The organism is Bacillus sp. JJ634, assembly GCF_036962285.1.
Lineage (GTDB): Bacteria > Bacillota > Bacilli > Bacillales > DSM-1321 > Peribacillus > Peribacillus asahii_A.
Genome location: NZ_JBALMU010000024.1, coordinates 1 through 114953, shown reverse-complemented (window position 1 = coordinate 114953; position 114953 = coordinate 1). Strand labels below are relative to the sequence as shown.

General features: G+C 39.9%; 101 protein-coding genes and 1 other annotated feature. Of the genes, 2 read left to right on the top strand and 99 right to left on the bottom strand.

The window, feature by feature from the left end; genetic code table 11:
* Window positions 1-535: 535 nt before the first annotated feature.
* From codY to V7068_RS04440, 41 genes are all read right to left on the bottom strand, one after another.
* Entirely contained in the window at window positions 536-1315 is a 780-nt protein-coding gene (gene codY, locus V7068_RS04640) for a GTP-sensing pleiotropic transcriptional regulator CodY (protein WP_499711295.1), read from the bottom strand.
* Window positions 1316-1359: 44 nt separating this feature from the next.
* On the bottom strand, window positions 1360-2766 hold the full coding sequence (gene hslU, locus V7068_RS04635) for an ATP-dependent protease ATPase subunit HslU (RefSeq protein ID WP_499711294.1): 1407 nt from the start codon (window positions 2764-2766) through the stop codon (window positions 1360-1362).
* Between the two features lie 15 nt (window positions 2767-2781).
* Window positions 2782-3309, bottom strand: a complete 528-nt coding sequence (hslV, locus tag V7068_RS04630; protein WP_119116571.1) for an HslVU peptidase proteolytic subunit — start codon at window positions 3307-3309, stop codon at window positions 2782-2784.
* Between the two features lie 25 nt (window positions 3310-3334).
* Window positions 3335-4237, bottom strand: coding sequence for a tyrosine recombinase XerC (gene xerC, locus V7068_RS04625; protein ID WP_252294261.1), 903 nt, complete (start codon window positions 4235-4237; stop codon window positions 3335-3337).
* Window positions 4238-4296: 59 nt separating this feature from the next.
* Complete coding sequence (trmFO, locus tag V7068_RS04620; protein WP_499711292.1) at window positions 4297-5604, bottom strand: FADH(2)-oxidizing methylenetetrahydrofolate--tRNA-(uracil(54)-C(5))-methyltransferase TrmFO; 1308 nt, start codon at window positions 5602-5604, stop codon at window positions 4297-4299.
* Window positions 5605-6297: 693 nt separating this feature from the next.
* Window positions 6298-8373, bottom strand: a complete 2076-nt coding sequence (topA, locus tag V7068_RS04615) for a type I DNA topoisomerase (protein WP_499711291.1) — start codon at window positions 8371-8373, stop codon at window positions 6298-6300.
* Window positions 8374-8643: 270 nt separating this feature from the next.
* Entirely contained in the window at window positions 8644-9522 is an 879-nt protein-coding gene (dprA, locus tag V7068_RS04610; protein WP_499711290.1) for a DNA-processing protein DprA, read from the bottom strand.
* A 147-nt stretch (window positions 9523-9669) separates the two neighbouring features.
* Entirely contained in the window at window positions 9670-10572 is a 903-nt protein-coding gene (sucD, locus tag V7068_RS04605; RefSeq protein WP_127759777.1) for a succinate--CoA ligase subunit alpha, read from the bottom strand.
* Window positions 10573-10592: 20 nt separating this feature from the next.
* Window positions 10593-11753: an ADP-forming succinate--CoA ligase subunit beta gene (sucC, locus tag V7068_RS04600; protein ID WP_499711289.1), complete on the bottom strand. Its 1161-nt coding sequence runs from the start codon at window positions 11751-11753 to the stop codon at window positions 10593-10595.
* Window positions 11754-12021: 268 nt separating this feature from the next.
* Entirely contained in the window at window positions 12022-12303 is a 282-nt protein-coding gene (locus V7068_RS04595) for an EscU/YscU/HrcU family type III secretion system export apparatus switch protein (protein ID WP_252294252.1), read from the bottom strand.
* Window positions 12300-14276, bottom strand: coding sequence for a TP0910 N-terminal domain-containing protein (locus V7068_RS04590; protein ID WP_499711288.1), 1977 nt, complete (start codon window positions 14274-14276; stop codon window positions 12300-12302). The genes V7068_RS04595 and V7068_RS04590 overlap by 4 nt, the downstream gene beginning before the upstream one ends.
* A 23-nt stretch (window positions 14277-14299) precedes the next feature.
* Window positions 14300-15100, bottom strand: coding sequence for a ribonuclease HII (gene rnhB / locus V7068_RS04585; protein ID WP_499711287.1), 801 nt, complete (start codon window positions 15098-15100; stop codon window positions 14300-14302).
* A 198-nt stretch (window positions 15101-15298) separates the two neighbouring features.
* Window positions 15299-16171 carry a ribosome biogenesis GTPase YlqF gene (ylqF, locus tag V7068_RS04580; RefSeq protein WP_127759773.1) on the bottom strand — a complete coding sequence of 291 codons (873 nt, stop codon included), beginning with the start codon at window positions 16169-16171 and terminating at the stop codon, window positions 15299-15301.
* 37 nt (window positions 16172-16208) lie between these two features.
* On the bottom strand, window positions 16209-16769 hold the full coding sequence (lepB, locus tag V7068_RS04575; RefSeq protein ID WP_252291395.1) for a signal peptidase I: 561 nt from the start codon (window positions 16767-16769) through the stop codon (window positions 16209-16211).
* Window positions 16770-17069: 300 nt separating this feature from the next.
* The gene (gene rplS, locus V7068_RS04570) at window positions 17070-17417 is read right to left on the bottom strand and encodes a 50S ribosomal protein L19 (RefSeq protein WP_375348378.1); all 348 of its coding nucleotides are present in this window, start codon (window positions 17415-17417) and stop codon (window positions 17070-17072) included.
* A gap of 129 nt (window positions 17418-17546) precedes the next feature.
* Entirely contained in the window at window positions 17547-18281 is a 735-nt protein-coding gene (trmD, locus tag V7068_RS04565; protein ID WP_499711285.1) for a tRNA (guanosine(37)-N1)-methyltransferase TrmD, read from the bottom strand.
* Window positions 18281-18799: a ribosome maturation factor RimM gene (gene rimM / locus V7068_RS04560; RefSeq protein WP_499711284.1), complete on the bottom strand. Its 519-nt coding sequence runs from the start codon at window positions 18797-18799 to the stop codon at window positions 18281-18283. The genes trmD and rimM overlap by 1 nt, the downstream gene beginning before the upstream one ends.
* 10 nt (window positions 18800-18809) lie before the next feature.
* Window positions 18810-19196: a YlqD family protein gene (locus V7068_RS04555; RefSeq protein WP_375348375.1), complete on the bottom strand. Its 387-nt coding sequence runs from the start codon at window positions 19194-19196 to the stop codon at window positions 18810-18812.
* Between the two features lie 194 nt (window positions 19197-19390).
* Window positions 19391-19621: a KH domain-containing protein gene (locus tag V7068_RS04550; protein ID WP_119116682.1), complete on the bottom strand. Its 231-nt coding sequence runs from the start codon at window positions 19619-19621 to the stop codon at window positions 19391-19393.
* 12 nt (window positions 19622-19633) lie between these two features.
* Window positions 19634-19906, bottom strand: a complete 273-nt coding sequence (gene rpsP / locus V7068_RS04545; protein ID WP_375348373.1) for a 30S ribosomal protein S16 — start codon at window positions 19904-19906, stop codon at window positions 19634-19636.
* A 142-nt stretch (window positions 19907-20048) separates the two neighbouring features.
* Window positions 20049-21389 carry a signal recognition particle protein gene (ffh, locus tag V7068_RS04540; RefSeq protein WP_119116587.1) on the bottom strand — a complete coding sequence of 447 codons (1341 nt, stop codon included), beginning with the start codon at window positions 21387-21389 and terminating at the stop codon, window positions 20049-20051.
* A 12-nt stretch (window positions 21390-21401) separates the two neighbouring features.
* The gene (locus V7068_RS04535) at window positions 21402-21734 is read right to left on the bottom strand and encodes a putative DNA-binding protein (protein WP_127759767.1); all 333 of its coding nucleotides are present in this window, start codon (window positions 21732-21734) and stop codon (window positions 21402-21404) included.
* Window positions 21735-21828: 94 nt separating this feature from the next.
* Complete coding sequence (locus V7068_RS04530) at window positions 21829-24582, bottom strand: VWA domain-containing protein (RefSeq protein ID WP_499711283.1); 2754 nt, start codon at window positions 24580-24582, stop codon at window positions 21829-21831.
* Window positions 24572-26335: a vWA domain-containing protein gene (locus tag V7068_RS04525; protein ID WP_499711282.1), complete on the bottom strand. Its 1764-nt coding sequence runs from the start codon at window positions 26333-26335 to the stop codon at window positions 24572-24574. The genes V7068_RS04530 and V7068_RS04525 overlap by 11 nt, the downstream gene beginning before the upstream one ends.
* Window positions 26336-26344: 9 nt before the next feature.
* A complete protein-coding gene (locus V7068_RS04520) occupies window positions 26345-27208 on the bottom strand; it encodes a DUF58 domain-containing protein (protein ID WP_499711281.1) in 864 nt (287 codons plus the stop codon).
* Window positions 27205-28212, bottom strand: a complete 1008-nt coding sequence (locus V7068_RS04515; protein WP_499711280.1) for an AAA family ATPase — start codon at window positions 28210-28212, stop codon at window positions 27205-27207. The genes V7068_RS04520 and V7068_RS04515 overlap by 4 nt, the downstream gene beginning before the upstream one ends.
* 7 nt (window positions 28213-28219) lie before the next feature.
* Entirely contained in the window at window positions 28220-29740 is a 1521-nt protein-coding gene (locus V7068_RS04510; RefSeq protein WP_499711279.1) for a DUF8809 domain-containing protein, read from the bottom strand.
* An 11-nt stretch (window positions 29741-29751) separates the two neighbouring features.
* Window positions 29752-30594, bottom strand: coding sequence for an ABC transporter permease (locus V7068_RS04505; protein ID WP_499711278.1), 843 nt, complete (start codon window positions 30592-30594; stop codon window positions 29752-29754).
* Window positions 30591-31526: an ABC transporter ATP-binding protein gene (locus V7068_RS04500; RefSeq protein ID WP_499711277.1), complete on the bottom strand. Its 936-nt coding sequence runs from the start codon at window positions 31524-31526 to the stop codon at window positions 30591-30593. The genes V7068_RS04505 and V7068_RS04500 overlap by 4 nt, the downstream gene beginning before the upstream one ends.
* Window positions 31523-33910 carry a DUF8725 domain-containing protein gene (locus V7068_RS04495; protein WP_499711276.1) on the bottom strand — a complete coding sequence of 796 codons (2388 nt, stop codon included), beginning with the start codon at window positions 33908-33910 and terminating at the stop codon, window positions 31523-31525. The genes V7068_RS04500 and V7068_RS04495 overlap by 4 nt, the downstream gene beginning before the upstream one ends.
* 127 nt (window positions 33911-34037) lie before the next feature.
* The gene (gene ftsY / locus V7068_RS04490; RefSeq protein ID WP_499711275.1) at window positions 34038-35132 is read right to left on the bottom strand and encodes a signal recognition particle-docking protein FtsY; all 1095 of its coding nucleotides are present in this window, start codon (window positions 35130-35132) and stop codon (window positions 34038-34040) included.
* Between the two features lie 17 nt (window positions 35133-35149).
* The gene (gene smc / locus V7068_RS04485; protein WP_499711274.1) at window positions 35150-38713 is read right to left on the bottom strand and encodes a chromosome segregation protein SMC; all 3564 of its coding nucleotides are present in this window, start codon (window positions 38711-38713) and stop codon (window positions 35150-35152) included.
* A gap of 28 nt (window positions 38714-38741) precedes the next feature.
* A complete protein-coding gene (gene rnc / locus V7068_RS04480; RefSeq protein WP_499711273.1) occupies window positions 38742-39476 on the bottom strand; it encodes a ribonuclease III in 735 nt (244 codons plus the stop codon).
* A gap of 137 nt (window positions 39477-39613) precedes the next feature.
* Window positions 39614-39847 carry an acyl carrier protein gene (gene acpP, locus V7068_RS04475; protein ID WP_127759756.1) on the bottom strand — a complete coding sequence of 78 codons (234 nt, stop codon included), beginning with the start codon at window positions 39845-39847 and terminating at the stop codon, window positions 39614-39616.
* Window positions 39848-39973: 126 nt separating this feature from the next.
* Window positions 39974-40717 (bottom strand): 3-oxoacyl-[acyl-carrier-protein] reductase, encoded by a 744-nt coding sequence (gene fabG, locus V7068_RS04470; RefSeq protein WP_499711272.1) that lies wholly within the window; start codon window positions 40715-40717, stop codon window positions 39974-39976.
* Entirely contained in the window at window positions 40714-41664 is a 951-nt protein-coding gene (gene fabD, locus V7068_RS04465; RefSeq protein ID WP_499711271.1) for an ACP S-malonyltransferase, read from the bottom strand. The genes fabG and fabD overlap by 4 nt, the downstream gene beginning before the upstream one ends.
* Window positions 41665-41676: 12 nt before the next feature.
* Entirely contained in the window at window positions 41677-42672 is a 996-nt protein-coding gene (plsX, locus tag V7068_RS04460) for a phosphate acyltransferase PlsX (protein ID WP_499711270.1), read from the bottom strand.
* Window positions 42673-42693: 21 nt separating this feature from the next.
* Entirely contained in the window at window positions 42694-43254 is a 561-nt protein-coding gene (fapR, locus tag V7068_RS04455; protein ID WP_252289978.1) for a transcription factor FapR, read from the bottom strand.
* 106 nt (window positions 43255-43360) lie between these two features.
* Window positions 43361-45436, bottom strand: coding sequence for an ATP-dependent DNA helicase RecG (recG, locus tag V7068_RS04450; protein WP_499711269.1), 2076 nt, complete (start codon window positions 45434-45436; stop codon window positions 43361-43363).
* A 148-nt stretch (window positions 45437-45584) separates the two neighbouring features.
* Complete coding sequence (locus tag V7068_RS04445; RefSeq protein WP_499711268.1) at window positions 45585-47255, bottom strand: DAK2 domain-containing protein; 1671 nt, start codon at window positions 47253-47255, stop codon at window positions 45585-45587.
* A gap of 17 nt (window positions 47256-47272) precedes the next feature.
* Window positions 47273-47635, bottom strand: coding sequence for an Asp23/Gls24 family envelope stress response protein (locus V7068_RS04440; RefSeq protein WP_127759750.1), 363 nt, complete (start codon window positions 47633-47635; stop codon window positions 47273-47275).
* A 248-nt stretch (window positions 47636-47883) separates the two neighbouring features.
* Here V7068_RS04440 and rpmB point away from each other — a divergent pair, with 248 nt between their 5' ends.
* Window positions 47884-48072 carry a 50S ribosomal protein L28 gene (gene rpmB / locus V7068_RS04435; RefSeq protein WP_028392895.1) on the top strand — a complete coding sequence of 63 codons (189 nt, stop codon included), beginning with the start codon at window positions 47884-47886 and terminating at the stop codon, window positions 48070-48072.
* 116 nt (window positions 48073-48188) lie between these two features.
* On the opposite strand, the gene spoVM is transcribed toward rpmB, so the two are convergent.
* From spoVM to V7068_RS04350, 17 genes are all read right to left on the bottom strand, one after another.
* Window positions 48189-48269 carry a stage V sporulation protein SpoVM gene (spoVM, locus tag V7068_RS04430; protein WP_034302035.1) on the bottom strand — a complete coding sequence of 27 codons (81 nt, stop codon included), beginning with the start codon at window positions 48267-48269 and terminating at the stop codon, window positions 48189-48191.
* Between the two features lie 115 nt (window positions 48270-48384).
* Window positions 48385-49038 (bottom strand): thiamine diphosphokinase, encoded by a 654-nt coding sequence (locus tag V7068_RS04425; RefSeq protein WP_499711267.1) that lies wholly within the window; start codon window positions 49036-49038, stop codon window positions 48385-48387.
* A 65-nt stretch (window positions 49039-49103) separates the two neighbouring features.
* Window positions 49104-49754: a ribulose-phosphate 3-epimerase gene (rpe, locus tag V7068_RS04420; protein ID WP_252294218.1), complete on the bottom strand. Its 651-nt coding sequence runs from the start codon at window positions 49752-49754 to the stop codon at window positions 49104-49106.
* A gap of 3 nt (window positions 49755-49757) precedes the next feature.
* Complete coding sequence (gene rsgA, locus V7068_RS04415) at window positions 49758-50639, bottom strand: ribosome small subunit-dependent GTPase A (RefSeq protein WP_499711266.1); 882 nt, start codon at window positions 50637-50639, stop codon at window positions 49758-49760.
* A gap of 26 nt (window positions 50640-50665) precedes the next feature.
* Complete coding sequence (gene pknB, locus V7068_RS04410) at window positions 50666-52672, bottom strand: Stk1 family PASTA domain-containing Ser/Thr kinase (RefSeq protein WP_499711265.1); 2007 nt, start codon at window positions 52670-52672, stop codon at window positions 50666-50668.
* Between the two features lie 5 nt (window positions 52673-52677).
* Window positions 52678-53427, bottom strand: coding sequence for a Stp1/IreP family PP2C-type Ser/Thr phosphatase (locus V7068_RS04405; RefSeq protein WP_499711263.1), 750 nt, complete (start codon window positions 53425-53427; stop codon window positions 52678-52680).
* Between the two features lie 6 nt (window positions 53428-53433).
* A complete protein-coding gene (gene rlmN, locus V7068_RS04400; RefSeq protein ID WP_119116613.1) occupies window positions 53434-54528 on the bottom strand; it encodes a dual-specificity RNA methyltransferase RlmN in 1095 nt (364 codons plus the stop codon).
* Entirely contained in the window at window positions 54525-55877 is a 1353-nt protein-coding gene (rsmB, locus tag V7068_RS04395) for a 16S rRNA (cytosine(967)-C(5))-methyltransferase RsmB (protein WP_499711262.1), read from the bottom strand. The genes rlmN and rsmB overlap by 4 nt, the downstream gene beginning before the upstream one ends.
* A complete protein-coding gene (fmt, locus tag V7068_RS04390; RefSeq protein WP_499711260.1) occupies window positions 55877-56824 on the bottom strand; it encodes a methionyl-tRNA formyltransferase in 948 nt (315 codons plus the stop codon). The genes rsmB and fmt overlap by 1 nt, the downstream gene beginning before the upstream one ends.
* Entirely contained in the window at window positions 56821-57306 is a 486-nt protein-coding gene (gene def, locus V7068_RS04385) for a peptide deformylase (protein ID WP_127759741.1), read from the bottom strand. The genes fmt and def overlap by 4 nt, the downstream gene beginning before the upstream one ends.
* Before the next feature lie 273 nt (window positions 57307-57579).
* Complete coding sequence (priA, locus tag V7068_RS04380) at window positions 57580-59991, bottom strand: primosomal protein N' (RefSeq protein WP_499711258.1); 2412 nt, start codon at window positions 59989-59991, stop codon at window positions 57580-57582.
* Between the two features lie 8 nt (window positions 59992-59999).
* A complete protein-coding gene (gene coaBC, locus V7068_RS04375; protein WP_499711257.1) occupies window positions 60000-61208 on the bottom strand; it encodes a bifunctional phosphopantothenoylcysteine decarboxylase/phosphopantothenate--cysteine ligase CoaBC in 1209 nt (402 codons plus the stop codon).
* A gap of 254 nt (window positions 61209-61462) precedes the next feature.
* The gene (gene rpoZ, locus V7068_RS04370; protein ID WP_252294201.1) at window positions 61463-61669 is read right to left on the bottom strand and encodes a DNA-directed RNA polymerase subunit omega; all 207 of its coding nucleotides are present in this window, start codon (window positions 61667-61669) and stop codon (window positions 61463-61465) included.
* A 3-nt stretch (window positions 61670-61672) separates the two neighbouring features.
* Window positions 61673-62287 (bottom strand): guanylate kinase, encoded by a 615-nt coding sequence (gmk, locus tag V7068_RS04365; protein WP_119116619.1) that lies wholly within the window; start codon window positions 62285-62287, stop codon window positions 61673-61675.
* Between the two features lie 10 nt (window positions 62288-62297).
* Window positions 62298-62561 (bottom strand): extracellular matrix/biofilm regulator RemA, encoded by a 264-nt coding sequence (gene remA, locus V7068_RS04360; protein WP_034313813.1) that lies wholly within the window; start codon window positions 62559-62561, stop codon window positions 62298-62300.
* Window positions 62562-62615: 54 nt separating this feature from the next.
* Window positions 62616-63491, bottom strand: a complete 876-nt coding sequence (locus tag V7068_RS04355) for a YicC/YloC family endoribonuclease (protein ID WP_499711256.1) — start codon at window positions 63489-63491, stop codon at window positions 62616-62618.
* A gap of 103 nt (window positions 63492-63594) precedes the next feature.
* Window positions 63595-66273, bottom strand: coding sequence for a cation-translocating P-type ATPase (locus V7068_RS04350; RefSeq protein WP_499711254.1), 2679 nt, complete (start codon window positions 66271-66273; stop codon window positions 63595-63597).
* Between the two features lie 251 nt (window positions 66274-66524).
* Here V7068_RS04350 and V7068_RS04345 point away from each other — a divergent pair, with 251 nt between their 5' ends.
* Window positions 66525-68240, top strand: coding sequence for an Rqc2 family fibronectin-binding protein (locus V7068_RS04345; RefSeq protein WP_499711253.1), 1716 nt, complete (start codon window positions 66525-66527; stop codon window positions 68238-68240).
* 66 nt (window positions 68241-68306) lie between these two features.
* Here V7068_RS04345 and V7068_RS04340 read toward each other — a convergent pair whose 3' ends face one another.
* The 41 genes from V7068_RS04340 to V7068_RS04140 all read right to left on the bottom strand — a co-directional run.
* Entirely contained in the window at window positions 68307-69605 is a 1299-nt protein-coding gene (locus V7068_RS04340; RefSeq protein WP_499711252.1) for a Ppx/GppA phosphatase family protein, read from the bottom strand.
* A 236-nt stretch (window positions 69606-69841) separates the two neighbouring features.
* Complete coding sequence (gene pyrE / locus V7068_RS04335; RefSeq protein ID WP_127759731.1) at window positions 69842-70477, bottom strand: orotate phosphoribosyltransferase; 636 nt, start codon at window positions 70475-70477, stop codon at window positions 69842-69844.
* The gene (pyrF, locus tag V7068_RS04330; RefSeq protein ID WP_499711251.1) at window positions 70471-71187 is read right to left on the bottom strand and encodes an orotidine-5'-phosphate decarboxylase; all 717 of its coding nucleotides are present in this window, start codon (window positions 71185-71187) and stop codon (window positions 70471-70473) included. The genes pyrE and pyrF overlap by 7 nt, the downstream gene beginning before the upstream one ends.
* A gap of 1 nt (window position 71188) precedes the next feature.
* On the bottom strand, window positions 71189-72091 hold the full coding sequence (locus V7068_RS04325; protein WP_499711361.1) for a dihydroorotate dehydrogenase: 903 nt from the start codon (window positions 72089-72091) through the stop codon (window positions 71189-71191).
* 5 nt (window positions 72092-72096) lie between these two features.
* The gene (locus V7068_RS04320) at window positions 72097-72867 is read right to left on the bottom strand and encodes a dihydroorotate dehydrogenase electron transfer subunit (RefSeq protein WP_499711250.1); all 771 of its coding nucleotides are present in this window, start codon (window positions 72865-72867) and stop codon (window positions 72097-72099) included.
* On the bottom strand, window positions 72864-76073 hold the full coding sequence (gene carB / locus V7068_RS04315) for a carbamoyl-phosphate synthase large subunit (RefSeq protein ID WP_499711249.1): 3210 nt from the start codon (window positions 76071-76073) through the stop codon (window positions 72864-72866). The genes V7068_RS04320 and carB overlap by 4 nt, the downstream gene beginning before the upstream one ends.
* Window position 76074: 1 nt before the next feature.
* Window positions 76075-77157, bottom strand: a complete 1083-nt coding sequence (locus V7068_RS04310; protein WP_499711248.1) for a carbamoyl phosphate synthase small subunit — start codon at window positions 77155-77157, stop codon at window positions 76075-76077.
* Window positions 77157-78437, bottom strand: a complete 1281-nt coding sequence (gene pyrC / locus V7068_RS04305; RefSeq protein WP_499711247.1) for a dihydroorotase — start codon at window positions 78435-78437, stop codon at window positions 77157-77159. The genes V7068_RS04310 and pyrC overlap by 1 nt, the downstream gene beginning before the upstream one ends.
* Complete coding sequence (locus tag V7068_RS04300; protein WP_499711246.1) at window positions 78400-79332, bottom strand: aspartate carbamoyltransferase catalytic subunit; 933 nt, start codon at window positions 79330-79332, stop codon at window positions 78400-78402. Before V7068_RS04300 ends, pyrC begins: the two co-directional genes overlap by 38 nt.
* 206 nt (window positions 79333-79538) lie before the next feature.
* Window positions 79539-80840, bottom strand: coding sequence for a solute carrier family 23 protein (locus V7068_RS04295; RefSeq protein ID WP_375348333.1), 1302 nt, complete (start codon window positions 80838-80840; stop codon window positions 79539-79541).
* 170 nt (window positions 80841-81010) lie between these two features.
* Window positions 81011-81568, bottom strand: coding sequence for a bifunctional pyr operon transcriptional regulator/uracil phosphoribosyltransferase PyrR (gene pyrR, locus V7068_RS04290; protein ID WP_499711245.1), 558 nt, complete (start codon window positions 81566-81568; stop codon window positions 81011-81013).
* A 182-nt stretch (window positions 81569-81750) separates the two neighbouring features.
* Window positions 81751-82665, bottom strand: coding sequence for an RluA family pseudouridine synthase (locus V7068_RS04285; protein ID WP_127759722.1), 915 nt, complete (start codon window positions 82663-82665; stop codon window positions 81751-81753).
* Entirely contained in the window at window positions 82658-83128 is a 471-nt protein-coding gene (lspA, locus tag V7068_RS04280) for a signal peptidase II (RefSeq protein WP_252289922.1), read from the bottom strand. Before lspA ends, V7068_RS04285 begins: the two co-directional genes overlap by 8 nt.
* A gap of 238 nt (window positions 83129-83366) precedes the next feature.
* A complete protein-coding gene (locus V7068_RS04275; protein ID WP_252294157.1) occupies window positions 83367-84032 on the bottom strand; it encodes a DUF975 family protein in 666 nt (221 codons plus the stop codon).
* 140 nt (window positions 84033-84172) lie between these two features.
* Window positions 84173-86941: an isoleucine--tRNA ligase gene (gene ileS / locus V7068_RS04270; RefSeq protein ID WP_499711244.1), complete on the bottom strand. Its 2769-nt coding sequence runs from the start codon at window positions 86939-86941 to the stop codon at window positions 84173-84175.
* Between the two features lie 77 nt (window positions 86942-87018).
* Window positions 87019-87263: a binding site (T-box leader), on the bottom strand.
* A gap of 64 nt (window positions 87264-87327) precedes the next feature.
* Window positions 87328-87843, bottom strand: a complete 516-nt coding sequence (locus V7068_RS04265; protein WP_127759718.1) for a DivIVA domain-containing protein — start codon at window positions 87841-87843, stop codon at window positions 87328-87330.
* Between the two features lie 73 nt (window positions 87844-87916).
* Complete coding sequence (locus V7068_RS04260; protein WP_499711243.1) at window positions 87917-88690, bottom strand: YlmH family RNA-binding protein; 774 nt, start codon at window positions 88688-88690, stop codon at window positions 87917-87919.
* A 95-nt stretch (window positions 88691-88785) separates the two neighbouring features.
* Window positions 88786-89049, bottom strand: coding sequence for a YggT family protein (locus tag V7068_RS04255; protein WP_403032737.1), 264 nt, complete (start codon window positions 89047-89049; stop codon window positions 88786-88788).
* Between the two features lie 6 nt (window positions 89050-89055).
* Window positions 89056-89508 carry a cell division protein SepF gene (locus V7068_RS04250; protein ID WP_499711242.1) on the bottom strand — a complete coding sequence of 151 codons (453 nt, stop codon included), beginning with the start codon at window positions 89506-89508 and terminating at the stop codon, window positions 89056-89058.
* A gap of 12 nt (window positions 89509-89520) precedes the next feature.
* Window positions 89521-90198 (bottom strand): YggS family pyridoxal phosphate-dependent enzyme, encoded by a 678-nt coding sequence (locus V7068_RS04245; RefSeq protein ID WP_499711241.1) that lies wholly within the window; start codon window positions 90196-90198, stop codon window positions 89521-89523.
* Between the two features lie 7 nt (window positions 90199-90205).
* Window positions 90206-91027, bottom strand: coding sequence for a peptidoglycan editing factor PgeF (pgeF, locus tag V7068_RS04240; protein ID WP_499711240.1), 822 nt, complete (start codon window positions 91025-91027; stop codon window positions 90206-90208).
* 58 nt (window positions 91028-91085) lie between these two features.
* On the bottom strand, window positions 91086-91355 hold the full coding sequence (locus V7068_RS04235; RefSeq protein ID WP_499711239.1) for a YlmC/YmxH family sporulation protein: 270 nt from the start codon (window positions 91353-91355) through the stop codon (window positions 91086-91088).
* 326 nt (window positions 91356-91681) lie between these two features.
* Window positions 91682-92461, bottom strand: coding sequence for an RNA polymerase sporulation sigma factor SigG (gene sigG, locus V7068_RS04230; protein WP_119116646.1), 780 nt, complete (start codon window positions 92459-92461; stop codon window positions 91682-91684).
* A 144-nt stretch (window positions 92462-92605) separates the two neighbouring features.
* The gene (gene sigE / locus V7068_RS04225; protein ID WP_119116647.1) at window positions 92606-93325 is read right to left on the bottom strand and encodes an RNA polymerase sporulation sigma factor SigE; all 720 of its coding nucleotides are present in this window, start codon (window positions 93323-93325) and stop codon (window positions 92606-92608) included.
* A 142-nt stretch (window positions 93326-93467) separates the two neighbouring features.
* Window positions 93468-94394 (bottom strand): sigma-E processing peptidase SpoIIGA, encoded by a 927-nt coding sequence (spoIIGA, locus tag V7068_RS04220; protein WP_499711238.1) that lies wholly within the window; start codon window positions 94392-94394, stop codon window positions 93468-93470.
* 442 nt (window positions 94395-94836) lie between these two features.
* The gene (ftsZ, locus tag V7068_RS04215) at window positions 94837-96006 is read right to left on the bottom strand and encodes a cell division protein FtsZ (protein ID WP_127759711.1); all 1170 of its coding nucleotides are present in this window, start codon (window positions 96004-96006) and stop codon (window positions 94837-94839) included.
* A 41-nt stretch (window positions 96007-96047) separates the two neighbouring features.
* Window positions 96048-97337 carry a cell division protein FtsA gene (gene ftsA / locus V7068_RS04210; RefSeq protein ID WP_499711237.1) on the bottom strand — a complete coding sequence of 430 codons (1290 nt, stop codon included), beginning with the start codon at window positions 97335-97337 and terminating at the stop codon, window positions 96048-96050.
* A gap of 619 nt (window positions 97338-97956) precedes the next feature.
* Window positions 97957-98736, bottom strand: a complete 780-nt coding sequence (locus V7068_RS04205) for a cell division protein FtsQ/DivIB (RefSeq protein ID WP_499711236.1) — start codon at window positions 98734-98736, stop codon at window positions 97957-97959.
* A gap of 179 nt (window positions 98737-98915) precedes the next feature.
* Entirely contained in the window at window positions 98916-99824 is a 909-nt protein-coding gene (gene murB, locus V7068_RS04200) for a UDP-N-acetylmuramate dehydrogenase (RefSeq protein ID WP_499711360.1), read from the bottom strand.
* Window positions 99825-100192: 368 nt separating this feature from the next.
* Entirely contained in the window at window positions 100193-101293 is a 1101-nt protein-coding gene (spoVE, locus tag V7068_RS04195; protein ID WP_127759708.1) for a stage V sporulation protein E, read from the bottom strand.
* 187 nt (window positions 101294-101480) lie between these two features.
* Window positions 101481-102833: a UDP-N-acetylmuramoyl-L-alanine--D-glutamate ligase gene (murD, locus tag V7068_RS04190; RefSeq protein ID WP_499711235.1), complete on the bottom strand. Its 1353-nt coding sequence runs from the start codon at window positions 102831-102833 to the stop codon at window positions 101481-101483.
* Between the two features lies 1 nt (window position 102834).
* Window positions 102835-103812, bottom strand: a complete 978-nt coding sequence (gene mraY, locus V7068_RS04185; RefSeq protein ID WP_127759706.1) for a phospho-N-acetylmuramoyl-pentapeptide-transferase — start codon at window positions 103810-103812, stop codon at window positions 102835-102837.
* A 35-nt stretch (window positions 103813-103847) separates the two neighbouring features.
* On the bottom strand, window positions 103848-105308 hold the full coding sequence (locus V7068_RS04180) for a UDP-N-acetylmuramoyl-L-alanyl-D-glutamate--2,6-diaminopimelate ligase (protein WP_499711234.1): 1461 nt from the start codon (window positions 105306-105308) through the stop codon (window positions 103848-103850).
* 243 nt (window positions 105309-105551) lie between these two features.
* The gene (locus V7068_RS04175) at window positions 105552-107474 is read right to left on the bottom strand and encodes a stage V sporulation protein D (protein WP_499711233.1); all 1923 of its coding nucleotides are present in this window, start codon (window positions 107472-107474) and stop codon (window positions 105552-105554) included.
* A gap of 165 nt (window positions 107475-107639) precedes the next feature.
* Complete coding sequence (locus tag V7068_RS04170; RefSeq protein WP_499711231.1) at window positions 107640-109805, bottom strand: penicillin-binding protein; 2166 nt, start codon at window positions 109803-109805, stop codon at window positions 107640-107642.
* Window positions 109805-110158: a cell division protein FtsL gene (gene ftsL, locus V7068_RS04165; protein ID WP_119116657.1), complete on the bottom strand. Its 354-nt coding sequence runs from the start codon at window positions 110156-110158 to the stop codon at window positions 109805-109807. Before ftsL ends, V7068_RS04170 begins: the two co-directional genes overlap by 1 nt.
* 29 nt (window positions 110159-110187) lie before the next feature.
* Window positions 110188-111120 (bottom strand): 16S rRNA (cytosine(1402)-N(4))-methyltransferase RsmH, encoded by a 933-nt coding sequence (gene rsmH, locus V7068_RS04160; RefSeq protein WP_499711229.1) that lies wholly within the window; start codon window positions 111118-111120, stop codon window positions 110188-110190.
* Window positions 111121-111166: 46 nt separating this feature from the next.
* On the bottom strand, window positions 111167-111598 hold the full coding sequence (gene mraZ / locus V7068_RS04155) for a division/cell wall cluster transcriptional repressor MraZ (protein ID WP_499711359.1): 432 nt from the start codon (window positions 111596-111598) through the stop codon (window positions 111167-111169).
* Between the two features lie 196 nt (window positions 111599-111794).
* The gene (bshC, locus tag V7068_RS04150; RefSeq protein ID WP_499711228.1) at window positions 111795-113423 is read right to left on the bottom strand and encodes a bacillithiol biosynthesis cysteine-adding enzyme BshC; all 1629 of its coding nucleotides are present in this window, start codon (window positions 113421-113423) and stop codon (window positions 111795-111797) included.
* 254 nt (window positions 113424-113677) lie between these two features.
* Complete coding sequence (locus V7068_RS04145; RefSeq protein WP_499711227.1) at window positions 113678-114070, bottom strand: DUF3397 domain-containing protein; 393 nt, start codon at window positions 114068-114070, stop codon at window positions 113678-113680.
* Window positions 114071-114075: 5 nt separating this feature from the next.
* Window positions 114076-114953: 2-dehydropantoate 2-reductase (locus tag V7068_RS04140; protein WP_499711226.1), on the bottom strand; the 878-nt coding region annotated here is incomplete at its 5' end.

Below are 114953 nucleotides of genomic sequence, written 5' to 3'. Positions count from 1 at the left end.
CGATTATACCGTATATTGGAATCAAAAATTATTAAGATTTTTCATACTTTTTAAACATTGATACCTATACCAACTAGAAATATATACCTATTTTCGATAAAAATCGACAAATTTCTACATTTACCATGACCATCCACCGTTCGGCTCAATCTTACATATCCCGCGTACTATATAAAGCATTTCTACTATTGTAGTAGTTATAACAATATAATTAAAATGATAAAAATCACACTTATGTGACTTTCTCCTCTATTTTCCCCAAAAACGTCACACTAATGTAACAAACTGTTCTCCATTATAGCTTTTTACCTAACACGTAAAAAAAAATCATGACTCCGACCTCAAACTTATGAGGCAATAAGGAATATAGACAGGGGATATAAATAATCTTCTGTAGCTATAACCCGCTTAGCATCTCGAGGTCATCGCTTTCGGAGAAAAAATACCCACTAGATTGGTTTAACATCAAAAAAAAGAGCCTTGTAATATCCTTACTTAGGACATTACAAGACCCTATTCTCTTGCTGTTCTTCTATTAACTATTTTTTAATTTCTCTAATTCAAGTAAAAATTTATCATTCAATACTTTAATATATGTCCCCTTCATACCTAAAGAGCGAGATTCAATAACCCCAGCGCTTTCTAACTTACGAAGAGCATTTACAATAACGGAACGTGTAATGCCGACACGGTCAGCAATTTTAGATGCTACTAACAGCCCTTCATTCCCTTTTAATTCTTCAAAAATATGCTCAATTGCTTCTAATTCACTATAAGATAGTGAAGAGATTGCCATTTGTACAACCGCTTTACTGCGAGCCTCTTCTTCAATTTCTTCTGCTTTTTCACGCAAGATTTCCATTCCTACTACCGTTGCACCATATTCCGCTAAAATTAAATCATCATCTTCAAATTTTTCTTCTAAACGAGCCAGAACTAATGTACCTAAACGCTCACCACCACCGATAATCGGTACAATCGTTGTTAATCCATTAGCGAAGAGATCTTTATTTTCAATCGGGAAAACTGTATACTCACTATCCATAGTCAAATTAGAAGAAGTTTCTTGTATATTAAATAAACTCTTCGTATATTGTTCGGGGAATTGTCTCTCTTCATACATTTTTATTAAGCGTTCATTTTCAATTTTTTGACTAATAGAAATACCTAATAATTTTCCTCGACGACTTACAACGAATACATTCGCGTCAATCACTTCACTTAAACTGTCGGCCATTTCTTTAAAATTCACAGGTTTACCGGCTGCTTTTTGGAGCATTGCATTAATTTTTCTTGTTTTACCTAATAAGTTCATCTTTATTGTTCCTCCCAATAGTGCCTATCTATCTCAATCATTAATTATAAAATAAATTGACTTAAGTCTTTATTACGCGCAATAGAGCCTAACTTCTCTTCCACATATTGCGGTGTTATTGTAATCTTCTCAAGGGTAATCTCCGGTGCTTCAAACGACAAATCTTCTAATAAACGTTCCATGATTGTATGAAGACGTCTTGCCCCGATATTATCCGTATTTTGATTGACTTCAAACGCTACTTCCGCAATCTTACCAATAGCATCGTCAGAAAATTCAATTTGTATACCTTCTGTTTCCAATAATGCTATATACTGTTTTAATAAAGCATTATCTGGCTCATGTAAAATCCGTACAAAATCATCAACTGTTAGTTTCTGTAACTCAACACGAATTGGAAATCTCCCTTGTAATTCCGGAATCAAATCAGAGGGTTTCGCCATATGAAACGCCCCAGCTGCAATAAATAACACATGATCTGTCTTAACAGATCCATATTTTGTTACAACGGTTGACCCTTCTACAATCGGTAAAATATCCCGTTGAACCCCTTCACGAGAAACATCAGCTGAAGACGAACCGGATTGTTTGCTTGCAATTTTATCAATTTCATCAATAAAAATAATTCCGGTTTGCTCCGCTCGCATCACAGCATCTTGTGTCACTTCGTCCATATCGATAAGCTTCGCCGCTTCTTCATTCACTAAAACACCACGCGCCTCACTTACCTTCAGCTTACGCTTTTTCTTCTTCTTCGGCATTAGTCCGCCTAGAACATCTTGCATATTCATGCCCATCTGTTCCATGCCCGAACCTTGTAATAAATCAAACATCGATGCTTGTTGTTCTTCAACCTCTACCGTAATAATTTCGTTTTCTAGTTCACCCTTGGCTAAGCGGTCCGCAATCAGTTTGCGCTTTTGCTGCAAGCTTACATCCTCAGAATGTGATTCAACCGTTTCTTCTTGCACATGGCTTCCACCAAACAATGCTTCTAATGGATTTTTAAAATTGTTCTGCTTTTTTGTTGATGGAACGAGCAATTCAATTAAACGGCGATTGGCTTGTTCTTCCGCTCGTTCTTTGACACTCACCATCTTTTCTTCTTTCACAAGACGGACGGATGTCTCCACTAAATCTCGAACCATTGACTCCACATCACGGCCGACATAACCGACTTCTGTAAATTTTGTAGCCTCAATTTTAATAAAAGGAGCCCCAACAAGCTTCGCCATTCGGCGAGCAATTTCCGTTTTCCCAACACCAGTCGGTCCAATCATTAAAATATTTTTCGGAACGACTTCATCACGTAACTGATCAGATAAAAGACTTCTACGATAACGATTGCGAAGGGCAACAGCTACAGCACGCTTTGCCTCTTTTTGACCTACAATATATTGATCTAATTTCTCAACAATTTGTCTCGGTGTTAAAGCAGCTTTCTTTGCCATTTTTGCGCTCCTCCTTTACAGCTCTTCTACAATAATATTTGAATTCGTAAACACACAGATTTCAGCTGCAATGTTTAATGCAGACTCTGCAATGTCTCTCGCCGATAACTGCTCAGCGGAAAACCGCTTTAAAGCTCGCCCTGCAGCCAGAGCATAATTACCGCCAGAACCAATCGCTAAAATTCCATCATCTGGCTCAATCACTTCCCCTGTACCCGAGACAAGTAACAAATGTTTCCGATCCATTACGACTAGCATCGCTTCAAGCTTGCGCAAAATATTATCACTGCGCCATTGCTTTGCCATTTCGACAGCCGCACGCTGAAGATTACCATTATATTCTTCAAGCTTCGCCTCAAACATTTCAAATAAAGTAAAAGCATCCGCTACAGATCCAGCAAAGCCCGCCAGCACATTACCGTTAAAAATCTTTCTCACTTTTCTCGCTGTATGCTTCATCACGACTGAGTTTCCTAATGTTACTTGACCGTCGCCAGACATCGCACATTGTCCATTATGATGAACAGCAAAAATGGTTGTCATAAGAATACCCCTTTCGAAAAGCGTATTAAGCCCTTGGATGTGTTGAATTATATACTTTTCTAAGCTGCTCTTTTGTTACATGCGTATAAATTTGAGTAGATGAAATTTTTGAATGCCCTAAAAGCTCTTGAACCGTTCTTAAATCCGCTCCATTATTTAATAAATGCGTGGCAAACGAATGCCTTAACATATGAGGATGCAGCTTCCCATTTGCCGCAGCTTTTTTAATGCATTCATTTAACACATAATGAGCTCCTCTAACAGTTAATGGCTCTCCACGATAATTAATAAACAAATAGGAATGAGATGTTCGGTAAGAAGACATCGTCTCGGTACGTGCCATATTTATGTAAGTCTGTAGAGCCTCTTTAGCACATTGACCAAATGGTACGTATCGATCTTTCCTCCCTTTCCCATGCACTAGAATTGTTTCAAGAGAGAAGTCAATATCTTGTAATTGAATGTTGCAGCACTCACTAATTCGAGTCCCTGTTGCATAAAGGACCTCTAATAAAGCAGCATCCCGCAAGCCCATCGGTGTGTCTTTATTTAAAGCAGAAAACAGCTGATTGATCTCTTCCTCATAAAGAAAACGAGGCAGCTTGTGTTCTTTTTTAGGTAGAGCTAAGAGGGAAAATGGATTTTCCCCCACCATCCCTTCTCGCACTAAAAATTTATAAAAGGTTCGTAAGCAAGATATTTTCCTTGCAACTGTCCGTTTAGATAAATCTCGTTCATATAAAGTTGTTAAAAATAGACGAGCATCAAAATATTCAACCAAAGCTAATTGCTGAATGTTCTGTGTCTCTAAGAACAAAAAAAATTCGCCAAGATCTCGTTTGTAATTATCAATTGTATAAGGTGAACAGTTCTTCTCAATTTGTAAATATTCTATAAACAATTGTAACGCTTTTTTCGTATCCACCATACATACACCTCTCAAAGGCTACTAAATCGTATCACACTTACTGACTGCAAGCAAATATTTCACAAACTTTTCATAAAGTTCTGAATTGTTTGTAAAGCGCGATTAGCATGCATTTCATATCGTTCTTTCTTCGACTTAATTCTAACACCAAGGTCTGGGAATAATCCAAAATTAGCATTCATCGGTTGGAATGTTTTTGCATTTGTTGACGTAATATAGTGAGCCATACTTCCAATCGCTGTTTCTTGTGGGAATACAATTGGCTCTTGACCCATCATCATTCGAGCCGCATTCATTCCTGCAACTAATCCTGAAGCAGCCGATTCCACATAACCTTCTACACCCGTCATTTGACCTGCAAAGAAAAGATCATCACGATTTTTAAATTGATACGTTGATTTCAATACTTTTGGTGAATTAATAAACGTATTGCGATGCATAACCCCGTATCGAACAATTTCCACATTTTCAAGACCTGGAATTAATCGAAGTACTTCCTTCTGTGGCCCCCATTTCAAATGTGTTTGAAAGCCTACTAAGTTATATAACGTACCTGCTGCATCATCTTGGCGTAATTGAACAACAGCAAAAGGTCTTTTACCTGTTTTCGGATCTTCTAGTCCAACTGGTTTCATCGGCCCAAACAGCATAGTCTTCCTCCCGCGTGCCGCCATTACTTCAATTGGCATACATCCTTCAAAGAAGATTTCTTTCTCAAACTCTTTTAATGGAACAGTTTCCGCTGTGATTAACGCTTCATGGAAACGATCAAATTCCTCTTCCGTCATCGGACAGTTTAAGTAAGCCGCTTCTCCTTTATCATAACGGGATTTTAAGTACACTTTATTCATATCAATGCTATCTTTTTCAACGATTGGTGCAGCAGCATCATAAAAATATAAATACTCTTCTTCCATAATCTCCTTCAAACTATTCGATAATGCTTGGCTTGTAAGAGGTCCCGTCGCAATGACCGTTGGGCCTTCAGGGATCGTTGTTACCTCTTCATTTACAACGGTTACATTAGGATGATTCTTCACTAAATCTGTCACACGTGCTGCAAACTCATGTCGATCTACTGCAAGAGCTCCGCCAGCAGGAACTGCACACGCATCGGCTGCTGCGATAATAACTGAATTGAGCATGCGCATTTCTTCTTTCAAAACGCCTACCGCATTCGTTAACGCGTTGCCACGCAAAGAGTTAGAGCATACAAGCTCTGCGAACTTATCAGTATGATGAGCTGGTGTTTGCTTCACTGGACGCATTTCATACAAACGAACTTGAATTCCTCGATTAGCCAGTTGCCACGCAGCTTCACTTCCTGCAAGACCTGCTCCAATCACATTAACTTTTGCTTCTTTCATTTTACGAACCTCCATATAAAGATATGATAAGAAAAGCACAAGGCGCCTTAGTCAACTCCCAACACACGAGGAAACTGGACGCAAAAAACCGTTTGATTAACACTATGATTTAGTACAGCCTGCCTTTAAAAACACAGTGAGTGTCTCTCTTCTAGACAGGTCATGTTCATTTTATAGTTCAAATAAAATTATGATTTTGATCTACCTTCTCATATATTCACTCACAAATTTTCATTCATTATTTTACGGGAAATAGTGACCTCTATGTGCTTAGATGCGCGACATCCTTTTTTATTCCTAGACCGCAATTAAACATTATATCGTTAAACAAAAGGAATTGTCCACTGCATTGTACATCACCTTCGCTAAATAAAAAAGTTTTTCGATCTATCACCGTATTTCCTCCAACAATGCTCTGTTACATAACCTTGTTGGTTTTTGATTCATTTAAGCCAAAAATCGTACGAAATAACAAGTTTATTCACATAGTCTCCACCAAAAGAATCTCTCTATAATTTTCCTAAAAAAGCGAGTGCCTTCTCCATTATCAAACTAATACACACTCATTAGACACCTCTCTTTTTTTAGACAATAAAAGTCCGCAAGCTTACATGATTGCCCTTTCCCCACTTACTTTTATCTATCTGACCTACACAAAGAAAAGGTGAGCCTGTGCTCACCTTTTCTAACCATTTAACTTTGTGGCTCTTCTTTGTAATCACACTCTATACATTGAACTTGCATTCCTTTTTTCAACTTCTTCTCCACTAATATGCCTTCGCATTTTGGACAGCTTCTTGGTAATGGCTTATCCCAGGAAATAAAATCACAGCTTGGATATGTATCACAACCGTAAAAGAGACGACGTTTTTTACTTTTTCGTTCAATGATGTCGCCTTCCTTACACTTCGGACACTTCACACCAATTTTCTTTACGATTGGCTTCGTATTGCGACAGTCCGGGAAATTGCTGCAAGCCATAAACTTTCCATAACGTCCCATTTTAAAGACCATCTCATGACCACATTCTTCGCAATCTTCGCCTGCTGGTTCATCTTTGATTTCGATTTTCTCCATTTCAGCTTCAGCTTTTGCTAAATCAATGGCAAAGTCTTGATAAAATTCATCAATTACCTTAATCCATTCTATCTGGCCTTCTTCGACACCATCAAATTGCTGCTCCATTTTGGCTGTAAATTCAACATCTAAAATATCTGGGAAAAACTCACGAATAAGCTCTAAAACAATTTCTCCAAGCTCCGTTGGCACAAAACGTTTGTTATCGAGCGTTACGTATCCTCGTTTCTGAATCGTATCAAGGGTTGGCGCATACGTTGATGGTCGACCTATTCCAAGTTCCTCTAATGTACGGACAAGCCTTGCCTCTGTATAGCGTGGAGGCGGCTGCGTAAAATGCTGCTTCGGCTCTACATCCTTCGAAAAATAGATGTCGCCTTCGACTACATCTGGCAGTAAATTATTTTTCTCCTCAACGGAATCATCCGTTCCTTCCACGTACACTTTCATAAAACCAGGAAATTTAATTTTCGAGCCATTAGCACGGAATAAAACGGGACCATTTTGAAGATCAACGCTCATCGTATCCATAACCGCTGCAGCCATCTGACTAGCTACAAAACGCTCCCAAATCAATTTATATAAACGGAATTGATCACGAGAAAGAAATTCTTTTACCGAACTCGGTTCACGTAATGTACTCGTCGGTCGCACAGCTTCATGAGCATCTTGTGCATTGGTTTGTTTCTTTTCTTTCCTCTGCTCTGCTTGCATATATTCTTGCCCGTATGTGCTTTCAATATATGTATGCACTTCTTGCTTAGCCACATCCGAAATTCGGGTAGAATCCGTTCTCATATAAGTAATTAACCCAACGGTTCCTTCTTTACCAAGCTCAATTCCTTCATATAATTGTTGAGCAAGCATCATCGTTTTTTTAGCACGAAAATTTAATTTTCGTGCCGCTTCTTGCTGTAAAGAAGACGTTGTGAAAGGCGCTGCCGGATTACGCTTACGTTCTTTTTTGGTTACACCTGCAATCTTAAACTCACTGCCCTCTAAGTTAGCTAGTACTTTTTTTACATCTTCTTCACTTTTTAATTCCGTTCGCTCACCATTTAAGCTAAAAAAAGCACCTTCGAATTGTTCCTTTCCCTTAACAAAATCCGCTCTAATGCTCCAATATTCTTCCGGAACAAAATCTTTTATTTCTTTTTCGCGATCAATAATCATTCGAACGGCCACAGATTGAACGCGTCCTGCACTTAGTCCTTTTTTTACTTTTTTCCAAAGCAAAGGGCTAATGTTATAGCCCACTAAGCGGTCTAGAACGCGTCTCGCTTGTTGAGCATCGACTAGACTCATATTAATTGGTCTAGGTGATTTAAACGATTCTTTAATGGCATCCTTTGTAATTTCATTAAATACCACACGGCAATCTGAATGAATATCTACATTTAAACTATGAGCTAAATGCCAAGCAATTGCCTCCCCTTCTCTATCGGGGTCAGCTGCGAGGTAAATTTTCTTTGCTTTTTTAGCAGCGGTCTTTAATTCCTTTAATACAGGACCTTTTCCTCGAATTGTTATATATTTAGGCTCATAGTCCTGCTCAACATCTACCCCCATTTGACTTTTAGGTAAATCGCGAACATGTCCCATTGAAGCTTTAACTTTATATTTTTTTCCTAAGTAACGCTCTATCGTCTTCGCCTTCGCCGGCGATTCTACTATCACTAAGTAATCTGACATTCAACAAGTCCTCCTCAAAGAGGTAATATAAATCTTCACTATTATTAATCATTCAAAATTCATTTGTCAATATCTCTTTCCATTGTTAACCTCTATCTAGACAAAAAGGGGTTTTGCAAAATTTATAACAATTTTACAAAAATTTCAACCCTTTTTATAAAAATTCCCTGTATAAATTGTATTACTTTTGCACATTCTCCCTAAAATTCCCCTATATAAAAGGCCGGGTTACAAAATATTATGAACCACCATATTGTTTAACAAAGTCGTTTAAAAAAGATTCACATACTCTTCCTCAATATCTGAAGCGGCTAGCACAAGCTTGGCTCCATCCTGAATTAATTGATTAGTACCCATAGACTGAGGACTTAAAATATTCCCAGGCAAGGCATAGACATCTCTTCCTTGCTCAAGAGCAGCCTGTGCTGTAATAAGTGTACCACTTCTTTTTCTTGCCTCTATAACAAGCACTCCTCTTGATAAACCGCTAATAATTCGATTGCGCACGGGAAACATCCATGGTTCTGCCCGTCTCATCGGAGGTATTTCTGACAACAAGAGACCTTGTTTCATCATTGTCTCTGCCAATTGTACATTCCTTTTCGGATAAATGTGCAGCAGCCCGCCTCCTAAAACACCGATGGTTTTTCCTCCTTCATTAAGGGTAACCATATGAGCAGCAGCATCAATGCCTGCAGCGACTCCACTAATAATAGTAAAGTTCTTCTCAACTAACTTGGGAAGAATAGTCTTTAATGCCTCTAGGCCGTATACTGTCGGCGTTCTCGTCCCGACGATAGCTAATGTATTCTGTTCCTTTAATAATTCTTTTCTCCCTTTCATATAAAGCACCCAAGGGGGGTCAAAGATTTGTTGAAGCAAATAAGGATATTCTTCGTCAAACATCGTTAAACACTGAATATGGCACTCTTCGTATCTCCTTAGTTTCTCCATAATAGAAAGCGAATGTAAATCGCGAAAGAACATTTGCAGCTTATTTGAAGGCAGCGGCACAATATCCTTCCATTCAGCATATGACTTTGTAAAAAGAGAAGATAGTAATGGATCGACTTGAACAATAGCTTGAATCGTTTTCCAACCAGCGCCGCGACAATGATGAAGATGGATAAGCTTGTCTTTTGGATTCAAATGAGGACACTCCTTACGGGGGATTTTTTGAAGAAAAGTCGACGGCAAAAGCATGCAGTACTTTGCCAAGTTGACTTTCTAGTACACTTACGATAATACAACAACGCCTCTGACTTAAAATAAGCCAAAGGCGGTTTTCCTAATTATTTAACGCACTTTACTAGCTTCATAAAGATCATTCTCTTTTAAAACGGAAATTAAAGTTTCTCCAATGACAGACGGTGTAGCTGCCACTCGAATCCCGCATTCATTCATTACACGAATTTTTTCATCCGCCGTCCCTTTTCCACCAGCAATAATCGCACCTGCATGCCCCATGCGTTTTCCCGGAGGTGCAGTACGACCGCCGATAAAGCCAACAACAGGCTTCTTCATATTAGCCTTTACCCAGCGTGCCGCTTCCTCTTCCGCTGTTCCGCCGATTTCACCAATCATAATAACAGCATGTGTATCCGGATCTTCATTGAAGGCCTTTAATACATCAATAAAATCTGTACCATTGACCGGGTCACCGCCAATCCCAACAGCCGTACTTTGTCCAATGCCTGCATTCGTTAATTGATGCACGGCTTCATAGGTTAATGTACCTGAGCGAGAGACAACGCCTATATGCCCTTTTGTATGAATATAGCCCGGCATAATGCCAATTTTACATTCATCCGCTGTAATGACACCTGGACAGTTCGGTCCTATTAATCTCGTCTTTTTGCCTTGTAAATATCGTTTTACTTTTACCATATCTAACACCGGAATATGCTCAGTTATACAAATTACTAAGTCTAGCTCAGCATCAACTGCTTCTAGGATCGCATCTGCCGCAAACGGGGCTGGAACATAGATAACAGAAGCGGTTGCATTCGTTTTGCGCACAGCTTCTGCAACTGTATTATAAACAGGAACCCCTTCGATTTCTGTGCCGCCTTTCCCCGGTGTTACACCTGCTACAATTTTTGTACCATAATCAAGCATCTGACTCGTATGAAACGCGGCTGTTGAGCCTGTAATCCCTTGAACAATAACCTTTGTGTCTTTATTAACAAAAATCGCCATAACATTCCCTCCTCCATTCATTAACCAACTAATGAGACAATTTTTTGCGCACCATCTGCCATCGACTCTGCTGCTGTAATATTCAAGCCGGATTCTCGTAAAATTTGTTTACCTAATTCAACATTTGTACCTTCTAAACGAACAACAAGCGGCACATCGAGACCCAATTCCTTCGCTGCTGCTACTACTCCCGCAGCAATAATGTCACACTTCATAATTCCTCCAAAAATATTAACGAAAATTCCTCTAACCTGACTATCTGATAAAATAATTTTGAATGCTTCTTTTACCTTTTCTTCCGTCGCACCGCCCCCTACATCAAGGAAGTTAGCCGGATCACCATTATAATGTTTAATAATGTCCATCGTTGCCATCGCAAGTCCTGCACCATTGACCATGCAACCGATATTTCCTTCTAATGAAATGTAACTTAACTGATATTTAGAGGCTTCAATTTCTTTTGCATCTTCTTCATCTAAATCCCGATAAGCCACAACCCCTTTTTGACGATATAAAGCATTGTCATCAAAATTAAACTTGGCATCTAAAGCTAATACCTGATCATCTCCCGTTACAACTAACGGATTAATTTCTACAATTGAACAGTCTTTTTCAATAAACACTCTATATAATCCAAGCATGAAGGCTACAGCTTTATTAATCACTTGATCTGGTATATTTATTTGAAAAGCAATCTTTCGTGCCTGATAAGGTACTAATCCAACAACTGGATCGATATATTCTTTAAAAATCTTCTCTGGATTCTTTTCTGCTACTTCCTCGATGTCTGTGCCCCCTTCTTCAGAAGCCATTAGTACGATACAATCGGAGTCACGATCCAAAACAAAACCGATATAATATTCCTTTCGGATATCGCACCCCTCTTCAATAAGCAATCGTTTTACTTCTTTGCCAGATGGTCCAGTTTGATGCGTTACAAGTGTTTTCCCAAGAAGCTCTTCGGCATATGTACGCACTTCTTTAAGATCTTTTGCTACCTTCACGCCACCGGCTTTTCCACGTCCCCCGGCATGGATTTGAGCCTTGACAACAACGACATCTGTCCCTAGTTCTTTTGCTGCATCAACCGCTTCCTCAACCGTATACGCAACTCGGCCATTCGGCACAGATACCCCGTATTGCTTTAAAATCTCTTTGCCTTGATACTCATGGATATTCATGTTCCCATCCCCCTTATTTCGAGAAAATATTCTCCAAAAAATTCTTCCCGCACAGCTTCTATATCAGTATATAAATAGGCTAATGTATTTCCCTTGTAAAATGAGGAATTTAACAGCACTTTTATCATATACTTCCAATTTATTGTATAAAATGTTAAAAATATTGTCTACTATATTCTCTTATTTGGACCAGATAATTAACTAAAATAAAGAAAAAAACATAGCCTAAGCTATGTTTTTACTAAATCATAATTATATTAAAATAGTTTTATCTGTTACGCGATTCTGCATCTCGATCCATTTTATAAATAAAGGCAAATACCTCAGCCACCGCGCGGTACAATTCATCTGGTATGGTTTCATTAATATCCAATTTCCCTAGAAGCTCAGCTAGTGACGGATCCTTTTGGACAGGAATATTTAGCTCTTTTGCCTTTTCTAAAATGTTCTCTGCTACCTTCCCTTTTCCTTTAGCCAATACTTTGGGAGCCGGGTCTTTTTCAGAATCGTACTTCAAAGCAATAGCTTCTGCTCGTTTATCCTCTATCATATTCGAACATCCACTCCATTGTAGGAACCAGCCACTGGATACGAAGTCGACTGGTTCCTTTTTTCCTTCCCATGTTTCATAAGCGTATTTTCAAATAATACACCAGATAATTTATAATTTAATTGTTCAAGACTGCTTCGTAAGAGACCGATATAAGGACTTGCCATGTTTTCTAATGTCTCACTTTGTTCATTCATGACAGCGACTTTAATCACTCGATTTTGAACTTGCATATCAATAACCGTTTCCTTTAATTGTTCAAGATCTAAGTAAAATAAAATTCTACAATAATTTGGATCAATGCCACCTTCTTGTGTTCGACGGCCGCTCCATTGTAAAGTAACATCGGTTTCATATTTCCCTATATTTAATGGTAACGTCAGCAAAACATTTTGAAGCGGCCCATTTTCTTGTGACATAATTTGCTGAGCGGTTAAATGATTCACAATCTGTTCCGCCAGCTCTTTAATAACAGCTGGATGCTGCTGTTCCTGAAGCAACTTAAGCAGCAGCGGCTTTAACGTCACAAGCTCTTCTTCTAAAGCAGTCGGATTCGCATTTTGTGCATGCGCCAGTACATGTTCGAATTGTAGCCCTAATATTTTGACGATGTCCTTCAAGTGAGAATATACGGCTGTTCCTGTCGTCAAATCTGTCATTTGGAACTCTGATGCTAGTACTTGTAAAACTGCTCTTTCATGTGGTAATACCGAGCTCTCAGAGGGATTTTGTGAAAATGATAACAATTGGTTCGCTAAAGCCTCCTTCGCACCATTTACCTGTGAACGATTTGGATTCAACAAATTTAAAAATGATGTTAGAACAGATTTGCTCTCACTTTCAGTAACTAGCATTTCCACTACGTCCATCGTCAACTTTGGTAAATCAGTTTGCTGAGGATTTATCTTTAAAGGCGCAGCTGAATTGGCAGGCTGCTGAGCAAAATCGGCTGAGCTTACACTCGTTGTCGCTAGCTGTTGTCCTTGTACCAAGTTTGTTAATGGAGCTTTCGGCACGCCTTGTTGCTCAGCCAACCAGTTTGTCACATTTTGAAGATGTACAGTACGATGATCTCCATTTTGTAGCGCTGTTTTATAATCAGCAAGCAGCTGCATCCCTTGCTGCCACTTCATAGCAAGCTCTGTTTTAGCCTGAGGGACACCGCTTATTTGCGAATCTGTAACTAGTTTCGTTAAAAATTCTGCTTCCGAAAACGAAGGAGAAATCAAACCAACTTTCTGAAGTAAACTAAATGCTCCTGCTTTAAGGTCAGGAGCTGCATCTGGACTTGCCCATTGACTTACAAGCTTCAATAAGCCTGTTTCTTGTAGATGTCCTTGTTTCGATATAACAAGCGACTCTAGTACTTCTTTTAATTGATGCGTTGTCGCTGTGCCAGTAGATGCTGAGGTGAGCTTGCCAAGCAAATCGCCAAGCATATTATGTAGAGATTCTCCTTTAGACTGGGCTAATAGAGCTTTAAAAACATCCTCAACAAAAGGCAATTGTTGAACATACATCGTTTTAATCGTCGCTAAGCCAGATTGAGAAGGGTCTATTAATTTCAGCCATTGCAGGGCCGTTTGGAACGAATCTTTAGTAATGGGAAACTGATTTCTCATAAGAAACTCAGCAAGTTCTGCTGCCTCCGCATTCGCAGTTATCCCAAGGTGCGCAATCAATTGTTGAGCGGCTGCTTTCATATTCATCGTCTGTGCGGCATGCGGTGTATCTAATACCTTTAACACAGGCTTCCTCTCATTAGATTGAACTTGCAGCCAATAGCGTTCTCCTGCTTGCAAAGGAGCTTCTAAAGTAGCGATCAGTTTTTGATTGCCAATTCGCACTTCGGCTATTTGATTCGGGTAAATTTTATTTACTTTCCCGAAAAAGATTTGTCCAGCTTTAAATGCGAGACCGGAATCTTCATTTGTAGATGTATGGACTTTGGCCCCCATCGTTACAAATTGCACACTTTCCATCTCCTTCCATACAATTACCCACGATGAATCATTTCTTTAATAGGCGAAAAGCTTTTTCTATGCCATGGTGTCAGTCCGTATCGAGATAGCGCCTCTAAATGTACACTTGTCCCGTATCCCATATTATGTTCAAAACCATATTCGGGATATTGCTTTGCATATTCCTTCATCATGCGATCCCGTGTCACTTTTGCAATAATCGATGCTGCAGAAATAGAAATACTTTTAGCATCTCCTTTAACAATGGAATATTGCGGAATGTCCACTTCAAGCTCCATTGCATCAATTAAAAGATGATTCGGTTGCTCACGTAATTCAGAAATCGCGGTAATCATCGCTTTCTTCGTTGCTTGATAAATATTAATCGCATCAATTTCTTCACTATCAACAATGCCTATTCCGACCGCAATCGCTTCTTGCATAATCGTTTCATAAAACAATTCACGCTTTATTTCGGGTATTTTTTTAGAATCATTGAGTCCCGGCAAATAAAACGTCTCTGGCAACATAACCGCGCTCGCCACAACAGGACCTGCAAGCGGACCTCTCCCTACCTCGTCAATTCCAGCAATAAGCGCAACCCCTTGCTTTCGCAACTCTCGTTCATATTGAGACATAGTGATAAAATGCTGCTTTAATTGCTGCTCTTTTTCAAACGAACGCTCCCATTTCTTCACTAAATTGATAACACCTTTGCGCTCATCATGCTGACATTGAATGAAAAAATCATCATTCGGATTCGTAATCTCTTGTAATTTCAATGCTATTTCTTTAATACTCATACGTGTGTCCATATTCTCACCTGTTATATTCATTATCGGCTATCCCACTGTCATTCTATAGCATCTAATTAGAAAAAACGCCACCGGCCCTTGATTGATAGATATTAAATTTGAATAGCTATTAACTAAGGGGGGCAGGTATAAAATTAGACACCAACACTTATCAAAAATTGCATGCTGTCTTATTGCACAAAAATACGGAGCGAAAACATCCGGCTCCGTATCCATTAATTATTCTTCTATATCTTCTCGTTCTTCACCAGGTACTTCAAATGTAAGAGGCCCTAATTTTTCGGAACGAATCTCTCGAACAACTAATTCAGCCGTCTTATCATAATCAACAAGACCACCGCCAGCTAAACAGCCGCGGAATTGACCAACTGCATCGAAAAGCTCCACGGTTTCTTCTGGAATCTGATCTAAGTTATAGCGCGATTGCAGCCGCTCTGGATATTCTCTTTCTAAAAAGCGAAGGCCATAGAGCGATACCTCATGTAAATTTAAAATAGTATCTTTAATAGCTCCTGTTAATGCTAGCTTCAAGCCTACCTCTTGGTCCTCAAATTTCGGCCAAAGAATTCCCGGTGTATCGAGCAGCTCCATTTCCTTGCCTACTTTAATCCATTGCTGCGCTTTCGTCACACCTGGTGTATTCCCCGTTTTAGCAATATTTTTCTTCGCTAATCGATTGATCAGCGTCGATTTCCCAGCGTTTGGAATACCGACAATCATCGCCCGAATTGCTCGTGGCTGCTTAATACCTTTCGCTCTCATCCGCTCATGCTTTTCCTTTAACAGCTCTTTAGCAGCTGCTGTAATCTGATTCAAGCCATTACCCGCTTGCGAGTTAATCGCAATAGCTGTTTTTCCTTGTGCTTTAAAGTACTGGAGCCACTGCTTTGTTTTCACTGGATCAGCCATATCTGCCTTATTCAATAAAATAATTCTTGGCTTATGTTGAATAATCTCATCAATCATCGGATTTCTTGAAGATGCTGGAATTCTCGCATCTACCAATTCAAATATAATATCAATTAATTTTAACTTTTCCGTTACTTCCCGTCTTGCTTTGGCCATATGACCAGGGAACCACTGTATTGTCACTAAAAATCAACCTTCCTGTTTCTAATGTTTCAACAATCTATTCGACTTTCCTTATATCTTTTATAGGCCAATACACCGTATTTGTCTTACCTAGTATTTTATCATACGAGATGACACCTATATGACGGCTATCCTTGCTTAAACGACGATTATCGCCCATAACGAATAAATAACCTTCTGGTACCGTTTCTTGATTAATTTCTTTAATATCCTTTAATGTAAAAGATTCTGTTAGAGGGCCGCCATCTACTAACTTTGCTTTATATTTATCTAAATAAGGCTCTTGATACGGTTTGCCGTTAATGTAGAGCGTATCATGATCATACTCAACTTTGTCACCTGGCAGTCCAATTACACGTTTAATATAATCCTTGCCTTCTGGTGCCTCAAACACAATAATATCGAAGCGCTTCGGTTTGCCTATTACATAAGAAAATTTATTCGCAATGACTCGATCTGTATCCTTCAAAGTCGGCATCATCGAGTAACCATCCACAACAACCGGAGCAAAAAAGAATTGGCGAATGACCGTTGCGATAATAACAGCGACAATAATCGCTTTTATCCACTCTACTAGTTCATTTTTCCCTTTAGCCATGGTCACCATCCTCTTTAAATCAAGCATGTTCATCCATTCATCATTTTACCATCTTACTCATCTGATAGCGAGTAACTCCTGTTACCCAAGAATCTGTTTTTATTAACACATTCTTCTTTAGCCCAGCGATGTTCACTAATGCTAGTGACTAGAGACATGAATATACATTAGGCACTAATCAATATATAAACACTTATACAAAAAAGGAGCCTGATAATCAAGCTCCTTTTTTGTATAATGCTATATAAGTTATAGCCTTTTGAAAACGGCAGTGCGTACAATCTTACTGAAATCGATAAATTAGCGACGAATTTCTTTAATACGTGCTTTTTTACCACGAAGTTCACGTAAGTAGTAAAGTTTTGCACGACGTACTTTACCGTAACGTACTACTTCTAATTTCGCAATTTTTGGTGTGTGAACAGGGAATGTACGTTCAACTCCAACACCGTAAGAAATTTTACGAACTGTGAAAGTTTCGCTCACTCCGCCACCACGACGTTTGATTACAACACCTTCAAATAACTGAATACGTTCGCGAGTTCCCTCAACAACTTTAACGTGTACACGTACTGTGTCACCAGGACGGAACGCAGGAAGATCAGTGCGAATTTGTTCTTGTGTAATTTCTTGAATAAGTTTTTGCATTGATTTCATCTCCTCATGGATGCTCTTGCAAACCTAGCATGTCTACAGCGGAACATCGTTATAAGACTGGACATATTGCCCAAGTCACAAAATGTATTGTAACATATGATAAGCTGGAATACAATAGATTCATTGTTCTTTCTGAATCTCAGCTAATAATTTTTTTTCAACTTCCGAAAGAGAATAAGAATCAAGTAAATCCGGGCGGCGCATCCAAGTGCGACGCAATGATTCTTTCATTCTCCATTCTTCAATTTTTTTATGATTACCTGATAATAATGCATCCGGAACCTTCATACCGCGAAAATCGGCCGGCCTTGTATAATGTGGATGTTCAAGAAGTCCCGATGAATAGGAATCAAGCACAGGCGAGGCTTCATTGCCTAATACACCAGGTAAAAGACGGACTACGCTATCAATAATAACCATGGCCCCTAGCTCACCGCCTGTCAGCACATAATCCCCAAGCGAGATTTCATCTGTCACAACATGCTCTCTAATTCGTTCATCATAGCCTTCATAATGTCCACAGACGAAAATAAGATGCTGCTCACGGGCTAGCTCTTCCGCTTTCTTTTGTGTATATCGTTCACCTTGCGGGCAAAGCAGAATGACATGCGGCTTCACCGTCGCCTCTCCTTGAAGAGCCTCCACTGCATCAAATATAGGCTGGGGCTTCAAGACCATCCCTGCACCGCCACCGTATGGATAATCGTCCACCGTATGATGCTTATTGTCAGCATAGTCGCGAAAATTAATGACTCGATAGCTGGCTGCTTGTTTCTCCGCCGCCTTTTTTAAAATCGATGATCCTAAAACACCTTCAAACATTTCCGGAAAAAGAGAGAGCACATCAATCTTCATCAGTCTAATAATCCTTCCATCGGTGTAATAATGACCTTTTTATTTGTAATATCGACCTCTTTCACAATGTGATCGATATAAGGGATTAATACATCTTTCCCTTTAGGACCTTTTACAACCCAAACATCGTTTGCACCCGGTGTTAAAATTTCACGAATGGCACCGACTTCTTCTCCGGTATCGGTATATACGGTACAACCGATAATTTCATGAAAGTAAAATTCCCCTTCATCTAAATCCGTTAACTGAGACTCATTAATCTTTAAAATTCCATCGCGAAACGGCTCGACATCATTTACATTATGATAGCCCTCAAATGTTAGTAAATTAAAATTTTTATGTGTGCGATGTGAAGCAATCGTCAGTTCTAACGGATCCTTATGCTTCTCCCTAAATAAGTAAAGAGTATTGCCGACTTTATAACGCTCGTCTGCAAAATCCGTTTTCGAAATAACCCGAACTTCACCTCGTATACCATGCGTATTGACAATCTTTCCAACGTTAAACCATCTTTCCATGCTGTCACCTCTACCGAATTTCTGAAACAATGCCATCTTTAATGACGATTGTTTTTGTTTTAGTTAGTTCTTCCCAATTCGCTCCAACTTGAACCTCAACCAGACTTTGAACCTCGCGTTCTTTTAACTCGCTCCCAATCGGCAGAATTTCTAATTGCTCCATTTGAAATTCCACCAATTTAATTTTCTCCAAGCGATTGTTAATCTCTTTCTCAAAATGTGACTTAAGAGTTGCTGGTTGCGTATGACGCGTTTTCTCTAGTTTTTTCAATTCAAAACGGAGTTGCTCACTTTCTTTTTGCAACTGCAAGCGCTTCGATTTGTACGCATCAAGGAGCTCATTCTTGCTGGATTCTGTCAACACTTGCGTAACGATAACATTTTGAAGAATTTTCATTCCAGCCCCCCCTATAATATGTAGGATTTTTTTATACTTAAGCAACGATATGTATAAAAGAATATATGTATCTCGTGGTCGCAGCATTAACACTATAATCGTTTATCCTTCCAAATATTATCAAATTTCATTCTATAGTTAAGTATATCGCAAAATAAATGATCGTACAAAAAAAGGAGGGGTATTAGCCCTCCTTATTCGGAAATCTCCAAATAGATTTTCTTTTGCTGTGAGGATCCTGCTGCATAAACTACAGTCCGAATCGCTTTCGCAACACGCCCTTGCTTGCCAATCACTTTGCCCATGTCTTCCTTATGAACCGAAAGAACATAGACGATTCGATCAGCCTCTTCCTTCACCGTTACAACAACCGCATCAGGATGATCAACAAGCGCTGAGACAATCGTTTCAATTAGAGTTTTCATCAACTTAGTTGATTACTTGCTGAATTTTGCATTATGGAATTTTTCCATGATGCCTTCGTTAGAGAAAAGGTTACGAACTGTATCAGATGGTTTAGCACCGTCTTGTAACCATTTAAGAGCTAACTCTTCGTTGATTTCTACTTTAGCTGGTTCTGCAACTGGATTGTATGTTCCAATTACTTCGATGTAACGTCCATCACGTGGTGAACGAGAATCAGCTGCTACGATACGATAGAAAGGAGATTTTTTAGCTCCCATACGTTTTAAACGAATTTTTACTGCCATTTTAAATAAACACCTCCGAGTAGTTTCACACAAGATAATATGTTACCAAACACCTTGTATGTTTGTAAAGGTTTTTTTCTTAACAGATAGAAAAAACATTGTAATATAGAGCGCTGCGCCCATTTTCTCTATCTAAAAACCATTACATAAATGGGAATTTAAATCCTTTTTTCTTCCCTTTTTGCATATTTGTCATTTGTTTCATCATTTTCTTCATATCTTCAAATTGTTTTAGAAGACGGTTGACTTCTTGAATGGATCTTCCGCTTCCTTTAGCAATTCGTTTACGACGTGAAGCATTAATGATTTCAGGTTGTTCTTTTTCTTGCTTTGTCATAGAACGGATAATTGCTTCGACATGGCCAATTTGCTTATCGTCCACTTGAACATTATCCAATCCTTTAATTTTATTGGCCCCTGGAATCATTTTCAATAAATCATCAAGAGGACCCATATTGCGTACCTGGCCAAGTTGATCAAGGAAATCATCAAAGGTAAAAGTAGCTGTCCGCATCTTCTTCTCTAATTCTTTCGCCTTCTCTTCATCCACATTTGCTTGTGCTTTTTCAATTAACGTTAACACATCGCCCATGCCGAGAATTCTTGAAGCCATTCTTTCTGGGTGAAACGTTTCAAGCGCATCCATTTTCTCGCCCATCCCGACAAACTTAATCGGTGTATTCGTTACAGAACGAATGGAAAGCGCAGCTCCGCCTCGTGTATCACCATCGAGCTTCGTTAATACAACGCCAGTTAAACCGAGCTGTTCATTGAAGCTTTGCGCCACATTTACAGCATCTTGCCCTGTCATGGCATCAACAACAAGGAAAATTTCATCAGGCTTTGTGAGCTCTTTAATATCCTTCAGTTCGTCCATTAACTTTTCATCAACATGGAGACGACCTGCTGTATCAAGTAGCACATAATCATGATGTTCTTCCTTTGCCTTAGCAATAGCCTGCTTCGCAATCTCCACTGGGCTTACTTGATCGCCTAATGAGAAAACAGGCATATCTAATTGCTTACCTAGTGTTTGAAGCTGCTTAATCGCTGCTGGACGATAAATATCCGCCGCAACAAGCAATGGTTGTCGGTTATATTTTTTGCGAAGAAGATTAGCAAGCTTCCCGGTTGTCGTCGTTTTACCTGCCCCTTGAAGACCTACCATCATAATGACAGTTGGGGGTTTTGTTGCAACAGCAATCTTGCTTTGTTCACCGCCCATAAGCTCTGTCAATTCTTCTTTAACTACTTTAATAACCTGTTGACCGGGGGTTAAGCTCTTTAGCACTTCCTGACCTACCGCACGTTCACTCACTCGCTTAATAAAATCCTTAACAACTTTAAAGTTAACATCGGCTTCAAGAAGAGCTAAGCGCACTTCGCGCATCATTTCCTTAACATCCGCCTCGTTTACTTTCCCTTTGCCGCGAATTTTTTGCATCGTGCTTTGCAGTCGGTCGGCCAATCCTTCAAATGCCATTATTGCCGCCTCCTAATCTAACTTCTCAAGCGCTGCAATGGCCTGAGCCAGCTCCTCTTTTGTCACAGATTCGTGCTCAATCAGAGCCTTAAACTCAGCAATCCACTTATTACGCTGTTGAAATTTTTGAAATAACAAAAGCTTTGCTTCATATTCTTCAAGCATCGCTTCTGTTCTTTTTATATTGTCATATACTGCTTGCCTACTGACTTCATATTCTTCAGCAATTTCCCCAAGAGAGTAATCATCTAGATAGTAGAGGGACATGTAGCTCTGTTGCTTTTCGGTTAACAACGATTGATAAAAATCATACAAATAATTAATACGCGTTGTTTTTTCAAGCATGTTAGTCACTCCCTGCTGTTAAGTGAAAACCCTTTACAAGTTTATAGTTTACCTATTGGCTGCAGTAATGTCAAGCAATAATCCTTACCACTTTCTAATGTTTACGTCGCTTCGCCTCTAACAGGCGTTTCATTCGCTCTTCACGTTCTGACAGAGACAGCTTTTTATCCATTTGCTTTAGCTGTGATTTTCCGGTTGCTTGCTTCTGTTCCTCTACTTGCGTTGATTTATTAGGAGCTCTTTCAACCGTTTGTTTCACCTGTTTCAAACGCTTCACAGTCGTTTCAGCTTTGGAACGTTCAATAGCTTGCTTTTTCCTCGTAAAGAAAGAACACAACCTTTGCCAGCCAAAACGGCGAATGACAATTTCGACAAAGAACAGCAAAAAGGCTGCACACAATAACCATGCACTTATACTCTGTTTGTGCTGGGACATCTCTTTAAGATCTCGAAATGCCGATACCTCTTTTTTCAATTCTTGCCCACCAGACGTCGCAAGCAGTTCATCTATATATCGTTGATTCAATCCTTGCTGTGCATACTCTTTTGAATACGGAATCGTAAAACCTGTTTGATAAAGGTTTGAAGCCCCCGTTTCATGATCCTGCTGTACACTTAAAAAGTATAAGCCGGATTGATTTGGAACCGTCATTTCGTACTTCCCTGGTGCAACTAATTTCGGATGACTGTCAATCCGGTCGCCTTTTTCAGACACAATACTTGCAGATAACGGGTGTATATTATTCGTTGCCGCTTGAATAGATAATACGGTCTCATCACCGCTATGATCCATCGTAACCGTGTATGGCTCACTCTCATACTTCGGCAATGTTGTCGTAATCATCTGATTTAAAAAGTTCCCCCATTGGTTCCAACGCGGCCAATCACCAGACCATTTTCCCGTTACATCAGAAGTAAACGCAATCGTCGTTCCCATGCCATATTGCCACTCGGCAAGCACGGGGTCCTCTTTACCGCTAATAAGAGGCTCTTTTGCCCGTTCTTTCGCTGTTGTTGCAATGTAGGCATTCATTTGTGGCACTCCATCTGCAAAAAGACTGTTCCAACCAGTTCCCTGTTGTATCGTTGGATAAAACGGATTGTCTTCAATATACGTCTTCGTCGCCATCACCGTTTCACGTGAGAGAATACTTGGAATGACGGAAGAATCGACGACGTCGTAATAACGGCCAGCTCCCCATTGAGCTAACTCTTCTAGAAGCAGCTTATCGGCATCATTTCCAATTGACACAGTGGATAACGTAATATTTTGTTCTTTTCCTTCTTCAATCAACGCTTCATAATCATTTCCAGGTGACTGACCATCCGTTAATAAAATAATATGCTTTCTCTGCAGTTTCTTATCCTTCAGCTGCTCATAAGCAAGCTCCAATGAACGATAAATTTCAGTGCCGCCCCCAGATGCAACGGAACGAATTTGGTCCATCGCCGCTTCCTTATTCTTTAACGGCTCTGTTTCAACAATTTGCCACGGTCGATCATCAAAGGCGATAAAACCAAACGTGTCGCCTTCTTCTAATAACTCCACAGACCTGGCAGCTGCTTCTTTCGCAAGAGATAATTTATTCCCGCTCATACTGCCTGAACGGTCCATAACAATCACTAAGCCTAATGATGGCATTTCTTTTTTTCCTTTCACATCCATATCGACCGGGAGCAGCTTTTCAATGGGGGTTTTAAAATACCCGCCAAGTCCAAAGCTATTTTCGCCTCCTGTCATCACAAAACCGTTGCCGAATTCCTTCACAGATTGCTCAATTAATTGCATTTGGTTTTGCGAAATAGACGTGGCTGATACGTTGTTAAACACCACACTTTGATACTGTAAAAACCCCGATAACGTTGTCGGCAATTTTTCTGGTACAATCGTTTCTACATCAAAGCCATTCCCTGATAAAATGCTCGATAACGAACTTCGGTTTTCTTCAACAATCAACACTTTTGGCGTACCTTTAACATTTGTAATCGCATGCAGCGTGTTATTTTCAGCATAAGCATCTTCTTTCGCTGCAAGTTCTGCTTTATACACATGCATGCCTGTTTCCGTTACAATATGCGAAAAGCCAAATACGTTATTCCCTTCCTTGACAGCAACAGATTTTTTGATGATCTCTTTATCGTTTAACGAAATGCGGATCGTTGCCTCTTGAGCAATATCGCTTGTTATCGATACCGAAATATCTGCCTTCTCTCCTTGGTACAGAGAAGGAGAAATGGATAAATCCGTTAAAGAAACATCTTTTTTGACTGGTACTTGAATCGGCACAACATCCAGTTCAATCCCTTTATTATGGAGCAGTTTCACTGTTTCTGCGGCATGCCCCATCGTTTCATTTCCATCTGAAAATAACACAATTCGTCCGTTTTCATCATTCGAAATAAAAGAGGAAGCAAAGCGAATACCAGATTCAATGGATGTCTCGGTTTCATCTACTTCACTACTAAACTGTGAAATGACAGCCTCTTTCTTCGTTACCGCTTGCTCAGCTGCCACGTTGCCCCCAAACGAAGCAACAGCAAATGCATCATCAGCTGCTTTCTTATCAACACTCGCCTCAATCCAGGCAAGAATATCTTCTTCCTTATTACCTACACTCGCTGATTGATCTGCTAAAAAGACGACCGTCGTCCCTTTTACCGGCAGTAATAGCTGCGGAATCGTTAAAGCAAAAATAAGAAGAAAAAAGATGAGTGAACGAAGCGTTATTATAATTACTTTTTCACTACGGTTCATTGTAGAACGGCTGTTTTTCCAAAAAGAATACATAAGAAACACACATGGAAGGAGTAACAACAGCAAATAAGGATACGTTAGTTCAATACCCACGACGGTACACCTCCCACTCTGCCATCAATAAGAGTAATGCGATACAAGCCAGCCAAAACCACAAATGATCCTGAATATTCTCTGTCGTCTCTCTTGACTGAGCTTCTTTTGGATTCATTGCAAAGGAAGGAGCCGCTTCTAAGCTTTTTTCCCGTTCATCCAATAACACAGAGAAATAATACGACTGTTCGTCGGTTATACCTTCGTATACCCCTGGTTTAACTGGAGCAATAAAACTTTCTTCGGCAAGATTAATTGTGTATAAATTGTCTCCGTCCTCTGTAAAAATACTTAAATCCATTTGTTTATTCCCTAAGTTCAACCACTTTTCTTCTCCTGGCTGATAATATCCGAGAAAATTCGTTTGCTGTGTCAACCATTGATAACTGTTATATAAAAAGAGCGGAAACCCAGGTTGCAGCGGCCAATCTGTGTCACTTAGTGCAAAATTGAGCGTAATAATCGGATACCCATGATGGGTTCCTTTTTGAATCAATGGCTGGTCTCCACTTGCCAAAATCGTCTGCCATTCCTGATTAAGTGGACGAAAGGCAGAAGCGATATACACCTTTTTGCTATCAACATGCGTAAATAATGGATCATCCGCTACTGTTAATGTTTCAGTTACTCTCTGTTTCTTCTTCGCTTCACTTTGAATAAAAAGAAGCGGATACTCGCCTAGCTGCGTAAGACTCACTCCTTCTGCAATGACCATGCCATCACGACCAATTTTAGCAACATCATCGACTTGAATCACTTCAAGACCAAGCGTTTGTAATCCTGCTAGATAAAAAGGATTCACATCACCAACGGCATACACCTTATCATAGGATGTCGTTGAAATAGCGGTTAATTCATTATCCGCTTCATAATCATCAGGTGCACGGATTACAGCTTGATAATATGGATGTGCTGGTAATGTTGGCATATTAACAACCGCTTCCTGATTCGCTGCTACATGCACTTTTTTGGAAAAAAGAAGCGTTTCACCACTCATCACTTGAAAATCTACTTGTTCATTGGCATCTGTTTCATTCGCAATCACAGCCACAGCCGATACTTTCTCTCCCTCTGGTGCCGTACCAAACGAAAGCAACGAAAGATTATCATGTTGACTATTATAATTATGCACAAACACCGACTGATCCTCTGAAAAAGAAGCAACATCCTCTTCGACCACATGGTCTGAAAACAAATGCACAACCGAATCCTTCGTTGTCACTAACGATTCGGCAAGCTCAAGCGCTTGATCCATTGCATCATACTCATACGAAAGTTCGAGCTCTTGAATCGCTTTTCGAAGCGCACGCTGATCCTGTTCATGATTCGCAATAATCTTTGGCTTTTGCCCGGTGCTAATAATCGTCACCTCTTGTTGATCTATCTCATCAAGCAATTTAAAGATATCCTCTTTTGCTGTCGCAAATCGAGTTTTCTCTCCTTCCTTTGCACTCATCGTCGCTGATGTATCAACAACCAAAATGAAGTGATCACCTGCAGGCACTTTTCCATACCAATATGGACGGGTCAACGCCAGCATAATGAGCAACAGAATAAGCAACTGCAGCCAAAAAAGGAGATTATGCTGAAGCTTTTGCAGCCATGGTGATGCTTGCCGTTCATTTAACACTTGCTCCCAAAGCATATTCGATGAAACAGGTAACTGTTCATATTGCTTGCGAAAGAAATACAATAAAATGAAGGCCGCAATGAACAAACTAAATAGAAAAAAGAACGGACTTGCAACAGACATCTTCTCACCTCAATTCATAAACCCTTGTCTCGGTAAATCATGAAACAAAATCGTTTGAATGTCTTTCTCGCCGTTCATAAGGAAGTATCGACAACCGAGTGTACGACAAACTGCTTCGAGCTGCTGATTATGATCGTTCAAACGGCTTTGATAGTTTTCAATTAACAGAGGATTCATACTGACATTCACCGTTCCCGCTGATTCACTATCAATCAGTTTCACATCACCACTGTAGCTCGGTTTCATTTCTTCCTCAGCTAATAGCTGAAATAACCAAATCTCCTGCTTCACCGAGCGCAGCTTTTTTAACGCTGCTTCTATGACATCCAGCGGCTCTAATCCATCGGTAAGAAGAATCGCTAACTGTTGATTCTTCATTATTTGTTGACTTAATTGTGCAAAAAAAGCGGTCGTACTCTCTCTCTCTTCTAAACGTTGAATCTCATGAAAAACCTGTTTTCGATATACCGCTCCTTTACGGCGAATCGGCTGCATATTTGTTGAAGTGACTGGAATAAAAGAAAGTCGATCTTCACTAGATAGTACAATATGACTAAGCGCGGCGGCACATAAGCGAGCAAGCTCCCACTTCTCGCTATACGTGCGCATCGATGAACTCATATCAAGATAAATCGCAATCGCCACTTCCTGTTCATCCAGAAATCGTTTAATATAATGCTTTTGTGTTCTGCCGTACACATTCCAATCAATTTGACGCACATCATCCCCTGGCTGATAAACTCGAAAATCGGAAAACTCAAGCGATGAACCAAACGCGCTGGATTGCCTTGAACCTTTATGCATACCGCGCTTTCGTGTTTTCACAAGCAGCCGTTTCTTTTGCAGCCTTTCTAAAAAAGAAGACGCTATCATGATGCAGATGATCCTTTGCCTAACGTATACGCCGTTTCCACAACTTCAGCAAGAACGTGATCTGCCTGAATGCCGCTTGCTTCTGCTTCAAAATTCAATAGCAAGCGGTGGCGTAACACCGGAATTGCCGTTTGCTTTACATCTCCCGCTGACACATGATACCGCCCCGCAAATAGCGCTCTTGTTTTCGCCATTTTAAGTAAGCTTTGTAAGCCACGGGGACCGCTGCCATACTGCACATATTTCTGTACAATTTCTGGTACTGCTTCCGCGTCTGGATGCGTCATCGCTACAATATCAATTGCATAATCTAGCATTTCTTCCGATACAAGCACTTCTTTTGATAGACTTTGTAAAAATAATACATCCTCAATCGAAGCAATCTTTTCAATAGAAATGGACTCCGTACCAGTCGTACGCTTCATAATTTCTCTTAGTTCTTCCTTAGAAGGATATCCAACGAGAATTTTACACATAAAACGATCCATTTGCGCCTCAGGAAGTGGGTATGTTCCTTCTAAATCAATCGGATTTTGCGTCGCTAGTACAAAAAACGGCCGCTCAAGCTTTTTCGTTTCTCCCATCACCGTCACCGTTTGCTCTCCCATCGCTTCAAGCAAAGCACTTTGTGTTTTCGGTGTAGCTCGGTTAATTTCATCAGCTAACACAATATGTGAAAACAAAGGCCCTTTATGAAAGGTAAAGTGCTGTTTTCCATCCTCATCAGGCTGAAGCAGCATCGTTCCTGTAATATCTGCTGGCATTAAATCCGGCGTAAACTGAATACGCGAAAAACTTAAATCCATACTTTCTGAAATGGTCCGAACGAGCATCGTTTTTCCAAGGCCCGGTAACCCTTCTAATAGCACATGCCCTCCTGCAAAAATACTCCAAAGTACTTGTTCGACAACCTCTTCCTGTCCAACAATAAAACGAGCAATCTCTTTTTTAACGTCTTCCACGATTTGTTGTGCTTTCATAAACTGCATCTCTTTATCTGACATATATTCACTACCTTTCTGGATCGATTTGGTCATAATAATTTTTGACAATATCCGTTAAATCAGCAGGCAGCTTCAGGCGCTCCGTACTTTCTCGATACGACTCACCATATTGCTCATAGACCTCTTGATAATTACGCACATTCCCCTTTAAAACAGGGCCTTCATCAGTCTTTTGCTCTTGACCACTTCCTTCCCCAAGTTCCCCGCTATCAGATTCGACATTTTGCTTTCCTTTTGTTTCTTCTGGAATTGTTAATAGTTCCCGTGATCCTTGTCCAAGTCCAGCGCCGCTTCCTTGACCACTGCCCGATCCTGAGCCAGATCCAGAACCTGAACCTGATCCCGTACCGGAACCATTACCTGAGCCCGAACCACTGCCGTTTTGATTATTACTAGTTTGATTGCTTTTTTGATTGCCCGCTGAATGATTGGAAGAAGATGAAGCAGAGTTCTGATTATTTCCTGGGGTGCCGCTTCCTATTTGCGTTGGTGTCATTCCGCTATTTTTCATTTGTTGCTGCAAGTTTTGACCGACCTGTTGGACTTGCTGACTAGCATTCGCTAACTGTTTAGACAGCTGTCCAGATTGAAGCGCTTCTTTTAATTGTTCAGCGAGAGCTGCAAGCTGTTCTTCTGTTAACTTCTCGTTTTGATTCGTTACTTCACTTAATGCCTTTTGCTGTTCTTTCGTTAACTGCTCCCAGTTTTCATTCAACTTTTTCAACTCTTTCTCTAACTGCTCCAAATCCTTTTGTTCAAGAAACCAAGCTAAGTCCTTTAAACCAGCATCATCGGCTTGCTTTTTCCAATTATCTAACTGTTTCTGTGTTTCCTTTCGCTTCATCACTTGGAGGTCAAGTTGTTTGGATAACTTCTCTAATTCCTTTAGTGCCTCATTCGGCTCCTTCACTTCGGCTAGCTTCTTCTTTGCCTCTTCTAGCGCCTTTTTGGCAACCGGGTCCTTTGTTTCCTTCACTTTTTCCTCTACTTTCTTTTCAGCCTCTTTCATTACTTTTGAAACTTTTTCCACTTCTTTTGCTTCGTTCATCCATTCATTGGGAAACAAGGCTGAAAGGGTCGCAACTCCTGCAAACAAGCAAGCAATCATCAACCATTTTGGGTACCATATTTTCTTTTTTCGCTTTAAAACGCTTGCTTCATTTACTTTCATTTGACGAAGTGCATCACGGAGCTGTAATCTTTCTAGTTCTCCCTCTTTATCTAAAAAAGAAAAAGCCGTTAACACGCGATCATCTGGCACATATTGATTAAAAAGAAGCGAAGCCGCCTTAAACGACGGCCTCTTCTTCCAAATGCGATAAATTAACACCATTCCGAGCACAAGCCACCCAATTGCTAAAAAACGCAGCATAAAGGGGAAGACAATGACTCTTGTAATAAGAAAAAGGAGAAATGCCCAAAGGCTCGCTACAAGAAGAAACCATTGTACTTCTCTTCCAAGTAAAAGCCAAAAAAGCTGACGTTGCACAGGCTTCACAAGCTTTTCAAACTGCTTCTTTTCTTCCATCGCTTCGTTCCTCATTTCTTCGCTTTCATTTTTGGACGGAGCTTTCGAACACTAAGTACAATTGCCATAATAAAAATAAGTGTATAAGAAATAAGATGAGCAATCCAAAGCGGAAAAGCCACTCCCGACATTCGTGCGATTTCTTCACCGATGCTCGGTTCAAACAGATTCACAAGTGTAATCGGCGCATTAAACATCGCCAAAAGATAGACGAGTATATTCGTAGTTGGTGTTCCTGTCTGACTCATTTGCGTAAAGCTTGTCGCAATCAGCGCCAAAAAGCCCGTTCCTCCAACAAGAAATAACATCACACCATATGTTGTGACCATCGCTGCAATCGTTTTACGAATAAACGTCGAAAACATAACACCTAAACTGCCAATGACAAAAACGGTAAAAACATTTAAAGCAAACACCGTTAGCAGCTCACGCGGTGAAATACCTCCATATAAAAAGACAATGCTATATAAAGGCAAACTTGCAATGATTAACAATAATAAAAAAGCGACTGATGACACGAGCTTTCCAATGATAATGCTGCTGGAGCTTTGCGATGTCGTTAATAAAATATTCAACGTTTGCCGCTCTCGCTCACTGCTAATGACACCTGCCGTTAAGCCTGGTGTAATAAAAATAATTAACGCAAACTGCAACACCGCTAAAATCATAAATAGCTCACGGCTTTGTTCTGGGTTCACCCCACCCATACTGCCCAACTGCTGTACGAAAATCATCCCAATCACGACGATGCCAATCGCTAGTACATAAAATAAAACACCAAGAAAACTTTTTAAAGAACGAAAACGAAGCTTGAATTCTTTATTTAATACGGGATTCATCAGCCAGTTTTTCATGACTCCATCCCCCCATTCGTAATTTCCATAAACACATCTTCTAAATCGGTTTCGAGTTCGGCAAAACTAACTAAATCGAGCTCTTGCATAATGCAGGCCTTTAATAATTGCTGCTGTGCCTCCGCATTGCCTTTAAACAAAAACTGAATACTCGCTCCATCCTCATGACGCTCGATTTCACTAATATCTGGATTGTCTTCAAAAAAGGTCAGCGCACGTTCAATATTACGATTCACCTTCACCATCATGCTCTTGGCACCTTGCAATTTCTCTTGAATTTCCGCAACAGAGCCTTGTGCCTTTAACTTCCCTTGATCAATAATGCCAATGACATCACACATTTCTGCGAGCTCCGGTAAAATATGCGACGAAATCAAAATCGTTTTGCCCATATGCTTCAATTCTTTTAAAATCTCCCGCATTTCAATACGAGCACGCGGATCTAAACCGGACGCGGGCTCATCTAAAATAAGTACTTCCGGATCATGAATTAAACTGCGAGCTAAACAAAGACGCTGCTTCATCCCGCGTGATAATAAATCAACATACGAATCTCGTTTATCGGTTAAATTCACAAGCTCTAAAAGCTGGGGAATCAATTTCTTTCGTTCATTGATAGAGATACCATAGCTTGCCCCGTAAAAATCGAGATACTCTTCTGCCTTTAATTGATCGTATACGCCAAAGAAGTCGGGCATATAGCCAATTTGCTCGCGGACTTTTTTTGGGTCTTTTAAAATATTATAGCCATTGACAAAGGCTGTTCCCGAAGTCGGCGCAAGCAATGTCGCTAAAATAGAGAAGGTGGTAGACTTCCCCGCTCCATTTTGACCTACAAAACCAAATACGCTCCCTTCATCAATATGCAAATCTAAGTGATCAAGCGCCGTAAATTTCCCATATTGTTTTGTCAATCCGATAATTTCGATCACGGTGTAACCTCCCCATCAACAGTAATAACCGGTAAACGATTTTCAGCACCATTAGGATCTTGCTTCTTCATTAGCTTCACTTTCAATTCACCGTCGGCAGAAAGATAAGCGTTAATCTTCTTGCTTCCTTCAAGCGTCAAAATTCGCTCCTCTCCAGCAATCGGTTCATATTTGCCTGTTTTCACATTGTACAGTGCATACTGAAGCTTGGAATCCGTCCACTTAATCGTCAGTTTCGAAGCTTTAAAAGATGGATCTTTCATGACAGCTGGCATTTGAGCATAGGCCTCATACTCTCCAACTTCCAGCCAATAAGAAGAAGGTGCGATACTCGTATTTACCTCGTAATGACCATTAATTGTTTCAAGTCTCCATTGAAACATTTCTTTTGGCAAGCTCACTTCTCCCGATAAAGTCGTGTCTGCTTCAAAGGTCTGGAAAATCAAGTTATTATTATGTTCTTTCATTGTTCCATTTTCTAATTTCAGTCCCGTCACTTGCTCCTTCGTCAATCCAATAATGACAGGTGCATTATCTGCTGTTTGTCCATTAAAGAAATACTGGCTGGCAAGATATAATAATTGGTCGTTCCGAACTTGATTCCAGTCCACTTTTTGTCCAGGTTTCCACGTATGCATGCTCGATGAAAAACTCATCGTAGGACGCATTAAGAAATCCATTTTTAACTTTTGGTGAACAGTTAGCGTTTCTCCCTTTTTTAACGCCCCTAAATCCCATTTCTGGTTGCCTGACACAATCATGACTTCCTCAAAATTGTAGTTCAAACTATTCACAATTGTTCCTGTTAGTTTTTTATTTTCCACTTTCAAATCGTCCTTAAATTCACCAGCTTGTTTTTGCGAAATGCGTCCTACTAGCGAACGTGTTGACCAATATTCGACGCCTGGAAATTCAATCGCTATTTCCTTCGCTTTTTCTTCCACAACTGGGGCTCGAAGCGGATTACCTGAAAAAGAATCCGGTGCAGATGGCAAAGCAAGCATTTCATTTTTTGCAAAAGATAGCTTATAGTCTCCGCTTGTATTCGAAAGTAACACATTGGATTGAATGCCCGTTACATGTTGACGATTCACTTCATAGATTCCAAGCTGATTTAATTGAGGCTGAGCGATTCGATCTTTTGCTCCGAGCGCAAAAATGACGACTGAGCTAATAATCGCTACAACTGGAATGCTCCACCACGCATGCTCACGTTTATCCAATTTCTTAAGGACCACATATAAGAGCGGAATTAAAATAAGTAAATAGACAATTAATAAGAGAATTAATTGACCAGTTGAAAAATTTGTATTATCAAACCATTTATTCGGTTCCGACAATTCCCACTCTAAATTATTTAACAAATTATCCATTTGATTGTACGGATTATTCGTTGTTAATGTAAGCAAAGTCGACTCAACCCAAGCCCCGTACTTATTCCAAGAAGCTAGCGGTTCATCTCCAAGTGAAAAACTTGTTTGGATAATCATCCCGCTTCCAAACTCTTTTTTGACAACGACTGGATGATTATCACTCTTCACCATAATACCTGCCTCTTTTTCAACTTCCCCAACAAAACTAGGAATCTGCTTAAAAGAAGGTGCTTGCTTACCCGTTCCTAAAAAAGCACTACTAATCATTACCTCTTTAATCGGCTTCATCGGTAATAAATCGTAAAGTGTATCGTATTGCTGACTAGCATTCGGTGTTGCACCAGCAATCAAAATCCCTCCGTTTTGAACCCATTCAGCAATGGCTTCCTGTTGCTCATGATCGAGTGTGCTCATGGAAAATTCATCGATAATTAAATATGTGAGCACATCGTATCCTCTCGCCTCATTTGGCAAATCTCCCTTTGTTAAATCGAATGTATTCGTTGGAGAGGAAGGCAGTACACGCCATTCTTTTAGACGATCATACTTTTCACTTAATATACCAATCTGCACTTCCCCCGAATCGACAAATTTAGGTGAAATTACTTTCGTCCCTTTAAACGCTACTTCCTTTCCTTTCTTCCAATCTCCTTCATATAAATGAATCGTTTGTTGAACTGCAGACGAAGAATAATTCTCATCTGTATACGCGGGCAAGGTAACCGAATATGTTTTTACACTTCCCTTTGGCAGTTCAACTTGGATGGCTTGTGAGCCGCCTAACTGATAGGTTGCTTGAAACTGAAGCAGCAACGTGCCACTAAACGCTTCTCCTTTATTCTCTATTTCAACTTTGACAGGCAGCGCCGCCGAACGCTTCGCATATCCACCTAGCCCTTCTTCAATTGAAATACTAATCTTCGGTTGTTCAGCAGCAGCCAGCAATGGAAAAATTGTAAAAACCATTAAAAACAACAAACCGGCTGCTACTTGACGTGCTATATTTGACAAACGAACTCCCCCTTTTGTTTCTCTCTATAAAATAGACGAACGAGAAAATAAAAAAGTATACAAAAACTTTTTAGAATATGAAAAAAGCCAGAAAGGAAAAACCCTTCTGACTTTCGTTCACGTATTATCATTCTGCTTTTTCAATAATGTCTGCAAACAATCCGTACACATATTTCTCTGCATCGAACTCTTGCAAATCATCCATTTTCTCACCTAGTCCAACAAACTTAACCGGAATCGCTAATTCATTTCGAATCGCTAACACGATTCCCCCTTTTGCTGTTCCATCAAGCTTTGTTAACACAATGCCTGATACATTTGTTGCTTCTTTAAAGGTTTTTGCTTGAATTAATGCATTTTGTCCTGTTGTTGCATCTAATACTAATAATACTTCATGCGGTGCACCAGGTACTTCACGTTCAATCACTCGTTTTACTTTTTCAAGCTCTTTCATCAGGTTCACTTTGTTTTGTAAACGGCCTGCCGTATCACAAATCAAAATGTCCGCACCGCGTGCTTTTGCTGCTTGAATCGCATCAAACATAACCGCCGCCGGATCAGAACCTTCTCCTTGTTTAATAACATCGACGCCAACACGCTCGCCCCATACTTCTAATTGATCAATCGCACCGGCACGGAACGTATCACCCGCTGCCAATACGACCGACTTGCCTTCCGCTTTAAACTTATGAGCCATTTTTCCGATTGTTGTCGTTTTCCCAACGCCATTCACACCAACGAATAAAATAACCGTTAAGCCATCTTTTTGAATGTTCAACTCAGTTTGTTCTTCGTCTCCGCCTTGGTAAATGTCGACTAATTTCTCAGAAATAACATCTTGCACTTCTTTCGTATCCGAAATATTGCGGCGCTTCACTTCCATTTTTAGTTCATCGACAAGCTCCATCACCGTATCAAAGCCGACATCTGCTTGAATTAAAATTTCTTCAAGCTCTTCGAAGAATTCTTCATCCACTTTACGATAGCGTGCGACTAGATCATTGACTCGGCTTGAGAAGGCATCACGCGTCTTCGCTAAACCTTGTTTAAACTTCTCTCCAATCGAAATCTGCTCTTTCTTCTTTTCAATCTCTTCCTTCACTTCCAGCTGCTCGTTCAACTCCAACTGTTCATTCGCTTCCAGTTGTTCAGCAGGTTCTGGTGTTACATTTTCATTTTTCTCACCTACAAATTTCTCTTTCAGCTTCTTAAAAAAACTCATTGTGTCACTTCCTTCTGTTATACTCTTGCTACTTCTTCTGTCTCTTCCATTCGTACAGAAACAAGCCTTGAAACACCTGATTCTTGCATCGTAATGCCATATAACACATCCGCACCTTCCATCGTACCTTTGCGATGTGTAATAACAATAAATTGCGTTTCTTCGCTGAACTTGCGCAAAAATTGACTAAAACGCGTGATATTCGCTTCATCCAGCGCTGCTTCAACTTCATCAAGCACACAAAATGGCACCGGACGCACTTTTAAAATGGAAAACAGCAAGGCAATCGCAGTCAGTGCTCGTTCTCCACCTGATAATAAACTTAAATTTTGCAATTTCTTCCCAGGAGGCTGAGCGACAATCTCGACACCTGTTTGCAACAAATTCAACGAATCCGTTAACTTTAATTCAGCACGGCCTCCGCCAAATAGCGCTTTAAACACTTGTCCAAATTGATTACGAATCGCATAAAATGTCTCAGAAAAGCGCCGCGTCATCTCTTCATCCATTTCACAAATCACTTGAAGAAGGGTATCTTTTGCTTGCTGCAAGTCATCCTTTTGATTAAGTAAAAATTCATAGCGTTCTGATACACGCTCGTACTCATCAATTGCCCCTAAGTTAACGTTTCCTAACTCGTCAATCGCCAATTTAATGAGCTTGACTCGTTTCTTCGCTTCTTCAACCGGCAATGTTAACGGATACTTCTCTTTTGCAGCCTCATAGCTTAAAAGATATTCCTCTCGTAGCTTAGAAAGTCGATTTTCAAGCTCTACATCAAGTCGATTCAACTTCACTTCTTCATCTTTGACGCTTTCTGCAATGCCTTTATATTGACGACTTTGCTCTTTTAAATCGAGCTCCATATCCTCAAGCTCCGTTTGCAAACTCTCTCTTTCTTGGCGTGTAACCGAAATCTTTTCAATCGTTTCATTTTTCAATGCAAACTGCTTTTTCGCGGCATCTTCTAATCGTTCTTCCCCGCTTGAACTATCACTCATTTCATTCGTTAAAAGCGACCAGTCATCCTCATATTCGGCAAGCTTCGTTTGTGTCATAAGCCAATCTTCTTCAAGACGAGCCATATTTTCCTTTTGGTTACGAAGCTGTTCTCGTTTCGAAGCAAGCGTTACTTTCAATTCACTCATCTCTTCTAGAAGGATTTCTTTTGAGGATTGCTGTGTTTCCTTTCGCTCCGTCAATTGAGCAATCGTTTCATCAAGTCTACTAAGCTCCTCTGCACACGATACGATAATGTTTTCCAACTCTTCAAGACGGGCCGTTCTTTGCTGCTCTTCTTCTATGAGTTGTGTTTTATCTAAATCATATAAATGAAGACGGTCATTAATATTCTTTTCTTGTAATTCAATTTCTCGAAATTTATTTTTCAATAATTGCTCTTTTTCTCGCAATAACTCACCCGATTGCTTCATTTCTGCTAAATGTTCTTCTTGCTGTGTAATTGCAGCTTTTAGCTCCCGAACTTCACGTTCTAATTGATTTGTTTTCGCTTCCATATCGACAAGCTTATTTTTAAGTTCCTCTAATTCCGCTTTTCGCGATAATAAGGATGAGGACTTTTGCTTAAGTGCTCCCCCTGTCATCGAACCACCAGGATTTACAACATCCCCATCAAGCGTTACAAAACGATAACGATGACCGACTAATTTAGCCAGCTCATTTGCTCCTTTTAAATCACGTGTAATAACGACCGTTCCAAGTAAGTTCGTTACAATCTCTGCATATTTCGCTTCATAGTCTATTAAGTGGGCAGCAGTACCAATAAAAGCTGGGTGGTTTTGAAGCAGTTTCAATTGAGATTGGGGCACTTCTCTACCTTTTATTACGGAGAGTGGTAAAAAAGTAGCCCGGCCATAACCATTTTTCTTTAAAAAGCTAATCGCCTGACGCGCATGCCCTTCTTCACGAACAACAACATGCTGCATCGCCGCGCCAAGTGCAATTTCAATCGCCGTTTGATAACTTTTTGGCACTGTAATCAACTCCGCAACGGCCCCTTCAATGCCTTGCAAAGAAGCTTTTGCTTTTAATATTTCTTTTACACCTTGGAAGAACCCTGCATACTCTTCTTCCATTTCCTCTAACAACTCTTTACGCGCCTTCGCTTGCTGTAAAAATTGATACGCTTTATACAGTGTCGTTTCTTGCTTTTGATAGCGGTCCTTCGTTTCTTCTTGTTGCTTTTCCTGACTACGATAACGAGCCACATGCTTTTCTAACTCGAGCGTCATCTCACGCAATTCCACTTCATGCTGCTGTTTTTGATTCACGATTGACGTTCTTTCCGTTAAATACTTCGCATTATCATTATCCAGCCTCTCATTTTTATAAGCATGCTGCTCCAGCTGCTGAGCTAAATATTGCTTTTCGTTTTTCGCTGTTGCTTGCTTATTTAGCCATTCAATATAGTCACTTTTATGAAGTTCAATCGTCCCCTCAATATTCGTTTGGAAGGAACCTAAGGTTTGTTGCTTTTCTTGCAAGAGCGACTGCAAGTTCTTTACTTCATTTTCTAATTCGCGAACCAAAATGATTTGAGCTTCTTTATCCACCTCTAAACGAGCGATAAACGCTTTAGCCTCTTCGATGGACTTTTCAAGTTGAACTTTATTTTGTGTCGCATTTTTCTTCCGTTCTTTTAATACTTCTTTTCTACCTTCTAACTTTTCCAGATCTTCACTTGATGTTAAAAGAATCGCTTGTAAATCATTCATCGTTGCATCTAAACTAGCTGTTTTCTGGCGCAGCACCTGTAGGGCCGCTTCCTTTTGATGCAGTTCGCTTGCCATTTGCTCTTTTCTTAGCGTATGCTCTTCTAATTCATGAGATAGCTTTTCCCATTTTTGGTGAAGCTCTTCAATTTCATAAACCGTTAAGCTCACTTCAAATTGCTCTAGCTCTTCCTTTTTCGCCAAAAACTCTTTAGCAAGCGACGATTGAATTTTTAACGGCTCTACCTGACCTTCTAATTCATAAAGAATATCTTGAACACGATTTAAATTTTCCTGCGTTTCAGCAAGCTTTTGCTCAGCTTTCTTTTTACGCGTTTTATATTTTAAAACACCAGCTGCTTCCTCAAAAATAACGCGTCTTTCTTCCGCCTTACTGCTTAATATTTCTTCTACTTTCCCCTGGCTAATAATCGAAAAGGCTTCGCGGCCGAGGCCTGAATCCATAAATAAATCGACGATATCCTTTAAACGACAGGGCTGATTATTAATTAAAAATTCACTGTCACCCGATCTGTACACTCTTCTTGTAATACTGACTTCATGAAAATCAATGGGTAAAGAATTTGTTACGTTATCAAGGGTTAAAGATACCTCAGCAAAATTTAAAGGCTTTCTTGAATCGCTTCCGGAAAAGATAATATCCTCCATTTTCGCCCCGCGCAATGATTTGGCGGACTGTTCGCCAAGCACCCAACGAATCGCATCTGTTATATTACTTTTCCCACTTCCGTTCGGTCCTACGACTGCGGTTACACCTGGTACAAAGTCCATTGAAATTTTCTCTGCGAAAGACTTAAATCCTACAACGTCCAAGCGTTTGAGGAACATGCTCTCTCCCCCTTATCTTTCACAATCATTATGATCTTTTTTGTCTTAATACGTTCAAGGCACGCTCGGCAGCATGCTGCTCTGCTTCTTTTTTCGATTTACCAGAGCCCGACCCTAGTTTTTCTCCATTGAGTAAAACAATAGAAACAAATTCACGATTATGAGCCGGTCCTTTTTCCTGTAATATTTTATACTGAATGGTACCGCTGCTATCACGTTGAATCAATTCTTGAAGCTGGCTCTTGTAATCCATCACATGAGAAAAAGCACCCTCGTCTATTTTCGGGAAAACCACTTTTCTTAAAAACTCGACGACTGGTTCTAAACCTCTATCTAAATACAATGCTCCAATAAAAGATTCAAAAACATCGGCAAGCATCGCTGGGCGCTCTCTACCGCCTGTCATTTCTTCTCCTTTTCCGAGCAATACAAATTCACCAAACCCTAATTGATTGGCAAACGTAACAAGTGACGGTTCACAAACAATAGCAGCTCTTAGCTTTGTTAGCTCCCCTTCGCTCATCATCGGATATTTTTCAAATAAATATTTAGATACCGTCAGTTCTAATACAGCGTCTCCTAAAAATTCAAGCCGTTCATTATCTTCGTAAAGCTTGCGGCGATGCTCATTCACATAAGATGAATGGGTAAATGCTTGTTTTAATAATTTGACCTGAGAAAATTGGATGCCTAAGCGATCCTGAAGTTGTTTAAATTTTTGCTCCTTGACTGATAGTTGATGATTATTTCCGTTCCTGCGCATTTAATAAAACCCTCCACAACGGTTAAAAAACTTATTTTCCCGAAATTTATAATTGCCCCTCCCTACCATCATACCTAATTCTGGCCACAAGAGAAAGCTCCGTTTAAAAAACGGAGCTTTGATTCGAGAGCATTTCATTACAATACACTCTGTATGTAATTTACAGCATCTCCAACTGTAGCGATTTTTTCTGCATCATCGTCAGAAATCTCCATATCAAACTCGTCTTCAAGTTCCATTACAAGTTCTACTACATCTAGAGAATCTGCACCAAGATCTTCTTTGAATGAAGCCTCAAGTTTTACTTCTGATTCTTCAACATTCAAACGATCTACTACGATTTTTGTTACTCTTTCTAATACGTCTGCCACTGCATTCACCTCCCCTCAAGCGAAAAACGCCTATTTATCGGCTTTTAAAGCTAGACACTAGTACTCATCAAAAATGATTACATCCTTATTTTCTTTAAAAACTCAAAGCCTAACTGTAACAGTGTATTACATGACCATGCCACCGTCAACATGAAGTGTTTGTCCAGTCATATAACGACTAGCATCCGACGCAAGGAAAGCCGCTACAGAAGCAATGTCCTTTGGATCCCCGAAACGAGCAAGAGGAATTTGCTGAAGCATAGCTTGTTGAATCTCCTCTGTTAACTCGTCTGTCATATCTGTAGAAATAAAGCCAGGTGCAATGGCATTGACCGTAATGCCGCGCGGCGCCAATTCTTTTGCTGTTGTTTTTGTTAAGCCAATTACGCCAGCTTTTGCCGCTACATAGTTTGCTTGTCCAGCATTTCCGCTCACACCAACAATTGAAGCAATGTTAATAATTCGTCCGCTGCGCTGCTTCATCATTTGTCTTGTCACAGCTTTTGTACAAAGGAATACACCTTTTAAATTCGTATTGATGACATCATCCCACTCGGACTCTTTCATACGCATAAGCAAATTATCACGTGTAATGCCTGCGTTGTTGACTAAAATATCTAAACGACCAAACTGTTCAATCGTTGCTTTAACCATCTCAGCTACACTTTCACTATTCGCTACGTCGCACTGAATCGCCATCGCTTCTCGTCCAAGCGCTTTAATTTCATCCACTACTTCATTTGCTTTTGCTTCACTGCCCGCATAATTGACTGCTACATCAGCACCAAGACGCGCCAATTCTAACGCAATTTCACGTCCAATTCCACGTGAAGCACCAGTTACAAGAACCTTTTTACCTTCTAACATCATGCACGCTCCTCCTTTAAAGCTTCAATTGTTTTCGCTAACGTTTCTAGGCTCGAGACGGAATAAATATTTACAGAACGGTCGATTTTTTTAATAAGACCGCCCAATACTTTACCAGGTCCCACTTCAACAAATGTATCGACACCTAAATCTAGCAATTTCTTCACGCTATCTTCCCAAAGGACAGGAGAATAAAGCTGTTCGATTAATTTTTCTTGAATGTCAGTCGGTTCTGTAATCGGCTCCGCTGTCACATTCGAAATAACAGGAATGTCCGCTTGAACAATACTGATCTCATTTAGCACTTCGTTTAATTGGTCTGCTGCAGGCTTCATAAGTGCAGAGTGAAAAGGACCGCTTACATCTAATGGAAGAGCACGCTTTGCTCCTTTTTCCTTCACTTGTACCATTGCTGTCTCGACACCTTTTCGCGTACCTGAAATAACAATTTGACCTGGACAGTTAATATTCGCTAATTGAACCGTTTCTCCAGTCGTTTCTGTAATTTCTGCTGTAATGTCTGCTAATAGCTCTCGATCCATTCCTAAAATCGCGGCCATAGAGCCTTGCTTATTCGGAACAGCTTGTTCCATAAATTCACCGCGTTTACGAACCGTATATACCGCATCTTCAAAGCTCATTGCACCAGCAGCTGCTAAAGCAGTATATTCGCCTAAGCTATGTCCAGCCGTATAATCTGGAGTAATGCCTGCTTCTGTTAACGCAGTAAAAAATGCATAGCTTGTCGTTAAAAGAGCTGGCTGAGCATTATATGTAATAGTTAATTCTTCTTGGGGACCATGAAAAATTAAATTTGATAAAGCAACGTCTAACTTTTGATCCGCTGTTTGAAACGTTTGTTGTGCTCGCTCATTTTCTTGATAGATATCTTGTCCCATTCCTACTGTTTGTGAACCTTGACCTGGAAAGACAAAAGCGATTTTTCCCATTGTCTACACTCCTTACTTACTGTTAATTTTTTCGATTGTTTTGGCAACCGTCTCTGTCACATCGTGTACAACCATGTCTCTTGTTTGACGAATGGCATTATAAATAGCATTAGCATCCGACGATCCGTGCGCTTTAATAACAGGTGCTTTTAACCCAAATAACCCAGCGCCGCCATACTCTGAATAATCCATTTGGCTTTTAATCCCCATTAATTGAGGCTTCAAAAGTCCCGCAGCGATTTTACTTTTCAGATTGCTCATCATCGCGGCCTTCACCATTTTAAATACACTCATCGCCGTGCCTTCAATCGCTTTCAGCACCATGTTGCCTGTGAATCCATCTGTGACAACGACATCTGCTGCACCATTGAGTAAATCACGCGATTCAACGTTACCGATAAAATGAATATCTTCAGATTGCTGTAATAAAGCAAACGCTTCTTTCGTTAGCTCATTTCCTTTTTTTTCTTCGGTGCCGATATTCAATAAGCCCACTCGTGGTTTTGCGACATTGCGTACTTTTTGCGCATAAACAGAACCCATAATCGCAAATTGTAATAAGTGCTCCGCCTTAGCGTCTGAATTAGCCCCAACATCTAAAAACACAAACCCTTTACCATCAATCGTTGGCATTGTTGGTGTTAAAGCTGGACGTTCAATTCCATCAATTCGACCTACAACAAACAGTCCAGAAGCCATTAACGCACCTGTATTCCCAGATGAAATACAAGCATCCGCTTTTCCATCTGCTACTTGCTGTGCAGCAAGCACCATAGAAGCTGTCTTTTTACGTCTCACGGCTCGGACTGGCTCATCCGTACTTAAAATCTCTTCTTCTGTATGTATGACTGTAATACGCTGATCATTCGTTAAAAATGGTCTGATTTTTGCTTCATTTCCCACTAACAATATTTCAACGTCTGCAAAGGCTTCAACCGCCTTCATCGCTCCTAACACTTGTTCTTTTGGAGCATGATCTCCGCCCATTGCATCTAACGCGATTTTCATATTTATTCATCCTCCCGCTCATTATGAGCGATACATTTCAAATTCACCTTTAAACACTAGTTCTGTTCCAACGAAGCTACGCACTTCCACAACGGTACGGTGGTCAGTAACGTGATCAAAAGTTTTCACTCTTGCTTTTGCAATGACACGTTCATGTTCTTTTACAGAACGTGTAAAGGAAATAGACGCTTTCGCTGTCAGAGCTAGTTCATCATTAATAACTGCTACAGCAAGCGAGTTCGCTTGCGCAAACAAATGATGCCCTCTTGCAATTCCATTTCGGCTAAAAACATGTTCTTTTTTAATGTCTAATATCGAAATAGCGCTTTCATCTAAGTTAATATCGATTACTTCTCCAATGACTTCATCCAAAGGTAACGCTCGTACTTCATCCGTGAATCTTTTTTCAGCGACGTTTTTAATACGTTCACGAAGCTCTGGAATTGATAATTCAAGACGATCAAGCCGTATCGTTTGGACGCTCACAGAGAACTGATTCGCCAGCTCTTCATCCGTGATAAAAGGGTTTCCTTCTATCGTTTCGACTAATAATTGCTGGCGTTCCTTCTTGTTTCTTCTCATATCGAAGGTCACCATCCAAAGTATTAAGACTAGGTACTAATAGTAGTATATAAGTTAAACTAGCAGAATGCAAGAAAACTCGTAATCTGCTAGTTATTTTTTAAAATTAATCCAACTTCTCCCCATCTAACACACCTGTTTGTTCCAAATATGTGCGCAGCGGCAAATACTCCGGCATGTTCCAAAAGCTCTGTGAAGCTATTAATTTTGACGCATCATCGCGCGCCACTTCGAGCGTACGATAATCATGAACCATATCCGCTATCTTAAATTCCGGTAACCCGCTTTGTTTTTTGCCGAAAAAGTCTCCAGGGCCGCGCAATTCTAAATCTTTTTCCGAAAGAACGAAACCATCATTTGTTTCGGTCATAATTTTCATCCGCTCTTTACCTACTTCTGTTTTCGGATCTGCTAGCAAAATACAATAAGACTGATCGCTTCCTCGTCCAACTCGACCTCGCAGCTGATGAAGTTGCGAAAGCCCGAAGCGCTCCGCATCATAAATGACCATAACCGTTGCATTCGGCACATTCACCCCAACCTCTACAACGGTAGTCGATACTAGAATTTGTGCCTCATTCATGCTAAATTGCCTCATGACTTCTTCTTTTTCATCCGCAGGCAAGCGTCCATGCATTAAGCCGACCTTATAGCGGCCTGAATAGTACTGCGAAAGCATCGCATGAACATCTAACACATTTTGCAGCGAATCTAATTTTTCTGACTCCTCCACTAATGGACAAATAACATACGCTTGACGTCCTTTACGCAGCTCTTTTTCAATAAACAAAAGAATACGATCCACCATTTGATGTTTAGCCCAATAGGTTTCAATCGTTTTTCGGCCGGCAGGAAGCTCATCAATGATTGACACATCCATTTCCCCAAAAACCGTAATCGCAAGCGTTCTTGGAATCGGTGTAGCTGTCATAAATAAAACGTCAGGATTCGCTCCTTTTTCCCGTAAAATACGACGTTGCTCCACTCCGAAGCGATGCTGCTCATCCGTAATCACTAAACCGAGCTTCCGAAAATTCACTTCATCTTGAATGAGAGCATGTGTCCCGATTAACACATCTATTTCCCCCTCTGCAAGCAGCTGCAATAGCTCTCGACGCTTCTTCCCTTTAACAGAACTCGTCAACAGAGCTGTTTTCACTCCAACAGGTTCAAGCATGAGTGAAAGAGAATGAGCATGCTGTTCTGCCAATATTTCAGTCGGCACCATTAAAGCACCTTGAAAGCCCGCAGAGACCGTGGCAAACAAACTAATAGCCGCAACAACCGTCTTCCCTGAACCAACATCCCCTTGAAGCAAACGATTCATCCGAAACGGCGACTTCATATCATCCAATATTTCGCAAACGACACGCTGCTGTGCATTTGTTAATGGAAACGGCAAAGTCCGAGTAAACTCTTCTACACTCTCTTTATTATAGGTTTGTCCAATCCCTTTTGATTGCTCTCGTTGGACTTTTCTGAGCGCTTGCATTTTCAATTGAAAAAATAAAAACTCTTCATAAACAAAGCGGCGGCGCGCCTGCTTCACAGCATTTGCGGATGGCGGAAAATGCATCGTTTGCAAAGCTTCTTTCCGCGGCATCAATTTATACCTAGTTAATAATTGGGGAGGTAAATTATCTTCAATAAAAGAACCATACTGCGCAAACGCATTCTTCATCAAACGCCGCATTCCCTTTACCGTTAAACTGCCTCGAACAGAATAAACAGGCTCAAATTCTTTCTCTAATTGATATGGACCAATATGGCATTCTGAACCTGTAATCGTTTGACGATGACGGTCCCATTTACCTGTAACCGTTACCGTTACACCTATTTCTAACTTGCTTTTTAAATAGGGCTGATTAAAAAAAATGACCGTAATTAAATAGCGGCCTGTTAGCACTTTAAGCGTTAGACGCGACTTCTTCTTTCCAAAATAACTAACGAGCGGCGCGCTATGAATTGTCCCCTCAATTGTCACCCGCTCATCATGTTCAACAGATTCTAAATCCTTTAGTCGATAATCTTCATAGCGATAAGGTAAATGCTCTAATAGATCGATAACGGTATCAATCTCCATCTCATGTAACAAAGCGGCCGTATCCGTACCTATTCCCTTTATCGCAGTAACAGGCTGTAATAAATTGTTCATCGCTTCACTTGCGGCCTCCTGAAACATTCTCACTTCTCCTCTCCGCAACAACGATTGCTTGATTGTTTCTTTCATCCTCGAAAAATAAACTGCATAGCCTAATGACTTATGCAGTTTATTGCTGATTCACAGCTTATACACGACCAATCGAATCCATACATTCAATTGGATCTTTTTATTCAATTGAGAAAATAAACGCATATAAAGGTTGCTGTCCATTATGGACTTCTACTTCAACGTCTTCAAATGTTTCTTCACAAAAGGCAACAAGTGCTTCTACTTCTTCATTTGTCGCGTCTTCTCCATGAAGAATCGTTAAAATTTCCGACTCTTCATCAATCATCTCTGCTAACAAATCTTTTGCAACTTGAAGCTTTTCTTTTCCTTTGACTTTAATTTTCCCTTCGTCAAGACCCATGAAGTCGCCATTTTCAATCGTTAAGCCATCAATTTGCGTATCGCGAACAGCATAGGTAATCTGCCCTGTCTTCACATGAGAAAGGGCTTCTTTCATAACCGCTTCATTCTCTTCTGCAGAAAGAGCTGGATTAAACGCAAGTAACGCCGCCATTCCTTGCGGGACTGTTTTAGATGGGATAACAATAACTTGTTCCTCTAACACAGCTGCAGCTTGCTCAGCTGCCATAATAATATTTTTATTATTCGGCAGGATGATAATCGTTTCTGCATGAACAGCTTGTACCGCCTTAACAATATCCTCTGTGCTCGGATTCATTGTTTGGCCGCCTTCAATAACCTGCTTGGCACCAATGCTTTTAAATAATTCACTAATTCCAGCACCCATCGCAACCGATACAACACCATATTGTTCTTTTTCCTTTGGCGCTGTTTGTAACGGCGTGGTCGTTTCATTTACAATCGCTGTATGCTGCTCACGCATATTATCAATTTTCACCTTTATTAAGCTGCCGTACTGTTGACCATAGTTTAAGCAAGTTCCCGGTTGTTCCGAATGAATATGTACTTTCACAATTTCTTCATCAGAAATAACAAGTAAAGAATCTCCGTACTCACTTAAATCTTGACGAAAGGACTCTTCGTCAAAAGGATGATTGGCTACTTTTTCCGCCTCTAATCGCAGCATAAATTCTGTACAGTAACCAAATACGATATCTTCCGTATTCATGTGCCCTTGTACATTCATATGGTGCTCCGCATTTACCAGCTCATCCATACTTGGAATATTGGCCGAACGAGTTGGAAGAGCTTCTCCCTTTAACTCCGCAAGAAAGCCTTCATATACAAACACTAAACCTTGACCGCCGCTATCTACTACACCTACTTCTTTTAAAACCGGTAATAAATCTGGCGTACGATTTAGCGATGCATTTGCTTCTACCACAATTTCTTCCATCACAAGAACGATATCACGATGCTTTTTAGCAGAAACAACCGCTTGCTTAGCTGCATCTTTAGCAACCGTTAAAATTGTTCCTTCAACAGGTTTCATGACCGCTTTGTATGCCGTTTGAACCCCCGCTTCAAATGCTTGAGCAAATTCTTCGCTCGTAATTGCTGCTTTATGTTCAATCGCTTTTGAGAAGCCGCGGAATAACTGTGATAAAATAACACCGGAGTTCCCACGCGCTCCCATCAGCAAACCTTTCGATAACGCAGCTCCTACTTTACCAATATGCTCTTGCACATTATTCTGTACTTCCTTCGCTCCAGAAGTCATAGATAAATTCATATTCGTTCCTGTATCTCCATCTGGAACAGGGAAAACGTTTAATGCATCGACCATTTGAGCATGAGCTGCCAGCTGATTAGCCCCTTGAATGATCATTTCTGCAAAACGCTTTCCGTCTAAACTTGTAATTGACACAAAATTTCCTCCTATACCTAAGCGTTCGTTACACGAACTCCTTGCACAAAAATATTAACAGAATCAACAGCAAGTCCGACTGTTTGATCCAGAGTATATTTCACCTTCGACTGCACATTATGAGCAATTTCTGAAATTTTCGTTCCATAACTAACAATAATAAACATATCAATGTGAACTTCTTCGTTTTCTTGACGAACGATAACGCCTTTAGCGAAATTCTCTCTTCGTAAAATTTCAGCAATACCGTCTTTAAATTGTTTTTTGGAAGCCATCCCGACAATTCCGTAGCAATCAACAGCCGCTCCGCCAGCTACAGTAGCAATTACATCCATAGAGATATCAATTTGTCCATATTTCGTTTGTAGTTCGATAGACATTTTCTTTACCCTCCCAAAAAATCGCATTAACTATTTAACATTCTACTATAATAGCCCTTGTTTTAAAAGTCATAGCCATCCTATTTTATTATAAATGATTCTTCCCAACTATATGTCAAGGTATTTTTCTTGAAAGTAATAAACTACAGTATTGCATTCTCACGGCATGTATGATAAATTATTAAGGTATTTCAAAAGACTTAAGATAGTTTTGAACTTAAGCAAGAGTAGTTAGGAGGGAATTAAACATGGCACGTCAATGTGTAATCACTGGAAGAAAAACTCGTTCTGGTAACAAACGCTCTCACGCAATGAACGCAAACAAGCGTACATGGGGCGCTAACCTTCAAAAAGTACGTATTTTAGTTGACGGTAAACCTAAACGTGTATACGTTTCTGCAAGAGCTCTTAAATCAGGCAAAGTAGAACGCGTATAATGTTAACGGCATCCTCCCCAGGGTGCCTTTTTATTTTGAAAAGCGAACCCGGCTTGGTCATCTCGTTATATAAAAAACAACACCCAATTGACTGGGTGTTATCATTTATTTGTTGTTTATCCTTTTTTAAATGCTCCAAGCATCGCCTTCACTAAACCACCAAGGACCTTAGGCAATTTAATCGTATAAAATTTCATTATGCCCCTCCTCTTATATCTCCACACCTATTTCGTGGAATGTTCTATCACGAGATAAGCTTTTTAACAGATTATGCACAGAAGATGAATTCTGAATCTGTCTCCAGCATAAATTTTAATCATTGCTTCTTACCATCATTATTATGCCTTTTTCAAATGAAACATTCCCATATTCAGAAATTAGTTCATTGCTAATACAAAGCGTGGACCCTCTCGTTAATCGTGCTTGATGCAGCGGATATTTAAATCCTGTTAGCGTAATACCTGTTACTTCCTTCGTCACAGACAAAAGAGAAAAATATTTCTTCTTTGAATCGTATTGAATATTATATGTCCCAGGCTTTTTTATAGTAACACTGTTTTTCTCATCGATGATGTATATGTCCGTCTCATCTAAACATTGTAAAACAGTCTCTTGCTGAAGCAGTTGAATATTTCCGAGAAAATGATCAATTCGTCCTCCCGTCGCCCCAAAAATATAAATATTCTTTGGTTTTTGACGAATGGCCCAGTTAAGCGCAAGCTCAAGATCCGTTTCATCTTTCTCCGAAGGAAACAGCGATACTTCTGGTAATTGAGCTTGCATCATTTGAAGCTCGTCCTTCGTCACCGAATCAAAATCTCCTACTGAAAGATGAGGAGTAATCCCCTGCTCTAATAACGCCAATACTCCGCGATCAACACCGATCCACAGATTCGCTGTTTGTTTATACATGTGTAAGTTGGGCCAATACTGACTGGGCCCTCCAGCCATAATACAAATATTCATATAACTCCTCCATACATCTATAGAAAAAAGCCGCTCAAGTATTGAGTCGGCTTCCTTCCATACAATTAATCATTACCGCGAATTTTTCTGATTGCCTCAGCTCGGTCTTCTTGGTTATAAATAGCAGAGCCTGCCACTAATACATTAGCACCTTGTTCAATGCATAGTTTGGCCGTTTCTTCATTTACACCACCATCAATTTCAATCTCCAAATCTGGGTTGAATTGATCAGCTAACGCCTTCACTTCAGCGATTTTTGGTAACACAGAATGAATGAACTTCTGTCCCCCAAAGCCTGGATTTACCGTCATTAACAGCACCATGTCTACATCTTCAATAATATGTTGAATCTGAACAACAGGTGTTGCCGGGTTCAACACAACGCCTGCTTTTACACCAAAAGACTTAATTAATTGAATTGTACGATGTAAATGCGGGCATGCTTCGACGTGAACAGTAATATAATCCGCACCTGCTTTCGCAAATGCTTCAATATACTGATCAGGATTTTCAATCATTAAATGCACATCAAGCGGAAGCTTCGTAACTGGTCGAATCGCCTCTACAATCAACGGACCAATTGTAATATTAGGAACAAAATGTCCGTCCATAACATCGACATGAATATAATCCGCACCACCGCGTTCTACGTCTAAAACCTCTTCTCCTAATTTTGCAAAATTAGCTGACAATATAGATGGAGCAATTTTAACCATCGTTCAATACCTCGGCTTTCTCTCTCTAATTTCTTCTAAAAACTGTTTATAATGTTCATAACGGTAAACAGGAACCTCTCCTGCTTCCACCGCTGCTTTCACAGCACAGCGAGGCTCCTTATCATGCAAGCAACCTCGGAATTTGCAATTCTCACTTAACTCATAAAACTCAGGAAAACAATACGTAAGCCGTTCAACTTCCATTTCGATAAAATCCAGCGAACTAAACCCTGGTGTATCCGCAACAAGACCCGAGCCAATATGAATAAGCTCAACATGCCTTGTTGTATGTTTGCCGCGGCCTAAGTGAGATGAAATGTCATTCGTCTTTAAATCTAGTTTAGGATTAATCGCATTTAATATTGAGGATTTACCGACACCCGATTGCCCGGCAAACACACTCGTTTTTCCATCCACAAATGGAAGCAGCTCTTCGATTCCTACTTCAGTGACAGAAGACGTAATCATTACAGGATACCCTAATTTTTTATAATTGCTTACGTACTCATCTAACTGAGCTCGCTTCTCTTGAGGAACTAAGTCAATTTTACTTACAACAATAATCGGATCAATTTCATTATCCTCAATCAATACAAGGAAGCGATCTAACAGCGCTGGACTAAAATCTGGTTCTACTGCCGAAAAAACGAGAATCGCTTGATCCACATTCGCAATCGGCGGGCGAACTAATTCGTTTTTTCGCGGTTTTACTTCTAACACGTAGCCATCTGTTTTATTTTCAGCTTGATAGACGACATAATCGCCGACAAGGGGCGTGACTTTATTTTTACGAAATACTCCTCTGCCGCGACATTGAATCACTTCTTCACCATCTAATACATAATAAAACCCGCTAAGTGCTTTAATAATTTTTCCTTCGGGCATAGCTCCACTCCTTCTGCTAAACTTTCTTAATCGGAATACTGTACCTCTTCATCTATAATTACTTGATCATCCCGCATAACTTTATACCTAGCAGGTTTATCGATTGAAACCGTTAAATCAATCGTTCGTTTCTTATTCTCCGTCATATGAAACGAGTCGAATGGTTCATCCATTGTCCGTGTTAAATCTTCAACATAAATTTGAACATACTGAGCCATCCCAATAACATCAGGCTTATATTCAATCGTAATTTCTTTTGTAACCGTTTTTGGCGGTACTTCTTCTTTTCCTTTTGATAATACAACTTTGACTGTGCTTCCTTTATCAATCGAAGAATGAGCAGCAGGGGACTGCGAAATAACTTGTCCTTCTGGCACAGACTGATGATATTCTTCCTTCTCCACTTCTATTATTAAACCGCTATCTTGCGCATAGTCTTTTAGACCTGCCTCACTATAGCCTGTTAAATCTTTCAGTAAAATTTGTTCACTTCCTTTACTAACAGTAAATTCAATAACTGTATCCTCAGGTAAAACTTCCGTATTGGCCACTGGATTTTGCGAAATAATCGTTCCAGAAGCAATATCAGCATGGTACTCCTCTGTCACGACGATATCTTTAAATTCCATTTTTTCTAATTGCTTTTCTATATCTTCTATATTTTCCCCTTCATAATCAGAAAGAACGATCGTTTCTTGACCGATACTTTGATAAATGTCAATTTTCGCGCCTTCTTTTACTTTCTTACCTTCCTTTGGATTCGTTTTAATAACATGATCTTCAGGAATTTCTGCGTCTTCTAATTCAATAATTTTGCCTGGTACTAAACCTATATGCTGCAATTCCGTAATCGCATCCTCTAACTCTTTTCCTTGCAAGTCGGGAATCGCTACTTCCTTTGTTCCTAGCAAAGATGGGAACACTACAATAATCAAGATTGTCAAAAATAATAGCGTTAAAAAAGATGCCACTAAAATAACCGGTCCCTTTTTCCGCTTTGTTTTTTCTTGTTCAGGCTGTTTAGCAGGCTTATTGTGGTTTGCTTTATCGCTCGCAATGGTCGGTTCATCATGGTCGGAAACAGGCTTATTTTTCTCTGGTCCTCTAACGATTGTCTCATCGATGCTGTCTAGATAATCATTCGTAATAATCGGAATCGCCTTTGTAGCCTCTTCATCTTGCGGGATGAAAAAGGGAGCTTCATTCTCCCTGCCCGGATCAAGCGCTGTACGAATATCCTCCCCCATCGCTTCAACACTTTCATAACGATAATAGCTGTCTTTCGCTGTTGCCTTTAAAATAATATTTTCTACACTTTGCGGAATGTCGGCATTCCATCGCTTCGGTGACGGCGTTTCAGACTGTAAATGTTTCAGAGCGATAGAGACAGCTGATTCTCCTGAAAATGGCAATCTTCCTGTCAACAACTCAAACATCACAATGCCAAGCGAATAAATGTCCGATTTCTTATTGGCCATCCCCCCTCGCGCTTGTTCAGGGGATAAGTAATGAACAGAACCGAGCACCGCATTTGTTTGCGTAATATTTGTAGCACTTAATGCCATCGCAATGCCGAAATCCGTGATTTTAACAATCCCTTCATGGTCAATGAGAATGTTTTGCGGTTTAATATCACGATGAATAATTCCGTTATGATGCGCGTGAGATATGGCAGCTGTAATTTGCTTCATAATATCTAAAGCTGTTTCAATAGGAATAGGAGAATTTTTTTGTATGTATTGTTTCAATGTCATTCCTTCGACATATTCCATTACGATATAATAGATATCGCCTTCTTCACCGACATCATAGATGCTGACAATATTAGAATGAGCAAGACTCGTTGCCGATTGTGCTTCACGATTAAAGCGCTTAATGAATTCTTCATCATTATTAAAATCCATGCGCAAGATTTTCAGTGCCACATCGCGATCTAAAATCATGTCCCGAGCCAAATACACATTTGCCATGCCGCCGCCGCCAACCATTTTTAGCAGCTTATAGCGGTCATTAATTCTTTTACCAACCAGCATCAGACTCACCTCACTACACTTTCATCATAAAATTGAACGAGTACGAGGGTAATATTATCTTCGCCACCATAATGATTTGCTAAATCAATAAAGGCCGTTGCTTTTTCTTCTAGTGAATATTCATTTTTCACAATATTGCACATTTCTTGTTCACTTACTTTATTAGACAAACCATCCGAACACAGCAGAAGAATATCTTCTTCTTCAAACATGACCGTTACAATATCCATTTCTACTTTCAATTCCGTACCTAATGCCCGCAATAAAACATTTTTCCGTGGGTGGTGTTCCGCATCTTCCTTCGTAATTTGACCAGTACGAACGAGTTCATTGACGAGAGAATGATCTTCTGTTACTTGTTTAAACCCGCTTTCATTATGCAAATAACAGCGACTATCACCAATATTGGCAACCGATGCAAATTTATCTGTACAGATAGCTGCAACAATAGTTGTTCCCATTCCTTGGCATTCGTTATTCTCCGCAGCATGTTGAAAAAGAACTTCATTTACCTTCGTAATATTCTCTCTCAGCCACTTTTCCGCTTCATTCGCTGTCTCGATAGCTCCTGCTTCATCCCAGCTTTTCTTTAACAAATCAACGGTCATCGTGCTTGCCACATCCCCAGCACGATGACCGCCCATGCCATCGGCTACGATGGCAAGGCGAATCCCTGTGGAATTGATAAAAACTCCACCATTATCTTCATTGTGTTGACGTACTTTACCGCGATCTGTTCTATAAATTGTCCGCATATCGAGTCACCTCGTCTCTTCTTTTCGCTCCTTGGCCCGAAGCTGGCCACAAGCCGCATCAATGTCATGACCTTGCTCTCTTCGAATTGTTACATTAATACCACGTTTCTTCAATGTCTTTTCAAATGCAAAAATTTGTTCACGAGGTGTTCTCACATAGTTGCGTTCTGGTACGTAATTAACAGGAATTAAGTTTACATGGCACTTGATTCCTTTAATAAGTGCAGCAAGTTCTTCCGCATGTTCCACTGTATCGTTTTCTCCACCGAATAAACCATATTCAAAGCTAACACGGCGCCCAGTCTTTTCTGTATAATACTTAATAGCTTCAATTAAATCAGGCAGTTTATACGCACGGTTAATCGGCATTAATTTACTGCGAAGTTCCGTATTTGGTGCATGAAGCGAAACAGCAAAATTAATTTGTAGAGGTTCTTCAGCAAATTGATAAATTTTTGGGATAATGCCGCTTGTTGAAACCGTAATATGACGTGCTCCAATATTCAAGCCTTTTTCATGATTAATGTTTCGTAAAAAGGACATCATGTTGTCATAATTATCAAATGGTTCCCCAATTCCCATAATGACAAGGGAACTCACCCGCTCGCCAACTTCATCCAATGCTTGCTGTACTTTTACAACTTGAGCGACAATTTCTCCTGCCTCTAAGTTACGCTTTAACCCACCAAGTGTAGAAGCGCAAAACGTACAGCCGATTCGGCATCCCACTTGTGTTGTAACACAAATAGAATTTCCGTAATCATGGCGCATTAGTACCGTTTCAATCGAATAGCCATCATGAAGCTCAAATAAAAACTTCATCGTACCATCACTAGATGTTTGTTGAATCAATGTATTCAGCGTTGTAAATGTAAACTGTTCTTCCAATTTATCACGCAGCTGTTTTGATAGGTTTGTCATTTCAGCAAACCCTTTTACACGCTTTTTATATAACCAATCATAAATTTGTTCACCACGAAAGGCTTTATCACCGTTCTCAACAGCCCATTCTTTCAGCTGCTGAATTTCTAACGAATAAATCGATGGCTTTTCTGGCTTCGTATCTTTTTTCACTCTTGTTGACTTTGTAATCTCTGTCATGCTTGTACCTTCTTTCTAAAGCTTGCAATAAAAAATCCATCGCTTTCAAAATATTGAGGGAATACTTGAAGTCTATGCTCCTCCACATAAGGCACAATCGCCTCAGGCATTCTTTCTTTTAAACTTAGATCGCTTTCAAATTCCGGATGACTCTCCAAAAAGGCAGCTGCCACTCGATCATTCTCCTCGCGATCGACCGTACATGTACTATAAATCAAGCGCCCGCCTTGCTTCACTAAAGGTGCCGCTGCGTCTAACAACTTTTGTTGAATAGAAGAGAGCTTTATTATATCATCTTTTGTTTTCGTATACTTCACATCCGGTTTACGGCGCATAACACCCAGGCCCGAACATGGTGCATCGACAAGAATACGGTCAAACCCTTCTTTGTTAAATAAGTCTTGAACATGCCGGCTATCCGCAGCTTGTGTTTTAACATTTCGAAGCCCTAAACGCTCTGCTTGATCTTTAATCAGCTTTACTTTATGCTCATGCAAATCTAAAGCATACACTTGTCCAGTCGTTAACCCTTCGGCAATATGTGTTGTTTTTCCTCCAGGTGCTGCACAGCAATCGAGAACCGCATCATTTTCACTTGCTCCTAAAGCATGAGCAACGAGCATCGAGCTTTCATCTTGAATGGATAGGTATCCTAATTTATAGCTTTCAGAATGAGCTAAGTTCCCGCGATAACAAATAATCGCTTCGGGCAAAATATCGCTCGCTTCAACATCGTAGCCTTCTTCAATTAAAATACTCACAAGCTCACTGCGGGAAATTTTCTTTACATTCACCCGTGCCGTTTGCAAAGGCGCTGTTAAATTGATTTCACACATATCCTCGGTTTTTTCAAAGCCAAATTGCTCAATCCAACGCTTCACAAGCCAGATGGGGTGACTCGTCCTAATCGCTAAACGTTCGCTTTCATCTTCAATTTCCTCAAAAGAAGCAACGCCATTTCGTTGAATATTGCGAAGTACACCATTAACCATCGATGTCGTTCCTTTATGGCCGCGTCTTTTCGCAATTTCTACTGCCTCAAACAAAATCGCATGATCCGGCACTTTATCTAAGTAAACCATTTGATAAACAGACATGCGGAGTAAATTGATTACCCAAGACTGTGTTTTTTTCGGGTTTTTAATATACGGTTTAAGAAAATAATCTAACGTCATCTTTCGTTGAATCGTTCCGTAACTAATTTCCGTTAACAACCCGCTGTCTGCGCTGGAAAGCTGGTATTTATTAATTACATTATTTAACATCAAGTTGCTATACGCTTGATTTTTCTCTACTGATTCGAGAATATCAAGGGCAATATCTCGCACACCCTTTTTCGTTTGCTTCATTATTCTTCTCCTACCTTCATACCTGCTTTAATAAATGCCCCAGCACCGCGTAAATAATCTTTTGCCAGCATTTTTTTCTTACCCGAAGGCTGAAGCTCAGTAATGAGAATAGCGGTTTCGTTACCTGTTGCAACAACAACCCCTTCTTCACGAACATCGATGATGGTTCCCGGAGCGGATTCTTTCATGCCTGGAAGCTTTTTTGCTTGCCATACTTTTAAGACGCTGCCTTCCAATAGTGTATACGCTACAGGCCACGGATTTAAGCCGCGCACATGGTTATAAATTTCTTGTCCTGTTCTTGTCCAATCAATTTTTTCATCGGACCGTTTAATATTCGAAGCAAAAGTTGCTTTCGCTTCATCTTGCTTAATGGGAGTAAGTTCTCCGTTTATTAGTTTCGGCAAAGTTTCCGCTAATAAATCTGACCCCACTTGACTTAGCTTATCATGAAGTGTTCCAACATTATCTTCTTCTTCAATGACAACCTCTGCCTGTGTTAAAATATCTCCCGCATCCAGCTTTTCAGCCATATACATAATCGTAATACCTGTTTTTTCTTTTCCCTGCAAAATTGAATAATGAATCGGTGCCCCGCCGCGCAGCTCTGGTAAAAGAGAAGCATGGACATTAATACAGCCAAACTTTGGCGCTTCCAGCAGTTCATTCGGCAAAATCTGTCCAAAAGCCGCTGTCACAACTAAGTCAGGTTTTAGAGCCAAAATCTCAGCTAAATCTGCTTCATTACGAACTTTTTCTGGTTGATATACTGGGATACCGTACTTCTCCGCCTCTACTTTTACAGGTGGAGGCGTTAATACTTTCTTCCGTCCAACCGGTCGATCAGGCTGCGTTACAACCGCTATTACTTCATAGCCTTCATCCATAATTCGCTTTAAAACAGGTACCGAAAAATCCGGCGTCCCCATAAAAATAATCTTTGTCATTGTTCCTCAAACCCTTCTAGCTCTTCTGCTGTTATATAGCGAGAAATTTTACTTGTAAATAAAACGCCGTGCAAATGATCAATTTCATGTTGAATGGCGCGCGCTAAAAAATCTTCCGCTTCAAGCTCATAATATTCTCCACGTCGATTTTGTGCCCGAATCTTTACACGATATGGACGTGTTACTTCGCCATATACATCCGGAAAACTTAAGCACCCTTCAATACCGGTTTGTTCTCCATCTGCTTCTAGAATCTCTGGATTGATCATTTCAATGACACCGGATTCCTCATCTATTTCCACGACAGCAATTTGTTTTTTCACACCAACTTGCGGAGCAGCGAGCCCTACTCCATCTGCTTCGACCATCGTTTCATACATATTATTTAACAGCTTAGCCAAATTTTTATCAAAACTTGTGACTTTTGCACATTTTTGTTTCAAAATTTTTTCCGGAAACATTACAATTGGTAAAATCGTCAAAAAATTAAACCTCCTATTAGAAAAGCGCAAGGCGCCCGCTTATCGGCGACAAGCATAAGACAAGCGCTGACAAAAGGCGTTCTTTGCCTTTCGAAGTGATTGCTTAGACCATAGAGCCGATGGCGCCTGGAGCTAGACACCAAAACATATTGAAAATTTTATAATGTCTTATTCTTTTTAGAAAAGCACAAGGCGCGCGAAGCGATATCCCCTTACTCGTTTTACAATCATTTTATTTAAAAACGCGAGCGCTACTAGCAGCTCGCGACTGGACTACATCATAATTTGTGGATTTAAATCAATCGAAATGGTCAAATGATGTTGTATAGATTCTTGTTGATAATGCTCTAAAATCGTGTGTAAATGATGATGTAATTGCGGCTCCCGCTTGTATTTTATCAGACATTGATAGCGATATCTATTGTTGATTCGACTAAGCGGTGAAGCAACTGGGCCGAGAATAATAGAATGCGGACTTAAATGCATTCTTAAATAGTGTGTAATCTTTTCTGTCGTCGCCACCGTTTTCATGACATCTTCATGTGATACGGTAATAAGAACAAGATAGAAATAAGGCGGATAATGACTTTGCCTCCGAATCAACATCTCTCGTTCATAAAACGAATCATAATGCTGAAGAGCAGCCAGCTCAATACTATAATGCTCAGGTGTATATGTTTGAATCACTACTTCCCCAGGAAGATCGTGCCGTCCAGCTCGTCCACTCACTTGCGTTAAAAGCTGAAACGTTTTCTCTGATGAACGAAAGTCTGGTAAATGCAACATTGTATCCGCTGATAAAACTCCGACAAGCGTAATATTAGGAAAATCAAGACCTTTTGCAATCATTTGCGTACCAAGTAAAATATCAGCCTTGCCTTCTCCAAAAGCATTCAACAATCGTTCATGCGAGCCCTTCTTGCTCGTCGTATCCACATCCATACGAATAACGCGTGCTTCAGGGAGTATCTTCGCTAGTTCTTCCTCTACTTTTTGCGTTCCTGTTCCAAAAAAGCGAATATGTTCACTTTCACATTCTGGACAAACATTTGGCATGCCCTCTTCATGACCGCAATAATGACATTTCATTATATCATTAAAGCGATGATAGGTGAGAGAAATATCACAGTTTGGACAATGAATCACATAGCCGCAGCTACGGCACATAACAAAGGATGAGTGCCCTCGTTTATTTAACATCAAAACAGTCTGTTCCCTTTTTTCAAGACGGTCTGTTAATTTCGTTAACAGCATTTCTGAAAACATCGAGCGATTTCCATTGCGAAGTTCCTCGCGCATATCGATGATTTCAACAGCTGGAAGTGCACTTTCATTCATACGCCGACTCATCGTTAGTAACTTATATACCCCTTTTTGAGCGCGGGCAAACGATTCTAATGTAGGTGTCGCACTGCCGAGAATAACCGGACAGCGATGTGATTTAGCTCGCTCAATCGCTACATCGCGGGCATGGTAGCGCGGTGTCTCTTCTTGTTTATAGCTTGCTTCATGTTCTTCATCGATAATAATTAAGCCAAGATGTTCAAAGGGCGCAAAGATGGCCGAGCGTGCCCCAACGACCACCTTCACTTCTTTACGATGAATTTTACGCCATTCATCATACTTCTCTCCGATTGACAAGCCGCTATGCATCACAGCGACCTGCTCACCAAATCGTTCTTTAAAGCGTTTGACCGTTTGCGGTGTTAACGAAATTTCCGGAACAAGCATAATCGCTTCCTCACCCTTTTCAATAACAGAAGCAATGGCTTGAAGATAGACTTCCGTTTTCCCGCTTCCTGTTACTCCATATAGAAGAAACACCTCATGTTCTTTGTTCCTAATATTTTCTTGAATCGGGTGCAGCGCTAAAGCTTGCTCAGTCGTTAACGACAGCGGCTCTGACCGTTCAAAGATTCGATTTTCATACGGATTACGATATACTTCCTGATTTTCTTCAGCGAGCAGCTGCTTCTTGACTAATGCTTTGACCGTCCCGTTCGATGCATGAGTTACTTCAAGCAACTCTTTTAACGAAATAGGTTCAGGATGCGCACAGACATATTGTAAAACCTCACGCTGTTTTTTCGCATTTCCGGTAAAAGTGAGTGCAATTTCCGCAAGCTTTTCCCCTGTATGTAATGGGCGAATCACTTTGATTGTTTTTTTATTTAATTTATTCTTCACATAATAAACAAGCTCAAGATGCCCCTGTTGTACTTCCTTTTGAAAAAGAGCCCCATGTTCTCCTTCAATGACTTCCTTCCAAGTGATGGAAGAACGATGTCCCATTGCAGCAAGAACAATAGGAGACAACTCACCCTTTTTTTCTTCGATTATATTAAGGACTTTTTCATATTTTGCTTTCATCGCTGCTGGGAGCATTGCTTGTAAAGCGGTGATTTTAAAACACATCGCTTCCCGTGTCATCCAATTGGCAAGCTGCAGCAATTCCTTATTTAAGACCGGTTCTAAATCCATCGGCTCTTTCATATTACGCAACTTATTCCACTCACTATGATCTTTCAACCCGACCACAAATCCTTGTACCATTCTCGGGCCAAACGGGACAATTACGCGCATGCCCGGTTGAATGATGTTTGTCCATTTGTCAGGAATTCGATAATCAAATTCACGGTCGGTTTGCTTTGCGGGAACATCCACAATAACTGTTGCAATGTTCATACTTTCCATCAATCCTTTTGTAACATCGAAGCTGCTTCAGTTAAAATTCGTTTTGCTGTTTCTGTTTTTGTCAGCATTGGCAAGTTGATAGCACCGCCATCTCGTTTAAACATCGTTACAATATTCGTATCTGTTCCAAAGCCAGCTCCTGCTGTCGTTACATTATTGGCTACAATCATATCTGCATTCTTTTTCTCAAGCTTTCCACGTGCATATTCTTCTACTGCGTTCGTTTCAGCAGCAAACCCAATAATAAGTTGGTGAGTTTTCTTCATTCCCAACTCTTGAAGAATATCTTTTGTTCGTTCTAACTCAATTACATTGTCTCCCGGTTGTTTTTTCATTTTATGTGTATGATAAAATTTTGGCTTATAATCCGCTACAGCAGCTGTACCAATAACAATATCCACATCGTCATAAAATGGCCAGACCGCATCATACATCTCTGCTGCTGATTCAACTTGTACAACATGAGCTTTAGCAGGCGGTGTTAAATGGACTGGGCCTGAAATAAGCGTCACTTCCGCACCTAGTTTAATCGCTTCTTCTGCCAAAGCATATCCCATTTTCCCACTCGAATGATTCGTTAAAAAGCGAACAGGATCAATCGCTTCCCGCGTTGGTCCTGCCGTAATTAAACATTTCTTCCCACGAAGCGGTAATGGTTGATCCTTCTCATCAAAAAACTGCTGCAAATGCTGAACAATCGTCTCAGGTTCTTCAAGGCGCCCTTTACCAACATAACCACACGCTAAATAGCCTTCTCCTGGCTCAATAAACTGATAGCCGAAAGATCGTAATGTGTCCATATTTTTTTGGACAGCAGGATGGGCATACATATGTACATTCATCGCTGGAGCAACCCAAACTGGTGCTTCTGCAGCTAAAAGTGTCGTCGTAATCATATCATCAGCAATACCGTTAGCAAGCTTCCCAATCACATTCGCTGTCGCTGGAGCAAGCAGAATAAGATCCGGCCAGTCTGCTAAATCAATATGAGCAATAACAGCTGAATCCTTCTCATCAAACGTATCGGTATAGACATCATGTCGTGATAGCGCTTGAAATGTAAGCGGAGTCACAAATTGGCGAGCTGAATCACTCATGATTACCTTCACTGAAGCTCCCGCTTGTGTCAATTTACTTGTTAAAGCCGCTGCCTTATATACAGCAATCCCACCTGTTACACAAAGAAGAATCTTTTTATCGATAAGCATAGAATTTCCCCCTAGCTTGAACATTGTTTATTTTATTATAATCCAAATGGATATAAAACGAATATGACTTTACCTTTTGAAATGATTATCATTCAAACATCTATTCCAATAGAATAAGATCATGCGGACATCCCCTTCTCCTGCACAAAAAGAAAAGGTCTGACAACGTTTGCAGAGCGAGATACGGTAGATAAACTACCGAGCCTCATTGCTTTACGGAGTCAGACCCGAAAAGGTCAAGCAAATGCGATTACTTACTTTTCTTCATATTGATTCGTATAAGTTAATTTCCCGGAATAAATTTCCTCTAGCGCACGACCAACAGATTTATGAGAAACAGGCTTTTCAACTTGGCAATCTTCCTTAATTTGCATTTCACGAGCGCGTTTAGCGGCAACAGAAACAAGCGAGTATTTAGAATCAATTTTAAGTAATAAAGAATCAATTGGTGGATATAACATAATTTATTCAGCCTCCAGCATTTTTTTATAACGAGCTTCTACTCTTTCACGTCGACAATGTTCAGCAACAATAATGCAGTTTACTTTTTCACATGCTCTTTCTACAGAATCATTTTCAACGACATAATCATATAAGCTCATAAGTTCAATTTCCTCTTTTGCCACTTTCATCCGACGTTGAATGACCTCTTCCGTGTCCGTTCCACGATTCACGATGCGGTTCTCAAGTTCTGAAAGACTTGGCGGCGCCAGAAAAATAAACAAGCCATCTGGGAATTTTTCCCGAACTTGCTTTGCTCCTTCTACTTCAATTTCTAGGAAAATATCCTTTCCTGCCTCAATTGTCTCTCGTACATAATCAACAGGTGTACCATAGTAGTTGCCTACAAACTCAGCATGCTCGAGCAATTTCCCTTGCTCAATGAGCGCTTCAAATTCTTCCCGCGTTTTAAAGAAATAATCAACCCCGTCAACTTCTCCTTCACGTGGCAGGCGAGTCGTCATCGAAATAGAATACTCAAACGATTTATCAGGCTCGGAGAAAATAGCCTTTCGAACCGTTCCCTTTCCAACACCAGATGGCCCAGATAATACAATCAATAACCCTTTTTCTTTCATAATATATCCTTTACCCCTCTTCTACGCTGTCATCACGATCTTGAAGACGTGCAGCAACTGTTTCCGGCTGAACAGCTGATAAGATAACGTGATCACTGTCTGTTATAATTACAGCTCTTGTTCTTCTTCCGTATGTAGCATCTATTAATGAACCGCGATCGCGGGCATCCTGAATAATTCTTTTAATTGGAGCCGATTCCGGACTCACGATTGAGACAATACGATTTGCAGAAACAATATTTCCAAAACCGATATTTATGAGCTTGATCGACATTATTGTCCTCCATCCCTATTCTATTGTCACCTTGAAGCTTTAATCATAAACAACCTATTCAATATTTTGAACTTGTTCTTTCATCTTTTCTAATAAGCTTTTCATTTCGACAACTTCCTTTGTAATAAGAGAATCATTTCCCTTTGAACCAATCGTATTGACTTCTCGGTTCATCTCTTGTACAAGAAAATCAAGCTTACGACCAATCGGATCTTTTTGCTTCAATGTTTCTGCGAATTGTAATAAGTGGCTTTCTAATCTAGTTAACTCCTCGTTAATATCACACTTATCTGCAAAAATGGCTGCTTCTGTAACAAGTCGACTTTCTTCAATCAACCCGTCCGTTAATTCGTTTAACTTCATCGCTAGCCTGTCTTTATAAGCACGAACAACAGAAGGAGCATATTGTTTCACATGTTGTGCGATAGCTGCTAACTTTTCCTTATGTGTTTCTAAGTCATAAGCTAGCTCTTGACCTTCTTGAACGCGCATACGTTTTACATCTTCTAACGCGCTTGTTAATGCTTGCAGTAGGAGCCATTCCACTTCATCATTTTCTGCGGGTACTTCTTCTACCGAAAAAACCGTTTCAAGTTTCAGTAAATCTTGTAACGTGACCTGTGATGTAAACTCATACTTTTCTTGTACTGTATCTATGAGTGAAACAAATTGATCCGCAATATCCCAATCGAACTTCAGCTCCTTAGCAACAAGGCCTTCTCCTTCGACTGTAATAAAAATTTCTCCTCGTCCACGTCGAATATATTCATTTGCTTTCTTCTTTACTTTATCTTCTAAGAATAAAAGCTGTCGCGGCATTCGAATATTGTATTCACAAAAGCGATGATTCACCGTTTTAATTTCAACAGTTACCCTCACATGATCATTCTCTGCCTTACCTCGTCCATAGCCTGTCATACTAATAACCATGGTTTCACTTCCTATCAAACATAATGTACGGTCATTATATGTATTGGGAAAAAATAAAAAGGTAATAGAGAACACTCTACTACCTTATGGATTATATCATATATTATTTTGATTTTCTTGCTAAAAAGCTGCCAGCCAGTAAAAAAGTTGGAATCGACGACATTCCGATAATTAACAGCCAATCACGAGCAGGAATCGCGACTGTATGGAAAATCATTTGCAATGGCTGATAATAAATGACCGCAATCATCAACAGTAAAGAAGACAATACGGCACCAACTAAATATTTATTTCCAAAAGGATTTCGTGAAAAGATGGAACGTTCGCTTCGGCAATCAAACACGTGAATCAGCTGCGTTAACACTAATGTAGCAAAAGCGACCGTCTGGGCGTATTCCAAATTGTCCGGATTCGCACGATAGACAATATAAAAAGCAATCAAGGTGGAAAGACCAATCAAAAAACCGCGAGAAATGATCTTCCACCCAAGCCCTCTTGCAAATACGCCTTCGTTTGGACTGCGCGGCTTTTGCTTCATCACATCATCTTCTGGTTCATCTAGACCTAAAGCCATCGCCGGTAAACCATCTGTCACTAAATTGACGAATAAGATTTGAATAGGCACCATCGGCAACGGTAGAGCACAAAGCATAGCAAAAAACATCACCAAAATTTCTCCTACATTCGAAGCTAATAAATAACGAATAAACTTCCGAATGTTTTCATAAATATTCCTTCCCTCTTTAATCGCTGATTTAATCGTCGCAAAATTATCATCCACTAATATGAGAGAGGAGGCTTCTTTGGCCACATCCGTTCCTGTAATCCCCATTGCTACCCCAATATCCGCTGTTTTAATAGCCGGGGCATCATTCACTCCATCGCCGGTCATCGCTACGATATGCCCTTTATTTTGCAGAGCCTTTACAATTTGTAGTTTGTGCTCTGGTGACACACGAGCGAACACCGCAACATCTTCCACTATTTCTTCTAGCTCTTCAAACGACAAATCATTTAATTGCTTCCCTTCAACAACCCTCTCCTTGCCCTTTAAAATACCGAGCTGCGCAGCAATCGCTTTAGCGGTCGTCACATGGTCTCCCGTAATCATCACTGTTTTAATGCCTGCTTCTCGACATTCTTTAATAGCTTGCTTCACTTCAGGACGAGGAGGATCAATCATTCCTTGCAGCCCCATAAACGTTAAGTTCTTTTCAGCTTCCTCTTCATGTAACACGACATGTCCAGCCGCTAATGGCTTATAGCCTACCGCAATCATCCGAAGAGCAAGTGAAGCTAGTCCTTCCATTTCTCGATGAACACTTGCTTGATATTCTTTATTCAAAGGAGCTGTTTTCCCATCCCACAAAATCGATTCACAGCGAGCAAACAGGACATCTGGAGCTCCTTTCGTCACAACAAAATGCTTTCCTGCTTCATCTTTTATGATGACACTCATCATTTTTCGTGTCGAATCAAACGGAAATTCCTTCACAATTGTAAATTTCTCAAACAATTGCTCTCTCGTTAACCCTGCTTTTAATGCGGCAACAAACATTGCCCCTTCCGTTGGATCGCCGTCTAACGTAAACCGATCTCCTTTTCTCACTAAATCCGCTTTATTGCACAGCATACCGAATGTTAACAATTGAAGCAATGACTTTTCCCCTTGTAAAGAAACAGCTCGTTCACCGTCTAGAAATTCTCCTTCAGGAGCGTAGCCGGTCCCTGTAACATCCCATGTCTTTCCGCCGCTCCATAGCTTTGTCACTGTCATTTTGTTTTGTGTCATCGTTCCTGTTTTATCCGAACAAATAACCGATGCACAACCGAGCGTTTCAACAGCAGGAAGCTTACGAACAATCGCCCGCTGCTTAATCATACGTTGCACACCTAGCGACAAGGCGACTGTCACTATAGCCGGCAAGCCTTCAGGAATAGCTGCAACCGCAAGCGACACCCCTGCTAAAAACATCGTATACACGTCATGTCCTTGTAACACACCTGTCAATACTACAATAACGGTTAACACAAGGGCCGTCGCAATTAAAATTTTACCAAGCTGCTCCAATCTGCGTTGAAGCGGTGTAATCATCGTTTCCGCTGTTTGAAGCAAGTGGGCAATTTTCCCCATCGCTGTATCCATTCCAGTGGCGATGACAATCCCTTTACCGCTTCCTCTCGTTACCATCGTCCCCATAAATGCTTTATTCTCTTCGTCACCAATACCATCTGCATCAAATAAAAGCGGTTCAGATGTTTTAACAGCCGGTTGTGATTCACCTGTTAAAGCAGATTCTTCAATTTCTAAACTGAATGATTCAATAATTCGCAAATCTGCTCCGATTCGGTCACCGCTTGCAAATTTTAACACATCTCCAACAACAACTTCCTTAGAGGGTATTTTTATCCATTTATTATCACGTAACACATAGACTTGCGGAGCAGACATCTCCTTTAAAGCATCTAAGGACTTCTCTGCTTTTCGTTCTTGAAAAAATCCAAGAATCCCGTTTAAAAACACAATTGCAATGATAGCAATCGCATCTACATATTCACCTAGTATCCCCGAGATAAGCGTTGCGACCAATAATACGAGCACCATAAAATCTTTAAACTGGGCAAAAAACAACAGCAACGCGGACTGTTTTTCAGCTTCTTGAAGTTCATTAAACCCATGTTTACGCTGCCTTTTCGTCACCTCATCTTTGCTCAATCCAAGCTTAATGCTTGTTTGAAGAGCATTCTCTATTTCTTGCGTCTTCATTTCCCGGAACTTCATCGAGCATCACACATCCTCTGCATAATAATAGAAAAGTGGCGGCGGGATTATTTACAGAAACAGATAATGTGCACGATCTAAGCAGTCCTCCCCCTCCTCTAACCTTGACAAGCTCCAACCATCTCTCCTCCCATACATATTCAGACTCGTCCAAAAAAATGCTATAATGAGTATGAAAAGCAGTACAAGTCTCGATTGCTTACAAGATAGTAGTTACTTCAATCAATATTTGAAAAGAGGATGTATAATATATGTCATTTGACGGATTATTTACGAAAGCGATGACAGAAGAAATCGCTTCTTTACTAAAAGGCGGCCGTATTAATAAAGTGCATCAGCCTTATAAAAACGAATTAATTTTAGTTGTTCGGGCAGGCAAGCAAAACTTCAAATTATTACTCTCTGCTCATCCAAGCTATGCAAGAGTTCAAATAACAGAAGAAGATTATGAGAATCCTAAAGAACCGCCCATGTTTTGCATGCTGCTCAGAAAGCACCTTGAAGGGTTTACGATTGAGGATATTCGTCAACATGAATTAGACCGAATCATTATTTTGGATGTAAAAGGACGTAACGAACTCGGCGATTTATCTCAAAAACAATTAATGATTGAGATTATGGGTCGTCACAGCAACATTATTTTAGTCGATCAAGAACGAAATATGATTCTCGATAGTATTAAACATGTATCCTATGCAGTAAATAGTCACCGTGCCATTTTGCCAGGTCAAGAGTATAAGCTCCCTCCTGCACAGAACAAACAAAACCCATTTACTGCTTCTACAGAAGATATTGTAAAACAACTAGATTTCAATGCAGGTAAATTAGATCGTCAGCTTGTGCAACAATTCGCTGGAGTCTCCCCTTTATTCGCTAAAGAAGCCGTTCATCTCGCTGGACTTGCTAATTCGGATACATTGCCAGGAGCTTTTCTTACATTAATCCATACACTTTCTAAGCGAGAGTACATACCTACTATGATATCGGATGGAAAAAAAGACGTGTTTTATATGCTTCCTTTACATCATCTTTCCGGTGTGGCTAAATCTTTCTCATCGCTCAGCCAAATGCTGGATCGTTTTTATTTTGGTAAGGCTGAGCGTGATCGTGTTAAGCAGCAAGGGCATGACCTTGAACGATTTATCACAAACGAAGTGGAAAAAAACCGAAAAAAAATTGGAAAGCTTGAACGAACGTTACAAGAAACCGAACGCAGTGAGCAATATCAATTATATGGTGAATTATTGACCGTGAACTTATATCAAATGACAAAGGGACTAACGGAAATTGAAGTCGTCAATTATTATGATGAAAATGAAAGTACCGTCGTTATTCCACTTAATCCACAAAAAACACCGACAGAAAACGCCCAGCATTATTTTGCTAAATATCAAAAAGCGAAAAATGCAGTCGCTATTGTTCAAGAACAAATTGAAAAAACAAAAGAGGAATTACACTACTTTGAAACGTTGCAGCAGCAGCTACAATCCGCGTCACCAAAGGATGTAGAAGAAATTCGTGAAGAGTTGCAAGAAGAAGGCTACTTACGCCAAAAACAAAAAAAAGGCATGAAAAAACCTGCCAATGCCAAACCGCAGCTTGAAACATATCACTCTACAAACGGGGATATTATTTTCGTTGGAAAAAACAATAAACAAAACGATTACTTAACGAATAAATTTGCCCGCCGCGATGAAATATGGCTTCATACGAAAGACATTCCTGGTTCACATGTTGTCATTCGCAACGAAGCACCGAGTGAACAAACAATTACAGAAGCCGCTATTTTAGCTGCTTATTATAGTAAAGCCCGACAATCAAGCTCTGTCCCCGTTGATTATACAAAGGTGCGTCATGTAAAAAAACCAAGCGGCGCAAAACCTGGCTTCGTCATTTATGAACAGCAGCAAACCCTGTTTGTTACACCAGACGAAGAAATCGTCATTCAATTAAAAAATAATGAATAATACGTAAGAGGCTGTTTTACGACGTTCTTTCTCATTCAAACGTTGTAAAACAGCCTATACATTCTTTTATTCTCTAAACAAATTCAATGACTTCATGTGCAAAACAAATGCATGGTCACTATCAGTCAAAATCCTTTTATACTTATCATCCACGTTATACTCAGCAATTAACAGCGCCATCATCATTTGCTGATGAGTCATTCCAAATATGCCGCGTGAGAATAAGTATTTCAAAAATTTCTTAGTCGACTTTCCATCAGAGTACTGTTTTTTCAAATTAAAGAGCGTGGCAAGCTTCATCACATCGACCTCTTCAGTAGTTAATATCGACTGACACGCAGCAAACACTTCTGTCAAACGTTGCTGATAGCGCTTGGAAAGAGCATGCTCATTCAAAAGCTGTTCAATGTCACGCTCTAGTATATTCTCACATACAGCTCCTTTTAATAGATAATCCCATACAACGCCTTCTCTTAACCCATGCTTACTTAAAATAAGTTGTTCATTCTGTACATAATTCATAATCGTTACAACGAATAATAAAGCACTCGGAAAGATGGCTGCCCGTTTCTTAGGGAGCCCCTCGACATCTAAACGTTCCTGCTCTGTTAACGTTCGCAGCTCTCGAAAAATAGATTGAACCCGTTCAAAGGTTAACGAATAATTATGCTGAATTGACAACGGATAACGCTTCTTAGCCCGATCGTACTTTCCAATGGTCCGCATCGTTCCGCCAACACCAATGACCGCATCAACCTCTATGTCCTTTAGCCATTCAACATGGTCTAGCAGCGCTGTAAAAGATTGCGTCATTTTTACGAGGAGCTGATCATCAATCGTATTCGCAGATTGGAATCGGTCACAAATATTTAATGAACCAACGGGTAAGCTAATTGATTGTTTCATATCCCGATTACTAACATACACAAGCTCTGTACTGCTCCCGCCAATATCAACCATTAAATAATTGTCGAGTGCAAAACCATTAACAATGCTATAGTACCCTAGATACGCTTCTTGTTGTCCGGAAATCAACTCAACTTCAATTCCGATTTGTTCTTTTATTCGTTGAATAATTTCCTGTCCATTAGCCGCACGACGTAAGGCCTCTGTTGCTACGCAAAATACTTTGTCCACTTTGTTGCGAACCGCTACATGCTGGAATCTAGTTAATACCGTCATCATTTCCTGAATTTTTTCTAGCTTTATGTAGTCACCTTTTTGTAAATTCGCCCCTAAACGAACATACGCTTTATAATCATTATCATTGACGATTTTAATTGGATTAAAATACTTCTCGCTCACTTCACAAATCACCATATGAAAGGAGTTAGAACCTATATCAATGACCGCTATCCGTTCCATATCAACCCCTCCTTAACACCTATCACAAAACACCTAATTGTTTTTAAGAGAAATTCGCTTACGTTATTATACACTACTTCTCTTTCTCTTACGTTAGGCTAGCATTTCATTTTATTAAAAATTTAGTTAAGATTCTTAAAATACTGGCTGGATTAACGAATATTGTTGATGTATACGATTTTGAACAGAATAAAAAAACGTCCTACCGTTCAATACGGTAAGACATTCTTTTTCTTTTAAGCATCAATCCAAGAAGGATCTTCTGGATTTTCACGCCATTTCGTTAGCTTTTGCAGTTCACCTTCATTAATATAGCCTTTTTCTTTCGCTACTTGTACAAGTGTCGAATAATCGCTAATCGAATGAGAAACTAACCCTTCAGCTGCTAGTTTTTCTTTTCCTTTTTCGAGCTCATATGTAAAGATCGAAACAATACCAAGTACATCACAACCAGCTTCTCTTAGTGCTTGTGCAGCTGTAATCGCACTGCCGCCTGTCGAAATAAGATCTTCTACAACAACGACTTTTTGACCCGGCTTTGCGCTGCCTTCAATTTGATTCCCTTTACCGTGCTCTTTTGCTTTCGAGCGAACATAGCACATTGGGAGATTCATTAAATCACTCACCCATGCTGCATGGGCAATTCCTGCTGTTGCTGTTCCGGCAACTAATTCCGTACCAGGAAAATGCTCTTCAATTAATTGCTGCAAGCCGCGAGCGATATCTTGACGAATAGTTGGATAAGAAAGCGTTAAGCGATTGTCGCAATAAATCGGTGCCTTCATTCCTGAAGACCATGTGAAAGGATCATTCGGCTGTAAGTACACCGCTTTAATTTCTAATAGATGTTGTGCAATAGTTTGTTTTAACATGAAATTCCCTCCCAAGCATTCTTCATCGATAAATAGGATTGTAACGGGTTATCAGCTTTCGTAATCGCTCGACCCACAACAATGAAATCTGAACCGAGCTCTCTTGCTAGTGCTGGTGTCGCAACGCGCGCTTGATCGTGCGTAGCTCCTGTTGCATTACGAATACCAGGCGTTACCGTTAAAAATTGTGAACCAATCGCCTCATGGATTCGTTTCACTTCATGAGTGGAACAAACCACACCATCCAGTCCTGCTGCATTTGTAAGAGACGCATAATGCAGGACAGCATCCTCAAGTGAACCAAGGATATTCTGTTCTTTATTCATTTGCTCTTCTGTCGTACTTGTTAATTGCGTAACCGCAATACATAGCGGTCGTTTTTGACCGCCTGTAGTCCCAGCATCTAAACCTTCTAGTGCTGCTTCCATCATTCTTTGGCCGCCAGCGGCATGAACATTGACCAAGTCCGCTCCTAAGCTAGCAAGACCTTTCATTGCCATTTTCACTGTATTCGGAATATCATGAAGCTTCAAGTCAAGAAACACATCATGTCCTTGCTCTTTTAAATATGAAACCATCGCTGGACCATTTTGATAAAAAAGCTCCATACCGACTTTTACGAACAATTTTTCGGAACCGAAAGGCTGTAAAAACTTTTTCGTTTCTTCTAGATTAGGAAAATCAAGCGCAATAATCAGCGAGTTATTCATCTTATTTCCAGCTCCTTCCGGTACATTGTGAAATATGATCAAAGCCGAGCTCATCAAGGAGCGCTGGAAGCTCATCGATAATCGTTGGACAAACAAATGGATCAACAAAGTTTGCTGTACCAACTGCCACTGCACTTGCTCCCGCATAGAAAAACTCAATCACATCTTCAGCATTCGTAATACCGCCCATACCGATAATCGGTAGAGAGGTTTGTTGACTTACTTCATAGATCATGCGAAGGGCAACTGGTTTAATCGCCGGGCCTGATAAACCGCCTGTTCTATTCGCAATAATCGGTTTACCTGTTTTTAAGTGCAGACGCATGCCGACTAATGTATTAATCATCGTTAAACCATCAGCACCGCCTGCCTCGACTGCTTTCGCCATTTCAACGATATTCGTTACATTTGGAGATAGCTTCACGTACACTGGAACGCTTGAAACGTCTCTCACCGCTTTTGTTACTTCTTTTGCTACTTCTGGATCCGTTCCGAAGGTAATCCCGCCTTCTTTTACGTTCGGGCAGGAAATATTTAATTCAAGTGCATGTACATTAGATGCCTGACTAATTTCACGCGCTACTTCCACATAATCTTCTATCTGTGAACCAGCAATATTAGCAATAATCGGCACATCATGGTTACTTAGCCATGTTAATTCCTCTGAAATGACTTTTTTCAGACCAGGATTTTGTAAACCGATTGCATTTAACATCCCAGCGTCTGTTTCCGCAACCCGCGGCGTTGGATTACCGAATCTTGGCTCAGGTGTTGTTGCCTTAATCATGATTGCACCAAGCTTACTTAAATCGTAAAACTGGCTGTATTCACGGCCAAAACCGAAGCAGCCTGATGCTGGCATAATTGGATTTTTTAATGAAAGACCTGGTAATTCAATTGACAGTTTGCTCACAGTATCACCTCTCCAGCACGGAAAACCGGTCCGTCACTACATATTTTTTTATAAGAAGATCCTTCCCCACTGTGACAAACACAAGCAAAGCAAGCACCGACTCCGCAGCCCATTCTTTCTTCTAATGACAGATAGAGGGGCTTGTCCGAATATCCCGCTTCTAACGCTTTTAACATCGGTGTTGGACCGCAAGAGTAAATCGCTTTATAGGAATCAGCTAAATCTTTCATCACATCCGTTACAAACCCTTTTGTACCATGTGATCCATCGACTGTAGCAATATAGGTTTCCCCTAAAGCGGCAAACTCACGCTCATAAAACACGGCTGATTTTGTTTCAAAGCCAAGCACATGAATCACTTGAACACCTTTAGCTACAAGCATTTGCGAAAGCTGGTAGAGAGGAGGAACACCAATTCCTCCGCCTACTAACAGCGCTGTCTCACCGCTTTCTACTGCATCAACTGGGAAGCCATTTCCTAATGGTCCAAGTACATCCACTGTTTCAGCTTCTGTTTTTTTAGAAAGCAGCTTCGTACCCTTCCCTCCTGCACGATAAATCATCGTAAAGGACTGTTCACGTTGATTAAAGGAACAGATGGAGATCGGGCGTCTTAATAACGGATCCAGACCATCGCTCGTTTTTACATGGACAAATTGACCAGGTTGTTTCATTTCTTCGACTAATTGCCCTTGTAAAGTCAACTCAAAGATGGCTGGTGCCAATTCTTTATGTGACAAGACCTTCATCGTTTCCTTTACGATCATGAAAAGCTCACCTCACGACTTTTTTCTGATTTCTCCATCGCTTCTGCAGAGAATGTCATCGATTCAATCACTCGTAGTATTGCTTCTGCCGTATCAAGTGACGTTAAGCAAGGTACACCATTTTCAACAGATTCACGGCGAATTTTAAAGCCATCTCGTTCTGGTTGTTTTCCTTTTGTTAACGTGTTGATTACAAATTGAGCTTCTCCATTACGGATTACATCGAGTAAATTTTTACCTTCTTCACCAATTTTACCAACCGTTGTAACCGGAATACCTGCTTCTGTAATGGATGCGGCTGTTCCGCTTGTTGCAATTAATTTGAAGCCAATATTGTGGAAGCGTCGCGCTAATTGCAGGGCTTCTTCTTTGTCTTTATTAGAAACTGTTAAAAGTACGGAACCGTGACCTTGAATTTTTATACCAGAAGCAACAAGGCCTTTGTATAATGCTTTTTCAAGTGTACGATCTTTCCCCATTACTTCACCCGTTGACTTCATTTCTGGTCCGAGCGTAATATCTACTCTTCTTAATTTCGCGAAAGAGAAGACTGGAACTTTTACATATACACCCGCTTTTTCTGCTACTAAGCCATTTTCGTAGCCAAAGCTTTCTAATGAGTGTCCTAAAATCACTTTTGTCGCTAAGTTTGCCATTGGGACATTCGTAATCTTGCTTAAGAATGGTACCGTACGGCTAGAACGTGGGTTTACTTCGATCACGTACACTTCACCTTGGCTAATAACATATTGAATATTTAGTAAACCAATGATGTTTAAGCCTTTGGCTAAACGTGTTGTATAATCAACAATCGTTTCTTTTTGCTGAGCTGTTAAGCTTTGTGTTGGGTAGACAGCAATGGAATCCCCAGAGTGAACACCTGCACGTTCAATATGCTCCATAATCCCTGGAATTACGACCGTTTTACCATCGCTAATCGCATCTACTTCAATCTCTTTTCCTGTTAAGTAACGGTCAATAAGAACTGGATGTTCTGGATTAATTTTCACTGCATTTTTCATATAATGTAAAAGTTCTTCCTCGTAGTAAACGATTTCCATCGCACGACCACCTAATACGTAAGAAGGACGAACTAATACTGGATAGCCAATTTCTTTTGCAATCACAACGGCTTCTTCTACAGATATTGCTGTTTTTCCTTTTGGTTGTGGAATATTAAGTTCGTGCAAAGCATGTTCAAACTTATCACGGTTTTCCGCTCGATCGATATCTTCTAATGATGTACCGAGAATTTTCACGCCTCGTTCCACTAATTGATCTGCCAAGTTAATCGCTGTTTGGCCGCCGAATTGAACGACAACGCCTTCTGGTTGCTCAAGGTCAATAACATGCATTACGTCTTCAATTGTTAGCGGTTCAAAGTACAGTTTATCTGAAATACTGAAGTCCGTTGATACGGTCTCTGGATTATTATTAATGATAATCGCTTCATAACCTGCTTCTTTAATTGCCCATACGGAATGAACCGTAGCATAGTCAAACTCAACACCTTGACCGATACGGATTGGACCTGATCCTAGAACAACAACGCTTTTCTTATCTGTGACAATCGATTCATTTTCATCTTCATATGTGCCATAGAAGTAAGGCGTTTCTGATTCGAATTCCGCTGCACATGTATCAACCATTTTATAGACAGGAACAATGCCTAATTGTTTTCTTGTTTCATATACATGTAACTCTGTCACACCTGCTAATTGAGCAATCGTTTTATCGGAAAAACCAAACTCTTTTGCTTTCCTTAATACGTCTGGATTAAATGGATCTTCTTTCACTTGTTGTTCGAAGTTGATAATTTTGTTCAGCTTATGAAGGAAGAATAAATCAATTTGACTCCACTCATGAATCGTTTCAATCGTTACGCCACGGCGAAGTGCTTCACCGATATAGAATAGACGCTCATCGCCTGCAATGCGAATTCGCTTTTCAATTAAGCCGTCTTCTAGCTCTTCTACGTTTAATCCTAAGTGATATAGACCTGCTTCAAGTGAACGAACGGCTTTTAAAATCGATTCTTCAAATGTACGGCCAATCGCCATAACTTCTCCCGTTGCTTTCATTTGCGTACCAAGCGTACGGTTTGCACTTTCAAACTTATCAAATGGCCAGCGTGGAATTTTTGTCACGACATAGTCAAGCGCCGGTTCAAAACTTGCATACGTTTTACCGGTAACTGGATTCATCATTTCATCAAGTGTTAAACCGACTGCGATTTTGGCTGCCAATTTTGCAATTGGATACCCTGTTGCTTTTGAAGCAAGTGCAGATGAGCGACTTACTCGCGGGTTTACTTCGATGACATAATATTGATAGCTATTCGGGTCAAGCGCTAACTGAACATTACATCCACCTTCAATTTTCAAAGCACGAATAATTTTCAAAGAAGTATTTCGAAGCATTTGATACTCACGGTCACTTAACGTTTGACTCGGTGCAGCGACAATGGAATCCCCTGTATGAACGCCAACTGGGTCGAAGTTTTCCATGTTACACACAACAATCGCGTTATCGTTTGCATCACGCATTACTTCATATTCAATTTCTTTAAAACCTGCGATACTTTTTTCAAGTAAGCATTGGTGTACAGGACTGCTTTTCAAACCGCCCTCTACGATTTCAATTAACTGTTCTTCGGTTTCACAAATTCCGCCGCCAGTTCCACCTAGCGTAAAAGCTGGGCGAACAATGACTGGGTATCCAATGCGTTCAACAAACGCATACGCTTCTTCTAAAGAGTGAATGATGTCACTATCTGGTACAGGCTCACCTAAATCATTCATTAATGTACGGAATAAGTCACGATCCTCTGCTTGCTCAATCGCATCAAGCTTTGTACCGAGAATTTGCACGTTGCATTCTTCTAAAATTCCTGCGTTTGCTAGTTCAACCGCCATGTTCAGTCCTGTTTGACCGCCAAGCGTTGGAAGAAGAGCATCTGGACGTTCTTTGCGAATAATTTTGCTTACAAACTCAAGTGTAATCGGTTCAATATAAACAGCATCTGCGATTTCACTGTCTGTCATAATCGTTGCCGGGTTCGAGTTAATAAGGATAACACGGTATCCTTCTTCTTTTAAAGCGATACACGCTTGTGTACCTGCATAATCAAATTCCGCTGCCTGGCCGATGATAATCGGGCCAGATCCAATCACTAAAATGCTTTTAATATCATTACGTTTCGGCATATTAAATCCCCACTTTCTTAGATGCTTCAATCATCTGCATAAATTCATCGAATAAGTAGTTTGCATCTTCTGGTCCTGGTGATGCTTCTGGGTGGTACTGTACGGTAAACGCAGGATACTGTTTATGACGAAGCCCTTCAACCGTTCCATCATTTAAAGCAACATGTGTAATTTCTAACTCTGTATTCACAACAGATTCTGTATCTACTGTGTAACCATGATTTTGAGATGTTAAGCTTACTTTCCCTGTGCGTAAGTCTTTAACTGGGTGATTCGATCCACGATGACCGAATTTTAATTTCTCTGTATCTGCACCATTCGCAAGAGCAAACAATTGATGGCCTAAACAAATTCCGAATAGCGGCACTTCTTTTTGAACTGTTTGAATCATCTCAAGCGTTTGTGTTACCGTTTTTGGATCTCCAGGTCCGTTAGAAAGCATAATGCCATCTGGATGGAAGCTTAACACTTCTTCAGCTGTTACATTGTAAGGTACAACAACCACATCGCAATTTCTGTTATTTAATTCGCGTAAAATTCCGTGCTTCATGCCGTAATCCACAAGCACAACACGCGGTCCGCGACCTGGGCTAAAATAAGCTGATTTTGTTGACACACGTTTTACTTGATCAGCAGGCAGTACCGTTGCTTTTAATTGCGAAATAATTTCCTCTGCATTTTTCTCAATGCTGCAAATCGCTCCTTTTAACGTACCGTGTTGACGGATAATTCTTGTTAGTTTTCGCGTATCGATTCCGCTGATTCCTGGAATATTCTTATTTTTCAAAAACTCATCTAATGATAATTGGTTACGCCAGTTAGATGGGAATTCAGCTGCTTCTTTCACGACAAAACCTGCAACTGCTGGAGAAACTGACTCAAAGTCATCACGATTGATTCCATAATTTCCGATTAGCGGATATGTTAATGTGACAATTTGTCCACAGTAAGAAGGATCCGTTAAAATTTCTTGATACCCTGTCATCCCTGTATTAAATACAACTTCTCCAATTTTATCAATATCACTTCCAAATGCTTCACCAATAAACACTGTACCATCTTCTAAAATAAGTTGTCTTTTCATCACTGTCCACTTCCTTTTTGCCATGCTGTCTTACCTTCAGCTATTGTTAATACCGGCCATCCAAAACATTTCATGCCGTTAAATGGTGTATTTTTTCCTTTTGATGCAAATTCCTCTGCGTTAATTTCTTGCTCTGTTTCTAAATCGAGTAACACAATATCCGCTAGTGCGCCTTCTTTTAATTGCCCGTATGGAAGTGCAAAGTTCTCAGCTGGTTTTACTGTTAAGAAATCTACAAGCTGTTGTAATGTAAGTACGCCTTTTTTCACAAGATGTGTATAAAGGAGCGGGAATGCTGTTTCTAAACCAACGATTCCAAACGGTGCTTTTTGCATACCTTGTGCTTTTTCTTCTGCTGTATGCGGTGCATGATCCGTTGCAATAAAATCGATTGTTCCATCTAATAATCCTTCGATTAGTGCTGCTTGGTCGTCAGCGCCTCTTAACGGAGGATTCATTTTATAATTTGTATCTAGCCCTGGAATGTCATCTTCACATAATAATAAGTGATGCGGTGTTACTTCAGCTGTCACACGAATGCCTGCACGTTTCGCATCGCGTACTGTACGTACGGATTCTTTCGTACTAATGTGACAAACATGGTAATGACATCCGGCTGCTTCAGCAAGTAACACGTCGCGGGCGATATGTACAGCTTCGCATACAGACGGAATGCCGTTAATGCCTTGTTGTGCGGAGAACTTTCCTTCATGAACAGAGCCGCCATTAATTAAGCTATTATCTTCACAGTGTGCAACAACCGCCATATCAAGCGCTGCTGCCTGCTTCATCGCTTCAAGCATCATGCCTGCTTCTTGTACACCTACACCATCATCTGTGAAAGCAAATGCCCCGCTTAGTTTTAGGCTTGCGAAATCCGTAAGCTTTTCTCCTGCTTGATTAACGGTGATAGCTGTATACGGTAGTACGCGCACATGTCCTGTTTCTTCAATTTTTGTATTTAATGCTTCGAGTGTTTCAACAGAATCCGGAACTGGCTTCGTATTCGGCATAGCCGCTATTGTTGTAAAGCCCCCTCTTGCTGCGGCTAACGTTCCTGTAGCAATTGTTTCTTTATGCTCGCCACCCGGCTCACGTAAATGAACATGCAGATCAACAAATCCTGGAGCAACTAACAAGCCTCTTGCATCAATAACCTTCGAACCTTCCGTTGGCAAGTTTTCTCCGATTTTTGTAATGCGTTTACCTTCTATTTCTATATCGACTTGCTTGAATTCATTATTATTGAGTAATACTCCATTTTTGATGACTGTTTTCATGTAAAGTTCCCCCTTCGAATTGTTCAAGTACATTTTTCAATACGGCCATTCTTACAAATACACCATTTTGCATTTGCTTAAAAATTCTTGAACGGCTGCATTCTACTAATTCACTATCAATTTCTACACCTCGGTTGATTGGTGCTGGATGCATAATAATCGCGTGCGGCTTCATCATTTGCTCGCGCTCTTTTGTCAATCCATATTGCGTTAAGTAATCAGCGATTTCTGCGTTGGAATCATGTCTTTCGTGTTGAATTCTAAGCAACATCACTACATCGCTTGTCGCAACCGCTTGATCAATCGCTTCATACTCCCCAAGACCGCTATTTTCATCAAACCATTCTGGTGGACCTGAGAAAACAACCTTCGCTCCGAGACGCGTAAGCGCAATCGCATTAGATCGTGCCACTCGACTATGCGTTATATCACCAATTATCGAAATTTTCAATCCTTTGAATGTATTAAATTCCTGTTTAATGGTCAATAAATCGAGCAAAGATTGAGTTGGATGATGTCCGCAGCCATCTCCCGCATTAACAATTGGAATATTTAACTGCTTCCCAAGTAATTGCTCGAAATAATGATCTTGCTCATGTCGAATCACCAAAGCTTGAACACCGATAGATTCTAATGTTCTCGCTGTATCATATAGTGTTTCCCCTTTCAGCACACTTGAAGCACCTGCATCAAATGGAATCACTTCTAAACCTAGTTTGCGTTCAGCCATTTCAAAGCTTGACTTTGTACGTGTGCTCGGTTCAAAGAATAAATTAGCTACCATCGTTTGCTGCTGTGGTCTCCATACTGCGCCGTTGGCAAACTGCTCGGCTTCTGCAAGAATATGCTCCATTTCAGAAATCGTTAACTCGTTCATTGTTAATAATCTTTTCATTGATCCTGCTCCTCCCACAATTTTGTGAGGCAAGGTAGTTTTTATACAAAAAACACCCCGCCAGTTAAGGACAGGGTGTGGGCTAGAAAGACGTGGTAGAAAAAAGTATCTACCTACTGTCTTTACTGCGAACACCCTTTTAAGCCTCTCTGGACTTCTTTTAAAAGGTGGTTAGTTATTCTATTACGTCTTATTATAGTATTACATTATTGTTCAAACATGTCACCATTATTTTTTTCACGACCTGGTAATACAAGGTTAAGGACTACTCCAACAATTGCCGATAAAGCCATACCCGATAATTGAACATTACCTGGTAAGTTAATGAATGCTCCCCCGATTCCTAAAACAAGTACGACAGAAGCAATCATTAAATTACGTTTTTGGTCAAAATCTACTTTATGATCAATCAGCATTCTTAATCCGCTTGAAGCGATAATTCCAAATAACAGGATTGAAACTCCGCCCATAACAGCTCCTGGAATCGAACTAATAACCGCTGACACTTTACCAACAAAGCCGAATAATAAAGCAGTCACAGCTGCACCACCGATGATATACACACTAAATGCTCGTGTCATCGTTAGCACACCGATGTTTTCACCGTAAGATGTAAGCGGAGGCCCTCCGATAAATGATCCGATCATAATCCCTGCACCATCCCCTAAAATGGAACGATGTAAGCCTGGCTTTTCAAGGAAGTTTCTACCGACTACTTTACTTAATACCATTTGATGTCCGATATGCTCGGATAAAGTAACGATGACAACTGGAATCATAATGGCAATCACAGACCAAGAGAAAACCGGTGTGTATGTTACAAATGGAATTAAAAGATCGGGTGCTGCAATCCATTCTGCTTCTTTAATTCCAGTAAAATCAACGATTCCTGCATATACAGAGCAAGCATATCCAACAATAATCCCTACCAAAATCGGAATGATGCTAAGAAAACCTTTAAAAAATACGTTACAACAAATGATTGTGATTAGAGTAATAAGGGCAATCATAATATGAGTTGTACTGTAAACAAGTACTTCGGCACTTGAATCTTCGTACATCGCCATTTTTACGGCTGTACCTGCTAAACTTAAACCGATGACCATAATAACGGGTCCTACAACAACCGGCGGTAATAAGTTCATTAACCATCTAATACCCACTTTTTGTATAATTAAAGCAACAACTCCATACAATAGGCCGGCCGCAAAGCAGCCAATCATCGCTGCCTCTGGTCCACCTAATGCTTTCGCTGCAAGAATTGGTGTAATAAAAGCGAATGAAGATCCGAGATAAGCGGGAATTTGTCCCCTTGTAATTAATAAGTACGCTAATGTTCCAAGACCGCTTGATATTAAAGCAACTGCTGGACTAAGCCCCACTAGGACAGGCACTAAAACCGTTGCTCCAAACATCGCGAATAAATGTTGTAAACTTAATGTAATCCATTGTCCTGCTTTCGGGACATCCTCGACATCTAACAAGACATCTCTTTTTGTTTCTTTCATGATGTAATCCTCCTAGTATGCTGCAACAATCTCTGATGTCATAAAAAACCCTCTTTGTTTATTTACAAAGAGGGTTACCTAGAATGAGCAATCGCATGCACTGAGTACACATTCTAAGATTGTGACCCCCTTTGTCAGCCTCTCTGGACTGCCTGTTAAAAGGGAATATTTTATTTTTCTAGTATACTTACTTGATCGATATCATCAATTTCTGTTAACGTAACAGAAATTTTCTCTGATTGAGATGTCGGTACGTTTTTCCCAACGAAATCGGCGCGAATCGGCAATTCGCGATGACCGCGATCAACAAGAACTGCGAGTTGAATTTGTGAAGGTCTGCCAATATCAACTAGAGCATCTAATGCCGCTCGCACTGTGCGACCCGTAAATAATACATCATCTACTAAAACCACCGTTTTATCCGTAATATCCACGTTGATATCTGAACCTTTTACTAATGGTTCACCGTCAGTTGTCTTCTTCGACAAATCATCGCGATACATGGTAATATCAATTTCGCCAATTTGGATGGCTTTGCCTTCAATCTGCTGAATTCGTTCAGCAAGGCGGTTAGCTAAGTAAATACCGCGTGTGCGAATGCCTATTAACACACAGTTTTCAATACCTTTGTTTTTCTCGATAATTTGGTGAGCAATTCTCGTTAGTGCTCTGCGTATAGCTTGTTCGTCAAGGACGATTGCCTTTTCCTTCAAACTAGCCACCTCCATCCATTTTATATGATGGACACTTTAACAAAAAAATTCTCATACCTTCAAAAGGCATGAGAATTTTGTAACATCCGTAATGGGCACTCCTATCCCATTACTCATTCCGTTACCTTCTCAGCCTCTCTGGACTGTGTTAAAGGTTCATTAAGTTATTATTATAGTAAAACGTTTGTGTAGTATTGTCAATTACTTTTTCGTAAATAATCGAGTAATTCAACAAAATCTTGAGGAAGTGGTGCCTCGAATTCTAAATATTCTTGTGTACGAGGATGCACAAATCCAAGTAACCCTGCATGAAGCACTTGTCCATTGAATTTCAACGTTTTCTTCGGACCATATTTTGGGTCACCCGCAAGCGGAAAACCAATATACTTCATATGCACACGAATTTGATGCGTTCTTCCTGTTTCAAGCTGACATTCTACTAATGTATGAGCTTTAAAACGCTCAATCACACGGAAATGAGTAACGGCATGCTTCGAATTCTCCTCCGTAACGGTCATGCTTTGGCGATCTTTTTTATCACGACCAATTGGTGCGTCAATTGTTCCATAATCATGAGGAATAACCCCGTGAACAACCGCTTGATATTTACGCGTCACCGTTTTATCTACTAATTGCTGGACAAGGCTTTCATGTGCTACATCATTTTTGGCTACCATAAGTAAGCCGGATGTATCTTTATCAATTCTATGAACGATTCCAGGGCGCATCACCCCGTTAATGCCAGATAAGTCTGTACAATGAGCCATTAAGCCATTTACAAGTGTACCGGAATGATGTCCAGGCGCTGGATGCACGACCATCCCTCTTGGCTTATTAACGACTAGTACATCCGCATCTTCATAATAGATATCTAAATCCATCGGTTCAGCAACGACATCTAGCTCCTCAAGTTCTGGAATTGTAATTTCAACGAGGTCTCCTGCACTGCATTTATAATTAGTTTTCACAACAGATCCATTTACGAGCACATGCTGCTCTTTAATCCACTGCTGAATTTGCGTGCGTGATCCTTCTTGATTTAACGTTGATAACGCTTTATCAATCCGTACTCCTTGTAGTGTTTCATCTATGCTGTATTGCAATTTATCCATTTTTTTTCTCCTTAGCGAGTTTTTCTTCTAATATCATGTAAATAATAAGTAGTCCGACTCCAATCGTTAACGCGGCATCTGCTACATTAAAGATTGGGAAGCTATAGGTAAAAATATACGTATGTACAAAATCAACTACCTCTTGACGAAATACGCGGTCGATAAAATTCCCAATGGCCCCGCCGAGCATAAAAGCTAATGAAACACCGATTAAGACGCTTTGCTTCGCCATTTTCTGTATGTAATAAACAAGAGCAATTACAACACCAACTGTAATTATATAGAACAACCACATTTGTCCTTCTAGTATTCCCCATGCAGCCCCGCGATTTCGATGTGAAGTAATATACAAAAGATTTTCAATTACTTCAATGCTGTCACCATACTCCATCTTTTTGACAATCATCCATTTTGTCAGCTGATCCATTACAATTACAAAAAGGGCAATTACGTAATACCGCATCACACTTCCCCCAAACTAATTCAATCTTTACTTATGCATTGTAGCATAAACAACGATTTCATGGCGAATGTGAACAAGAAAAGCTCAAGACACTCTAGTCAGTCCATTAAATCGCTTATCATTTCTATCCACCAACAAAAAGACGTTGCAGATATATCCTCTACAACGCCTTTCCATATTACTCTGCTCCACACTTAACAGGCAATAAGCCCCTCACTGATGGAAGTTTCACTTTATATCACTGTGACTCTTGTGTTTTAATCAACTCATTATAAAAGGTAGCTGTTGATGTTGTAATATAAGGAATTAACCATAAGAATCCGATTCCAAATGTAATTACAGAGAGAATCCCCCATCCGATAAAACTTAAATGAAGCAAGAAATATTTCCACTTATATCCTTTCATTCGCACTTTACTTTCCGTAATGGCCTCTAAAATTGAATATTCCGGATGATCCTTTAACAAGAAAAATGTTTGGGAATAAGAAAATTGTTTAATAATACCTGGAATAATAAATAATAAGGTCCAAAGAAAAACAAAAATGCTTACTACAATTGACGTTCCGATTAATTTCAACGACTTTTTCCAATCAGCATAAATCGCAAACACTTGCGATAACCTAGCTCCTTCTAGACGAGCAATCGAAAGATAAAACCAATACACCGCAACCGATAATGGAATCAAAAGAAGGGACACAATAATATTTGCTATACTCGCTTGCCATGCTACCTCGGCTGACCCCTCACTTACCTCACTTACCTCCCATCCTCCACCAAATAGAAGGGATATAACATTTGGAACAATGGTAAAAATCAGAAATGTAAGAAAGGAAAGAAGAACACAAAGCCCCCAATTTCCTTGTAAGGCACCTCGCGCTTGTTGCTTAATAGCTGAAATTTTCATCTGTATTCGCCTCCTCGAAGTCTGTCTATAACAAAGTATGTAAAAAGGAGAAAAAAAAGAATAGAGCACGTTCAAAAATATTGTTTAATAAAAGCTAAAAAAAGAACTAGACCCGATAGAAGGTCTAGTTCTCTAAAAAATTATTGATTGACATAATGTTCTTTTACAACTGTTGCACAGCGTGGACATAATGTTGCATGCTCTTCCACTTCACCAACCGCTTCAGACACATTCCAGCAACGATCACATGTTTCACCGTTCGCTTTTGAAACAACAATGGCCGCATATTCTAGTGTAACTGCCTCTTGAGGAGCCTCAGATACATCACCTGCTACTTCGAATTGTGAAACGATGAATAATTGCTCCATTTTTTCTTCAATGCTAGCAAGCAGGTTTTTCACATCTTCCTTCACATACACTGATACTTTCGCATTTAACGACTTACCAATTACTTTTTCATTACGCGCTTCTTCCAATGCTTTTAACACATCATTGCGCAAGTTCATAAACATATTCCATTTTTCTTCAATCGCTTCTGCTCCATCGATTGAAAGCTCTTCAGGCATTAACGTTAATTGAACGCTTGCTTCTGTTACACCTGGAATAAACGCCCATACTTCATCCGCTGTATGAGAAAGAATTGGTGAAACAAGTTTCGTTAAGCTTACTAACGCTTCGTATAGTACCGTTTGAATCGCTAAACGATCTCGCCCATTCGGTGCTTCACAGTATAAAATATCTTTTGCATAATCAAGATAGAATGAACTTAAATCTTGTGTACAGAAGTTATTGATAAGATGATAAATTGTCGCAAATTCATAGTTCTCATATGCTTGTTTCGTATTTTTAATTAATTTATTTAATTTCACTAACATGTATTGATCGACTTCACGTAAGTCAGCGATCGCTACTTTATCTGTTTCTGGATTAAAACCGTCTAGGTTTCCTAATAAGAAACGGAATGTATTACGGATTTTACGGTATACTTCCGCCACTTGTTTCAAAATAGCATCCGATACACGAACATCTGCTTGATAATCTACAGATGCTACCCATAGACGTAAAATATCAGCACCTAATTGATTCATAACTTTTGCCGGGATAACGACATTCCCAACCGATTTACTCATTTTACGGCCTTCACCATCTAAAGCAAACCCATGACTTAATACACCTTTATATGGTGCTTTGCCTGTCACTGCAACCCCTGTAGAAAGAGAAGAGTTAAACCAACCACGATATTGGTCAGAGCCTTCTAAATATAAATCTGCTGGACGTTGCAGCTCATCGCGCTCCTCTAAAACGGCTTGATGGGAAGAACCAGAGTCAAACCAAACATCCATAATATCTGTTTCTTTTGTAAACACGCCATTTGGGCTGCCTTCATGCGTAAACCCTTCAGGAAGAAGGTCTTTCGCTTCACGCTCAAACCACACGTTTGAACCATGCTCACGGAATAATTCTGATACATGATTAATCGTTTCGTCTGTGATAATCGGTTCACCATTTTCCGCATAAAACACCGGAATCGGAACACCCCATGCACGTTGACGAGAAATACACCAATCGCCACGATCACGAACCATATTATAAAGACGCGTTTCTCCCCACGCTGGCACCCATTTTGTTTCAGCAATCGCTGTTAACAAGTCTTCACGGAAATCTTTAATCGATGCAAACCATTGAGCCGTTGCACGGAAAATCGTCGGCTTCTTTGTGCGCCAATCATGTGGATAAGAATGCGTGATAAAGCTCAAGTTTAGCAACGCCCCTGCTTCTTTTAATTTTTCTGTAATTGGTTTATTTGCTTCATCATAGAATAATCCTGCAAATTCACCAGCTTCTTCTGTCATAACACCTTTTTCATCTACTGGACAAAGAACATCTAAACCATATTTTTGACCAACGATAAAGTCATCTTCCCCGTGTCCTGGTGCCGTATGAACACATCCTGTACCAGCATCTGTTGTAACGTGCTCACCTAGCATTACTAATGAATCGCGGTCATATAGTGGATGTTTCGCTACGACACGATCTAGCTCTGCACCTTTTACCGTTTGAATAACTTGTGGGTTTTCCCAACCAATCGCCGTCGTTACAGACTCAAGTAATGCTTCGGCAACTAAATATTTCTCACCAGCAGCTTCTACAACAACATATTTCAATTGCGGATGAACAGAAATTCCTAAGTTAGCAGGCATTGTCCAAGGCGTTGTCGTCCAAATGACAATTTTGACACCTTCTTCAACGATCCCTTTTCCATCACGTACTTCAAATGCAACATAGATAGAAGCCGAACGTTTATCTTGATACTCAATCTCCGCTTCAGCAAGCGCTGATTCACTTGAAGGAGACCAATAAACAGGTTTTTTCCCCTTATAGATATAGCCTTTTTTCGCCATATCACCGAACACTTTAATTTGTTGTGCTTCATATTCTGGCTTTAATGTAATATACGGGTTTTCCCAATCTCCACGAACACCTAAACGCTTAAATTGTTCACGTTGATTATTAATTTGCTCATAAGCGTACTCTTCACAAAGCTTGCGGAATTCAGCTACACTCATTTCTTTACGTTTGACACCTTTTTTCGTTAATGCCGTTTCAATTGGTAAACCGTGCGTATCCCATCCTGGTACATAAGGGGCATGAAAACCGTTCATCGATTTAAAGCGAACGATAAAATCTTTTAAAATTTTATTCAACGCATGACCCATATGAATATCGCCATTTGCATAAGGAGGGCCATCATGCAAGATAAATAACGGGCGCCCTTCTGTATGCTGTTGCACTTGTTTGTAAATATTCGCTTCTTCCCATTTTGCTTGAATTTCCGGTTCACGCTTCGGTAAATTCCCACGCATCGGAAATTCTGTTTTTGGCATCAATAACGTATCTTTATAATCCATGTATATATCCTCCATCTGTATTTAGACAATTTTCTGAAACAATGACAGGGCAAATAAAAAAGCCTCCTCATCCCTAGTAAAGGGACGAGAAAGCTTGGATTCCCGCGGTACCACCCTGGTTAGATTACTCTTCTAAAAAGCAAGAGCCATCCTCTTTGAGCATTCATAACGTGAATGTAACGCCTTGTTTACTAGCAAAATTGCGTTCAACTTGGAACTCTAGGGTGATCTTCTATTCTTCTCTTATTTCCGGGCTCCCACCATCCCCGAATCGCTTAAATAAGATTTTGAAGAAATATACTGTCCCCGTCATCGTCTACTTAATTATCTAAATGGTTTTGTTAAAAAATTATATGCGAAATACGTACTACTCGTCAAGGAATCGTTTAATTTTCTTCTTTCATTCCATCATTTATTTCAATTTCAGTTGCATCTACTTCATATTCAAGAAGGTGATCCCAATCCTCATTATCTAATAAATCAAGCTGTGCTTCGACAAGCATTTTAAAGCGCATGCGGAACACTTTCGATTGCTTCTTGAGCTCTTCGATTTCAACTGCTATTTTACGCGCCTTAAGTAACGAATCGTTGACAATTCGATCCGCATTCTTTTCAGCTTCTTTAATAATCAATTTTGCTTCTTTTTGCGCATTACGCTTCACTTCTTCCGCTGCTTCTTGAGCAACAAGAATCGATTTATTAAGCGTACCTTCAATATTTGTAAAATGCCCTAGGCGTTCGTATGTTTCTTCTAATTTTTGTTCAATTTCTTTCTTTTCTCGTAAAACGAGCTCATAATCTTTAATAATTTGATCAAGAAATTCATTTACCTCATCTTCATCATACCCACGAAACACTTTACTAAACTCTTGATTATGTATATCCATCGGAGTTAAGGGCATTAAGGGCACCTCCAAAACAAATTCTTCTCTCTATGATTCGACAAATATCTATAAAATCCCTTTCGCTAAACGATTATTTCTTCTTACCGATTAGCACTTTCCACTTGTCTTTTTTTGTTTTCCCATCAATCGAAATAATCTTACATCGACCAAATCCTCTAACCGAAATCACATCTCCGACTTGGCAGTCCTCTGAAATTTTTTCTGTTTGCTTAAAATTCAATTTCACTTTACCAGCCGCAATCAATGCCTGAGCCTTTTGTCGTGATAGATTCAAAGCCGTTGCAAGTACCGTATCAAGCCTTAAAGAGCTAACAGTTAAATAGTGCTCCACCCAATTCTCATCTACTTGAATAATGTGTGAAAATGGGCGTTTCTTAATCGTTATTGTTGCTTTGCCGACTTTTTCAAGATTAGCCATTAAATACGTATCGATTTCTTCAGCCGCAACAAACTGAACCTCGTCATCTTTTATGAGAATATCACCAAATTTTTCGCGCTTTAATCCGAGCGACATAAGCGTTCCAAGTACATGACGATGTTCAAGTGTAATAAATTTTTTAGGATAAGAGATTTCATAGAGACTGAGTTGAAAGTCGCTTAATTCCGGGGAAAAGTAGTCTGGAAATAATAACGCTCGTCGACGTTCTACCGTATCAGCACCACCATAAAATTGCAAGTTAACATCCTCATCACGTCCTAACAAAGAAAGGACAATTTGCTGCTGACGCGGATCAAGAAAGTCTGTAAGCTTCGGTGCATAAGAATTCTTCACTTGTTGAATCCAACTCGCAGCTCCATCGATAAACTCCTTTTCCTCCGGTCTAAAATGTTGATAAATACTCATGTACAACTCCCTATGTATGTTCATGATTGACAATGTAAAAATGGTATGCGTCTATTGCAGACTACGCACGTCTACTCTAAAGAGTACATCACTTGTCAGCTAATCCAATTAGCAAGTTGAAACACGCCTGATTTCGCAAGATTTAAAACAAGTATCGCCACGATTGGAGAAATATCAATCATTCCCAGCGGTGGAATAAATTTGCGGAACTGTTCTAAATACGGCTCACAAACTTTAGCAAAAAACTGACCGACAGCTGACTCTCTAGCATTCGGGAACCATGACATTAAAATATAAATAATTAATGCGATAGAATACACTTCAATAAGTGTTACAAATAAACTTAAGATTAACCCCATAAAATACTACCACCTCGTTTCCTCATCTTCCTCATCGAATCCGAAACCAGTAATGTTTCCGGAAACATCGACGTTAGCAGGAGTACATAAAAAAATATCTGTTCCTATTTTTTGAATATCCCCATTAATTGCATAAACGGTACCACTTAGAAAATCAACGATACGCTTTCCTTGATCACGCTGAATTCGTTGTAAATTCACAACAACCGCTCGCTTATTATTTAAATGATCGGCTACTTCCTGTGCATCCGCATAAGCACGAGGTTCCAATAATACTACTTTAGAAGATTTTTGTACGCTTTGCAAACTTACGATATTATTATTCGATGCATTAACAGGAGCTGGTTTCGAGGTCTTAACCACTTTTGGCTCTTCAACCTCTTTCTCTACCACTTCTTCCTTATACTCATACTCATCATCTAACGCAAAATAAGATTTGAATTTTGATACAATCGACATTCGCGTACCTCCTTAAGATTCTTCGCCTACCAATGCAGTACCTATTCGAATCATCGTTGCTCCTTCTTCAATCGCAATGACAAAATCATTAGACATTCCCATTGATAACTCTGTACACGGTGCATGAGCAAGCTCAGCCTCCTGAATCTGCATTTGAAGTTCTTTAAGTCCTCGGAAGCATGTTCGCAATGCTTGCTCATCATCTGTTAGCGGCGCCATTGTCATCAACCCCGCTACAATGATTCGGTCATACTCCGCTAATTCTTGAATAAACGGGAGCACTTCACTCGGTTTAAGTCCATGTTTAGATTCTTCACCAGAAACATTCACCTGCACTAAACATTTTATCGGTTCATTTGCTCGTTTTTGAATCTCTGCCGCTAAAGAAATTCTATCCAATGAATGAATATAGGCAATTTTATCAATAACGTTCTTCACTTTACGTGTTTGTAATGATCCTATATAGTGCCAATTTGGCCTGTCCTGTAATACTTCATATTTAGTTAAAAGCCCTTCGTCACGGTTTTCTCCTAAGTCCTCAATTCCCGCTTCGAGAGCTTCCTTTGCCCGCTCTGTTGTTACGTATTTCGTAACAGCAATTAGCGTAACCTCCTCACGTTTCCTGTTGCTACGCGCGCATGCCTCTTGTATTTGTTCTTCGATGTGTACTAATTTATCTGCAACTTTCACAGCTACGTTACTCCTCCTTCCAACCAATAAAGCTCATCAAACGACCTGTACGTCCTTTATCACGTCGATGTGAATAAAATAAATCATCATGACAGCTTGTACAATAGGTTGATATATCAATCTGATGTTTTGGAACTCCGGATTTTTCTAATATGATAGCGTTTAAATGCTTCAAATCTAATTGATACTGTCCTTCACTGATTAAATTATATGGCTTTTCGTCATATTCTTCCAGCAATTTTTGCACACGGTGGATAACTTTATCATCTACAATATAACAATTTGAACAAATCGAAGGTCCAATCACAACAAAGATTTCGTTTGCTGATATCCCCTCTCCTTGCCAAGCTTTAATCATTTTACCGGCGATTTCACCCACCGTCCCTTTCCACCCAGCATGTGCCGTTCCGATAAAGCCTTGTTTCGGTGCATAAAACAATAATGGCACACAATCCGCATAACAGAGAGTCAGCAATATATTTTTCTCTGATGTATAAAACCCGTCTGTCCTTTTGAAGCTAGATTCATATTCGCTCGCTCCTCTGCCTACATCTGAACGACCGATTCGTTGAATATAGGTTTCATGCGTCTGCTCTGCACCAACCCAACAATTCAATGAAAATGAAAGATCCTCTGCCAAAAGACAGCGATTGGCCTGCACATCTACGAGACGATCATCAACGTGAAAGCCAATATTTAGCGTTTGATACTCTTTTTGACTCACTCCGCCATTTTTCGTCGTAACCCCCGCAACAAGGTTAGGATCTTTTTTAGTCCATGAGTCAATAAGCAAATATCGATCTTTGATTAAAGTAAATGGTTCTCTCATATATTATTCCTCATTATTTTTTATTTAGTGTACCACATTTATCAATCAATCGCTCATGTTAATACTGATCATCGGGCATTTCTGTTTGAAACAATAACTGGTGCTCAACGAGAATAACATCCGTTCCAATTTTTTTAATTTTATGCCATGGAATGACGATTTCTTGATCGCGCCCAAGTAATCCCATCCATCTGCTACTGTTAGAAACAACAATCGCTTCAATTTTACCAGTAGTTGTATTAATTTCTAAATCAGTCATATTTCCTAGCTTTTTTCCGTCTGCTATATTAACAATATCTTTAATCTGAAAATCAGAAATTCTTGTCAACGAACATCAGCTCCATTTCATTGATGTACCTGTTGATTTATATATATGATAAGACAAAGGCTCCCATGAAACATAATCGATGAAAAAGAAGAATATGTTCAATAATATGGTTCATTCAACTCAATCATGTCATATAAAGTGAAACTTCCATCAGTAGGGTCTTACTGCCCATTGAGTGTGGGATAAAGTGAGGGTTGGTGATTTTTTACTCCTATTCGCTCTGGCCCCATATATAAATGAACCAAAATAAAAAGCCCGCTACATAGCTTGCTGAGCAAAGGGTAAAGAAGAGCTTCTTTACCCAGTTTGGCAAGCTTGTAACGCGCTTAATGTTGGATATTTTTATTCATTTGTTTAATGGCCGCTTTTTCTAACCGAGAAACTTGCGCCTGTGAAATGCCGATTTCCTCAGCTACCTCCATTTGCGTTTTTCCCTGAAAGAATCGTTTACGTAAAATCATTTTTTCGCGCTCATTTAAGCGGCGCATGCCTTCGTTCACAGCAATTTCATCAATCCACGTACTATCTTTGTTTTTCTCATCACTTAACTGGTCGAGTACATAAATTGGATCCCCGCCGTCATTATAAATCGGTTCAAACAAAGAAACAGGATCTTGGATCGCATCTAGAGCAAAGACAATTTCCTCATGGGGTACCTCCAACACTTTTGCGATTTCTTCTGCTGTTGGCTCACGAAGCGTTTGGCTTATGAGCTTTTCTTTTACTTGCAAAGCTTTGTAGGCGATATCCCTTAACGAACGAGACACACGAATTGGATTATTATCACGTAAGTAACGTCTAATTTCACCAATAATCATGGGTACAGCGTACGTTGAAAATTTTACATTTTGACCGAGGTCAAAGTTATCAATGGACTTCATTAACCCTATACAGCCTACCTGAAATAGATCATCTACATATTCCCCGCGATTATTAAAGCGTTGAATGACGCTCAAAACGAGCCTAAGATTCCCATTTACCAGTTTCTCTCTTGCTGAAATATCGCCATCCTGCATTTCTTTAAAGAGTACTCTCATTTCATCATTCTTTAAAACCGGTAATTTCGATGTATCAACACCGCAGATTTCAACCTTATTACGAGACAAATTTATTCCCTCCTCACAGGAGCGCTGTACAAACATCAGTATCTCCGCGGGAGGGAAAAATATGCACTTGTTTGTCGTCGAAACATGTCAGTTTAGCTAAAGAATATTGATTACATCAATATTTATCAGCATTAGAAAAAATTTTTACACCATTTTATTAAACTCTTTTCGAAGCCGCTTAATAATTCGTTTTTCCAAACGGGAGATATAAGATTGAGAAATACCAAGCATATCTGCTACATCCTTTTGAGTCTTCTCCTCTTCACCTGCTAGTCCAAAGCGCAGCTCCATAATTTGCTTTTCACGGTCCGATAGTTGGGTTAATGCTTTCGTCAATAAATTTCGATCAACATTCGCTTCTAAATCTTTCGTAATAATATCTTCCTCTGTACCTAATACATCTGATAGCAGAAGCTCATTCCCATCCCAATCAATATTTAATGGTTCATCAAACGATACTTCTGAACGAATTTTATTGTTTCTTCGTAAATACATGAGAATTTCATTTTCAATACATCTCGATGCATAGGTGGCTAATTTAATTTTCTTCTCTGGATTAAACGTATTAACCGCCTTAATTAACCCAATCGTTCCGATGCTGATAAGATCCTCAATATTAATGCCTGTGTTCTCAAATTTACGAGCAATATAGACCACAAGTCTTAGGTTACGTTCAATTAAGATGGAACGAGCCGCCTCATCTCCCTTTGGTAACTTATTAATCAAGATTTCTTCTTCTTCTTTTGATAGGGGCGGTGGCAGCGCTTCACTTCCGCCTATATAAAAAACCTCATCTGTTTTGAGCCCTAATTTAAATAATAATTTGTACCACAAGTACGTTATACGAAGAATAAATTTCCTCAAAATAATTCTCCCTTCTACACTTAGACTTTGTTATTGAACGCGATTATGGTGTATTCCATATGTGGATTGATGAACAACTTTGTTACATGACACATCCATTAACGATATTTTGTAATAAAAATGAGACTCATAGACTACCGCCCTATGAAGCATTCGGAACAGGAATGCCTGTCAACATTTTCGGATGCACAATACATTGATACGTATTCTCTGCCGAAAGCTGCTGCAAAGTGAACGACACAAGGCCACGTTCTACTTCGTATACTTTTTCATCATACTGAATGCGCAAAGAATCTGGTTTAATAGCAGTCAGTAATTGATGACTCTGTCCAACTACTTTATAAGGAATCACGCGAATTCGTTCAGCCCAGGTGTAGTTCGTCATTTCACCTTCTTGCAGCATAGTATCAGGATTTTCAAAAAGCTCCAACATATCAGCCGGGATATGTGACTCCTGTCCAACAATTGACACAATCATGACCGGGGAGCGACTAATCGGATCATACAGCTGATTCCCGCTATCAATGAGACCTTGAAATTCAGCTTTAAAGTCAGCTACCTCAACCGTTACCGTCACTATCTGGTCATAGTTGAGTTTCGTCATTTCCATTCCATCAAGCATTCGTTTTGAAAACTGCCACGCGAGTGGAAAACCAAGCGCCACAAACAGCCAGCTCATCGGATCACCGAAGCGATTCATGCCCGTTTGTGTACTAGTAGACATTTCTGCCACTTGAAACGAGAAGAAATAATGGAGTCCAAGTAAAATTCCTCCTGATAAAAAGGTCACAAAATACAGTGTCATAAGTGTCTTCAAAAAGAGTTTTAAACGAATAAAGCCAAATACAGTCAACACCATAAAGACGGAAAATAATAATTTCATATAGATGTTATCAGTCAAAGCAGAATATGAAGTGAATGCCAACGCGATAATGAAGGAACCGACTAAACCACCTGCTACCAGCCGCCATAACGGTACTCGTCGCTTTAAGATAATCGCAGTCCAATACAAAAGAAGACAGTCGAAAAGCCAATTTAATAGCCAAATGATATCCACGTATACTGTCAAGCCGTCCACTCCTTTCGAAGGAAAAGGGGCGGAACTCCGCATCTTTTTACATCACCTTCAAGTTAGGGGAACATTTGATGTATCCTAGGGCTTTTAGTGGTGCATGCTTACGTTCACGCCGCCTTTATTCTTCCACTTCATTTTTCATAATCATGTAGATCACCCTTGTTGATGATCTATCGTTCTTGAAAAGAGTATAACGTACCTGCTTTGCGAAAGTGTGTCACTTTTTGTGCTGAAATTGTAAAAGTTTTTCAACCTTTTTGTTGAAAAAACACTATAAGTATTCGTTCTTTTTTTCAGAGAGAAGCATAGCTCCAAAAAAAGTCTAAAACTAAAGCATGAGGGACTAGAAAAAAATCGACAATACTTGTAGATAAACAAAAAAGATTCAAAGGCTACATAAAATCGTAACCTTTGAATCTTTTTCAATCATTATTCCTTAACGACGTTTATTACGGTTGCGAAGGAATGTTGGAATATCTAATGTTTCTTCCGCTTGAGTATTTACACTGCGAACCGGTGGCTCATGTGTTTCTTCTCGTTTCACTTCACGCTTCATAGTCGGCTGTGATGGCTGTTGAGATTGTGGTTGTGGTTGTGTTCTCGGTTGCTGTTGTCCAAATGAAGGACGTGTAGGCTGACGTAATGGTTGCTCTACCTCATTGAAGCCTGTTGCAATAACCGTTACAACGATTTCATCTTTTAAATTCTCATTAATGACCGAACCAAAAATCATGTTTACCTCTTGATCAGATGCAGTCGCTACAATATCAGCTGCTTCCTGAACTTCAAATAAACTTAAATTCGTACCACCTGTAATATTCATAAGCACACCTTGTGCACCATCAATGGATTTTTCAAGCAATGGACTGGAGATTGCTTTTTTCGCAGCTTCTGTTGCACGATTTTCTCCAGAGGCAATTCCAATTCCCATAAGAGCAGAGCCTTTGTTTGACATAATCGTCTTCACATCGGCAAAATCGAGGTTAATCAAACCTGGTGTAGCAATCAAATCTGAAATACCTTGTACCCCTTGACGAAGAACATTATCCGCTTCACGGAATGCTTCAAGCATCGGTGTACTTTTATCAACAATTTCCAAAAGACGATCATTTGGAATAACAATTAACGTGTCTACCGATTCCTTCATCGCTGAAATGCCGCCTTGGGCCTGTGTCGCACGCTTGCGTCCTTCGAATGTAAATGGACGAGTAACCACTCCAACCGTTAGAGCTCCTAAATCTCTTGCAATTTGCGCAATAACTGGAGCTGCACCAGTCCCTGTTCCGCCGCCCATACCAGCAGTAACAAACACCATATCTGCACCACGAAGAGCTTCTTCGATTTGTTCTTTACTTTCTTCGGCCGCTTTCTTCCCAACCTCTGGATTCGCACCGGCACCTAATCCACGTGTTAGTTTACCGCCGATTTGCATCTTTACTTCTGCTTTAGATAGATTAAGAGCTTGAGCATCGGTGTTCACAGCAATAAATTCTACACCTTGCACTCCATGCTCAATCATACGGTTCACAGCATTGTTTCCGCCGCCGCCAACACCTATAACTTTTATCATTGCTAATTGTTCTAAATTAGAATCAAACTCTAACATGACAAGCCTCCTATTTTGACGAAATTCCCTTTTTCTTTGTTTTATTCAAAAAAGTATCCTAGAATTTTTTTGAATTTAGATTCACCTTGTTTTTTAGCAGGGGCCTCTTGCGGCTGTTGTGTCTGCCTTGGTTTACGCGGCTCGTTTTGTTCTTGAGTCGGCATAGCAACATCAGGTGTCTTTGTAGCAGTGTTTTTCTGCATTCTCTCTTTTTTACATGCATGTTTAATCAAACCAACAGCTGTCGTATATTGTGGTTCACGAACTCCAATATAATTCGGCTCAGCCGTTCTGACTCGATTTTGGAAAATGTATTGTGCTAAATCTAGCACGCCAGGCATCTTCACACCACCGCCAGTTAGTACAAACCCTCCTGGTACATCTGAGAATCCAAGTCTATTTAATTCATCTTGGATCAACTCAAATATTTCAGTCATCCTTGCCTCAATTATATCTGCCAACATTAATTGATTACAAGGCTGTTGTTGGTCGCTGCCAATAATCGGAATTTGAAATACTTCCTCTTCAGAAGCATCATCATAAAAGGCATGTCCATGCTTAAGTTTAATCTTCTCTGCATTTTCTGTCGTCGTTCGAAGCACAATGGAAAGATCCTTCGTAATCGTTTCTCCACCAATTGGGATGACCGATGTATATTTCAAGTAACCCTGTTCAAAGATGGCTAATGTCGTAGAACCCCCGCCAATATCTACCAAGGCTACGCCAAGATCCTTTTCATCCCTCGATAACACAAGTGAGCCTGCTGCCAATGGTTGAAGGGCGATATCTATAATTTCTAATCCTGCTTTCTCTACACATCTTAACGAATTATGTAAAATTGTGCGTAGACCTGTAATTAAAATACCACGCATTTCAAGCCGAACCCCAATCATACCTCTTGGGTCATTAATCTCGTCTAATTCATCCACTTTGTAATGAATCGGCACAGTATCAACAATTTCACGATCCGATGGTATTGTAATCAGCTCGGCTGCCTCTTTAACACGCAGCACATCATGTTCTGTAATTTCTTTGTTCTCGCTTGAAACAGCTACAACCCCATGACAAGGCTGAAGATCCACATGGTTACCGCTAATGCCGACAACTACTTTTCGTATCTCCATTCCAATCATTCTTTCCGCTTGTTCAACAGCTTTTTGAATAGATTGAACGGTTTCATCTATATCGACTATGGATCCCTTTTTAAGTCCCATTGATTTGACATTTCCCACACCAATAATGTTTAATGTATCATTAACCATTTCCCCAATGATTACTTTTACACTGGATGTACCGATGTCGAGACTAACGTAAAATTCATTGCTGTTCATTCCATGGCACCTCCTTCAGTATTATATATTTTTTTGGAATTACAACGTTAACGTTTATATAGTAAGAGCAATTAATTATAAGCAAAGTATTTTCGTTCTTAACTTATTTGACAACCTTACTTTCTGCCCCGGCAAAAGGATATCCATTTTCTAGCAATAATAGATATTTCCTTAATCTATTCGTCATTTATAGCTGTTTCCCTTTTAAAAACGAACGATTTTTTCGTTTTTTTATAAGAAGTCAACCATTTTATCCAACTCATCCGAACATGAACGTAAAATTTCAAAAAGTTTTTTTGTCAAACACAGCCTATACTCAATACAAGTCTACACTAAGATTCACGTCTAGAAAAGATAAACATACGGTTGACACACGATTATAATAAACCTGTATATATTCTGATATATAAACAGAATGTGACACCGTATGAACGAATCTTCCTACCTCATTTCCTTCTAATAGGTACCATTTAAAGGAAATTTCAACACAAATTATACAATATAAGATCAAACGATAATAATCGCTATATCTTATTTCGGAATCTCTTATTACTTTTTTAATATATAATTTAGAAATTTCCTAGATTGCATTGATATTAGAAAGATATCCTTCTATTCCTTATTCTTCCTCTTTCCCTTCCTTTTGTTCAGGAGGCTGATAGGCTTTGAAAAATGAACCTACCTCTAAATCAATAATCCCTTTTACTTTAGGATCTAACTGATTTGCAATTGAGGGATAGTGCACCATTTTTTCAGAAAGAGTTTCGCTTGTCGCGCTTACTTCAAACCCGTCATTCATATACATTATAATATGATACGGATCCATTTTTGTTGGTTTATAATGAATTTCTGAAACCAAATTCTGGATTTCTTCCGGTAATTTTACCAATTCTTCCAACAAGCGATTCAAAGCTTTTCCTTCTTTGAAATCAATTAACACAGGAGCAAATACAGGGATTTCTCCTGACTCTAAACCATCTAATATCTCTCCATTTTCAAGAATAGGATAAAAATGCTTTCCTTTAAGCAAATAAGCCATTTTATTATGTTCTGATACTGTAATTTTAATCGAATTAGGAAACACAGGAACGACCTCAGCACTCTTAATTTCAGGATTTTCCTTTATATTAGCCGCAATTTGTGCTGTATCGACCTTCCATATACTTTGATTTTTGTTTATATTACTCAGCTTTGCAATCTGCGCCTTAGACAAATATCGATTTCCCTCTACTTCAACCGATTTTACATGGCTTAATGGTGATAGAAAGTATAATACGCAACCAACAAGAATAAAAAAAAGAGAGAGCAAAAATATTAAACGACGATTTGTTTTTCTCTTTCTTATCTTTTTCAGTTTTGGAATGCGATCCTCAATTGAAATGACTTTCCCTTTCTCCACCCCTTTCACCTCTTCCTAAAAAGTAAAATCAAACACTAGAAAAGCGACTTCGTCTTATTCAATTTAATTAAGCTCTACACCATCATTTATTTACAAGAATAGTTATTCAAACTCGACGATTCTTCATTTTCCGCAATTTATTATATCACAGTACATAAGTATGTTTATAGATTGTTCCATTATTTTCGACCAATTATTTCAACTTCTGTCTCCATCATAATTCCATATTGTTTAAACACGGTGTCTTTTACATATTGAATTAAAGCTAACACATCTGCAGCCTTTCCATTTCCCGTATTTACAATGAAATTACCATGCATCGGTGAAATTTGTGCACCACCAATGGAATACCCTTTTAAACCAGCCTCTTGTACAAGCTGCCCTGCATAATGAGGAAGCGGATTCCTAAAAATGCTGCCTGCACAAGGAAGATTGTACGGCTGTGTCTCTTTCCTATAGTTTTTATTGCTCTGCATTTTAGCTACAATTTCTTCCCGATTACCAGGTGTTAACTGAAAGATAGCTTCCAAAACAATTCCCGGGCGTTTTTTTTGTAAAATAGATGTTCGATAAGAGAATTCCATCTCTTCTTTAGAGAGCCACGCAAGCGTTCCATCAGCAAATAAAACATAAGCCTTCTCTAATATCTCGCTCATATCGGAACCATGGGCCCCTGCATTCATATACACAGAGCCTCCAACTGACCCTGGAATGCCACTGGCAAACTCCAGACCCGCTAACCCTTTTTTACTAATTTGCACAGAAAGACTAACAAGCGAATAGCCTGCTCCAACTCGGATTTCCGCTTCATTTATCTCCAAATGATCTAATCCTTTGCCCAATTTAATAAGAGCTCCTTCGATGCCAGCATCACTTACAAGCAAATTAGATCCTCTTCCGATTGCACGCCAAGGCACATTATTCTCTCTAATAATCTTCATCGTTTTTTCCAAATTTTGAATCGAAGAAGGTTCAATAAATAAATCCGCAGGTCCTCCCATTTTCATCGTTGTATGATTTGCAAGCGGTTCATTCACAAGAACTTTACCAACCTGTAAATCTCTTAATTGTTGTACAATTGCCTCCATCATAAAAATAAGCCTCCTCAATATTCCTTTTAGAAAAGCATCACTTGTCTTCCTAGTAAAGAAAGTCCATGTCTTTTCTTCCCCTTCAACTCTTTGGGGAGATTAAACGTTTTTAACGTATTAAAAGCGAAATGTTTCATCTACATTCCGACGTACAATTTGATTTAACAGCATGACAGACGTATCACTATTTTACATCGTTTTAGCCTCTTATACTATAGTCTAAACAGGGCATTAATGCCAATAATTCTATACAAATTCTCCATAATCTATATTGGTAATTTTTCCTGAATCTCTATTAATCAATGATGATTGATTTAGACAGCGGCTTATAAAAAAAAGAAGCTCTATATGAACAGAGCTTCTCCTTAAAAGCGGGAATAACGACTAATATTCAACAACACACCGATGGCCATAAGCATCAACGTTAACGAAGATCCCCCGTAACTTAAAAGAGGCAAGGTAATTCCGGTAACCGGCATTAACCCGGTTACAACGCCAATATTAATCATAACTTGAATGGCTACCATTCCAATAATCCCAACAGCCACAAGACTGCCATAAAGGTCTGGAGCACCTAGGGCGATGCGAATTCCTCGCCAAAGCATTAGAGCAAATAAAAAGAGGACGAGCGAGCCTCCAATAAACCCTAATTCCTCCGATAAAATAGCAAAGATAAAATCCGTTTGCGGCTCCGGAAGATAAAAGAACTTTTGCCGACTTTGCCCTAATCCAAGACCAAACAAACCTCCTGGACCAATTGCATACAAAGATTGAATCATTTGGAATCCGCTTCCAAGAGGGTCCTCCCACGGATCCAAGAAAGACGTAATTCGCTTTATTCGATACGGAGCCGATAATACGAGGACTACGAAACCTGCAACCCCGATTAAACCTAGCCCAACAAAGTGGCTAATTCTTGCTCCAGCAATAAAAATCATGACCATACACGTACCAACCATAACTGTGCCCGTTCCTAAATCAGGCTGAAGCATAATTAACCCAAAAGCTAAAAAGACAAGGCTTAGAGATGGCAGCATCCCTTTTTTAAATGATGTAATCAGCTTTTGCCGTTCAGAAAGAAACTTGGCTAAAAAAGCAATCATCGCCAGCTTCATAAATTCTGATGGTTGAACGGAAAAAGCTCCAACGCCAATCCAGCTTCGCGATCCATTACGTGCCATCCCAATTCCAGGCACAAGAACAGCTAATAGTAAAATAAAGCAAACAATAACCAGCAGTTTCGCCCATGTGCGCCACGTCCAATAATCAACATTCATAATAAAAAACATAGCGACAACGCCTAAACAGGCAAACAACAACTGACGCTTCGCAAAATAAAAAGAATCATCAAATTTATAATCTGCCCAAATAGCGCTGGCGCTGTATACCATAGTTAAACCGATGGCCAAAAGACTTAGTGTCACGATAATGAGAATTAAATCGGGATTAGATTTTTTTAATGGCACAGACAATCCACCTCTAAGAAGATTTTAGAGCCTTTTGCGAGCAACACCAGCTGAAGTTGTACATAGGCAGGCTATACTTTAGTCAAAAAAAAAGCGATAACCACCATTATCGCTTTTTTCTAAGATGTCGAAGTGAAAGCAATGCTGCTTTCTTCTGTAAAGCCCAAATACTTTCAATAAAAAGCTCTTACTTCAGCTTATGCACAGCCTCCATAAACATGTCCCCTCTTTGCTCAAATGTTTTATATTGGTCCCAGCTTGCACAAGCTGGAGAAAGGAGAATGCAGTCGCCTTCGTTTGATAATTCGAAAGCAACCGGAACAGCCGTTACTACATTATCGACACGTTTAATATTCGTTATTCCTATTTCTTTTGCTACACGTTCAATTTTCTCTGCTGTTTGTCCAAATGTCACAACAGCTTTCACGTTTTTCATACTCGCCTTCAATTCGTCAAACTCATTGCCGCGATCCAGCCCGCCAGCTAGTAAAATCGTTGGTTCTGAGAAAGACGCAAGCGCCTTAGAAGCAGCCAAAATATTCGTCGCTTTTGAATCATTATAAAATTTACGATTCTCTATTGTGGCTACATATTGCAAACGGTGTTCTACCCCATGAAACGACGACAGTACCGATTGAATCGCTTCATTTGAAACACCTTTTAATTTCACAACAGATATAGCCGCTAAAACATTTTCTAAATTATGTTTACCTGGCAGAGCAATATCCGCTGTATTCATCACTTTTTCACCACGGAAATAGACAACGCCTGCTTCTACATAGGCACCTTGCTCCTGCTTTGTCGTCGCTGAAAATGGAACTAACTCCGCCTGTGAGCCGGCAGCCATGCGTCTTACTTCTTCTTGGTCTGCATTGTAAACAAAGAAATCTGTCTTTTGTTGTTTTTTTGTGATCGCTGCTTTCGCCTCTGCATATTCTTGCTTCGAGCTATGATAATCAAGATGAGCATCATATAAATTTGTCACAAGCGCGATTTCTGGGCGAAACTCTTCAATTCCCATTAACTGAAACGATGATAGCTCAATGACGATTGTATCCTCTGCTTGTGCCTCTTTAGCCACACCGGAAGCAACTGTACCAATATTTCCAGCAATTAACGGCGACTTGTCCCCAGCCTTTAACATTTCAAAAATTAATGTGGTCGTCGTTGTTTTCCCATTTGTTCCAGTAATCCCAATAAACGGCGCCTCACTAATTTGATAAGCAAGCTCTACTTCCGTAATAACGGGAATCCCTTTTTCCAGAGCCCCTTTGATAAGCGGATTACGATAAGGAATTCCTGGATTTTTGACAATTAGCTCGAAGCCTTCATCTAACAGCTCAATAGGATGACTCCCGCATATCACTTTAATACCTTGCTCTAGCAGCCCTTGTGCCTCAGGATTCTCAGACAGCGGCTTCATATCATTCACCGTTACAAATGCTCCTAGCTTATGAAGAAGAGAAGCAGCCGTGACCCCGCTCTTCGCTAACCCTAATACCAATACTTTTTTTTGTGAATATTTTGCTGTTTCCTTCATTTTACACCCACACCTCTAAATAGATTCCGAGCACTGCACAAAGTAATCCTACCGTCCAAAACGTCACAACAACGCGCCATTCTGACCAGCCAGAAAGCTCATAATGATGGTGCAGCGGGCTCATTTTAAAAATTCTTTTTCCTCTTAATTTAAACGAACCAACTTGCAAAATAACCGACAATGTTTCAATAACAAAAACTCCACCAATAATAACAAGCATTAATTCTAAATTTGTTAACAGCGCAATCGAAGCGATGGCTCCACCTAAAGCGAGCGAGCCTGTGTCCCCCATAAACACCTTAGCCGGATGAGCATTAAAGACAAGAAAACCTAGTACCGCACCTACAACAGCTACAGAGAAAATCGCGACATCATATTGAGATTGATTCCAAGCAAGTACAGCAAATGCTCCAAAAGCAATGGCTGATGTCCCGGAAACAAGCCCATCTAAACCATCTGTTAAATTCACGGCATTCGAGAACCCAACAAGCCAGAAGATAACAATAAATACATAAAACCATCCAAAATCAATAGCAACATCCGTTCCTGGAATCGTTAGAGAAGGAACAAAATGATCGGCGCGTCGATAAATTAAATAAAAAATAACAGCAATAACGATTTGACCGAATAATTTTTGCTTCGATGTTAAACCGAGATTTCGCTTCATCACTACTTTAATAAAATCATCTAAAAAGCCTAATAAACCAAACCCTAATGTAACAAATAATAATAAATATGTTTCAAACGATGGTTCTGAAAATTTAAATGTCATCACGAGTGTCGCAATCGTAACCGCAAGCAAAATCATGATGCCGCCCATCGTTGGTGTTCCTGTTTTCTTTTGATGTGATTTTGGCCCTTCTTCCCGAATGCTTTGCCCAAATTTAAGCCTTCTTAAAAATGGAATAAAAATCGGGGAGAGCAGGACAGTAATTAAAAAAGCTACCAAAATCGTATAAAAAATTACTTGTTCCAACATTCCTTACTCCCTCATTCCTCATACAATAAAATCATTTATTTGTTTAAAATTGCTTTCTTTGCTTCTTCACGATCGTCAAAGTGCAACACTTGATCTCCTATCAGTTGATACGTTTCATGTCCTTTTCCAGCAATGACAATGACATCACCAGCTTCAGCTTGTGAAACTGCATAGGCAATTGCTTCACGACGATCCTCTATTACTTTATACAATTGGCCGGCAACGCCTGTTTCCATATCACGTAAAATTTGGCTTGGATTTTCGCTGCGTGGGTTATCGGAAGTAAAAATTGGAAGCGTCGCAAATTGACAAGCAATTTTAGCCATCAGTGGACGTTTTGTTTTATCTCGGTCGCCTCCGCATCCAACAACGACAAAAATCTTTTTCTCCGCAAATTCTTGAACTGTTTTCAACACATTTTCTAAGCTGTCCGGCGTGTGAGCATAATCTACAATAACAGGAAATGCTTGCCCTGCTGAAACAAGTTCAAAACGACCCGAAACACCTTTTACTTCTTCGATTGATTGAATGCTTGCATCTAAATCTACGCCCGCACATAATGCTGCTGAAATTGCCGCTAGTACGTTATACACACTGAACTTACCCATAAGCTGCAGTTGCACGTGTCGCTCTTCATTCGCAAATACAAGCGTAAATGCGGTCCCTTTTGCCGAAATATGAATATCCTTAGCAACGACATCAGCTGGTTTGTCAATCCCATATGTCACAACCGTCGCTGCAGTTGCCTTAATGAAATCTTCTGCTGCTTTATCATCGGCATTTAACACAGCATATTTAGGACGGTTCTCTATATAAGTATTTCCAAGCTGAGAGAAAAGCAAAGATTTTGCTTGTTTATAATGTTCCATCGTTTTATGAAAATCTAGATGGTCTTGCGTTAAATTAGTAAAAACTGCAATATCATAATCACAACCATGCACCCGCCCAAGCTCTAAAGCATGTGACGACACTTCCATAATAGCGGTATCTACGTTTGCTTCCATCATTTGATGAAACGCTTGCTGCAACGTTACACTATCGGGTGTTGTATTTTTCGTTTCATACGTTTGATCAGCGATTTTCGTATACATCGTGCCGATTAACCCGGTTGTTTGTTGTTGGTCACCAAAGATTTTCTCTAAAAGATGGCTCGTTGTTGTTTTACCATTTGTGCCAGTAATGCCAATTAAGCGTAGCTTTTGTGTTGGATGACCGTAAAAAGCATCTGCCAGTACCGCCATTGCCCGCTTTGTATCTCGAACAACGATAACGGGTACCGGTAAATCAAGCGGTCGCTCAGCAAGAATGGCACTTGCTCCATTGTCTACAGCAGATTTCGCGAACTCATGGCCATCAACGGTGTACCCTTGAATACAAACAAATAAACTACCGTCCTTTACTTTACGGTTATCATTCTCTATCGAGGTAATGTCTGGATTATCCCCTTCATATTTAACTAAAGCATGTAAATAAGATAGTAATGTATGTAGCTTCATTTTTCTCCATCCCTCTCAACTTTATCTGAGGATTTATTATAGGTGAATCATTACACCTTGTCGAGAAAAGCATGTATCATTGCTTTTCTATTGTAGACTCTTCAGCCTTCTTAACTGTTTCCTTTAACTATTTTATTTCTAAACAAAACCTCCACTCCCTAAACTGTGTTATTCAGCTTAGGTTATCGTAAAACAAAGCGGCTGATGTTTCAGCCGCTTCCACTAACCATGTTTATTTTATACTTATTCTGTATTTTCGCCAAGATAAATTCGTATTGTGGCCCCTTCTTTTATTTTCACACCCGCTTCCGGTGCTTGTTTAATAACATAATCACCTTGTCCAGCAATATCGAGCTTTAAATCAAGCAGCTGCGTTTGTAATTCGTTTTTCGTCATTCCCACAACATTAGGTACTTCAATCATGACAGGGTCGTTCCATTTCCGCTCTTTTTCAATTTGATTTTTTCGCGGCTTCACATTAAGAGCATGAAGAGAGTCTTCCATGATTTTCCCAACGATTGGAGCGGCAACTACACCACCAAATTGTACAGTCCCTTTCGGATTATCTACAGCAACATAAATAACGACTTCTGGCTTGTCTGCCGGGGCAAATCCAATAAAGGAAACGATATGATTATTTTCCAAATAGCGTCCATTTTCTGCTTTTTGAGCCGTTCCTGTTTTCCCGCCAACTCGATAAGATTCTACGAAAGCACCCGCTCCGCTTCCTTTCGCTACAACCGATTCAAGGGCACGGCGCACTTCCTTCGATGTTTCCTCGGAAATAACGCGCCTTTTCGCTTTAGGTTTTTTCTCCATCACTACTTCCCCTGTTGTTGAGTCAATTAGTTCCTTCGCAATATAAGGTGTATACAGGATGCCGCCATTGACCGCTGCAGAAACAGCGGTTACCTGTTGAATCGGAGTCACAGATACCCCTTGCCCAAACGCTGTTGTAGCCTGCTCAACCGGACCAACTCGGTCCATATTAAACATAATCCCTGTACCCTCCCCAGCCAAATCAATACCTGTTTTTGCTCCAAATCCGAAATCTTTAATATATTGAAACAGCTTGTCTTTTCCGAGCCGTTCTCCTAATTGAACGAAGCCGGGGTTGCACGAATTTTCAACTACTTCTAAATAGGTTTGTGAGCCATGTCCGCCCCTTTTCCAACAACGTAAAGTTGCGCCTGCTACTTCGACATGTCCTGGATCAAAAAACGTATCTCTATCTAAATTGACCTTGCCTTCTTCAAGGGCCGCTGCCAGTGTGATAATCTTAAATGTCGAACCTGGCTCATAGGAACTCCATACTGGTAAATTTCGATTATACACTTCAGGTGGTACTTCCTGGAAGTTAGCTGGATCAAAAGATGGTCTACTCGACATCGCTAAAATTTCACCTGAATTCGGGTCCATCGCAATCGCAATGATGCCATCCGGATTATAGGTCGCCTCTGCATTATCAAGTTCTCGCTCAACAATCGTTTGAATTTTGCTATCAATCGTCAGCTTTACATCATTGCCATCAACAGGCGCTTTATAATCATCCGCCATATTTTCGAGTCTTTTTCCTTTAGCATCTGAGTAAAATTTCACATAGCCTTTTTCACCACTTAATTCTTTATCGTACGTTAATTCAATGCCCATTAAACCTTGATTATCTGAACCAGCAAATCCAAGTACATGTGATAAATAGGAACCAAATGGGTAATGCCGTTTTGAATCTTCTGCAATATATACTCCCTTTAACCCTAGTGCTTTTATTTTTTTCGCTTTTTCATGAGAAATCTTCCGTCCTTCTGGAATACGAACACTCATCGTCTTCTTTGTCACTAATTCGTAGGCTTTTTGTTTTTCCATATTTAATATAGAAGCAAGTTGTTCCGCCGCTTCGCCTGGGTTTTCGATTTGCCTTGGAATCACGTATACAGTCGGAGCTGAAATATTAGTTGCAAGTTCTACTCCATTACGATCCAATATTTCACCGCGCTTCGGTTCGAACGGAATATTCCGACTCCACAAATCTTCAGCTAAACTCGTTAACTCGTTGCCACGTAAAAATTGCACAATTCCTAGGCGAATATCGATAATAAAAAAAATGATAATCCCTGCTGCTAAAGCAATCGCCAGCCGTTTTCGCACCGTTACATTAGAAACTCGCAAAAACAGACACCTCCATTCACACTTGCTACAATATATGCTTGTCTTATAGACGGTAGACTAAGAAAAGCAAAGTCGATTGGATCACAACGAAAAAGCATCAGCTTACGCCAATGCTTTTTCGTTCAAACTTTTGTTTATATAGCTGTCTATATGAGTAGACATGCGTTAATCATGCACTTCTTCTTTATCTGATTCCTTTTTCTCGACGATTTCATTCGGTTTTGTTAGTTCAACAATAAGATAATCGCCCTCTTTCATCGTTTTACCAGCTTTCATATTTTGTTTTGTCACATAACCAGTACCTGCTGTATTTAATTGTACACCACTAATATTAGCAACCTTCATAACATCCCGCAGCGACCAGCCTTGCATATTAGGGGCTTTCATTTTCCCTTCCGTTCGGAAAACAATTTTCTCACCTGGCAGTAAAGTAGACCCTGCTTTCGGAGCTTGATCGATGACTTTGCTTCCATCGCCAATTGTCACTACTTCATATCCTAATTGCTTAAGTTTTTTTGTAGCAGTTTGAAGCGATTGGTTCGTAAAATCTTCAAGCTCGGTGGCTGTTTGTTTTTCTATATTCGTTGGTTCAATATTTAAATATTGCAAACTATTTTGCATAACGGGCTTAAAAATCTCTGATACCGGATCTGCTCCTACATAAGAAGTGCCCAATTGCGGCTGCTTAACGGCCACATACATAACAAGCTGCGGATCATCCGCTGGTGCCATTCCTAAAAAGGAAAACACATAGTTATCCCGTCCAACCATATAACGTCCATCTGCTCCAGCAATTTCAGCAGTCCCTGTTTTCCCGGCTACATCATACCCTTCTAAAGCATATGGCTTACCCGTTCCTTTTTTAGCTGTCACAACCGTCTCTAAATAATCTCGAACTTCTTTCGCAGATTTTGCCGAAATAGGCTGACCAACTGCTTTTGGCTTTGTTGTTTTCAGCACTTTCCCATTGTCTTGATTAGAAATACTTTTAATGACATATGGTCTCATCATCTTGCCATTATTAGCAATCGCTGATGCAGCTTGAATTTGCTGAATGGGCGTGATTGTTGACCCTTGACCAAATGCCGTCGTAACCTTTTCAATTTTATATTTATATTGAATCTTGCCGATAATTTCATTTGGCAAGTCAATACCTGTTTTGTTATCAAAACCAAATTTCGTTAAATATTCACGAAACGTATCGGCACCGATTTTATCCATAGCAAGCGTTGAAAAGGCAACATTAGAAGAGCGTTGAACTCCTTCTAGAAACGTCATCGTTTGTCCTGCTTGTATCCCACTGTGGTCTCTAGGTGATTTGGACCCGGGTACATTGTAGCTCCCAGATACATACGTCGCATTTGGATTAAATACTCCCTCTTCCACCGCGGCTGCTAATGTAAAAACTTTCATCGTTGATCCTGGCTCGAAGCTTTCTTCAATGGCTAAATTCCGCCAAGTATCTGTCAAACCCTCCTTCGTAACAGGATGAAAGCTTGGTCGTTGTCCCATTGCAACAATTTCACCTGTTTTCGGGTTAGAAACAATCGCAATGATTTGACTAGGTTTATACTTTTCTTCAACCTTTGTTAAAGCGTCCTCTAATACCGTTTGAACCTTCTTATCAATCGTTAACGTAACATTCTTTCCATTTTGGGGAGCCTTCACCTTTTCTTGACTATCCGGCAGTAACATTCCCCATGAATCACTATCAAAGGTAATCTTCCCATTCTTCTCTAATAAATCATCGTTCATATACCGCTCAATTCCAAATTTCCCTACGGTGTCTCCTGTTTTTTCATCTTGTTCGACATAACCAATTAAATGAGAGGCAAACACACCATTTGGATAAAAGCGTCGGTTCTTCTTTTGGAACGTAATACCAGGCATCTCCAGCTCTTCAATCTTCTGTTTCGTTTCGTGTGTTAAATCACGTCCCGCCTTCCCAAACTCCACTTGAAATAGACCTTTTTTAGTCAGACGTTCATAAATGTCCGACTCATCCATTTCAATGAACTTAGCTAGCTGCTCCGCCGTCTCTTTCGGATTCTCAACATGCTCTTTCTCTTTTTCACTCAATATCGCGATTAAGGTGAAAGACGACGTATCCTCTGCAATGACTTCCCCGTTTGTGTCTAAAATATTTCCTCTTTTCGCTTCAAGTACTTGTTCTCTTTCATATTTCTTATCCAGCTTGGATGCCAGCACTTCTCCACCAGCGACACCTGTTGCCTGAATATAAATAAAACGAATCAGTAAGACAAAAAAGAGCAGGCCGAAAAAGAAAAATAACCCGGCTGCCCCTCGCTTCATATTTTTTTGTTTGAGCATTATTCCTGCACAACCTTCACGTTATTATCATTACGTTTAAGGCCAAGTTCTTCAGCCTTTTTCCATAATCTTTCATAACCACTTAATTCTTTAACCTGTATTTTTAAATCTTCATTCGCTTTTGTTTGCTTTTCAATAGAAACTTCTGCTTGCTGAATATCTTTATTTACTTTATAAATAGCAGCCTGATTAGAAATCATTTTGACACTAACAAATGCCACCATTGCAGCAAGGGCACATAGCAAAAATAGTTCACCAATTGAAATTTTGCTTTTCCGAACGACAACTGTCTGAACAGTTTGTCGCTGCTGTTCAGGTTGTTGCTCCTGAATTTTTTTAGCAAACGAGTTCATTCCACTCACTCCTATTGCATATCATTTGTTTACTGCTTTTCTGCAATTCGTAACTTAGCTGACCGCGAACGATTATTTCCTTCTAATTCAGCTTCTGAAGGTAAAATCGGCTTTCTCGTAATCAACTTCAACGTTGGCTTAAACTCATCAGGAACAATAGGCAAACCAGGTGGAAGGTCAGGTAGGGAGCTAGCAGCTTTAAATACCTTTTTACAAATACGATCTTCTAATGAATGGAAGGTAATAACAGAGATTCTACCACGAGGGTTTAACATGGATATGGCTTGTTCTAACGAATCTTCAAAAACACCTAACTCATCATTTACTGCGATTCGAATTGCTTGAAACACCCGCTTAGCTGGGTGTCCTCCTTTACGTCTTGCAGGGGCTGGAATCCCTTCTTTAATAAGGTCAACTAATTCAAATGTAGTCGTAATTGGTTGTTTGGCACGAGCAGCTTCAATCTTTCTTGCTATCTGTTTAGAGAATTTCTCTTCTCCGTATTGAAAGAAAATGCGTACTAAATCCTCATATGACCATGTATTCACCACATCATAAGCAGAAATAGAAGCATTTTGATTCATTCGCATATCAAGTGGGGCATCATGTTGATAACTAAACCCTCGCTCTGGTGTATCTAATTGCGGCGAGGAGACACCTAAGTCATATAAAATACCATCTACTTTGTCCACTCCACGCGCCTGCAGTTCTTCTTGTAAATATTTAAAGTTATTTTGGATGAGCACGACGCGATCATCATATGCACGTAATTTCTCTTTAGCATTTTGGATAGCGGTAATATCTTGATCAAAGGAGTATAGCTTTCCCTCACTAGATAACTGTGAAAGCAAGTATTCACTATGTCCCGCTCCTCCAAGTGTACAATCCACGTAAATTCCATCCGGTTTTATATTCAAACCATCAACCGTTTCTCTAAGTAGCACAGTCGTATGTTGAAACATTTTTTTCATCCTTCCAATCGATTAATTGAGTCCCATTCGGGTCGCCTTAAATATCAAAGCCGATCATACTCTCTGCTATTTCAGCAAAAGAGTCTTCTGATGCTGCAAAATAGTCTTCCCAAAGGGGCTTGCTCCAAATCTCAATTCGATTGGACACACCAAGAATTACACATTCTTTTTCCAATTGGCCATATGAAATAAGCGGCGCTGGAATATTAATTCGGCCTTGTTTATCTATGTCGCATTCTGTTGCAGCTGAGAAGAAAAAGCGAGTAAAAGAACGGGCATCTTTTTTCGTTAATGGCAACGCCTTTAACTTTTCTGTGAGAAGATTCCACTCCGCCATGGGATAACCAAACAAACACTGATCAAGACCTCGTGTCAACACAAATTGTTCACCTAGGTTGTCCCGAAATTTCGCAGGAACAATCAACCGCCCCTTGGTGTCAATGGTGTGATGGTATTCCCCCATAAACATACCCAATACCCCACTTTCTACTATCAATGTACCACATTTCTCCACTTATCTCCACTTGTTTTAAATTTAAATACTTTGGACCTATCATTTTCCATTAAATGTTTATTACAGGATAAACAAGCACTACTAATTACGCTTATATACTTGAGTAATCCTCCGACATACAAAAAGAGACAGGCTCAAAACCTGTCTCTTCCTATACGTATATAAGTTTATGCTGATTATTAAAGCTATAAGAAAGCTCCATCAAATCCTGTATAAGATCCGGCCCATATTTATTTACATAATAAAAGATATTCCAAATTCGTTCCTGCGGAGCATGTAGTGGATACAAAGATTGAGCGATTCGATCGTATTTACGAACGACAACGGCATTCTTTTCTTTCGTGCTCGCTTCCATTTTTCCATAGATAAAGTCTAACTGCTGCTCAATAAAAAAGCGGTTTTTGTACAGCAAAGATTGAAGTCCTTTATCTAGTTCAACGGCATGCTCTGATAACTGTTGATGATTAACTTGTAAATCTCGCTTCATCTTGTCATACAACTGTTCAAGCAGCGGATCTTTAACAGATTCCAAATAACTTTCTTTTGCTTTGTCTGTTCCTTCTATTAAAACCGTTTCAAGCTCCAAGCCAACTTCCTCAAGGTCTGTTTCAATCCCGCGCTCTACTAACGTAATATTAAGCCTTGGCACAATCGGCGGCATTTTCATCTCGAATAAATCGAAAGCCCGCTTTAATTCAGCCCAATAAGCAATTTCGCCTGGACCTGAAATAAAAGCTAGTACCGGAAAGAGCATCTCCTGCATTAACGGACGTGTAACAACATTGTTGCTTAACCGCTCTGGAGTATCTTTCGCCGTCTGTAAAAGTTCTTGTTTTGTAAAACGCAATTCACCATTTTTTCCGATAATTTGCCCATTGTTTCTCTCTAACAAGCAGCGGTCTTTCTTCTCTGGATTGTAATAGAATAAATTAACAGCGTTCGCATCCATTTCAATCATTCGTCGATATCCTTGCTCTTGAATGAACGCTTGTTGCGCACATACGGCTGCCGTTATATCTTCATGACGCTCTACCATTTGCGTGAAAAATTGCGCCTCTAATTGTCGTAACCGCGGATCTGCTGCATCGATTAACAATAAACCATATTCATGAAACCATTCATGGATAAGTGCCGAAAAGAAATCAACAAATGTTTTCGAACGACACAAAATAGTCTTCATATTGGCAAGCAGCGCACTTGTATAATTTGTCTCACCATACGTTTCGATAATCTCCTCAAACCACTGTTGCATAACCTGTACGTCTAATTCAATATCAGAAACCATCGTTTTAAACGGCTGATAGGAAGGATATGTTTTCTTAGTCGGTTTCCCCTCTTTCATCACATAGACATGATTCACTTCTGCTACGTCATGGTCTTCCCCTGCAATCCAAAAGACGGGAATAACTCTTTTCTTAAGCACTTCTTCTTGCTCTTTAGCCAATTTAATAATCGAGATTACTTTATGAATCGTATATAATGGACCTGTTAATAAACCAGCTTGTTGTCCACCTATTACGACAACGGACCCCTCCTTACGCAAATCCGAAATACTCTTCATCACAGCTTCACTCTTTGGCAATCTTGCCATATAGTTCTCTATATAATCTGCCACTTCTTGGCGCAGAAACGTTCGATTCATTAATTCTTTATATCGATTATGGTACATGTCTTTACTAGACAAATCATAGTGGAAATAATCTTCAACTTCGAGATGCCCTTGTAAATAATCCGAAGCAAACCGATTTAAAGATGGTAACTCGAGATCTTTCATCTCCATTTATGTACTACTCCCTCTCTCTGCATCTTCAGTACTTTTGAGTATAGCACGCTATGTCAAAAAAATAAAAAAAGTTGCCTAACAGCCGAATTTTATGCAACACTGCTGAAAGCTTCACTAAATGATTCAACTAGGTTAGGTTATACAAGAATTTATTGATTGCCCTCATAACCTTACTTAACATTCGATAATATCCATCGTTAAGCTTTTGTTTAACATAGTTCAAGTCGTATGTACTAACAGGTTATGCAGTATTAGAAGATGAATACTCCTAGAATTCTAGTAAATATCCCATACAAGACAAGGACACAATACGTACAAAAAAAGCATGCAAAGTTTAATCTCCAAACCCCTTTCAGAACCTTCGAAAAAACAATTTCCTGTTTTACCTTATAATGAACAAGGACAACTGTACAGGCAATCGTTAAAACAATCAACATTAACACCCAAAAAAGCTGCTTATCCCAAATCACCGTAATCAAATAATTAACGGCAAAAATAAAAAATATAGTACTTAAATCCATTGCAATACGAACGGACCTGCGATGGTTTTTTGTCATTTGCTTCGCCACAGTAAAAAAAACGATATATCCGAGAATCGGTAATGTTACGAATGTTGCCACGAATGCGGATACAACAAACTCCACTACTATCAGCCTTCCTTCCGTTCTTTACCTTTAATCATCGTATAAAGAAAATCAATCAAACGATGTTCCTCTCCATTTTGTTTCGCTTGTGAAAGAACGTATCCTAAAATGGCTTCAATCTCTGTTTGACGTCCATGCTCTAAATCCTTCAGCATGGATGAACGATTTTCTGATGTTCCTCGACATACGGACTTCACATGCTCTAATGCTTGTCCCGGATTGTCTATATGCAAAATAGAAGCTAGTTCTTGAAAATAGATGTCCATTAACTTGGCATATGCTGCATTCGTAACAAGCTCTCCATTTGGAACACCTAAAATAGCCGTTAACGGATTAATAACCGCATTGACAATCAACTTCTCAAGCAACATAGAATGATAATCCTTATACACTTCAAATGGAAAGAGCTCTATCAATTCATGTCTAAACGGCAATTCACTTTCATTCCCTCGAAAAACAGCAAGCTTTGTTTTACCTACCCCTGTATGTTCAACTGTATGTGAATCATGCTTTAAAGCTCCATGCTCAACGACCCCAACAAAAAGAGAAGGTGAAGCTAGCTTATTTAGAAATTCAATATGTCCATAGCCATTTTGCAAAAATAACAGGGGCTGCTTACAATATTGAATCGACGAATAAATGTCGGAAAGCTGATATTGCTTAACTGTGACAATCACCAATTGTGCATCTTCCACATTTTTCGCTAATTTTTTCGCGGTGATTGTTTTCGTTTGCACCTCTCCGTTCCTCATAAAATTTAATCCATCATGATTTAAACGCGCAGCCTGTTCTTCCGTTCTTGTATATACAGTTACGCTATGTGATTGACTCAAATAATTGGCAAACAATAAACCTATTGCTCCGCCTCCAATAATCGCTATTT

Excerpts from the sequence above, each read along its gene's own strand:
- codY (WP_499711295.1), bottom strand. The coding sequence starts at position 1,315 with ATGAACTTATTAGGTAAAACAAGAAAAATTAATGCAATGCTCCAAAAA.
- hslU (WP_499711294.1), bottom strand. The coding sequence starts at position 2,766 with ATGGCAAAGAAAGCTGCTTTAACACCGAGACAAATTGTTGAGAAATTA.
- hslV (WP_119116571.1), bottom strand. The coding sequence starts at position 3,309 with ATGACAACCATTTTTGCTGTTCATCATAATGGACAATGTGCGATGTCT.
- xerC (WP_252294261.1), bottom strand. The coding sequence starts at position 4,237 with ATGGTGGATACGAAAAAAGCGTTACAATTGTTTATAGAATATTTACAA.
- trmFO (WP_499711292.1), bottom strand. The coding sequence starts at position 5,604 with ATGAAAGAAGCAAAAGTTAATGTGATTGGAGCAGGTCTTGCAGGAAGT.
- topA (WP_499711291.1), bottom strand. The coding sequence starts at position 8,373 with ATGTCAGATTACTTAGTGATAGTAGAATCGCCGGCGAAGGCGAAGACG.
- sucD (WP_127759777.1), bottom strand. The coding sequence starts at position 10,572 with ATGGCGATTTTTGTTAATAAAGACACAAAGGTTATTGTTCAAGGGATT.
- sucC (WP_499711289.1), bottom strand. The coding sequence starts at position 11,753 with ATGAATATCCATGAGTATCAAGGCAAAGAGATTTTAAAGCAATACGGG.
- V7068_RS04595 (WP_252294252.1), bottom strand. The coding sequence starts at position 12,303 with ATGATAGAGGATAAACGAGCAGAAGCTATTGCTTTGAAGTACGATTCT.
- rnhB (WP_499711287.1), bottom strand. The coding sequence starts at position 15,100 with ATGAATATAACAGGTGAGAATATGGACACACGTATGAGTATTAAAGAA.
- lepB (WP_252291395.1), bottom strand. The coding sequence starts at position 16,769 with ATGGCTAAAGGGAAAAATGAACTAGTAGAGTGGATAAAAGCGATTATT.
- rplS (WP_375348378.1), bottom strand. The coding sequence starts at position 17,417 with ATGCAAAAACTTATTCAAGAAATTACACAAGAACAAATTCGCACTGAT.
- trmD (WP_499711285.1), bottom strand. The coding sequence starts at position 18,281 with ATGAAGATTGATGTGCTCTCTCTTTTTCCGGAAATGTTTGAAGGTGTT.
- rimM (WP_499711284.1), bottom strand. The coding sequence starts at position 18,799 with ATGGAAAGATGGTTTAACGTTGGAAAGATTGTCAATACGCATGGTATA.
- V7068_RS04555 (WP_375348375.1), bottom strand. The coding sequence starts at position 19,196 with ATGAAAATTCTTCAAAATGTTATCGTTACGCAAGTGTTGACAGAATCC.
- V7068_RS04550 (WP_119116682.1), bottom strand. The coding sequence starts at position 19,621 with ATGAAAACTCTAATTGAAACGATTGTCTCAGCGCTTGTTGATCATCCT.
- rpsP (WP_375348373.1), bottom strand. The coding sequence starts at position 19,906 with ATGGCAGTAAAAATTCGTTTAAAACGTATGGGAGCTAAAAAATCTCCT.
- ffh (WP_119116587.1), bottom strand. The coding sequence starts at position 21,389 with ATGGCATTTGAAGGATTGGCCGACCGACTGCAAAGCACGATGCAAAAA.
- V7068_RS04535 (WP_127759767.1), bottom strand. The coding sequence starts at position 21,734 with ATGCTTGAAAAAACAACGCGTATTAATTATTTGTATGATTTTTATCAA.
- V7068_RS04525 (WP_499711282.1), bottom strand. The coding sequence starts at position 26,335 with ATGTCTGTTGCAAGTCCGTTCTTTTTTCTATTTAGTTTGTTCATTGCG.
- V7068_RS04520 (WP_499711281.1), bottom strand. The coding sequence starts at position 27,208 with ATGATAGCGTCTTCTTTTTTAGAAAGGCTGCAAAAGAAACGGCTGCTT.
- V7068_RS04515 (WP_499711280.1), bottom strand. The coding sequence starts at position 28,212 with ATGTCAGATAAAGAGATGCAGTTTATGAAAGCACAACAAATCGTGGAA.
- V7068_RS04510 (WP_499711279.1), bottom strand. The coding sequence starts at position 29,740 with ATGGAAGAAAAGAAGCAGTTTGAAAAGCTTGTGAAGCCTGTGCAACGT.
- V7068_RS04505 (WP_499711278.1), bottom strand. The coding sequence starts at position 30,594 with ATGAAAAACTGGCTGATGAATCCCGTATTAAATAAAGAATTCAAGCTT.
- ftsY (WP_499711275.1), bottom strand. The coding sequence starts at position 35,132 with ATGAGTTTTTTTAAGAAGCTGAAAGAGAAATTTGTAGGTGAGAAAAAT.
- smc (WP_499711274.1), bottom strand. The coding sequence starts at position 38,713 with ATGTTCCTCAAACGCTTGGACGTTGTAGGATTTAAGTCTTTCGCAGAG.
- rnc (WP_499711273.1), bottom strand. The coding sequence starts at position 39,476 with ATGCGCAGGAACGGAAATAATCATCAACTATCAGTCAAGGAGCAAAAA.
- fabG (WP_499711272.1), bottom strand. The coding sequence starts at position 40,717 with ATGATGTTAGAAGGTAAAAAGGTTCTTGTAACTGGTGCTTCACGTGGA.
- fabD (WP_499711271.1), bottom strand. The coding sequence starts at position 41,664 with ATGGGAAAAATCGCTTTTGTCTTTCCAGGTCAAGGTTCACAAACAGTA.
- plsX (WP_499711270.1), bottom strand. The coding sequence starts at position 42,672 with ATGAAAATCGCGTTAGATGCAATGGGCGGAGATCATGCTCCAAAAGAA.
- fapR (WP_252289978.1), bottom strand. The coding sequence starts at position 43,254 with ATGAGAAGAAACAAGAAGGAACGCCAGCAATTATTAGTCGAAACGATA.
- recG (WP_499711269.1), bottom strand. The coding sequence starts at position 45,436 with ATGTTTCAGGAGGCCGCAAGTGAAGCGATGAACAATTTATTACAGCCT.
- V7068_RS04440 (WP_127759750.1), bottom strand. The coding sequence starts at position 47,635 with ATGTCTATCGAACTACAAACGAAATATGGACAAATTGATATCTCTATG.
- rpmB (WP_028392895.1), top strand. The coding sequence starts at position 47,884 with ATGGCACGTCAATGTGTAATCACTGGAAGAAAAACTCGTTCTGGTAAC.
- spoVM (WP_034302035.1), bottom strand. The coding sequence starts at position 48,269 with ATGAAATTTTATACGATTAAATTGCCTAAGGTCCTTGGTGGTTTAGTG.
- V7068_RS04425 (WP_499711267.1), bottom strand. The coding sequence starts at position 49,038 with ATGAATATTTGTATTATGGCTGGAGGGCCCAGTCAGTATTGGCCCAAC.
- rpe (WP_252294218.1), bottom strand. The coding sequence starts at position 49,754 with ATGGTTAAAATTGCTCCATCTATATTGTCAGCTAATTTTGCAAAATTA.
- rsgA (WP_499711266.1), bottom strand. The coding sequence starts at position 50,639 with ATGCCCGAAGGAAAAATTATTAAAGCACTTAGCGGGTTTTATTATGTA.
- pknB (WP_499711265.1), bottom strand. The coding sequence starts at position 52,672 with ATGCTGGTTGGTAAAAGAATTAATGACCGCTATAAGCTGCTAAAAATG.
- V7068_RS04405 (WP_499711263.1), bottom strand. The coding sequence starts at position 53,427 with ATGCGGACAATTTATAGAACAGATCGCGGTAAAGTACGTCAACACAAT.
- rlmN (WP_119116613.1), bottom strand. The coding sequence starts at position 54,528 with ATGACAGAGATTACAAAGTCAACAAGAGTGAAAAAAGATACGAAGCCA.
- rsmB (WP_499711262.1), bottom strand. The coding sequence starts at position 55,877 with ATGAAGCAAACGAAAAAGGGTGTGCGAGATATTGCCCTTGATATTCTC.
- fmt (WP_499711260.1), bottom strand. The coding sequence starts at position 56,824 with ATGACAAAGATTATTTTTATGGGGACGCCGGATTTTTCGGTACCTGTT.
- priA (WP_499711258.1), bottom strand. The coding sequence starts at position 59,991 with ATGAACATTGCAACAGTTATTGTGGATGTTCCCGCAAAGCAAACCGAC.
- coaBC (WP_499711257.1), bottom strand. The coding sequence starts at position 61,208 with ATGCTTATCGATAAAAAGATTCTTCTTTGTGTAACAGGTGGGATTGCT.
- rpoZ (WP_252294201.1), bottom strand. The coding sequence starts at position 61,669 with ATGTTATATCCACCAATTGATTCTTTATTACTTAAAATTGATTCTAAA.
- gmk (WP_119116619.1), bottom strand. The coding sequence starts at position 62,287 with ATGAAAGAAAAAGGGTTATTGATTGTATTATCTGGGCCATCTGGTGTT.
- remA (WP_034313813.1), bottom strand. The coding sequence starts at position 62,561 with ATGTCGATCAAGCTCATAAATATCGGTTTTGGAAATATTGTTTCTGCA.
- V7068_RS04355 (WP_499711256.1), bottom strand. The coding sequence starts at position 63,491 with ATGGTTATTAGTATGACAGGCTATGGACGAGGTAAGGCAGAGAATGAT.
- V7068_RS04350 (WP_499711254.1), bottom strand. The coding sequence starts at position 66,273 with ATGAAGTTCCGGGAAATGAAGACGCAAGAAATAGAGAATGCTCTTCAA.
- V7068_RS04345 (WP_499711253.1), top strand. The coding sequence starts at position 66,525 with ATGTCATTTGACGGATTATTTACGAAAGCGATGACAGAAGAAATCGCT.
- V7068_RS04340 (WP_499711252.1), bottom strand. The coding sequence starts at position 69,605 with ATGGAACGGATAGCGGTCATTGATATAGGTTCTAACTCCTTTCATATG.
- pyrE (WP_127759731.1), bottom strand. The coding sequence starts at position 70,477 with ATGTTAAAACAAACTATTGCACAACATCTATTAGAAATTAAAGCGGTG.
- pyrF (WP_499711251.1), bottom strand. The coding sequence starts at position 71,187 with ATGAATAACTCGCTGATTATTGCGCTTGATTTTCCTAATCTAGAAGAA.
- V7068_RS04320 (WP_499711250.1), bottom strand. The coding sequence starts at position 72,867 with ATGATCGTAAAGGAAACGATGAAGGTCTTGTCACATAAAGAATTGGCA.
- carB (WP_499711249.1), bottom strand. The coding sequence starts at position 76,073 with ATGCCGAAACGTAATGATATTAAAAGCATTTTAGTGATTGGATCTGGC.
- V7068_RS04310 (WP_499711248.1), bottom strand. The coding sequence starts at position 77,157 with ATGAAAAGACAACTTATTTTAGAAGATGGTACAGTGTTTATTGGTGAA.
- pyrC (WP_499711247.1), bottom strand. The coding sequence starts at position 78,437 with ATGAAAACAGTCATCAAAAATGGAGTATTACTCAATAATAATGAATTC.
- V7068_RS04300 (WP_499711246.1), bottom strand. The coding sequence starts at position 79,332 with ATGAAAAGATTATTAACAATGAACGAGTTAACGATTTCTGAAATGGAG.
- V7068_RS04295 (WP_375348333.1), bottom strand. The coding sequence starts at position 80,840 with ATGAAAGAAACAAAAAGAGATGTCTTGTTAGATGTCGAGGATGTCCCG.
- pyrR (WP_499711245.1), bottom strand. The coding sequence starts at position 81,568 with ATGGAGGTGGCTAGTTTGAAGGAAAAGGCAATCGTCCTTGACGAACAA.
- V7068_RS04285 (WP_127759722.1), bottom strand. The coding sequence starts at position 82,665 with ATGGATAAATTGCAATACAGCATAGATGAAACACTACAAGGAGTACGG.
- lspA (WP_252289922.1), bottom strand. The coding sequence starts at position 83,128 with ATGCGGTATTACGTAATTGCCCTTTTTGTAATTGTAATGGATCAGCTG.
- V7068_RS04275 (WP_252294157.1), bottom strand. The coding sequence starts at position 84,032 with ATGAAAATTTCAGCTATTAAGCAACAAGCGCGAGGTGCCTTACAAGGA.
- ileS (WP_499711244.1), bottom strand. The coding sequence starts at position 86,941 with ATGGATTATAAAGATACGTTATTGATGCCAAAAACAGAATTTCCGATG.
- V7068_RS04265 (WP_127759718.1), bottom strand. The coding sequence starts at position 87,843 with ATGCCCTTAACTCCGATGGATATACATAATCAAGAGTTTAGTAAAGTG.
- V7068_RS04260 (WP_499711243.1), bottom strand. The coding sequence starts at position 88,690 with ATGAGTATTTATCAACATTTTAGACCGGAGGAAAAGGAGTTTATCGAT.
- V7068_RS04255 (WP_403032737.1), bottom strand. The coding sequence starts at position 89,049 with ATGGGGTTAATCTTAAGTTTATTTGTAACACTTATTGAAGTGTATTCT.
- V7068_RS04250 (WP_499711242.1), bottom strand. The coding sequence starts at position 89,508 with ATGTCGATTGTATCAAAATTCAAATCTTATTTTGCGTTAGATGATGAG.
- pgeF (WP_499711240.1), bottom strand. The coding sequence starts at position 91,027 with ATGAGAGAACCATTTACTTTAATCAAAGATCGATATTTGCTTATTGAC.
- ftsZ (WP_127759711.1), bottom strand. The coding sequence starts at position 96,006 with ATGTTAGAGTTTGATTCTAATTTAGAACAATTAGCAATGATAAAAGTT.
- ftsA (WP_499711237.1), bottom strand. The coding sequence starts at position 97,337 with ATGAACAGCAATGAATTTTACGTTAGTCTCGACATCGGTACATCCAGT.
- murB (WP_499711360.1), bottom strand. The coding sequence starts at position 99,824 with ATGGAGGCAATTGTACAACAATTAAGAGATTTACAGGTTGGTAAAGTT.
- murD (WP_499711235.1), bottom strand. The coding sequence starts at position 102,833 with ATGAAGGAAACAGCAAAATATTCACAAAAAAAAGTATTGGTATTAGGG.
- mraY (WP_127759706.1), bottom strand. The coding sequence starts at position 103,812 with ATGTTGGAACAAGTAATTTTTTATACGATTTTGGTAGCTTTTTTAATT.
- V7068_RS04180 (WP_499711234.1), bottom strand. The coding sequence starts at position 105,308 with ATGAAGCTACATACATTACTATCTTATTTACATGCTTTAGTTAAATAT.
- V7068_RS04170 (WP_499711231.1), bottom strand. The coding sequence starts at position 109,805 with ATGCTCAAACAAAAAAATATGAAGCGAGGGGCAGCCGGGTTATTTTTC.
- ftsL (WP_119116657.1), bottom strand. The coding sequence starts at position 110,158 with ATGAACTCGTTTGCTAAAAAAATTCAGGAGCAACAACCTGAACAGCAG.
- rsmH (WP_499711229.1), bottom strand. The coding sequence starts at position 111,120 with ATGTTTCAACATACGACTGTGCTACTTAGAGAAACGGTTGATGGTTTG.
- mraZ (WP_499711359.1), bottom strand. The coding sequence starts at position 111,598 with ATGTTTATGGGGGAATACCATCACACCATTGACACCAAGGGGCGGTTG.
- bshC (WP_499711228.1), bottom strand. The coding sequence starts at position 113,423 with ATGGAGATGAAAGATCTCGAGTTACCATCTTTAAATCGGTTTGCTTCG.